Source organism: Natroniella sulfidigena (genome assembly GCF_023223645.1).
Classification (GTDB): Bacteria; Bacillota; Halanaerobiia; order Halobacteroidales; family Halobacteroidaceae; genus Natroniella; species Natroniella sulfidigena.
The window spans coordinates 1-115,343 of record NZ_JALKBY010000006.1 but is presented as its reverse complement, the minus strand read 5'-3'; the positions used below and the strand labels follow the sequence as shown (position 1 = coordinate 115,343).

General features: G+C 34.1%; 109 protein-coding genes, 1 tRNA gene, 1 pseudogene, 2 CRISPR repeat arrays and 1 riboswitch (1 of these 114 running past the window's edge). Of the genes and pseudogenes, 97 read left to right on the top strand and 14 right to left on the bottom strand.

Annotated elements, in window-relative coordinates:
- The 3 genes from MWH28_RS05590 to MWH28_RS05580 form a co-directional block, all read left to right on the top strand.
- Positions 1-886 carry the 3' portion of a secretin N-terminal domain-containing protein gene (locus MWH28_RS05590; protein WP_248618322.1) on the top strand. Its footprint begins 653 nt before the window's first position, so the window shows 886 of its 1,539 coding nt (coding positions 654-1,539); its start codon lies beyond the left edge, outside the window; it ends in the stop codon at positions 884-886.
- Positions 887-1,149: 263 nt separating this feature from the next.
- Complete coding sequence (locus MWH28_RS05585) at positions 1,150-2,394, top strand: secretin N-terminal domain-containing protein (RefSeq protein WP_248618321.1); 1,245 nt, start codon at positions 1,150-1,152, stop codon at positions 2,392-2,394.
- 234 nt (positions 2,395-2,628) lie between these two features.
- A complete protein-coding gene (locus MWH28_RS05580) occupies positions 2,629-3,897 on the top strand; it encodes an HD-GYP domain-containing protein (RefSeq protein WP_248618320.1) in 1,269 nt (422 codons plus the stop codon).
- Here the strand turns inward: MWH28_RS05580 and MWH28_RS05575 are convergent.
- Positions 3,890-5,698 carry a putative bifunctional diguanylate cyclase/phosphodiesterase gene (locus MWH28_RS05575; protein WP_248618319.1) on the bottom strand — a complete coding sequence of 603 codons (1,809 nt, stop codon included), beginning with the start codon at positions 5,696-5,698 and terminating at the stop codon, positions 3,890-3,892. The two genes, MWH28_RS05580 and MWH28_RS05575, sit on opposite strands and share 8 nt — an antisense overlap.
- Positions 5,699-6,031: 333 nt before the next feature.
- Here MWH28_RS05575 and MWH28_RS05570 point away from each other — a divergent pair, with 333 nt between their 5' ends.
- From MWH28_RS05570 to MWH28_RS05560, 3 genes are all read left to right on the top strand, one after another.
- On the top strand, positions 6,032-6,409 hold the full coding sequence (locus tag MWH28_RS05570; RefSeq protein WP_248618318.1) for a desulfoferrodoxin: 378 nt from the start codon (positions 6,032-6,034) through the stop codon (positions 6,407-6,409).
- A 34-nt stretch (positions 6,410-6,443) separates the two neighbouring features.
- The gene (rbr, locus tag MWH28_RS05565; RefSeq protein ID WP_248618317.1) at positions 6,444-7,019 is read left to right on the top strand and encodes a rubrerythrin; all 576 of its coding nucleotides are present in this window, start codon (positions 6,444-6,446) and stop codon (positions 7,017-7,019) included.
- A 102-nt stretch (positions 7,020-7,121) separates the two neighbouring features.
- On the top strand, positions 7,122-8,570 hold the full coding sequence (locus MWH28_RS05560; RefSeq protein ID WP_248618316.1) for an alpha-amylase: 1,449 nt from the start codon (positions 7,122-7,124) through the stop codon (positions 8,568-8,570).
- 44 nt (positions 8,571-8,614) lie between these two features.
- Here the strand turns inward: MWH28_RS05560 and MWH28_RS05555 are convergent, their stop codons facing one another.
- Both MWH28_RS05555 and MWH28_RS05550 read right to left on the bottom strand, forming a co-directional pair.
- Positions 8,615-9,124, bottom strand: a complete 510-nt coding sequence (locus MWH28_RS05555; RefSeq protein WP_248618315.1) for a ferritin-like domain-containing protein — start codon at positions 9,122-9,124, stop codon at positions 8,615-8,617.
- A gap of 59 nt (positions 9,125-9,183) precedes the next feature.
- Positions 9,184-9,522, bottom strand: a complete 339-nt coding sequence (locus tag MWH28_RS05550) for a four-helix bundle copper-binding protein (RefSeq protein ID WP_248618314.1) — start codon at positions 9,520-9,522, stop codon at positions 9,184-9,186.
- 352 nt (positions 9,523-9,874) lie between these two features.
- Between MWH28_RS05550 and MWH28_RS05545 the strand changes: the two genes are divergently transcribed.
- The 26 genes from MWH28_RS05545 (at position 9,875) to MWH28_RS05425 (ending at position 36,295) form a co-directional block, all read left to right on the top strand.
- Complete coding sequence (locus MWH28_RS05545; RefSeq protein WP_248618313.1) at positions 9,875-12,352, top strand: heavy metal translocating P-type ATPase; 2,478 nt, start codon at positions 9,875-9,877, stop codon at positions 12,350-12,352.
- 187 nt (positions 12,353-12,539) lie between these two features.
- Positions 12,540-13,043: a Spy/CpxP family protein refolding chaperone gene (locus MWH28_RS05540; RefSeq protein WP_248618312.1), complete on the top strand. Its 504-nt coding sequence runs from the start codon at positions 12,540-12,542 to the stop codon at positions 13,041-13,043.
- 175 nt (positions 13,044-13,218) lie between these two features.
- A complete protein-coding gene (locus MWH28_RS05535; RefSeq protein ID WP_248618311.1) occupies positions 13,219-13,473 on the top strand; it encodes an SHOCT domain-containing protein in 255 nt (84 codons plus the stop codon).
- A 179-nt stretch (positions 13,474-13,652) separates the two neighbouring features.
- Positions 13,653-14,198 (top strand): hypothetical protein, encoded by a 546-nt coding sequence (locus MWH28_RS05530; RefSeq protein ID WP_248618310.1) that lies wholly within the window; start codon positions 13,653-13,655, stop codon positions 14,196-14,198.
- Positions 14,199-14,625: 427 nt separating this feature from the next.
- Positions 14,626-15,453 (top strand): prolipoprotein diacylglyceryl transferase, encoded by an 828-nt coding sequence (gene lgt / locus MWH28_RS05525; protein ID WP_248618309.1) that lies wholly within the window; start codon positions 14,626-14,628, stop codon positions 15,451-15,453.
- Between the two features lie 20 nt (positions 15,454-15,473).
- A complete protein-coding gene (locus MWH28_RS05520; RefSeq protein WP_248618308.1) occupies positions 15,474-16,658 on the top strand; it encodes a YibE/F family protein in 1,185 nt (394 codons plus the stop codon).
- Between the two features lie 29 nt (positions 16,659-16,687).
- The gene (locus MWH28_RS05515; protein WP_248618307.1) at positions 16,688-16,933 is read left to right on the top strand and encodes a DUF2933 domain-containing protein; all 246 of its coding nucleotides are present in this window, start codon (positions 16,688-16,690) and stop codon (positions 16,931-16,933) included.
- A gap of 203 nt (positions 16,934-17,136) precedes the next feature.
- Positions 17,137-17,748, top strand: coding sequence for a methyltransferase family protein (locus MWH28_RS05510; RefSeq protein ID WP_248618306.1), 612 nt, complete (start codon positions 17,137-17,139; stop codon positions 17,746-17,748).
- A 231-nt stretch (positions 17,749-17,979) separates the two neighbouring features.
- Entirely contained in the window at positions 17,980-18,102 is a 123-nt protein-coding gene (locus MWH28_RS12840; protein WP_282580137.1) for a hypothetical protein, read from the top strand.
- A 138-nt stretch (positions 18,103-18,240) separates the two neighbouring features.
- Positions 18,241-19,257, top strand: a complete 1,017-nt coding sequence (locus tag MWH28_RS05505; protein ID WP_248618305.1) for a YncE family protein — start codon at positions 18,241-18,243, stop codon at positions 19,255-19,257.
- A gap of 262 nt (positions 19,258-19,519) precedes the next feature.
- Positions 19,520-19,816, top strand: a complete 297-nt coding sequence (locus tag MWH28_RS05500; RefSeq protein ID WP_248618304.1) for an STAS domain-containing protein — start codon at positions 19,520-19,522, stop codon at positions 19,814-19,816.
- On the top strand, positions 19,813-20,193 hold the full coding sequence (locus tag MWH28_RS05495; protein WP_248618303.1) for a response regulator: 381 nt from the start codon (positions 19,813-19,815) through the stop codon (positions 20,191-20,193). The genes MWH28_RS05500 and MWH28_RS05495 overlap by 4 nt, the downstream gene beginning before the upstream one ends.
- Before the next feature lie 12 nt (positions 20,194-20,205).
- Positions 20,206-22,305 (top strand): chemotaxis protein CheA, encoded by a 2,100-nt coding sequence (locus MWH28_RS05490; protein WP_248618302.1) that lies wholly within the window; start codon positions 20,206-20,208, stop codon positions 22,303-22,305.
- 1 nt (position 22,306) lies between these two features.
- Entirely contained in the window at positions 22,307-23,158 is an 852-nt protein-coding gene (locus MWH28_RS05485) for a CheR family methyltransferase (protein WP_248618301.1), read from the top strand.
- 16 nt (positions 23,159-23,174) lie between these two features.
- Complete coding sequence (locus MWH28_RS05480; protein ID WP_248618300.1) at positions 23,175-23,765, top strand: chemotaxis protein CheD; 591 nt, start codon at positions 23,175-23,177, stop codon at positions 23,763-23,765.
- A 14-nt stretch (positions 23,766-23,779) separates the two neighbouring features.
- A complete protein-coding gene (locus tag MWH28_RS05475) occupies positions 23,780-24,850 on the top strand; it encodes a protein-glutamate methylesterase/protein-glutamine glutaminase (RefSeq protein WP_248618299.1) in 1,071 nt (356 codons plus the stop codon).
- 152 nt (positions 24,851-25,002) lie between these two features.
- A complete protein-coding gene (locus tag MWH28_RS05470; protein WP_248618298.1) occupies positions 25,003-27,081 on the top strand; it encodes a methyl-accepting chemotaxis protein in 2,079 nt (692 codons plus the stop codon).
- Between the two features lie 161 nt (positions 27,082-27,242).
- Positions 27,243-27,782: a chemotaxis protein CheW gene (locus MWH28_RS05465; protein ID WP_248618297.1), complete on the top strand. Its 540-nt coding sequence runs from the start codon at positions 27,243-27,245 to the stop codon at positions 27,780-27,782.
- A gap of 40 nt (positions 27,783-27,822) precedes the next feature.
- Entirely contained in the window at positions 27,823-28,143 is a 321-nt protein-coding gene (locus tag MWH28_RS05460) for an STAS domain-containing protein (protein ID WP_248618296.1), read from the top strand.
- Between the two features lie 135 nt (positions 28,144-28,278).
- Positions 28,279-30,147: a hypothetical protein gene (locus MWH28_RS05455; protein ID WP_248618295.1), complete on the top strand. Its 1,869-nt coding sequence runs from the start codon at positions 28,279-28,281 to the stop codon at positions 30,145-30,147.
- Positions 30,148-30,189: 42 nt separating this feature from the next.
- Complete coding sequence (locus tag MWH28_RS05450; protein WP_248618294.1) at positions 30,190-31,377, top strand: M24 family metallopeptidase; 1,188 nt, start codon at positions 30,190-30,192, stop codon at positions 31,375-31,377.
- Between the two features lie 153 nt (positions 31,378-31,530).
- On the top strand, positions 31,531-32,211 hold the full coding sequence (locus MWH28_RS05445; RefSeq protein ID WP_248618293.1) for a cytochrome c biogenesis CcdA family protein: 681 nt from the start codon (positions 31,531-31,533) through the stop codon (positions 32,209-32,211).
- 15 nt (positions 32,212-32,226) lie between these two features.
- Positions 32,227-32,784, top strand: a complete 558-nt coding sequence (locus MWH28_RS05440) for a TlpA family protein disulfide reductase (RefSeq protein WP_248618292.1) — start codon at positions 32,227-32,229, stop codon at positions 32,782-32,784.
- Between the two features lie 41 nt (positions 32,785-32,825).
- Positions 32,826-33,188: an ArsR/SmtB family transcription factor gene (locus MWH28_RS05435; RefSeq protein WP_248618291.1), complete on the top strand. Its 363-nt coding sequence runs from the start codon at positions 32,826-32,828 to the stop codon at positions 33,186-33,188.
- A gap of 113 nt (positions 33,189-33,301) precedes the next feature.
- Complete coding sequence (locus tag MWH28_RS05430) at positions 33,302-35,527, top strand: heavy metal translocating P-type ATPase (protein ID WP_282580135.1); 2,226 nt, start codon at positions 33,302-33,304, stop codon at positions 35,525-35,527.
- A gap of 225 nt (positions 35,528-35,752) precedes the next feature.
- On the top strand, positions 35,753-36,295 hold the full coding sequence (locus MWH28_RS05425; RefSeq protein WP_248618290.1) for an MEDS domain-containing protein: 543 nt from the start codon (positions 35,753-35,755) through the stop codon (positions 36,293-36,295).
- 48 nt (positions 36,296-36,343) lie between these two features.
- Here the strand turns inward: MWH28_RS05425 and MWH28_RS05420 are convergent, their stop codons facing one another.
- On the bottom strand, positions 36,344-36,547 hold the full coding sequence (locus MWH28_RS05420; protein ID WP_248618289.1) for a DUF378 domain-containing protein: 204 nt from the start codon (positions 36,545-36,547) through the stop codon (positions 36,344-36,346).
- Between the two features lie 258 nt (positions 36,548-36,805).
- Between MWH28_RS05420 and MWH28_RS05415 the strand changes: the two genes are divergently transcribed.
- Entirely contained in the window at positions 36,806-37,468 is a 663-nt protein-coding gene (locus MWH28_RS05415) for a transglycosylase SLT domain-containing protein (protein WP_248618288.1), read from the top strand.
- A 60-nt stretch (positions 37,469-37,528) separates the two neighbouring features.
- Here MWH28_RS05415 and gloA read toward each other — a convergent pair whose 3' ends face one another.
- The gene (gene gloA, locus MWH28_RS05410) at positions 37,529-37,918 is read right to left on the bottom strand and encodes a lactoylglutathione lyase (RefSeq protein ID WP_248618287.1); all 390 of its coding nucleotides are present in this window, start codon (positions 37,916-37,918) and stop codon (positions 37,529-37,531) included.
- A gap of 362 nt (positions 37,919-38,280) precedes the next feature.
- On the opposite strand from gloA, the gene MWH28_RS05405 reads away from it, so the two are divergent.
- The 13 genes from MWH28_RS05405 to MWH28_RS05345 all read left to right on the top strand — a co-directional run bounded on the left by MWH28_RS05405 (position 38,281) and on the right by MWH28_RS05345 (position 54,771).
- A complete protein-coding gene (locus MWH28_RS05405; protein WP_248618286.1) occupies positions 38,281-38,913 on the top strand; it encodes an MBL fold metallo-hydrolase in 633 nt (210 codons plus the stop codon).
- Between the two features lie 33 nt (positions 38,914-38,946).
- Complete coding sequence (locus MWH28_RS05400; protein ID WP_248618285.1) at positions 38,947-40,242, top strand: glutamate--cysteine ligase; 1,296 nt, start codon at positions 38,947-38,949, stop codon at positions 40,240-40,242.
- A gap of 3 nt (positions 40,243-40,245) precedes the next feature.
- The gene (locus MWH28_RS05395; protein WP_248618284.1) at positions 40,246-41,580 is read left to right on the top strand and encodes a glutathionylspermidine synthase family protein; all 1,335 of its coding nucleotides are present in this window, start codon (positions 40,246-40,248) and stop codon (positions 41,578-41,580) included.
- 125 nt (positions 41,581-41,705) lie between these two features.
- On the top strand, positions 41,706-42,485 hold the full coding sequence (locus MWH28_RS05390) for an enoyl-ACP reductase FabI (protein ID WP_248618283.1): 780 nt from the start codon (positions 41,706-41,708) through the stop codon (positions 42,483-42,485).
- 170 nt (positions 42,486-42,655) lie between these two features.
- Positions 42,656-43,045 (top strand): alpha-helical endospore appendage domain-containing protein, encoded by a 390-nt coding sequence (locus tag MWH28_RS05385; RefSeq protein ID WP_248618282.1) that lies wholly within the window; start codon positions 42,656-42,658, stop codon positions 43,043-43,045.
- Between the two features lie 191 nt (positions 43,046-43,236).
- Complete coding sequence (locus tag MWH28_RS05380; protein ID WP_248618281.1) at positions 43,237-44,982, top strand: MotA/TolQ/ExbB proton channel family protein; 1,746 nt, start codon at positions 43,237-43,239, stop codon at positions 44,980-44,982.
- A gap of 11 nt (positions 44,983-44,993) precedes the next feature.
- Complete coding sequence (locus MWH28_RS05375) at positions 44,994-45,719, top strand: OmpA family protein (RefSeq protein WP_248618280.1); 726 nt, start codon at positions 44,994-44,996, stop codon at positions 45,717-45,719.
- 278 nt (positions 45,720-45,997) lie between these two features.
- Positions 45,998-47,950, top strand: coding sequence for a sigma-54-dependent Fis family transcriptional regulator (locus MWH28_RS05370; RefSeq protein ID WP_248618279.1), 1,953 nt, complete (start codon positions 45,998-46,000; stop codon positions 47,948-47,950).
- Positions 47,951-48,344: 394 nt separating this feature from the next.
- The gene (locus MWH28_RS05365; protein WP_248618343.1) at positions 48,345-50,129 is read left to right on the top strand and encodes an aldehyde ferredoxin oxidoreductase family protein; all 1,785 of its coding nucleotides are present in this window, start codon (positions 48,345-48,347) and stop codon (positions 50,127-50,129) included.
- 8 nt (positions 50,130-50,137) lie between these two features.
- The gene (locus MWH28_RS05360; RefSeq protein WP_248618278.1) at positions 50,138-50,419 is read left to right on the top strand and encodes a MoaD family protein; all 282 of its coding nucleotides are present in this window, start codon (positions 50,138-50,140) and stop codon (positions 50,417-50,419) included.
- Positions 50,420-50,650: 231 nt separating this feature from the next.
- A complete protein-coding gene (locus tag MWH28_RS05355; RefSeq protein ID WP_248618277.1) occupies positions 50,651-51,433 on the top strand; it encodes a YdcF family protein in 783 nt (260 codons plus the stop codon).
- A gap of 460 nt (positions 51,434-51,893) precedes the next feature.
- The gene (locus MWH28_RS05350; RefSeq protein ID WP_248618276.1) at positions 51,894-53,954 is read left to right on the top strand and encodes a thioredoxin domain-containing protein; all 2,061 of its coding nucleotides are present in this window, start codon (positions 51,894-51,896) and stop codon (positions 53,952-53,954) included.
- A gap of 154 nt (positions 53,955-54,108) precedes the next feature.
- Positions 54,109-54,771, top strand: coding sequence for a protein-L-isoaspartate(D-aspartate) O-methyltransferase (locus MWH28_RS05345; protein ID WP_248618275.1), 663 nt, complete (start codon positions 54,109-54,111; stop codon positions 54,769-54,771).
- A gap of 215 nt (positions 54,772-54,986) precedes the next feature.
- Here the strand turns inward: MWH28_RS05345 and MWH28_RS05340 are convergent.
- A protein-coding gene (locus MWH28_RS05340; RefSeq protein WP_248618274.1) for an IS3 family transposase occupies positions 54,987-56,134 on the bottom strand; the annotation gives its coding sequence in 2 pieces (ribosomal slippage) (positions 54,987-55,888 and positions 55,888-56,134; 1,149 coding nt in all).
- Between the two features lie 388 nt (positions 56,135-56,522).
- Between MWH28_RS05340 and MWH28_RS05335 the strand changes: the two genes are divergently transcribed.
- The 3 genes from MWH28_RS05335 (at position 56,523) to MWH28_RS05325 (ending at position 58,863) form a co-directional block, all read left to right on the top strand.
- A complete protein-coding gene (locus MWH28_RS05335; RefSeq protein WP_248618273.1) occupies positions 56,523-57,107 on the top strand; it encodes a DNA-3-methyladenine glycosylase in 585 nt (194 codons plus the stop codon).
- Between the two features lie 110 nt (positions 57,108-57,217).
- Positions 57,218-57,703 carry an Lrp/AsnC family transcriptional regulator gene (locus MWH28_RS05330; protein WP_248618272.1) on the top strand — a complete coding sequence of 162 codons (486 nt, stop codon included), beginning with the start codon at positions 57,218-57,220 and terminating at the stop codon, positions 57,701-57,703.
- Entirely contained in the window at positions 57,700-58,863 is a 1,164-nt protein-coding gene (locus MWH28_RS05325) for an aminotransferase class I/II-fold pyridoxal phosphate-dependent enzyme (RefSeq protein ID WP_248618271.1), read from the top strand. Before MWH28_RS05330 ends, MWH28_RS05325 begins: the two co-directional genes overlap by 4 nt.
- A gap of 126 nt (positions 58,864-58,989) precedes the next feature.
- Here the strand turns inward: MWH28_RS05325 and MWH28_RS05320 are convergent, their stop codons facing one another.
- The gene (locus MWH28_RS05320; protein WP_248618270.1) at positions 58,990-59,838 is read right to left on the bottom strand and encodes a DegV family protein; all 849 of its coding nucleotides are present in this window, start codon (positions 59,836-59,838) and stop codon (positions 58,990-58,992) included.
- A 139-nt stretch (positions 59,839-59,977) separates the two neighbouring features.
- Here MWH28_RS05320 and MWH28_RS05315 point away from each other — a divergent pair, with 139 nt between their 5' ends.
- The 7 genes from MWH28_RS05315 (at position 59,978) to MWH28_RS05285 (ending at position 68,257) form a co-directional block, all read left to right on the top strand.
- Positions 59,978-60,526 (top strand): manganese efflux pump MntP, encoded by a 549-nt coding sequence (locus tag MWH28_RS05315; RefSeq protein WP_248618268.1) that lies wholly within the window; start codon positions 59,978-59,980, stop codon positions 60,524-60,526.
- 113 nt (positions 60,527-60,639) lie between these two features.
- Positions 60,640-60,726, top strand: a riboswitch (cyclic di-GMP riboswitch).
- Between the two features lie 53 nt (positions 60,727-60,779).
- Positions 60,780-62,597 carry a flagellar assembly protein A gene (locus MWH28_RS05310; protein WP_248618266.1) on the top strand — a complete coding sequence of 606 codons (1,818 nt, stop codon included), beginning with the start codon at positions 60,780-60,782 and terminating at the stop codon, positions 62,595-62,597.
- A 407-nt stretch (positions 62,598-63,004) separates the two neighbouring features.
- On the top strand, positions 63,005-63,388 hold the full coding sequence (locus MWH28_RS05305; protein ID WP_248618265.1) for a RidA family protein: 384 nt from the start codon (positions 63,005-63,007) through the stop codon (positions 63,386-63,388).
- A 322-nt stretch (positions 63,389-63,710) separates the two neighbouring features.
- Positions 63,711-64,016 carry an STAS domain-containing protein gene (locus MWH28_RS05300; RefSeq protein ID WP_248618264.1) on the top strand — a complete coding sequence of 102 codons (306 nt, stop codon included), beginning with the start codon at positions 63,711-63,713 and terminating at the stop codon, positions 64,014-64,016.
- 46 nt (positions 64,017-64,062) lie between these two features.
- Positions 64,063-65,340, top strand: a complete 1,278-nt coding sequence (locus MWH28_RS05295; protein WP_248618263.1) for an HD-GYP domain-containing protein — start codon at positions 64,063-64,065, stop codon at positions 65,338-65,340.
- A gap of 72 nt (positions 65,341-65,412) precedes the next feature.
- Complete coding sequence (locus MWH28_RS05290; protein WP_248618262.1) at positions 65,413-66,966, top strand: ATP-binding SpoIIE family protein phosphatase; 1,554 nt, start codon at positions 65,413-65,415, stop codon at positions 66,964-66,966.
- Between the two features lie 124 nt (positions 66,967-67,090).
- A complete protein-coding gene (locus MWH28_RS05285; RefSeq protein ID WP_248618260.1) occupies positions 67,091-68,257 on the top strand; it encodes an FprA family A-type flavoprotein in 1,167 nt (388 codons plus the stop codon).
- 169 nt (positions 68,258-68,426) lie between these two features.
- Here the strand turns inward: MWH28_RS05285 and MWH28_RS05280 are convergent, their stop codons facing one another.
- The 3 genes from MWH28_RS05280 to MWH28_RS05270 all read right to left on the bottom strand — a co-directional run bounded on the left by MWH28_RS05280 (position 68,427) and on the right by MWH28_RS05270 (position 71,700).
- The gene (locus tag MWH28_RS05280; RefSeq protein WP_248618258.1) at positions 68,427-68,999 is read right to left on the bottom strand and encodes a 2'-5' RNA ligase family protein; all 573 of its coding nucleotides are present in this window, start codon (positions 68,997-68,999) and stop codon (positions 68,427-68,429) included.
- Positions 69,000-69,062: 63 nt separating this feature from the next.
- Positions 69,063-69,965: a radical SAM protein gene (locus MWH28_RS05275; RefSeq protein ID WP_248618256.1), complete on the bottom strand. Its 903-nt coding sequence runs from the start codon at positions 69,963-69,965 to the stop codon at positions 69,063-69,065.
- Between the two features lies 1 nt (position 69,966).
- Entirely contained in the window at positions 69,967-71,700 is a 1,734-nt protein-coding gene (locus MWH28_RS05270; protein WP_248618255.1) for an ABC-ATPase domain-containing protein, read from the bottom strand.
- 166 nt (positions 71,701-71,866) lie between these two features.
- Between MWH28_RS05270 and MWH28_RS05265 the strand changes: the two genes are divergently transcribed.
- A tRNA-Pro gene (locus MWH28_RS05265) sits at positions 71,867-71,943 on the top strand.
- Between the two features lie 94 nt (positions 71,944-72,037).
- On the opposite strand, the gene MWH28_RS05260 is transcribed toward MWH28_RS05265, so the two are convergent.
- Entirely contained in the window at positions 72,038-72,361 is a 324-nt protein-coding gene (locus tag MWH28_RS05260) for a tyrosine-type recombinase/integrase (protein ID WP_248618254.1), read from the bottom strand.
- A 165-nt stretch (positions 72,362-72,526) separates the two neighbouring features.
- Between MWH28_RS05260 and MWH28_RS05255 the strand changes: the two genes are divergently transcribed.
- From MWH28_RS05255 to tnpB, 3 genes are read left to right on the top strand one after another with little or no spacing between them, the layout of a single operon-like run.
- A complete protein-coding gene (locus MWH28_RS05255; protein WP_248618253.1) occupies positions 72,527-72,688 on the top strand; it encodes a hypothetical protein in 162 nt (53 codons plus the stop codon).
- Complete coding sequence (gene tnpA, locus MWH28_RS05250; protein ID WP_428323571.1) at positions 72,678-73,088, top strand: IS200/IS605 family transposase; 411 nt, start codon at positions 72,678-72,680, stop codon at positions 73,086-73,088. Before MWH28_RS05255 ends, tnpA begins: the two co-directional genes overlap by 11 nt.
- An 11-nt stretch (positions 73,089-73,099) precedes the next feature.
- A complete protein-coding gene (gene tnpB, locus MWH28_RS05245) occupies positions 73,100-74,218 on the top strand; it encodes an IS200/IS605 family element RNA-guided endonuclease TnpB (protein ID WP_248618251.1) in 1,119 nt (372 codons plus the stop codon).
- Positions 74,219-74,368: 150 nt separating this feature from the next.
- Here tnpB and MWH28_RS05240 read toward each other — a convergent pair whose 3' ends face one another.
- Together MWH28_RS05240 and MWH28_RS05235 are read right to left on the bottom strand one after the other, a co-directional pair.
- Entirely contained in the window at positions 74,369-74,737 is a 369-nt protein-coding gene (locus MWH28_RS05240) for a site-specific integrase (RefSeq protein WP_248618250.1), read from the bottom strand.
- A gap of 137 nt (positions 74,738-74,874) precedes the next feature.
- Positions 74,875-75,066, bottom strand: a pseudogene (locus MWH28_RS05235) (hypothetical protein); the annotation flags it as partial.
- 149 nt (positions 75,067-75,215) lie between these two features.
- Between MWH28_RS05235 and MWH28_RS05230 the strand changes: the two are divergent.
- The 7 genes from MWH28_RS05230 (at position 75,216) to MWH28_RS05200 (ending at position 82,191) form a co-directional block, all read left to right on the top strand.
- Complete coding sequence (locus MWH28_RS05230) at positions 75,216-75,569, top strand: DnaD domain-containing protein (protein ID WP_248618248.1); 354 nt, start codon at positions 75,216-75,218, stop codon at positions 75,567-75,569.
- Positions 75,562-76,074: a replicative helicase loader/inhibitor gene (locus MWH28_RS05225; RefSeq protein ID WP_248618247.1), complete on the top strand. Its 513-nt coding sequence runs from the start codon at positions 75,562-75,564 to the stop codon at positions 76,072-76,074. The genes MWH28_RS05230 and MWH28_RS05225 overlap by 8 nt, the downstream gene beginning before the upstream one ends.
- Positions 76,075-76,131: 57 nt before the next feature.
- Positions 76,132-76,488 (top strand): hypothetical protein, encoded by a 357-nt coding sequence (locus tag MWH28_RS05220; protein ID WP_248618246.1) that lies wholly within the window; start codon positions 76,132-76,134, stop codon positions 76,486-76,488.
- Positions 76,485-76,727 (top strand): Spo0E family sporulation regulatory protein-aspartic acid phosphatase, encoded by a 243-nt coding sequence (locus MWH28_RS05215; RefSeq protein WP_248618245.1) that lies wholly within the window; start codon positions 76,485-76,487, stop codon positions 76,725-76,727. Before MWH28_RS05220 ends, MWH28_RS05215 begins: the two co-directional genes overlap by 4 nt.
- A 234-nt stretch (positions 76,728-76,961) precedes the next feature.
- Positions 76,962-77,816, top strand: a complete 855-nt coding sequence (locus tag MWH28_RS05210; protein WP_248618244.1) for an Rpn family recombination-promoting nuclease/putative transposase — start codon at positions 76,962-76,964, stop codon at positions 77,814-77,816.
- Between the two features lie 1,199 nt (positions 77,817-79,015).
- Entirely contained in the window at positions 79,016-79,624 is a 609-nt protein-coding gene (locus MWH28_RS05205) for a hypothetical protein (RefSeq protein ID WP_248618243.1), read from the top strand.
- Positions 79,625-80,322: 698 nt separating this feature from the next.
- Positions 80,323-82,191 carry a methyl-accepting chemotaxis protein gene (locus MWH28_RS05200; RefSeq protein ID WP_248618241.1) on the top strand — a complete coding sequence of 623 codons (1,869 nt, stop codon included), beginning with the start codon at positions 80,323-80,325 and terminating at the stop codon, positions 82,189-82,191.
- Here MWH28_RS05200 and MWH28_RS05195 read toward each other — a convergent pair.
- Positions 82,181-82,531, bottom strand: a complete 351-nt coding sequence (locus MWH28_RS05195) for a hypothetical protein (protein WP_248618239.1) — start codon at positions 82,529-82,531, stop codon at positions 82,181-82,183. The genes MWH28_RS05200 and MWH28_RS05195 overlap by 11 nt on opposite strands.
- 512 nt (positions 82,532-83,043) lie before the next feature.
- Between MWH28_RS05195 and MWH28_RS05190 the strand changes: the two genes are divergently transcribed.
- The 30 genes from MWH28_RS05190 (at position 83,044) to MWH28_RS05050 (ending at position 115,317) form a co-directional block, all read left to right on the top strand.
- On the top strand, positions 83,044-83,559 hold the full coding sequence (locus MWH28_RS05190) for a Spy/CpxP family protein refolding chaperone (protein ID WP_248618237.1): 516 nt from the start codon (positions 83,044-83,046) through the stop codon (positions 83,557-83,559).
- Positions 83,560-83,767: 208 nt separating this feature from the next.
- Positions 83,768-84,190, top strand: a complete 423-nt coding sequence (locus MWH28_RS05185) for a phage holin family protein (protein ID WP_248618236.1) — start codon at positions 83,768-83,770, stop codon at positions 84,188-84,190.
- A gap of 10 nt (positions 84,191-84,200) precedes the next feature.
- Positions 84,201-84,575 carry a hypothetical protein gene (locus MWH28_RS05180; protein ID WP_248618235.1) on the top strand — a complete coding sequence of 125 codons (375 nt, stop codon included), beginning with the start codon at positions 84,201-84,203 and terminating at the stop codon, positions 84,573-84,575.
- 16 nt (positions 84,576-84,591) lie between these two features.
- Positions 84,592-84,798 (top strand): DUF3006 domain-containing protein, encoded by a 207-nt coding sequence (locus MWH28_RS05175; protein WP_248618234.1) that lies wholly within the window; start codon positions 84,592-84,594, stop codon positions 84,796-84,798.
- A 275-nt stretch (positions 84,799-85,073) separates the two neighbouring features.
- Positions 85,074-85,924: a CRISPR direct-repeat array (repeat unit 37 nt; unit sequence GTTACAATCAACACTCCGTTAAGTAGGAGACTGAAAG).
- A 183-nt stretch (positions 85,925-86,107) separates the two neighbouring features.
- Positions 86,108-87,124: a CRISPR-associated endonuclease Cas1 gene (gene cas1 / locus MWH28_RS05170; RefSeq protein ID WP_248618233.1), complete on the top strand. Its 1,017-nt coding sequence runs from the start codon at positions 86,108-86,110 to the stop codon at positions 87,122-87,124.
- A 1-nt stretch (position 87,125) separates the two neighbouring features.
- A complete protein-coding gene (cas2, locus tag MWH28_RS05165; protein WP_248618232.1) occupies positions 87,126-87,368 on the top strand; it encodes a CRISPR-associated endonuclease Cas2 in 243 nt (80 codons plus the stop codon).
- Between the two features lie 112 nt (positions 87,369-87,480).
- Entirely contained in the window at positions 87,481-88,047 is a 567-nt protein-coding gene (gene cas4, locus MWH28_RS05160) for a CRISPR-associated protein Cas4 (protein WP_248618231.1), read from the top strand.
- The gene (cas4a, locus tag MWH28_RS05155; protein ID WP_248618230.1) at positions 88,047-88,964 is read left to right on the top strand and encodes a type I-A CRISPR-associated protein Cas4/Csa1; all 918 of its coding nucleotides are present in this window, start codon (positions 88,047-88,049) and stop codon (positions 88,962-88,964) included. The genes cas4 and cas4a overlap by 1 nt, the downstream gene beginning before the upstream one ends.
- Complete coding sequence (locus tag MWH28_RS05150; protein ID WP_248618229.1) at positions 88,964-89,134, top strand: hypothetical protein; 171 nt, start codon at positions 88,964-88,966, stop codon at positions 89,132-89,134. The genes cas4a and MWH28_RS05150 overlap by 1 nt, the downstream gene beginning before the upstream one ends.
- Before the next feature lie 60 nt (positions 89,135-89,194).
- Positions 89,195-90,166 carry a helix-turn-helix transcriptional regulator gene (locus tag MWH28_RS05145; RefSeq protein ID WP_248618228.1) on the top strand — a complete coding sequence of 324 codons (972 nt, stop codon included), beginning with the start codon at positions 89,195-89,197 and terminating at the stop codon, positions 90,164-90,166.
- 267 nt (positions 90,167-90,433) lie between these two features.
- Positions 90,434-92,794, top strand: a complete 2,361-nt coding sequence (cas3, locus tag MWH28_RS05140) for a CRISPR-associated helicase Cas3' (RefSeq protein ID WP_248618227.1) — start codon at positions 90,434-90,436, stop codon at positions 92,792-92,794.
- A 17-nt stretch (positions 92,795-92,811) separates the two neighbouring features.
- Complete coding sequence (locus MWH28_RS05135; RefSeq protein WP_248618226.1) at positions 92,812-94,677, top strand: hypothetical protein; 1,866 nt, start codon at positions 92,812-92,814, stop codon at positions 94,675-94,677.
- A complete protein-coding gene (locus MWH28_RS05130; RefSeq protein WP_248618224.1) occupies positions 94,670-95,626 on the top strand; it encodes a DevR family CRISPR-associated autoregulator in 957 nt (318 codons plus the stop codon). Before MWH28_RS05135 ends, MWH28_RS05130 begins: the two co-directional genes overlap by 8 nt.
- 21 nt (positions 95,627-95,647) lie before the next feature.
- Positions 95,648-96,328, top strand: coding sequence for a hypothetical protein (locus MWH28_RS05125; protein ID WP_248618223.1), 681 nt, complete (start codon positions 95,648-95,650; stop codon positions 96,326-96,328).
- Positions 96,329-96,342: 14 nt separating this feature from the next.
- A complete protein-coding gene (gene cas6, locus MWH28_RS05120; protein ID WP_248618222.1) occupies positions 96,343-97,305 on the top strand; it encodes a CRISPR system precrRNA processing endoribonuclease RAMP protein Cas6 in 963 nt (320 codons plus the stop codon).
- Positions 97,306-97,596: 291 nt separating this feature from the next.
- Positions 97,597-98,961: direct repeats of the CRISPR family, unit length 37 nt; unit sequence GTTACAATCAATACTCCGTTAACTAGGAGACTGAAAG.
- 155 nt (positions 98,962-99,116) lie between these two features.
- A complete protein-coding gene (locus tag MWH28_RS05115; protein ID WP_248618221.1) occupies positions 99,117-102,023 on the top strand; it encodes a DEAD/DEAH box helicase family protein in 2,907 nt (968 codons plus the stop codon).
- Between the two features lie 1,217 nt (positions 102,024-103,240).
- On the top strand, positions 103,241-103,501 hold the full coding sequence (locus tag MWH28_RS05110; RefSeq protein WP_248618219.1) for a stage V sporulation protein S: 261 nt from the start codon (positions 103,241-103,243) through the stop codon (positions 103,499-103,501).
- Between the two features lie 485 nt (positions 103,502-103,986).
- Positions 103,987-104,376: an 8-oxo-dGTP diphosphatase MutT gene (gene mutT, locus MWH28_RS05105; protein WP_248618218.1), complete on the top strand. Its 390-nt coding sequence runs from the start codon at positions 103,987-103,989 to the stop codon at positions 104,374-104,376.
- Positions 104,373-105,185 (top strand): HNH endonuclease, encoded by an 813-nt coding sequence (locus tag MWH28_RS05100; protein ID WP_248618217.1) that lies wholly within the window; start codon positions 104,373-104,375, stop codon positions 105,183-105,185. Before mutT ends, MWH28_RS05100 begins: the two co-directional genes overlap by 4 nt.
- 348 nt (positions 105,186-105,533) lie before the next feature.
- Positions 105,534-106,838: a restriction endonuclease gene (locus MWH28_RS05095; protein ID WP_248618216.1), complete on the top strand. Its 1,305-nt coding sequence runs from the start codon at positions 105,534-105,536 to the stop codon at positions 106,836-106,838.
- Positions 106,839-107,025: 187 nt separating this feature from the next.
- Positions 107,026-108,423 carry a hypothetical protein gene (locus MWH28_RS05090; protein WP_248618215.1) on the top strand — a complete coding sequence of 466 codons (1,398 nt, stop codon included), beginning with the start codon at positions 107,026-107,028 and terminating at the stop codon, positions 108,421-108,423.
- Positions 108,424-108,506: 83 nt separating this feature from the next.
- The gene (locus MWH28_RS05085) at positions 108,507-108,980 is read left to right on the top strand and encodes a metal-dependent hydrolase (RefSeq protein WP_248618214.1); all 474 of its coding nucleotides are present in this window, start codon (positions 108,507-108,509) and stop codon (positions 108,978-108,980) included.
- 284 nt (positions 108,981-109,264) lie between these two features.
- Entirely contained in the window at positions 109,265-109,633 is a 369-nt protein-coding gene (locus MWH28_RS05080; RefSeq protein WP_248618213.1) for a helix-turn-helix domain-containing protein, read from the top strand.
- Between the two features lie 41 nt (positions 109,634-109,674).
- Positions 109,675-110,475: an ImmA/IrrE family metallo-endopeptidase gene (locus MWH28_RS05075; protein ID WP_248618212.1), complete on the top strand. Its 801-nt coding sequence runs from the start codon at positions 109,675-109,677 to the stop codon at positions 110,473-110,475.
- Positions 110,468-110,599, top strand: a complete 132-nt coding sequence (locus MWH28_RS12835) for a hypothetical protein (RefSeq protein WP_282580133.1) — start codon at positions 110,468-110,470, stop codon at positions 110,597-110,599. Before MWH28_RS05075 ends, MWH28_RS12835 begins: the two co-directional genes overlap by 8 nt.
- Before the next feature lie 38 nt (positions 110,600-110,637).
- Positions 110,638-110,829 (top strand): hypothetical protein, encoded by a 192-nt coding sequence (locus tag MWH28_RS05070; RefSeq protein WP_248618211.1) that lies wholly within the window; start codon positions 110,638-110,640, stop codon positions 110,827-110,829.
- 993 nt (positions 110,830-111,822) lie between these two features.
- The gene (locus tag MWH28_RS05065) at positions 111,823-113,025 is read left to right on the top strand and encodes an MFS transporter (RefSeq protein ID WP_345894749.1); all 1,203 of its coding nucleotides are present in this window, start codon (positions 111,823-111,825) and stop codon (positions 113,023-113,025) included.
- A gap of 218 nt (positions 113,026-113,243) precedes the next feature.
- On the top strand, positions 113,244-113,468 hold the full coding sequence (locus tag MWH28_RS05060; protein WP_248618210.1) for an AbrB/MazE/SpoVT family DNA-binding domain-containing protein: 225 nt from the start codon (positions 113,244-113,246) through the stop codon (positions 113,466-113,468).
- Entirely contained in the window at positions 113,465-113,857 is a 393-nt protein-coding gene (locus tag MWH28_RS05055) for a type II toxin-antitoxin system death-on-curing family toxin (protein WP_248618209.1), read from the top strand. Before MWH28_RS05060 ends, MWH28_RS05055 begins: the two co-directional genes overlap by 4 nt.
- A 1,025-nt stretch (positions 113,858-114,882) precedes the next feature.
- Positions 114,883-115,317 carry a hypothetical protein gene (locus MWH28_RS05050; protein ID WP_248618208.1) on the top strand — a complete coding sequence of 145 codons (435 nt, stop codon included), beginning with the start codon at positions 114,883-114,885 and terminating at the stop codon, positions 115,315-115,317.
- The last annotated feature ends 26 nt before the right edge of the window (positions 115,318-115,343 follow it).

Sequence of the window (115,343 nt, the reverse complement as noted above, 5' to 3'; positions counted from 1 at the left end):
TGAAAGTAGTATTTTGGCCCGTCCTCAAATTTCTACTATCGATGGTGAAAAAGCTACCATTATGATTGGGGATGAAGAACCTATTTTTACTTATAGTATGGATGAAGATGGAAGCGAGGAAGTATCGGTTGATTATAGAGAGGTAGGAATTGATTTAGAGATTACTCCACGGATTACAGAAAGTGAGCAGATATTTGTGGAGGTAGTACCAGAGATAACAGCTATTATAGAATATCGAGAGGATCGGATGACGGGAAATCAATATCCAGTCTTCAGTAATCGTAGGGTGGAGACAAATATTCGAGTAGCTGATGAAGAAACGATTGTGATCGGTGGTCTGATCAAAGATGAAGAATTTGAAAGAAAGCGGAAGTTACCGCTACTAGGTGACCTTCCACTACTAGGAAGGATCTTTAGTTGGACTACAACTGAGACTGATAAGACAGAGTTGGTGATCTTTATGACCCCTACTATTATAGATGAGGAGATTGAGGATCAAGAAGAATTATTAGAAAGGAAAGAGGAGTTAGAAGAGGAGAAAAAGGAAGAGGAGTTGGTTCAGATAAAAACCGACGAGGATTCTAGTCAAGAGCAAAAAGATAAAAAGGATCTTAAGCAGCAGATAACTACCTCGTTGTATGCAGTTCAAGTTGGTGCTTTTGAAGAGGAAGAAAATACCTACAAGATGATTGATAAGTTAGAAGAGATGGATTATTCAACTTATATTATTCCTTATAAGGGGCTTGATTTAGTTCATGTAGGTTTCTCTACGGAGTGGAGCCAGGCACAGAGTTTGGCTAGACGTTTAGAAAAAGGTGATTTTCCTTCTGTTTTAGAGCTGTTTCCAGAAGAAGAGTATCTAGAACTGAAAGAAGCTAATAACTAAAAGCTAAAAAAGAGGTTCAGATCATTTCTAAATGGTCTGGGCCTTTTTTTATCATTAAGGAAAGTATGTTTTTTAGAGGTTATGAATAACTTTTACTAGCTTGTATTTGTTGATTTTACTTAAACTTAATCTTAGGTTTAAACTGAGTTGCCGGAGGCAACTTTTTTATTCACTCCAATAATTAATTCAATATGGAAAATAAACATATTCTTTCCAATAAAATCATAATTTAAAACTAAAAGGAGTAGCGGATGAAAGGAGGAATGATGATTAAAGTTAATAAAAGGTTGCTCTGGATAGTAATATTGTTGATTTGTCTGGGAAGTATAAATTTTTCTTCTGTGGTTAAAGCAGCTGAAATTAACCTAGAGGAGATAGATGGAATTGACTTGAATTTTAAGGAAGCAGAATTACAGGATGTGTTTAGAACCTTAACCGAGTTAGCTGGGGTTAATTTAATAGTTGATAGCTCAGTTCAAGGAAAAGCAACTTTAACTTTACGAGATCTGTCTTTACTAGAAATTATAGAGTTAATAACTACTACTCATAATTTGGAGTATAAGATTGTTGATGGGACAGTACTTATCTTTCCAGGTGGACAGCTTGAGCAACAAGTTACTGAAATATTCAAATTAAAGAATTCAGAACCTGAGGAATTAAAAGAGAGTTTAAGTTCTGTAATTAATGATAGTAAGATTGTAATTGATCAACGAACCAATAGTCTAATCGTTACTACTTATGAAAGTCAATTAGAAAAAGTAGAGCGGTTGATCAAAAATTTTGATTTAGCTAAAGAACAAGTAGCTTTAGAGGTTAAATTAGTAGAAATTTCTTATAAGAAGAAGGATAGTTTAGGAATTGATTGGCAGTCCAGTGAGATTGATTTTAATAGCTCTAATGATAAAGGAAGTGGATTTAAAATTGGAAATAGCCTTTTTAATTATAATGCGATTTTGAATTTATTAGAATCCCAAGAAGAAGCATCTATTTTAGCAAGTCCTCAGCTTGCTACTCTTGATGGGGAAGAAGCAACAATTAAGATTGGTGACCGAGAGCCAATTACAAGGGAAGTAGGAGAGGGGGAGGTTGATGTAGAGTTTATAGATGTAGGAATCAGTCTTCAAATGACTCCTCGCATAACTGATCAAAAGCAAGTCTTGATTGAGTTGAATCCTGAAGTAAGTGCAGTAACAGGAACGGGCCAAAATAATGATTATCCAGTAATCAGTACTAGAGAAGTTGAAACTCAGATTCGGGTTGCAAGTAATGAGACGATTGCAATCGGTGGTTTGATCAAGGATGAAGAGATTAAAAATATATCTAAGGTTCCAGTCTTGGGGGATATTCCTGTAGTGGGTCAGTTGTTTAGTCGAGAGCAGATGGATCTACAGAAGACGGAGTTAGTAATCTTTATTACCCCTCAAATTATGACTGATGAGCAAGAACAAATTAGCTCGGAGGTTGTAGAGGAGTTTATAACTAAAAAATCTGCAGAGGATAAAGATTAAAAAAGGTATTTTATGCTAAAATGATTAAATATTAAATAGAGATATCTTAAGTTTAAGGCTAAGACTAAGTCAACCATTAAAAGCATAAAGGTTGAGGCTATACTCATCAACTTAAGTAATTCTAACAGAATGATTTATTATTCAATCTTAGACTTAAACTGAGTTGCCGGAGGCAACTTTTTTATTAAATTTAATTGTGCATCGTAAATTGTTAATTGAAACGGAGGGGATTTAATGAGTCAGTTTGAAAAGGTTTCATTATTTGATATGATTTTATGTTTATCTGATGCAATAGATTTGGTCAGTCCTGTCGTAAATGGTCATCATAAACGGGTAGCGTATATTGCCTCTAGTTTGGCATTGGAGCTAGGAATGTCCCAAGAAAAAGAAAAAGATTTAATTTTAGCTGGTAGTTTACATGATGTAGGAGCTTTTTCTTTGGAAGAACGGTTGACTGCTCTAAATTTTGAAGTAGGAGCTGCTGCATTTAAGCATGCAGAACGAGGATTTATGATCTTAAGAAAGTTTGCTCCTTTTACGGAAGTAGCTGACTTTGTTCGTTATCATCACCTGAACTGGGAAGAGGGTGCAGGTCAAATTTACAATGGAAATTCTGTGCCTAAGGAGAGTCATTTGATTCATTTAGCAGACCGGATTGATGTTTTAATTAATAATGAAGAAGAGATATTGGGCCAACGGGATAGAATTAAAGCCACGATTAATCAAGAAGCAGGTGCCAAGTTTATTCCTGAATTTGTAGAGGCTTTTAATAATCTAGCTAGCAAGGAAAGTTTTTGGTTTGATCTTGATTCATCAATTTTGAGTCGGATTTTGACTAATAGATTGCAGGGGGTTAAATTAAAGTTAGGGCTGTCTAATTTATATGCTTTAGCTGAAATGTTCAGTGAAATTATAGATTTTAGAAGCCAGTTTACTGCTACTCATTCTAGAGGAGTAGCTGCTAGTGGAAGGATGCTAGCGGAATTGATGGGGTTGAATAAAAAGAAATGTCAAAAATTAGAGATTGCTGGTTATTTACATGATCTAGGTAAATTAGCTACGCCGGTCAAAATTTTAAATAAGCCAGGGAAATTATCAGCAGAGGAGTATAATAAAATTAAGGTGCATCCATTTTATACCTATCGAATTTTGGAGCGGATTGAAGAGCTAAAGGAGATAGCTAGCTGGGCTGCTTACCATCATGAAAAATTGGATGGTAGTGGTTATCCTTTTCGGCTGTCAGCTAAAGAAATTCCTTTAGAAGCTAGAATAATAGCTGTAGCAGATGTATTTACAGCTATTACAGAAGATAGACCTTATCGGCAAGGGATGGAGCAAGAAGAGGCTTTAGCTGTATTAAATGATCTGGTAGATGAATCAATCTTAGATAAGACAATAGTAGCAACTTTAACTGATAATTACGAAGAAATTAATATAACCCGCAAGAAAATTCAATTGCGGGAAGAAGAAGAATATCAAGCAGTTAATGAAGAACTTAGTTAGTTTTAATATTTAGTTGATTGAAATTCTGTTCTTTTTGTAATAACTTTTCAAATTCAGCAGCAGGGATAGGTTTACTGAAAAGATATCCTTGTGCTTCATCACAATTATATTCTTTAGCTAAATTAAATTGCTTGATTGTCTCAATTCCTTCGGCTACTGTTTTAATCTGCAACTTATTAGCCATAGCTATTATTGCAGAAACTATAGCACTCTTCTCATCTTCGATAGAGATACCCTTGATAAAAGAACGATCTATTTTGAGGATATCAATTGGGAATTTATTCAAATAACTTAAAGAAGAATACCCTGTACCAAAATCATCAAGTAAGACTGAAATTCCCATTTCTTTAAATCTTTCTAAAATAGAGCTGGTTAAGGGAATATTCTGCATAGCGATACTTTCTGTAATTTCAATTCCTAGAAGATCAGGTCTTAGATTAGTATTAGCTAAGATCTTGCTTATGTTTTCTTCTAAGCCAGGTTTATGTAGTTGCTGGGCTGAGAGGTTGACTGAAACTTTAATTGGATTATATCCAGCTTCAGCCCAGTGCTTAATCTGCTGACAAGCACTTTTTAAAACATAGTTGCCTAAAGGGACAATCAGTCCTGTTTCTTCGGCTAAAGGGATAAACTTACCTGGTGAAATTAGACCACGTTGTGGATGATTCCAGCGGACTAATGCTTCGGCTTTGGTAATCTTTCCAGTTTTAAAATCTACAATCGGTTGATAATAGACTTCTAATTGATGATTGTCGATTGCTTTTCTTAAGTCCCGTTCAATAAATAATTTTTCATTGACCTTATGATTCATATCAATATCATATAATTCAAAGTTATTACCTCTAATTTCTTTGGCCCGATAAACGGCTATATCAGCATGTTTTAATAATTCTTCTGCACTTTTACCATCAGAAGGATAAAAGGCAATACCTATACTAACAGTTAAATTAAATTCTTTATCATTAATTTCAAAAGGTCTTTCAAATAATTCTAAGATTTGATTGACAATTATTTCAATTTCCTTTTTGGGCTTTCTAATTTGGGTTAATAGACCCATGAATTCATCGCCACTCATTCTGGCAATTTGATCTCTAGGTTTTAAAATATCTTTCAATTGTTTACCAATTTTTTTTAGAAGTTGATCGCCTGTCTGATGTCCATGAATACTATTAATCAGTTTAAAGCGATCAATATCTAATAACATTACTGCAAATTTATAATTATTATCGGTTGCATATTCAACCTCTTTTTTAAACTGATCATTAAAATACTTACGATTAGGTAGTCCTGTTAAATGATCATGATAATTTTGATATTTCAAATTTTCCTTAACTTTATGCAATTCAGTTATATTTTTGCCGATAGCTAAGAAGGAGTCACCTTCTTGATTAAGAGATTCAATTTCAGAAAAGGTCCAAGAAATTAAACATTTATCATTATTACACTCTGTACCTTCTTTACAGTTGATTTGAGTTGTAATTGATGGTTGTTGAGATTTATTATCAGCTAACAACTGGGGTAAATTATTTTGTAATTCTTTTTTAGTATTATTATCTTGTAATAGATTTAAGAAGTTTTCCCCAATAACCTCTGCTTCTTTATAACCTGTTAATTCCGTTGAATAACTATTGAAGGAAGTAATCTTATAATCTTGATTAAAGACAATGATTAATGAGTTAGTAGCATTGATAATTTTATTATTGAATTTTTCTTTTGCGATTAATTTCTGTTTCTTTTTCTTACATTTTAGCTGTAGGATAATTAGAGTTATAGTAATTATTGTTAAGGTGCCGATTATCAATTGAATTTCCTCCTCAGTAAAAATAATGAATGTTTTAAAGCATATGTAAAAACAAGCCAAACTCATAGTTGAAGATCATATAGTTTATTTCTATAATAATATTAATTTACCTTTAATAAATTAATAATCATTTATAAGAAATAATTTCTAAAATCATTGTTAAAGTTTAACATGTGAATTAATTCAAGAAAAAATTGAAAATAAGCAGGAAAAATAAATTCAGTCTAGAAAATAATAGTTACGAGTAATAATTATTATTAGGAATAAGTTAGAATTATTCCACAGCATTTTTTAAAATCAAATTAATCAACAAATAAAAAAGGAGGGATAATAGTGACTCAACTAAGAGAGTTATATAAGTGTGATAAGTGTGGGAATGTAGTTCAAATCCTTCATCAAGGTGCACCAGCTTTAGTCTGTTGTGGTGAAAATATGGAACAGCTAGAAGCTCAAACTGCTGATCCTGCTGAACAAAAGCATGTTCCTGTAGTTGAAGAGACTACTGATGGGATTGAAGTAGTTGTTGGTAGTACTCATCATCCAATGGAAGAAGAGCATTATATTAAATTTATTGAAGTTTTAACTACTGAGCAGGTATTGCGTGCTGAACTTGATAGAGATCAAGACCCAATAGCTCAGTTTAATGTAGCTAAGGATGAAGTGATTGAAGTGCGTGAGTATTGTAATTTACATGGTTTATGGAAAGCATAGTTAGATATTTAAATAATAAAGGAGAGATTTATTTATGGCAACGATAAAAGGAACTGCAACTGAAAAGAATTTATTGAAGGCTTTTGCTGGAGAATCTCAAGCACGAAATATGTATAGCTTCTTTGCTTCAGTAGCTAAAAAAGAGGGTTATAATCAGATCGCTAATATCTTTTTAGAGACTGCTCGTAATGAAAGAGCCCATGCTAAGACCTTCTTTCAATTTTTAGAAGGTGGTGCTGTAGAGATAACTGCTACATATGCAGCAGGAGTGATCGGTACGACTGAAGAGAATTTGAAAGCTGCTGCCGAGGGAGAAAATGAAGAACATACTGAATTATATCCTGAATTTGCTGATGTTGCTGAGGAAGAAGGATTTACTGAGGTAGCTCAAGTCTTTAGGGAGATAGCTAAAGTTGAAGCAGAGCATGAGAAAAGATATGTGACTTTACTAGAGAATATCGAAGAAGGTGAAGTCTTTAAGAGGGATGAAGCAGTAAGATGGAAGTGTGATAATTGTGGTTATGTTCATGAAGGTGAGGAAGCTTTAGAAACTTGTCCTTCCTGTGCTCACCCACAGAGTTACTTTGAATTGAAAGAAGAGAATTATTAATTGATCTTTAAGTTGGCCCTACGCTAAAGGAGCAATTCTTTAACGTAGGGTTTATTATTTAGTAGTTGGTAACTGCTGACTAATTAGAATGAGGTGAAGTAAATGAAGAATCAAACATTAATGCAGGGGTTTTACTGGGAGATGAACACAGGAGATTATGCTGAGTATTATCCAGAGGAGGCTGATTTATGGAATCTACTTGCCGAGCGAGCAGAGGAGTTGGCCCGGGCAGGAATTACAATTATGTGGATTCCTCCTGCTAATAAAGGAAATGCAGGAATTGATGATGTGGGATATGGAAGTTATGATTTATGGGATTTAGGAGAATTTAAGCAAAAAGGTACAACAAGAACTAAATATGGCACAAAAGATGAGCTAGAACACGCAATAAAAAAATTACATCAACAAGGGATCAAGGTTTTTTATGATGCAGTTTTAAATCATATGATGGGTGCAGATGAGACTGAAGTTGTAAGATTAGATGAAAATAGTCCTAATTTACCAGGAGAAGAGGTAGAAGTTTGGACTAAATTTTATTTTTCTGGTCGAGATAAGTATAGTAACTTTGAGTGGAATTGGCAGCATTTTAATGGGACAGATTGTATAGAAGGAATTGGCTGTGGAAGTTTATATTTATTTGAAGGAAAGAACTGGGACAATACTTATCACTGGGAGGATGATTATCTGATGGGGGTTGATTTTGACTATTTGAACCCTCAAGTAAGAGAGCAGATGAAAGAATGGGGCTGTTGGCTTGTTAATCAAATAGGAATTAATGGGTTTAGATTAGATGCAGTACGCCATATTGATGTTGATTTTATGCGGGAATGGATCAATAGCTTACAGTATAGTTGTGAATGTAATCAGGAACTTTGTTTTATTGGAGAAGCTTGGTTTGAAAGTGAAGGTGAGATAATTGGCTATTTAAATGCAGTTGATAATCAGTTATTGAAAACTTTTGATTTTTCTTTACGTCAAGCATTTGAAGAATTAAGAGATGGAAATTTAGATCTAAGGTGGCTAGGAGGGCGTGGTCTGGTAAATAAAGATGGATATCAGAATCGAGCAGTGACCTTTATTGATAATCATGATACCGATCGTGATCAAGGAGGATATGGAATAAGGCCAATTTCTAAACGTAAATATCAAGCTTATACTTATATTTTAATGCGTGAACATGGATTACCGACTGTTTTTTGGAAGGATTATTATATTTATGGTATGAAAGAAGGATTAGATAAGTTGCTAGCAGCAAGAAGAAGATTTGCCTACGGGCCAAGCTATGAAACAGAAACCAATGATCACAATACTTATTCTTATGTGAGGGCAGGTTCTAAAGAGGTAGCTGGTAGTGGATTAGTGATGATGATTACTCAACAGACTGATGGAGGAATTATCAATAAAAGAATCAATTCTAGACAGCCCGATACTCTCTTTTATGATTATACGGGAAATGTAAAAGAAAGAGTTAAGACAGATACTTTTGGTTATGGAGATTTTAAAGTTAAAGCAACTGAAGAGCAAGGTTGGTCTGTTTGGGTGGCCGAATAATAAAGAGACTGTTACTTAAATATTCAGTAACAGTCTCTTTAAACTTAAAGATTCATCCAATTCCAGACCTTGCTCTCTTCTTGGGCCAACCATTCTTTAGGCTTCGTTAAGTAAAAGTAGACATTTTCGATTGCTTCTAAATGCTTACTTTCTTCTTTCATTAGTGATTGGAAGAATTTTTTCTGATCTTCGTCTTCAGCTTCTTCTGCTAATTGTTGATAGGTTTCATAGATATCTTTTTCTAATTTCATAGCATGTTCATAAACCTTTTTATTTTCTGCTTTCCAACCTTGTCGTTCCTGTTTTGAGAAATTATTAAATACTTCTTTGACTTCAGCTTCGAGATCATCTATTGCTTGGTCAGAATCAGGATCGAAAAGTTTTTTTCCTTCAGCTATCTCTTTAATATCGTCGATATGATCCAGTTCTTGGGAAGCTAAGCTGGATAGTACTTTTTTAGCTAAAGGGTTTTCAGCAGTAGCAGCATGTTTTTGATAATACTCGTGTCCTTTTTTCTCCAGTTCAATCGCTAAGTCAAGTGGTGAATTTTTCAAAGTAACCCTCCTCGTATAATTATTAATATTTTGAAGTATAGAATAGAGATCTATTCAGATTAAGACTGAGCCATATTACGGCATTCAGTAGCACACTGACGACATATCTTAGCACAAGGCTGGCAGTGTGGATCATCGAACTTTTCACATTCAGTGGCACAGGCATTACAGATATCAGCACATAAATTAGCGATCTCTGTAGCAAAGTTACTATTTCTAGTCATGAATTTGGTAGTTAAGGCACAGATATCAGCACAATCTCTGAGTAGTTCAATACATGTAATACGTTGATCGACATCAGTAGCATTCAAACAAGCATCTAAACAAAATTCACATTCATTTAGGCACTTAGTAGTCAGTTCAATACAGGTCTGGTATTTATCCATATGGGTTGTCATAGTGATATGTATTTCCTCCTTCTAGTTTATTATTGGATTATAGCGGATAAAATATGCTAAGAATAATTAGAATTAAGTTTAAGTTTGAGTAAATGGTTTTTATTACGAAGGGTTTTTATAAACCCGGAGGTAAGTCTAAGTAAGAGCTAAGCCCTTATGTTTCTAGTGGTTGACTTAAACTTAACCTCAGCCTTAAACTTAAGCTATATATCAACGAACTCGAAAAAGACTTGACATAATGCTCAAGGTATGGTAATCTTATAAACACGACATACCCCCTAGGGGTAAAAAGGTATTAATTTTACTAGCGGGGAAATAATATAGTAAGGAATAATTAGAGGAGGGATGACAGATGAGTTCTACAGCACAGATAAAGAGTGATCAAGCAAAGAAGATCACTTTAAAGGTTTCAGGAATGACTTGTACCAGTTGTTCGCAGCGTGTAGAGAAAGCTTTACAACAAGAAGAAGCAATAGAATCAGCACAGGTTAATTTTGCGGTCGAGAAAGCTTACATTGAATATAATCCGGCAGAAATTGAGCTTGATCAGGTTCTTGAATTGATCGATCAAGCAGGCTATAAAGCTGAGTTGATGGATGATCAGCAGAAAAAGTTAAGTTTACAATTAGCAGGAATGACCTGTACAGCTTGTGCACAGCGAATAGAAAAGAGCTTAAAAGATTTACCTGGAGTTAAAGAAGTAAATGTTAATTTTAACATTGAAAAAGCTACAATTAAATATAATCCTAGCCAACTGACGACAGAAAAAATTAAGGATACGATTGAAGCAACAGGTTATGAAGTGGTTGATCAAGAGAAGGAACAAGAAGAGGATCGAGAGCAGAAGAAAATAGATCAAGCATTTAAAAAAATGATGCTTGGGATTTCGTTTGCTGCTCCAATCATGATTTTAATGATGATTCATATGTTTATTGTAGAGATTCCTTATTATTTTACTATCATTACGATTTTAGGTTTTCCACCGATAGTGATTGCTGGTTGGGAGACTCATAAGGCAACTTTTAAAGCTGTTAAAAACTTAAGTCCTAATATGGATACATTGGTGACTATGGGTTCTTTGATTGCTTATCTTTTGAACTTTTTAGCTTTTTGGTTACCAATAATATCTTTTGTGGAGATGGCAGCTTCGATTATAACCTTACATCTAGTAGGGAGATATTTAGAAGCTAAAGCCAAAGGAAAGGCTTCGCAAGCAATTAAGAAGCTATTGGAGATGGAAGCTAAGGAAGCAAGAATAATTGTGGATGGTGTAGAAAAAGAGATACCTATTGAAGAGCTTCAAGAGGGCGATATAATGTTGATTAAGCCTGGTGAGAAGATTCCGACTGATGGTGTAGTAGTCGATGGGCAGAGTGCTGTTGATGAGTCAATGGCCACTGGAGAACCAGTGCCTGTTAAAAAGGCTGAAGGTGCTGAAGTTATCGGTTCTACCATTAATAAGCAAGGTATGCTAAAGGTTAAAGCAACTAAAGTAGGTAAGGATACCTTCTTCTCTCAAGTAATTAAGATGGTTGAAGAGTGTCAAGGTTCTAAGGTTCCGATTCAAGAATTTGCAGATAGAGTCACCGGTTATTTTGTGCCTGGGGTATTAGTAATTGCTGCTTTATCTTTCACTTCGTGGATGTTATTTCCTGAATTTCATCTAGGAGTTGTGGAATTTCTTAATATACCATGGATAACTCCTGAATTGTCAGTCTTTGCTTTAGCAATCTTAGCTACAATTTCAGTCTTAGTTATCTCTTGTCCCTGTGCATTGGGATTAGCTACGCCGACAGCAATCATGGTTGGTAGTGGCTTAGGGGCAGAGAATGGTGTTTTAATTAGAAAAGGTGAAGCAATTCAGACGATTAAGGATACAAAGATTATTGCTTTCGATAAGACCGGAACGATTACGAAAGGGGCTCCAGAAGTTACTGATATATTGAGTTTTAATGACTATAGTCAACAGGATGTATTATTCTATGCCGGAAGTATAGAACTTGCTTCTGAGCACCCATTAGGGGAAGCGATTGTGGAGGGAGCTAAAGCAGAAGATATTGAGCTCCAGGAAGCAAAAGATTTTTCTTCAATTACTGGAAAAGGTGTTAGAGGATTAGTAGATGGTCAAGAAGTACTAATCGGTAATCGAAAGCTGATGGATGAAAATAATATAGAGCATGCTGAACAGCAATCAGAATTAGAGAGATTAGAAAACGAAGCTAAAACAGCTATGTTATTGGCTGTTGATGGCAAGCTTACTGGAATTATAGCTGTAGCTGATGCAATTAAAGAGGACTCTATCCAGGCGATTGCTGAGATTGAAGAGATGGGAATTAAGACAGCAATGATTACAGGAGATAATCAACGGACTGCTAAAGCAATTGCTGAAAAAGTAGGTATTAGTAGAGTATTAGCTGAAGTATTACCAGATGGCAAAGTAGAGGAAGTAGAAAGGTTACAAGAAGAGTATGATACAGTAGCTATGGTCGGAGATGGAATTAATGATGCTCCAGCCCTAAAACAAGCAAATGTTGGTATAGCTATTGGAACCGGAACGGATATTGCGATTGAAGCAGCAGATATTACTTTAGTTCGTGGAGATTTAAGTGCTGTGATTTCAGGTATTAAGTTATCCAATGCTACCTTTAAGAAGATTAAACAGAATTACTTCTGGGCGTGGTTCTATAATGCGTTAGCTATCCCAGCAGCTTTTATGGGGTTAATTCACCCAATTATTGGTGCTGCAGCAATGGCTACCAGTTCAATCAATGTAGTTTTGAACTCTACACGATTGAAAAAAGTTAATATTAAGCCTTCTTATAAAAATTAATTGATTGATAAGTAATCCATCTGAATTCAGATGGATTACTTATTTAAAAATGTGGTATATTAGTAAGTAGCTTAATAGAATCTTAAATTTTAAATGAAACTTATTATTTTCTTAATATTTTCTTAATATTTCTGCCATATAATAAGATTGACAAAGGTAAATAGAATTTAATAAGGAGGAGATAGAGATGAATAAGCGGATTGTTAGCTTAGTAGTAGTGCTTACTTTATTGGTTGGTTTTTCCGCTTTAGGGTATGGAATGATGAGCGGAAGAAACCATAGAGGTTATGAAGAAAGAGGTTGGGATGGATTAGATTTGTCTCAAGAACAGTCTGAAGAAATAGATAGGTTGACTGAAGATCATTATCGTCAAGCTAGAGAGCTTAGCTATGAATTGAGAGATAAGAGGTATGAATTGCGAGAATTATATTTTGATGCTGAGGTAAGCAACAGTAGAATTGAAAAACAGCAAGCAGAAGTTGAGCAGTTAGAGCGAGAGTTAGATGCACTACGAGCAGATTATCAATTGGCGTTAAGAGATATATTGAATACCGAGCAGTTGGATAGAATGAGTGATTCTAAATATATGATGGGTGGTATGAGCGAATTTGATTGCCCTGGATATTCTGAAAGAGGGTCCTACTCTTCTCATATGGGAAGAGGTCATCATGGTGGAATGATGGGTTGGTAATATAAAACAAGGGCTCAGTGGAGTCCTTGTTTCTTCTTGTGGAGAAATTACAATATTGTGTCAGTTATGTGTGCGAGTGTGAGTGAGGTCAAAAGCATAAGGACTAAGGTTTTGCTTTTACTCACACACACTACTCACACTGACACTAAATATCAATTAAAAGGAGGAGATCTTAATGATGCATAATTGGGGATATGGATATGGAACAGGATGGTTGCATATGATTGGAATGGCAATTTTTTGGATAATAATTATTGCATTAGCGATTTATTTGATCAAAGGTTTAACTACTAATAATAATTACAGTAATAAACAATTGAATAAAACTAAATCAGAAGATGCAATAGAAATAGCTAAGAAGAGATATGCTCGCGGAGAGATCAGTAAAGAAGAGTATCAAAAACTACTGAATGATTTAAAGAACGATTAATTTTTTTAGCATTAAGGAAATTATGCTTTTTAGAGGTTGGGGATAACTTTTACTAGCTTGTATTTGTTGGTTTTACTTAAACTCAATCTTAGACTTAAACTGAGTTGGCAAAGCCAGCTTTTTCATCTTGCATATACCTTACCTGGGTACTATATATAATGTAAAAGGAGGTTATAAAAATGTGCTTTAAACCAAGTAAAAAGAATCTAAGCGTTTTATTAATAGGAGTGTTAGTTTTTCTGGGGGGGGCTTACTACTTAGGAACCAGTGAAACTGGAAATGATGAGTTAAATACTAATAATGTATCTGCGGCTGAAGAGGTTGAAGATGAATATTTACCAGAAGATGTTACTGAAGCTGAGGTAGTTGAAGAGGATTGGAGTCGTAGTTCTAATCAAGCTGGAGTAACGATTGGAGCTTTTTTATCAAATCCTGAGCAAGCTGAAGAGGGGTTAGAGTTTGAAGTTTATATGGATACTCATAGCGGTAATTTATTAGACTTGGAGATTGAAGAGGTTACTGAAGTTACAACTGATAATGGAGTGGCAGAAGGAGTAAGCTGGGAGTGGGTACAAGAAGATAGTCATCATCCTAGTGGCAAATTAGAAGTTAGCAACGAGACTGAAAAAGGTCAATTACTAATTGATGATAATACAACTTTTATTGAGTTGAGGTTTAAAGAGATTAATGGTGCTGAGCATCAATTTGAGTGGGGATTGGAGTAAGGAAAGTTTAAAGGAAGAAGATAAAAGAGAAGGGAATAAAAAGGGATTACGATTATTATAGTGGTAATTTCCATTGTGATTTTATTAGCTATTTCATATAATAGTAATGATACTGATTATCAAATGTGTATAACTAACACTAGTAGTTGAAGATTAAATGTTTAAATGCTGTTGGAGTGAAATTACAATATTGTGTCACTTTTGTTTTGGCGGGCAGAAATGATATTTGTAGGGGCAGACCCATGTGTCTGCCCCAAGGATGAAATCAAAACCAGGGCGAACACATAGGTTCGCCCCTACACAAACACATTATTGCACGAATGAAAAGTGACACAATATATCAATTAAGTTTTAAGTTTCAATATTTATTTCAACTAGCTACAAGTTACTAATTACTAATCGCTAAATATTAGAGAGGGTTGAAAAAATGAGAGAAGCAATTATTCACCTAGGACCTTTTTCCGTTCATTTATTTGGAGTATTTATTGCTTTAGGAATGTTAGCAGGGATATATGTAGTTCAAAAGGAAGCAGAGCGAAAAGGGTTAGATGTAGATCAAGTATTTAACTTGGCCTTACTGGGTATGGTAGCAGGAATTGTTGGGGCCAGAATTTATTATGTATTAGTCTTTAATCCAACTTATTATCTTAATAATCCAGGACAGATCTTGATGGTTCATACTGGAGGATTATCTATTCAAGGAGGTTTGCTAGGAGCGATCTTATTTGGAGTGGCTTATACTAAATATTACAAAATCTCCTTCTGGAAGGTTGCCGATGCATTTGGCCCGGCAATAATCTTAGGGCAAGCAATTGCTAGAGTAGGTTGTGATGTCTTTGGAATTCCAATGGCTAATTCGCGATTTTGGGGTGTGATGTTAGATAATCAGCTTGTACACCCAGTCCAGATTTACGAGTCACTGCTTAATTATGGATTGTTCTTGATATTATGGAACTATAGAGATAAAATTAAATATGATGGTCAGTTATTTGTATTTTATCTAATTGGTTTCTCAATTAATCGAGCAATTATTGAATTTTTCAGAACCAATCCAATTGTTGTCGGGCAGTTTACTGTAGCTCATGTAACCAGCTTACTGTTAATTATAGTAACAGCAGGGTTAGGTTTATATCTTAAAAAGAATAAATTGCCAGCTAAGGAGGAACTAATAGATAAATCAGAAAAGATAAGGGATAATTTCGTAGTTATAGGTTTGATGATCTTATCTGTAGTGATCTATTATTCTCTATATTAATGAGTAAAGGGCTGAGAAATATGAATCAGAAACTAAAGGTAATTATGTTAATTTTAATTATGGTGATTGTTGGTACGACTACTATTATGGCTGAAGAAGTTGTTTTCAATGGTTCAGAGCAGCAAATAACACCACCAGAAGAAGTAGATCAGCAGCCACAAGAACAAGTAGAGCAAGGAGCAGAACAGGGAGAAGTTTATTATCGAGGTCGAGTTGTTTTAGTGCAGGATGTTGAAACAGATGATGAATTTAGTACTGAAGAACAGATAAATCAACGGGCCAGAGTTGTGATTACAACAGGCCCACATCAAGATGAAGTGATTGATGTTGATAATACCTATCAAGAAGGTCACTACTATTACAATCTCTATCTTGAAGAAGATATGGAAGTTATTTTAGTAGCAATGGAAGAAGATAGCTTGGAAGGCATCTATTTATATGATCTTGCTCGAGATAAGAGCTTATTGTATTTAGCAGTCATCTTTATAGTCTGTTTATTAGTGATAGGGAAGTTCAAAGGGTTAAAGACATTAATAACGTTATTCTTAGCAGGAGTTACAATTGTTTACTTTATGTTGCCGTTAATGTTGGCAGGTCATAACCCAATTACTGTAGGAGTAGCAAGTGCAATTATTATTTTAATTCCTACCTTCTTATTGGTCAGTGGGTTTAATTTTAAATCATTAGCAGCAATGGCAGGTACCAGTGTTGGAGTTGTAGTAGCAGGATTTTTAGCTTTATGGATTGGAAGATTGGCGAACTTAACTGGATTTAGTAGTCAGGAAGCTCAAATGTTAATGGTGATGGATCAGTCAATCAATATTCAAGGATTATTATTTGCAGGGATAATTATTGGTTCTTTAGGAGCAGTTACAGATGTCAGCATGTCAGTAGCCTCATCGATGGCTGAAATCAAGCGAAATAATCCCCAGATCGAACAGGTTGAGCTAATCAAATCGGGTATGAATGTAGGTCGTGATATTATGGGTACGATGGCCAACACTTTATTATTAGCTTATGTAGGAGGAGTAATTCCATTATTGTTATTATTGATGGGGACAGAGATGCCTTGGATTAGGATTATTAATTTAGACTTGATTGCTACTGAGGTCGTCAGGGGATTGACAGGGAGTATAGGATTAGTTATTTCGATTCCCGTAACTGCATTAATAACAGGAGTTTTGCTTAAGAAGTATCGAGATTAATTTTAAATTAAATTTGAGGAGGTAATCTTATGTCTAAGAAAGGGCATCAGCATGGTGGTAACCATATGTGGATGATGTTACTTTGTTGTCTAGCTATGTTTGCTGGAATATGGTGGTTTGCAGGAGGAACAGGCCTAGAAGTAGGAAGAGATACTTTGGCAGGTGGTAATTTTAGATGGTTGATCTTTTTGTTATGTCCATTGATGCATTTATTTATGATGAAAGGAATGTGTCATAAGGATAAAGGTGATGAGGAAGAGGAAGATTGTCATTAATACAATATTGTGGCATAAAAGTGCCACAATATTAAGTTGACAGTTTACGGTTTACAGTTTACAGTTATGAATCAAAATCTTAAAAAAGCTTAAGAACTATGAAAAGTCTTATATCTATAGCCTTAGAGCTTCTTTGAACTTAGGTTTTTAATTGTCAACCGTCAACTGTTAACTGTACACTGCTGTATAGTGGAGGAATTAGAATGAACTATGATTATGGATTATGGGAACTAGTGATAGTCAATGTATTATTTATATTAATCTTTTTGTTAGGGTTTCTTCGACCAAGAAAGAAACGGGAATGGAAGTCAATGGGAGTAGTCAGTGCTTTCTTTGTTTCACTCTTTACGGAGATGTATGGGATTCCCTTGACAATCTATTTTTTGAGCTCGGTAGTAGGTTATAATATTCCAACCTTAAACCCTTATGCTCATGAGAGTGGACATTTATTAGCGGTCTTTGGGCTTGGGGTTGAGCAGGCAACACTAATCTGTGATTTAGGAAGTATTATATTTTTGTTAGGGTTGATTATAATCGGTGTAGGATGGTGGCATGTCTATCGTGGGCGAGGAGAGTTAGTTGAAAGCGGGATCTATAATTATATTCGCCACCCACAGTATTTAGGAATGTTTTTATTGACTACTGGAATGATGATTCAGTGGCCTACGATATTGACATTGATCATGTGGCCGATTTTATTATATTCGTACTATCGGTTAGCTAAAAAAGAAGAAGAGGATTTATTAGAAGAGTTTGGTGCGGATTATCAAGAATATATGAAGACTACAGCTAAATTTATTCCCTTTGTATTTTAAGTATGTAATATTTTAAAGAAAGAGCGATATTTATGTCGCTCTTTCTTTCTTCTGGTTACAGTTTGACGAAAGAAAAGATAGTTGTTAAAGAAATTTTAATTGTTTATTAATAGTTTCTTAATATTTATCTTCTATAATTTAAATTATAGAAGGATTAATAATTGTTTTTTTGATACTCTTATACCCTGCAGGTGTATGGTAATAGGTAGAAATAAGAAAAGGGGTGGTAAAATGGAAGCTTTAGCTGCGTTGCTTTTATTTGTAGTTGTAATAGGATTGTTTGGTTTGATTGGTAAGAAGATGGGAGCTCTTGAGCAGAAGGATGATAATGATGATGATTTTTCCTGTCATTAATCATCTTTTGACTCCTAAAGATTGACTCTTGCACTGCTTTAATTTTGATATTGTGAACTTAATTGTGAATCGTGCATTGTAAGTTGTTAATTGAAGTGGGTTGAGAGTATTAAGTATAAGAAAGGGGATGGACTTTTAATGAAGAAACTAGGAATTTTGTTACTAGTATTAGCAGTAGGATCAATAGCTTGGTTTGGTAACTGGGGTGGTGATGTAGATTATTATGCCTTTGTTCCTAATGCTGCAGATGGGGTTATAAGTGTTTATGATAGTACTGAAGGGGAGATAAGCCGTGAGATTGAAGTTAGCGAGCAAAATATTGCCCATGGAATAGAGGTAACACCTGATGGGAAGCAGCTTTATACCGGTCTTATGGGAGGGCAAGATATGCTTGTTCTTGATCCATTTAGCGGTGAAGAAATAACCTCTATAGATATTGGAAATGATCTGCATGGGATTGATCTTGACCAAGAAGGTCGTTACTTAGTTATCGGTCAGATACCTCATGTTATTGATACCGAGAAGAATGAGGTTGTAGGTACTTTTGATTTGCCAGAGCCGTTAGAGCAATTATCTCATTTGCGTTTTTCTAATGATGGAGAGCAGGTTTATATGGGAGCACGACCTGATGATAATGAAGGATTTAGTAGTTCTGAGACTTCTGTAGTCGTAGGGAATATGGAAGATTTCAGTGTTGAATCTAGATGGCCGCTACGTGGAGCTTATACCGGCATAACTTCTTATGATGATCAATATCTTTATGTTGTAAATTATCTTGATAGTGATAAAAATCTTTCTGTTTTAGATACTGTTAGTGGAGAGCTTTTAAAACAGCTCCCAGCTGGAAAGAATGCTCATGATGTAGCAGTATCTTCTGATGATCGTTATGTTTGGGTTGTGTCTCGTGGCGAAGTAGGAAGAGCTGATGAAGGTAGTGGAGTCTATATCTTTGATGCAGAACAAGACTGGGAATTAGTTAAAGAAATAGATCTGCCTCAGCCTAATCATATAGCTTTTTCTCCAACTGGAGAAGAGGTTTTCGTGACTGATCAGATGGAAGATGGGTTGATTATTTTTGATGCTAATAACTTTGAGAAGATTAAGGAGCTTGAGACTGGTAATGATCCACACGAGATAGCTTTTCTTGAACAATAAAATTTATTTTTATAGGCTAATACCCTATATTCAGTAAAGAGTACCCGTAAGGGTGCTTTTTTCTTATAGGGGGAAATCAAAAACCGCTAAATTTCGACAAAGAAACTTTATAATGGATGTGAAAATATAAGAAATATCATAAAAAAGCAGGGAAAATAGTGGTAGTAGTAGAAGGAAAAAAGTAAGTGAATTGATTATCATCTAACTTAATTTTAATGTTTTAGCTTAAAGTTGGATGATAAGATAAGTAAGGGGGAGAGGTATGTTTGAATTACCTACAAATTTAACGATCTATAATGTAGAACAGATACAGGAGGAGCTAATAACATATTTTGAAACTAAAGTAGAAGCTGAGCAGGGCCAACTGATTTTGGAGGCGGCTGAGGTAGAGGATATTGATGCAGCTGGTTTACAATTATTGGTGTCAGCTTATAAAACAGCTAATAAAAATGATTTAGTGTTGCAAATAAATAATTTATCTAATGAATTAAAAAAATTACTTACTCTAGCAGGAGCAGAATTTATTATTACTGAAGAAAAAGGAGTGAATGTACAATGAGTAAATTGATAGTTGCTGTTGATGATTCTAAAACTATTAGAGCGTCTTTGGAATATACATTAACTAAAGAAGGTTATGAAGTGGTTTTGGCTAAGGATGGTCAGGAGGGGGTAGAGAAGTTAAAGGAGTTAAAAGAAGAGCTTAAAAAGCCGGCGATGATTATTACTGATATCAATATGCCTCGGATGGATGGGATTGAATTTATCAAAGAGGCTAAAAAGATGTCATTTTTTAAATTTACTCCAATCTTGGTCTTGACTACTGAATCACAAGATAAGAAGAAGATGGAAGGGAAAAAGGCCGGAGCAGCTGGTTGGTTAGTTAAGCCTTTTAAACAAGAACAATTACTTGGTGTCATTCAGAAATTTGTGAAGTAAGGGGGGAAATGAATGAATCAAGATTTGATACAGACTTTTATTGAAGAAACTGAAGAAAATTTGCAAGTAGTAGAGGAATCTCTGCTTGATTTAGAGCAGGCACCTGCTGACCAAGAGTTAATCGATCTTGTATTTAGAGCGATGCATAGTATTAAGGGGGGAGCAGGTTTAGTTGGTTTTGAGGAGATTGGTGAGCTTGCTCATTATCTAGAGAATATATTAGAAGAGATAAGGCAAGCTGCTAATCCTAAATTACCGGATGATATTTTCAATCTGCTTTTTGCTGGGATAGATCTCATCAGACAGATGATAGAAGATAATGACTTAACAGCTAAAAGTGTAGGACGGGAGTTGACTGAACTTAAGAAAGCAATCAAGCATTATCAATTAGTAACTCAAGAAGGGTCATCGGATGAACAAACTATTCAACAACAGACTGGCCAAAAATATTATAAGATTAACTTGAAATTTCGAGAGACCATTTTTGAAACAGGAACCGATCCGTTAATGTTAGTATTGGAGTTAGAAGAAGTAGGAACTATCTTAGCTTCATATCTCAATAGAGAACAAGTAGATGATCTATTTCACTTGAATCCTCATCTACTTTTGATGAACTGGACTATTTTTTTGGAATCAGAGCAATCTTTAGATAAGATTGAAGATATATTTATCTTTGTTAAGGAAGATAATCAAATAGTTATTGAAGAGATAAGTGAAGAGTTGGAGCAGTGGTTCAGTGGAGGAGAAGAGACTGAAAAGTTATTACGAAAAGAAGAATTTATTTCTAATGTTGACCTAGATCAAGTATTAGCAAAGCAAGAGCAGATAGGTGAGTCACTATTTTTGCAAAGTAAGACTACTAAAGAAGAGACTGGACAAGCTGATAAGCAAGTTAGAAACTTACATAAGCAAAAGAGGACAGAGACTATCAGGGTTGCTACTGATAAATTAGAGGGGATTTTAAATGATATAGCGGAGCTGTTGATTGCACAATCGAGGGTTAAGGAGTTGGCCACTGGAATTGTTGGCCTCGATCGCTCCTTACAATCTGAAATTGTCAACTCCTTTCAAGAAGTCGATAAGCTTATTCGGCGGGTCCAAGAAGAGGTTATGAGTGCTAGTATGATACCGATCGGTGATACTTTTACTAGGTTAAAGAGGATGGTAAGGGATATTGCTGCCGAAAAAGAGAAGGATGTAAAGTTGGTTATTAGTGGTGAGGATACTGAATTGGATAGAAAGATTATTGAGCAGTTGGCTGATCCACTAAAGCATTTGGTCCGTAATGCTGTCGATCATGGAGTGGAGCGACCTGAGCAGAGAGAAAAATTAGGGAAACCTCCGACAGGAACTATCGAATTAGATGCTTATCATCAGGAAGGAAGTATTATTATCGAAATTGTTGATGATGGGCGAGGAATTGATAAAGAGGCTGTTTTAGCTAAAGCAAAAGAGAAAGGAATGATTGAGCAAGAGAGCCAATTGGATGATTCTGAAATTTATAATCTGTTATTTAAGCCTGGTTTTTCTACTGCTCAAGAAGTAACGGATATTTCTGGTAGAGGAGTAGGTTTGGATGTAGTGATGAGTAATATTAAGGATATTCGGGGTAATGTTGAAGTCTTTTCGGAAAAAAATCAAGGGACTAAAATTAAGATTAAATTGCCATTAACCTTAGCAATTATAGATGGAATGATTGTTCGAGTGGGAGGAGAGAGGGTTGTAATTCCTCTCAATTCGATTGTTGAATTTATTGATGCTAGTAAGCAACAGATTAAGCAGGTAGAAGGTAAAGGTTTAATTGTTAGTATTAGAGAGCAATATATTCCCTGTATGGCCTTAAATGAGCTTTTGCAGCTGGAAGGTAGCTTTAATAATCTCAAAGAAGAACCAACAGGAGTCTTGATTATTCTAAAAGATGATCAAAAGCAGATTGCAGTTCAAATAGATGAGGTAATTGGTCAAGAACAGGTAGTCATCAAGAATGTTAAAGAGAATATGGGCCAAGCTGAAGGGATTGCTGGAGCTACTATCTTAGGTGATGGGAATGTAGCTTTGATCTTAGATGTTCCAACTTTATTTAAGTTGGCTAAGAGATTAAAGGTTGGTTAACTTGGAAGAGAAGAGAGCAGAGAGGTTATCTGAAGTTGAATTCAATACAATTCGACAATTGGTTGCTGATTCTATTGGTGTCAATTTGACAACTAAGAAAAAACAGCTGGTTATCTCAAGACTATCTAAAAGGTTAAGAAAGTTGGGGTTGAGTGATTTTAGTCAGTATTTAGAGTTGGTTGAAGAAGATAAAAAAGAAAAAGAGATGATGTTTAATCTAATTACGACTAATGTAACCCATTTTTTTAGAGAAGAGCATCACTTTGATTACTTGACAGAGGAGTTATTTCCTCAGCTTGAAGAGCAAGCTGAAGCTAAAAAAAAGTCTAAGAGAGTTAGGATCTGGTCGGCTGCTTGTTCGACAGGAGAAGAAGCATATTCTGTGGCTATTGTAGCAGCTGATTATTTTAGGGATAAAGGATGGAAGATAGAGATTTTAGCTTCTGATATTAATACAGAAGTATTGAGTGTAGCTAAAAGAGGGGTTTATAGTAAAGAACAGGTAAAAAAGATTCCGTACCATTTATTGACTGACTATTTTAAGTTAGGGGTTGGCCCTAACCAGGGTCTATTGAAGGTTAAAGAGAAGCTGAGTAAAATGATTACTTTTTATCGGATCAATTTAGCTGCTGATCGTTCATACCCGATTGCTGAACCATTAGATATTATTCTGTGTAGAAATGTTTTTATCTACTTTAATCAAGAGACACAGAATGAAATTATAAATCGATTTTATCAACATCTGACTGAAGGAGGTCTATTATTGATGGGCCATTCCGAAAAAATTAATTTACTAAACCAAGGGAGTAAATGGGAGTTAATTAGACCGACTATCTATCAAAAACTTCCTTGAAGGATGTGATTTGGTTATGAGGAAGAGATTTGATGATAAATTCAACTGTGATGTTTATGAGATATTTGCTGGAGAATATTATGCTACTACTGAACAGAATGTTATCTTACAGACATTGCTTGGTTCTTGTATTGCTGTTTGCTTGAAGGATGAAGTAGCACAAATAGTTGGTTTGAATCATTTTATGTTGCCTAGTACTCATAGGGTCAGGGATGTAATTGCTAATCAAGATGCTCGTTATGGTATCAATGCGATGGAGAAGTTGATCAATCGGATGATGAAGCTAGGGGCCAACAGAGGAAGGCTCAATGCCAAAGTCTTTGGTGGTGGACAAGTTATGGGTAGTGGCTTAAATAATGTTGCTCAAGCTAATATTGATTTCATCTTTTCTTATTTGCAGATGGAGGAGATTCCGATTGTGGCTCATGATGTGGGAGGAAAGCAAGGGAGAAAGATATATCTGCTGTCAGAAACATTTGATATTTATTTAAAGCGATTAGGAGAAACACGAAAGATCAAAGATACTATCCAGCATGAAAAAGGCTTATTTAGGAGAATTAAAAAAGAGCAGGATCAGGGGAGTGATGTAACATTATTTAGAGATTGAGGAGGTTAACAGAAGTGAAGAGGATTAAGGTATTAGTGATTGATGATTCTGCTTTAGTAAGGAAAGTGTTGAGTGAGATCTTAGCTGCTGATGAGATGATAGATGTAGTCGGGACAGCTAATGATCCTGTCGCTGCAATTAAATTAATTAAGGAGAAGAAGCCTGATGTTTTGACTTTGGATTTGCAGATGCCGAAGATGGATGGTTTAACATTTTTAAAGAGGTTGATGGTGATTCATCCTTTGCCAGTGATTGTAATTAGCTCTTTAACTAGACAGGGCAGTTCAGAAACTATTAAGGCATTGGAACTGGGAGCGTTAGATTTTGTGGCTAAGCCTAGGGTAGGGATCAATCGAGGACTTGAAGAGTTAGCTGCTGAGATTAGGAAGAAGGTTAAAAATGGTGCTAGTATCGATCGCCAAAAACTGACCAGACAGTTCAAGAAGGATAAATTAAGAGATCAGGCTGAGGTAGTATCAAGCTCAGTTGATAATAATGATCGAATTAATAGTACGATTGAATTGATTGCGATTGGTGCTTCTACTGGAGGGACGGTAGCAGTTAGAAATATATTACAAAAGCTACCCAGTAATCTACCAGGAATTATTGTGGTCTTACATATGCCCAAAAGCTTTACTGCATCTTATGCTAAAAATTTAGATAAGAGTTGTTCGTTAAGGGTTAAAGAGGTAGTTGATGGTGAGCAGTTAAAGTCAGGTACTGTCTATATAGCTCCAGGAGATCAACATTTGGTTTTAGAAGGAGGAATCAATGATTATTACCTCAAGCTTAATGATGACCCGCCAGTCAATTATCATCGCCCTGCTGTAGATAAGACATTTGCTTCAGTAGCCGATCTTGTAGCTCCTAACTGTATAGGTATTATTTTGACTGGAATGGGCAGTGATGGGGCGAAGGGGCTAAAACGAATGTATGATAGAGGCAGTTTTACCATTGCTCAGGATGAAGCAAGTTCTATAGTTTTTGGGATGCCTAAACAAGCAATTGCTTTGGGGGGAGTTGAGCAAGTTCTTCCGTTAGATCAGATAGCGAGTAGGATTGTAGAGTTAAGTGTTAGTGACTAGGAATCAGGAATTAGGAACCAGGAACCAGTAAATCAGATATCAGAGCCATAGTTCTTAACTTATGGCGGTGTTGTATAGTTTGAGATTTTGAATTTAACTGTACATTGTCAACTGTAAACTGTACACTGATCTTCATTAAGGGGGGGAGTAAAATGTTAAAAAAATTGAGCTTAAAGGTTAAGCTAATTGGAATGTTTTTATTGATTGGGTTGATTCCGCTGGGGGTTGTAGGTGTTTTGAGTTATCAGAATGCTGCTGAAAGTATTGAGCAAGAGGTGTTGGCCCAAATGGATCTCTTTATGGAGTTAACTACTGATCAGATCGAAGAGTATTTTGAACAGGTTGAAGCTGATGCTCTTCTTTTCTCTAATACTAGGGATATTTATCATAGTCTTGATATTTTAGAAGATCATGACTGGGATCTGGATCATCCAGAGTGGTTAGAAAGGGTTGAGATGATTGAAGAGACAGTTGAGGAGTTAGTTGCTGAAAAAGGTTATGGATTTATCTTTATTACTGACCAAGAGGGGAGAGGAATTTATTCAAATCATGATCAAGTTATGGGAGCTGATCTTTCTGAGCGTAATTATGTGCAAAGTTCTTTGGATGGAACAAGAACTTGGTCGGAATATTTTTATTCGGATGTAGTTGATGATAATGTAATGGTGTTGTCAGTGCCGATCAGAACTGAAGGACAGACAGGTGACATTCTAGGAACCTTTAATTTAGCAGCTGCCCAGGAGGAGATAGATTATTTGGCCCATACTGGACTTGAGCAATTTGGGACAACAACGGATGCTTACTTTGTAGATCAGTCTGGTCTACTATATAGTAATACTAGGCAAGGGGAGTTGGCCCAGGATGCAGCTTTAAATAGAACTGTGGATACTGAAGCAGTCGAACTTCTTTCTAATCCGATAACTAGAGGTGATTTTAATTTTCATGAGAATGCTGAATATCTAAATCATCAAGGAGAAGAAGTACTTGGTTCAATGGATGTATTTAGCTTTGGAGGAGAGCCACGGGGATTAGTTGTAGAAATTGAGCAAGCAGAAGCCTTTGCTAATGTGGAACAGTTGAGAAATATGATCATTATTATTGCTCTAATAACCTTTGTAGTTGTAGCATTATTAGCTTTCTTCAGTGCTTCTACAATTATTAAACCTATTCAGAAGATAAAGAAAAAGCTTGCCAAGTTATCCGCAGGAGATTTGACGGTTAGAGCTGAGGTTAATGGAGAGGATGAAATTGGTCAGATGGCTGATGATTTAGATTATACTATTGAGCAATTAAATCGCTCATTAGTCCAGGTGAAAGAAGCATCTGATACAGTATCACAGGGGACGACAGAGATTTCTCAAGGAAATCAAGATCTATCACAGCGGACTGAAGAACAGGCTTCATCTATAGAAGAATTTTCTGCTACTATTGAGGAGATGACATCTTCAATGCAGGCTTCTACTGCTAATGCTACTGAAGCAGATGAGCTGTCTAGCCAAACATTAAAGAGTGTAGAACAGGGTGAGGAAGTAGTTACAGAGATGAAAGGTGCTATGGAGGATATTACGAAAAGTAGTCAAGACATCTCTGAAATTATTGCTAAGGTCAATGATATTGCTTTTCAGACCAATCTGTTGGCATTAAATGCAGCAGTAGAAGCAGCTAGAGCAGGCGAAGCAGGGCAAGGTTTTGCAGTTGTTGCTGCAGAAGTAAGAAATTTAGCAGGGCGAGCTGCAGAGTCAGCAGAAGAGATTGAGAAGTTAATCAATCAGAGTATTGAGCGGATAGATAATGGAAATCAATTAATGGATGAGACTGGTTCAGTATTAGAAGAGATTATCACTAATACTAATAAAACCACAGATTTGGTAGGTGAGATAGCTGCTTCATTGCAAGAACAGAATGCTGCAGCAGATGAGATTAGGGATACAGTTGAGGAATTAAATAATGTAACCCAACAGAATTCATCTCTGGTCGAGGAGATTGCTAGTTCCAGTGAGAATATGAATGGAGAAGCTTTAAAATTAGCAGAATTAGTAGGGCAGTTTAAATTGGATGAAGATGAACAACAATTGGATTCTACAGGCAACTCTAGAAGAAGGATGCAAAGTAGCAATTCTTCTTCAGCTAAGCAGAGAAAGAATAAGCCACAAGCTAAAGCAGCAGCTACTGAAGAGGAGTCTGGTGAAGATGAATTTGACTGGGATGAAGATGATTTTGAAAAGTTTTAACTCCAGGACACATGATATTATAAAATATCTTCACAATGGACAATTGACGAAATGTACAATTTATAATTAAAAATTATTAAAAGCTTTTGAAATTAAAGGTTTGATCTTTAATTGACAATTGTTAATTGTGCATTGTAAATTGATATAAAGGGGGGTAAAGAATGAGTGAAAGGAGCATCAGGGAAGGCAATACCTTAAACATCCTAAATCAACAGTTGACCAATATGTCTGCTGAAAATCAGTATGTAACCTTTAAAATCGGAGAAGAACACTATGGGATAAATATTATGTTGGTGCAAGAGATTATTCGTTATAGTAAGTCAACTAAAGTTTTTAATGCTAATCCAGTAATCGAAGGATTGATCAACTTTAGAGGGAATGTAATACCGATTATTGATATGCATCGTAAGTTTAATCTACCTGAGATAGAGTATGATAAATTTACTGTGATTATTGTCTTTGAGGTAGCAGATAAGATGATGGGCATGATAGTAGATCGAGTCTCTGATATTATGAGTTTCAGTCAAGATGATATTCAAATTGTTGACCAGGAGTTTGCTGATGATATTAAGACGGAACATCTGAAAGGAATAGCCAAAGTAGATCAGGAGATTGTCTTATTATTGGATCCTAAACGAATTCTTTCTTTTGAGGAATTAGAAGAACTTGGTGATTTTGAAGAAGAAGCAGGTTTTAATTGATTGATCTAGAATAATATTGATATTAGTAGGGGGATTAGGTATGGGATTGAAAGTTGAGCAACAAGAGAGTTCACAGGTAGTTGTTGTTCCTAAAGGTAAGATTGATGTCTGTAATTCGCAAGAATTTAAGGAAGAATTACTGGCGGTCTCTGACCAGGGTTATAGTGAAATTGTGATCGATTTTAAGAATGTTGAGCGAATTGATAGTTCTGGTTTAGGTAAGTTATTAGCAATTTATAAGAAGTTAAGAGGTAGTAATGGTGAATTACGAATTATCAATGTTAAGAATGATTATATTAAAAAGATGTTTAAGATGATCAATCTTGATCAGTTGATCAAGATTGAAGGATTAGAAAAATAGATAATATAATCCTGGATTCGACTTGAGGAGAAGTAGATAATTGTCGAATTCAGGTTTTTAATTAATCCAGCACTTAAATTTTGTAATCAAATCTAATAGTAATCTTGCTAAGTTGTAAGGAGAGGAGTTGACTGAATGACTAGTTTTAAATTAAATCAAAATATAGCAGAACAATTTAAATTACTGATAGATGATCTAGAAGAGGTTATTGTTGATACTGAAGATTATTACCAATTAATTTATGAGACACTGCCTGAAATTGAGCAAAATATAGAACTGAATAGGCAAGAGATAGCTATTTTAATTGATTATTTTATTAATATTGAAGAAGTTGATGCTATTAAAGATCTTGATTTGGAAGGAAGAGATCTAGAAAGTAATCTTGTTTCTAAGACTTTAGCAGAAATTAAGAAGAATCTAAAGGAGATTGATCGCTTATTGCTTGATCAAGAGCAAATGGATCAGATTTTAAGTCTATTTTTGACAACTGAAGATGGACGAGGTTCTTTTTCAGATCTATTAGAACTTATGGGCGATATAAAGATGATTCTAGAAGATGTAGAATTGATATCATTAAATGCTATTATTTTTGCTTCTAAATTAGAGGAAGATGGTACAGGATTTCGGGTGGTTTCTAATAATATTCATCAAATTTCTTCAGTTTTAAGGAACGAATTTGAAAAGATTACGGCTATTTTAAGTCAGTTATCTAATTGGCATCAGAACTTTCAAGCAAGTGTAACTGAAATAATTAATCGTCAAGAAGAGGTAGTCAAAGAGCAAGTCGGTCAAGTTGACAATGTTTTTCTGAAGGTGAGGGAGTCACTTCAGACAGTTAATCAAATTTTGCGTGATCTGATGGATAATGTAACTGAAGTTGTTGCTCCAGTTCAGGATTTGATGGTTCAGATTCAGAGCCAAGATTTAATCAGGCAAAATTTTGAAAACTTGATCAAGTCATTACAATTGATTGCTAATAAATATCAAGTTTATCTTGAATTGGGCCAACAAAATCCTTCTTTAGAAAGGTTAGATTATATTGTTTTTGTGAGAAAGGGTTTGGAATTGCTAGAGCAGCTAAGTATTAATACATTTGACGAATTATTTATGTCGGTCGATCAGATTGTAGAAGGGATGGATAGTTTATTAGATTCATTGGCTGAGGTAGAAGATGATGCTCAAAATTTAGCTGAATATTTCTCTGTAGGAGATTTAGTAGATCAACAAGAGCATGGAATGATTGATGTTACATTTGAAACTGTTCATAACTTTACAGTAGGGATTGTAAAATCATTAGTAGAGATTGATCAATTTGTAGACAAACTCAGTGGTGATAAAAAGCTTTTTAATGATAACTTTTTTAAATTAGGAAATAGTATAAAGAAAGTAGCCGGGCAAGTAAATAGGTTGAATAGGGTTGAATTGTTGGCCCGGATTGAATTAGCAAGAATTGAGCAAAGAGATAGTGGGGTAGGAGAACAGATTGAGGATGTAGTAACAGAAGTAGTTGAGACTGTAGAGCAAAATAATAAGCTCTTCTATGAGTTGAAAGATGAGTTATTGACTGATATAGATGAGTTTGATAGGATTATAGTTGATAATCAAACTCAAATTAATCAAGCGGCGACAGAAGTTGAAGATTCTCTTGAACAATTAGAGATGACCAATGAAATTATTAATCAGGCTGTCTTAGCATTATCTGATGAAATTAAGAATTTAAAGGAAGAGTTATTTGAGATCTCTAAAAAAATAAAGAGTACAGAGAGCTTAAAGAATAAAGGGGCAGAGGTAATCAACTTTTTACAAAGGATAATTAATCTAGCAATTGAGGAAGAAGATAAGAATTTAGCTATGTTAGGCAAAGATAGCTGGGAGATCAATGATGAACAGTTACAAGAATTGGTTGCTCAATTTACTACTTATTTAGAGCGAGATGTTGCTCAAGAATTCTTTGCTACTGAAGATGAAGGAAATTCTGCTGCTGGTGAGTTGACATTATTTTAATTTTTGCAGATAAAGCAATATTTAAGGAAAGGATGATCACTAATGGAACAAACACCAAATCAAGAATTAATTACAAGAATTGAAGAGTTTCAAAAGAAACTAAGGCATAAAGAGATTGATTTAGCTATAATTATTGATAATATAAACCTCTATTATTTTAGTGGTACAGTTCAGGCTGAGTACTTATGTATTCCACAACAAGGAGAGCCGGTATTATTGACTAGAAGTGGAGTAGAACGGGCCAAAGCAGAGAGTAACCTAGCTAATGTAATTCAGTTTGGAAGTTCTAAGGAGATTCCTGAGCAACTCAGTCGATTGGGGATTGAAAGCCCATCCAATCTAGGTTTGGAGATAGATGTTGTAGCTTATCAAGATGTACTTAAAGTAGAAAGAATTTTTGGGGTTGAGGAAGTAATTGGAGTTACAGGACTAACTAGAGAGTTAAGGATGATTAAATCTGATTATGAACTACAATATGTACAGAAGTCTGCTACTCAACTGGCTGTGATTCCTGAGTTGATTAAGGAACATTTAAGGGAAGGAATTAGTGAATTAGAATTATCAGCAATTATTGAAGCTGAATTACGAAAGAGTGGCCATACAGGTTTAATTAGGATGCGAGGGTTAAATAATGAGATTACGATAGGAATCTGTGCAGCAGGAGAGAATGCTTTACAACCTGTTAAGACTGATGCTTTGGCAGGAGGGAGTGGGACTTATCCTGGAGTAGGGATTGGCCCGACTGAGCGGAAGATTGCTGCTGGAGAGTTGATTGTCTTTGACTATGTCAATAATTATCATGGTTATCATGTTGATCAGACTAGATTGGCAATGATTGGTCAACCATCTACTCAGATTAAAGAGTTATATCAAAAGATGGTTCGGTTTCAATTGGAGTTGAGTAATTATTTAACTGTTGATCATAGTTGGGCAGATATTTATCAGCAGAGTTTGCAGTTAGCAAAAGAGTTAGGGGTTAGTGAATATTATCTAGGATTTGGAGATAATCAGGTCAGGTTTGTAGGGCATGGAGTTGGATTGGAGTTGAATGAATTTCCATTTTTGGCCCCAGGTTTTGATACCAAGCTACAAGCAGGGATGCTAGTTGCTTTAGAGCCTAAGTTGTTAGTTCCTGAGATAGGTTTAGTTGGGATTGAGAATACATATTTAATAACTGAGGGGAAAGCAGAGTGTTTGACTACGGCTTCTTCAGAGTTGATTATTGTTTGATAGGCGTTTAACCTTAAAGTGAAGCTTAATTACAATTAAGCTTAAGTTTGAGTCTAAGTCTAAGTAAGAGCTAAAACCTTATGTTTTTAATGGTTGACTTAAACTTAACCTCAGCCTTAAACTTACACTTAATATCAATAAAGGAGGAGATTGATGGAAGAAGTTTCAATAACAATTGCTTTTCTAGCAGGCCTGTTATCCTTTTTGTCTCCTTGTATTTTGCCTTTAGTACCTGCTTATTTGAGCTATATAACGGGAAGTAGTGCTTCTGAGCAGGATAGGACTTTTGTCTTTGTTAGAGCGGTTGGGTTTGTAATTGGATTTTCGATTATCTTTATTCTGTTAGGAGCTTCGGCCAGTTATTTGGGCCAACTCTTTGCTAGATATAGGAGATTATTGACCAGGATAAGTGGGATTATAATTATTTTATTTGGCTTACATATTCTAGGTGTATTTGAGATTAAGTTGTTGTATCGGGAGTTTAGGGCCAACAAACCTCAAGAAGTTACTAGTTGGTTTGGCTCTATGTTGGTGGGAATCTCTTTTGCTACTGGCTGGACTCCCTGTGTTGGCCCGGTTTTAGCTTCTATTTTATTGTATGCCGGGACTTCTCAAACGATAGGAATGGGGGTTTTATTGCTGGGTAGTTATTCATTAGGCTTAGGAATTCCTTTCTTATTAGCTGCAGTAATGGTTGATAAATTTGCTACTTCAAGCACTAGATTTAATAAGTACTTACCGCTGATTGAGAGGATAAGCGGGATTATTTTGATTATCTTTGGGTTTATTATTTATCTTGATCTGCTTGGTCGCTGGGCTGGATTATTTTATTAAGGGAGAGTTGATAAGATGAAGAAGAAGTATTATTTTAAGTATATGGTGCTTGGGATAGCAATCTTAGGGTTGTTCAGTTTGGCTGTGATCTATCTTGGCCCTGCTAGTTCTGATCAATTAGTCGAAGAATTTGCTGAAAAGGAGCTAGAGCAAGATATTGGGATTGAAGTTGGACAGATTGCTCCTGATTTTAATTTAACTAATTTAGCAGGAGATGAGGTATCATTGTCTCAGTTTAGAGGGCAGAATGTAATACTTAATTTTTGGGCCAGCTGGTGCTCATACTGTCGAGAAGAAATGCCTGATTTAGATCAATTTGATGCCAAATACGATGATACTATAGTTTTAGGGGTTAATGTTGGAGAAGAAAAAGATGTAGTTAAGGAATTTATTACTGATGAAGGGTATCAATTTTTAAACTTATTAGATCAAGCCAGTTTGGTTACAGGAGAATATGCGGTTTCAGCTTTGCCTACGACTTATTTTATAGATCAAGAAGGAAGAATTAAATATGTTAAACGGGGTATAGTTACTAAAGAAGAATTGACTGAACTGAGAAGAGATCTATTTTAAATCTCTTGAACTTAATCGTGAATCGAACTGGGGGGTTGTAAATGGAAGAAGATAAGTTGGTATGTCAGGAATACTGTATCCAATCAGAAATTATCGAAAAACTCAAGAAGGATACGCTATCTGAAGAGATTATTGCTCAATTAGCAGATGTCTTTAAGGTCTTAGGAGATCCAACACGAATTAAAATCATCCATGCGTTAGCTAGTCAGGAGTTATGTGTCTGTGATATTTCTGAAGTACTAAAGATGAGCCAATCTGCTATTTCTCATCAATTAAGGAAATTACGAGAGTTTAAATTGGTTAAATATAGGAAAGAAGGTAGAGTTGTTTATTATTCATTGGATGATGACCATATTTTACAACTATTTAGCCAAGGCTTGGAGCATGTTAGAGAAGAAAAATAAAAAATTTGGTTGACAAAACCTCCTAAAAGGTAATATAATATATATGAACGAACACTCATATATTTTTTAAATAATATATGAGCAGTCAATCATATATTATTAGGAGGGGTTAGATGGAGGCTAAAAAACTGGTTACAGAAATAAAAAAAGAGTCTAAAGCTAAAGATAAAATAATAGAGGAGGTAGAGAAAATAGACTCAAACTCAAAACCAGATATAAAAGGAGAAAGTATGGAATTAAGGCTGGAAGGATTGGGCTGTGCTGATTGTGCTGCTAAAATTGAAAGAGAAGTCAAACAGTTGTCTGATGTACAAGAGGCGAGATTGGATTTTATCTCAGAAAAGTTGACAATTATTACTGAGAAAGATGTAGTAAATAGTGAACTAATTGAGTCAGTTAATAAGATTGTCAATCGTATAGAACCTGAAGTTAGAGTATCTACTGAACGACAAAGTGAAACATCAGACACAAAAAAAGAAGAAAAAAAGAATAGTTTACGTAGTAAGATGATTAAATTAATTGTGGGGAGTAGCCTATTTGTAGCAGCTTTATTCTTTGAACTTTCTTTTTTACAAAGCTTAGTTTTGTATGGGAGTAGTTACTTAATAATCGGTGGAAGTGTAGTTTTGAAGGCAATTAAAAATATTGGCAAGGGCCAACTATTTGATGAAAATTTCTTAATGACTATTGCTACTGTTGGTGCTTTTGCAATTGGAGAGTTTCCTGAAGCAGTGGCAGTGATGTTATTTTATAAAACAGGTGAAATCTTTCAAGCAAGAGCTGTCGATCATTCGCGCCGTTCAATCAAATCTTTGCTAGAAATCAAAGCTGATTATGCTAGTTTAAAAGTTGGTGATCAAATCAAGCAAGTAGCACCGGAAGAACTTGAGGCTGGAGATATAATTGTGCTCAAGCCAGGAGATAAAGTTCCTGTTGATGGTGAGGTGATTGATGGAGCAGCTAGGGTTGATACTTCTGCTCTAACAGGAGAATCAGTACCACAAAAGATAACAGTAGATGATGAGATCTTAAGTGGCTTTATCAATCAAGATGGAGCTTTAACAGTTAGAGTTACAAAGGAATTTAATGATTCTGCAGTAGCTAAAGTGCTAGATCTAGTTGAAAATGCTGCTGCTAAGAAAGCACCAACTGAAAATTTCATTACTAAATTTGCTAGATACTATACCCCATTGGTTGTAGCAGGAGCTTTTTTAGTGGCTACCATACCACCATTATTTATGGGAGAAGCATTCAGTCTCTGGTTTTATCGGGCTTTAGTATTTTTAGTTATTTCATGTCCTTGTGCTTTGGTAATCTCGATTCCACTCGGTTTTTTTGGGGGCATTGGAGCTGCTTCCAAAAATGGAATTTTAGTCAAGGGTGGTAATTATTTAGAAGCTTTAAATGATGTCAAGCAGGTTGTCTTTGATAAGACTGGTACTTTAACAGAAGGGGTCTTTGAAGTAGTTAAGATCAATACTCAAACTGGTTGGACAGAGGAAGAGGTATTGGAATTAGCTGCAATGGTAGAATTAAATTCTAACCATCCCATTGCTAAATCGATTGTAAAAGCGTGTCCTAAGGAAGTCAGTACTAAAGAGGTTGAAAATTATCGAGAAGTTTCTGGTCAAGGGCTGACAGCAACTGTAAGGGGTAAGGAACTTCTAGTAGGTAATCAAAAGTTATTGGCTAGGGCAGGGGTAGAATTTGAGGTTAGTAACTTTAAAGGAACAGAGGTCTATGTTAGTTATGGGCAAGAACTGATAGGGACTATCTTAATTTCTGATCAAATCAAATCTGATGCTAAGGGAGCAGTTAAAGCTTTACGAGAATTAAAGGTTGATAATTTAGCAATGTTGACTGGTGATCTTAAGCAAGTAGCTTTACAGGTAAAGGATGAGTTAAACTTGGATGAATACTATGCAGAGTTGTTACCTGAAAATAAAGTAGAATTAATGGAGCAATTTATTGAAGGAAAAGAAGAAGGGTCTAAGGTTATCTTTGTAGGAGATGGCATTAATGATGCTCCTGTGTTAGCTAGAAGTGATATAGGGGTAGCTATGGGAGGTTTAGGTTCAGATGCAGCTATTGAAGCAGCAGATGTTGTATTGATGACTGATGAACCGACTAAATTAGTAGAAGCAATTAAGATTGCTCGTTTTACTCGGGGAGTAGTCTGGCAAAATATTATTTTAGCATTGGGAGTCAAAGGGATTGTACTGCTGATGGGGGTATTTGGAATTACGACGATGTGGGCAGCAATCTTTGCAGATGTAGGAGTAGCTTTATTAGCTATCTTTAATGCTCTTAGAATTATTATGAGACAAGAATTTAATTAAATTCTTGTCTCATTTTTAATTGTTTAAGAAATTATTTTAGGTTAACCCCAATATCAATACAATTAATGTAAAATAATTGAAGATAAAGAAAAAATATACTTGAAATACGTACTAATATCTGTTATAATACTTTTAGCAAGTTAGGCATTTAGTTATTTAATTCACTAAAATTATCTACTAAGTTTAATCTATAAAGTTTCAATTAGAAGTCAAGGAGGAAACCAGATGAGTTTAGATGAGGGTAACAGACATGTATGTAGCCTTTATTATGGGAAAGAACATTTTTTAGTAAAGGCAGTTCATTTCTTAAACCAAGGTTTACAAGAAGGAGAAAAAGTCTTTTTTTATGTAGAAGATGATCTGAAAGAGCAGGTTTTAGAAGCAATTGATCAACAATATCAACATTCTGACCAAATAGAATTTATATCTGATCTAGATTTAATAGAGATTTATTCACAATTTGGCAAAGAAGCTTTGCAAGAAGAATTAAAAACCTTATCTTCAGGAAAGTTTACTAAGATTAGGAGTTTATATCAAGTTAGCAAAGCAGTAAAAGAAGTTGGTCAAAAAGCTGTTTTGGACTTAGAACAGGTGATGAATGAGGCATTAGAAGGTAGTAACCTGTTAGTGTTATGTATGTATGATGTTACAGATGTGATTGAAAATGACAGTTTAAAGCCTTGGTTAGAGCAAGCTTTATCTCAGCACCAGTGCTTATTAAATGGTGGTGAATATCTTAATCTAACTGCAAGTGGATTAGCAGTATAATAAGTGTTAATAAGGCCTTGTTAACTTAACAAGGCCTTATTATTTTGGTTATTCAACTTCGTTTTGGGTTCGCTCTCTAAAGAGTAAACTGATAGAATATAGTCCAGCAAGACCAACGATAGAGTAGATTATTCTACTAAGCATTGCTTCTTGCCCTCCAAAAAGACCTGCTATTAGATCAAATCTAAAAAGACCGATCAATCCCCAATTTAGTGCTCCTATAATCATTATTATGAGTGCTGTTCTATCCATTATTAATCAACTCCTTACCTTTTTTTATAGTATCTCTAAAAGCTTTACTTGATATTCAGTAAATATTTTTAAGGTGAAGTATTGAGTAATTTAACTAACAGGTACTTGATAAATAATTTTAAATTTAAGAAGGTATTTTCAGATAAAAAAGAGAATAAATAATAATTATTATTTTAGTAAAAATAATTGTTCTGTATGGCATATCCAATGAATAATATACATAATATGTTAATGATTTCTAAAAAGGGGGATATTAATATGAAGTTGAAAATGATGGGTACTATACTTTTGATCTTGTTCATTGTTTCTACGAATAGTATGGCATATACAGCACAAAGGGGGGAGCAAGAAGTAAGAAGTTTTTTAAATTATCGAATTAAATATGTCCATAGTAATGCCTTTAATACAAGTTTAACTTTGCCCAAATCGAGAGTCAGGGATTATACAGATGAGATAATTAAGTGGTCTAATCATTATTCTGAAAAATTTAATGTAGATGTTGATCCGTTATTGGTGGCTGCTATTTTGGAAACAGAGACTAATTTTGTTTCAAGAGCTGATTATGATCAAGGAAAAAGTATTGGAATATCTAGTATGAAGATAGATACTGCTAAATGGATTGCAGAGAAGTTAGAGGTTGATTATAATAAATGGCGAAAGTTAGATCCAACTGATTTAGGGATTAAATTTGCTGTTTATTATCTAGCTTTAGCTCAACAACTTTATGATAGTGATCTTAATCGAACTATTATCTCTTATAACCAGGGCTTTACAAATGCTAATTCTAAACATTCAGATGAACTTTATCATAATTACTTATTTCAAGTGTTAGGTCGCTATAAGTTCTATAAGGAACGGATTAATTATTATGGAGGATATGCTAGTCAACATTTTGAGCAGTTATTTTTGGAATTAGAATAATTTATAAGATGCAAATATAAAAATAACCTCCTTTGCCAGCAAAGGAGGTTATTTTTGCATTTATTTTTGAATGATTTCAGTACGATACCCATCAGGGTCTGTTAGGAAGTAATAGCCTCCACTTGCTTCTTCACTGAGGCTATTAATATCGCTAACTTCATATCCTAACTTTTGGTGACGTTGATAAGAGCTTTCTAAATCATCAACGGTAACAGCAATATGGCTGTAGCCATCTCCAATTGTATAAGGCTCTTTTCGGTCATAGTTATATGTAAGTTCAATTTCGAAATCTCCTGTTTTACTCTTAAGATAGACTAAAGTGAATTCATATTCAGGAAAATCTCTTTTTCTGGCTATTTCTAATCCTAATGCTTGTTGGTAAAATTCGATTGATTTTTCTAAATCAAGAACTCTAATACAAGAATGAACAAACTTATAATCTTGAGACATGTGGCACCTCCTAAGAATAGAATTATTTAACTTACATTCTAATAAATAATTAATTAGATGTCAAACCTTTATTCTTATTTGGAATGCTGTTATAATAGGGGGTAGTAAATAATAGTTGACAGTTAACAGTGAACAGTTTACAGTTAAAATTCAAAAATAAAAAAAGATCTCTAAAAAGACTTATACTTACAAGCTCATGTGGTTTTTGATTTTAAGGATTTAATGCTTTTAACTGTTAACTGTACCTACGGGTCTTTATCAAGACCCTTCGTGAAATCCATAAAAACCATATCTACCGTAAACTGTACACTGATATTTAGTGGCAAAGTGCCACTAAATATCAATAAAGGGAGGAATAGAAAATGAAATTAAAAAATTTCAAAGTAGGAATCGGAAATGTTAACTGTTATCTCGTCACTGATGAAGAAGGAGCAGGAATAATTGTAGATCCAGGTGGTGGTAAGGATACTATTCTTAATTATATTGAACAAGAAGAGTTGAACATTAAAGCTATAGTCTTAACTCATTATCATTACGATCATATTTTAGCTGTTGAAGATTTACAACAGGAGTTGCAAGTGCCTGTTTGGATTCATGAAGCAGATGCGGAAGGATTACTTAAACCTGAGTTGAATTTATCGAGTAGTCCTTCAGTGCCAAGTGTCAGTATTGAGGCTGATAAATTATTGCAAGATGGGGAAAAGATAAAAGTAGGTCAGTTAAAATTAGAGATAATTCATACTCCAGGGCATACTCCAGGAGGGATTTGTATTAAGATAGATGATATTTTATTAACTGGAGATACTTTATTTAAAGGTTCAGTAGGCAGAACAGATTTAACTGGAGGAAGTTATCAGCAGTTAGCTGATTCAATTTCCCAAAAAGTAATGAAGTTAGATGATCAGTTGGAAGTTTATCCAGGACATCTTGGTCAGAGTACTTTAGGGAGAGAAAGAAAGAGAAATCGGATTGTAAAGGATATGTTAAAGAAGTAATTGATTTATATTTTTGTAAATGGGGTGAAGAAGGTGGAGTATCAAGAACAATTAGATAAATTAGAAAGTTTTTTTAAAGCAGGAGAGACTAATCAGCAGAAGCTAGGAGTAGAGTTTGAGCATTTTATAGTGGAGCAATCTAGCTGGCGAGCAATTGATTATCGAGAAGATGATGGAATAGAAGATATTTTAGAAGAGTTGGCCCAGAAAGGGTGGGAGAAAAATGAAGAGAATGGCCATTTAGTAGGTTTAACTTCTCAGCAGGCAGAGGTCACTTTAGAACCAGGAGGGCAAATAGAGGCCAGTAGCCACCCGCAGAAGGAGATTAAGAAGCTAGAAGAAGTCTATTCTACTTTCTTAACAGATCTAATTCCAATCTTAGATAAGAAAGGTTACTACTTGATCACAACTGGTTATCAGCCTAAAAGTAAGATTGATCAGATAGAGTGGAATCCTAAACAGAGATATCAAATTATGTCAAATTATTTAGAAAGCAAAGGAAGCTGTGCCCATAATATGATGAAAGGAACAGCAGCTTTACAGGTAGCTTTGGATTATGAAGATGAATCGGACTTTATACATAAATTTAGAATTGCTAATGCTTTATCTCCTCTCTTTGCAATCTTAACAGATAATGCTCCTGTTTTTGAAGGGGAGGTTTATCCTCAGCAGACTGTACGAACACATATCTGGGATAATACTGATCCTGCTCGAACAGGAATTATTGAGGAAGCTTTTGCTGAAGATTTTGGTTATAGAAAGTACGCTGAGTATATCTTAACTAGAGAACCAATACTACTTAAGAGCAATGATCAATATCTAGCTACTGGTGATCAGACTTGTCGAGAGATTTTTGAGGAAGATGAGCTTGGGAGTGAAGAACTAGAACATATCTTGACAATGGTTTTTCCTGATGTCAGGTTAAAACACTTTATTGAGATTAGAATGACAGATTCTATTCCTCCTGATTTGAGTTGGGCTATGGTAGCCTTATATAAAGGGTTATTTTATGATCAACAGAATTTAGAAAGGTTATATCAGTTAGTAGAAGGGTTCAGTTTAGAAGAGGTTTTAGCTGCTCGGAAAAACAGTATGGTTGATGGTTTAGATGCAATGTTAGGGGATTATAAATTGATAGATTTAGCTGCTCAATTATTGGAGTGGGCCAAAGTAGGTCTTAGTGATTCAGAAGTCGATTATTTAGAGCCATTAGCTGATATTATTGATTCTAAAGAGACTTTAGCTGATCAGATTAAGTCTAAGTTACAAGCAGGTAGGACAGAAGCTTTTAAAAGGGATATTTTAAACCTTTATCTGGAGGGAGAATAGAGGATGGATCGACTATTTCGGGTATATCAAGAGTTGTTAACAGCAGATGAGGCAAGATATGCTGAGGATTACCAGTTATTATATCATAAGCTTGAGGATTCAGCTGCCTACTACCAAGGGGCAGTGATTCCTTTCTTATATCAACCTTTTTTCTTTACTGCTAAAGAGATTAAGCAGTTTAAAGAATTAACTGCTCAACTGACTGAGATATTAGTGAAGGTTGTTGATAGATATTTAACTGACCAAGAGTTTCGATCATACTTTGGATTTTCTAAGGAGTTAGAAGAGTTAAATTTAGTTGATCCTGGCTATGATTCTTACTTTCCAATGGCTCGTTTTGATATCTTTTATCACGGGCCAACAGACTTTAAATTTTGTGAGTTAAATGCAGATGGTTCTTCAGGGATGGTTAAGACTAATACCTTAGAAGAACATTTTTTAGATACTGTAGCAGTCAAAACTTTAGCTGAAGATTATCAAATTGAGTATTGTGAATTAGTAGAGAGTTGGCTAGATACCCTACTAGATAATTATTCTCAATTTGGTGGCCAACTAGAGCAACCTAATATTGGGATTATGGATTTTGAAGGTTATGGGATGGTCAGTGAATTTGAGTATTTTCAAGAGGTATTAGAGCAGAAAGGTTATTCGGTTCAGATTATTGATCCTAGAGAATTAAGTTATGATGGGGATAACTTATATAAGGATGATTTTAGGGTTGATTTGATTTATCGGCGGGCAGTGACCTTAGATCTAATGGAGCATTATCAACAGATAGAGGATTTTTTGGCTGCTTATCGCAATCAAGATGTCTGTGTTGTTGGCCCGCTCAGATCACAGATCATACATAATAAGGTTATCTTTTCTATTTTGCATGATGAACAAAAGGTTCATTTTTTAGAGCAAACTGAAAAAGAATTTATTAAGCAGCATATTCCGCTCACATTTCAATATCAACCTACTAATAATAAGCAAGTCAATCAAGTTAAAAAGAATCAAGAAGATTTTGTTTTAAAGCCATTAGATTTGTATGGTGCTCAAGGGGTAGTGATTGGTAAAGATGTAACTGAACAAGAGTGGCAGGCTAAATTAGATAAGATAGAGCCAGGGACTTATTTAGTCCAAGAATATTGCTCATTACCTAGTCAAGAGTTAGCAGTCTTTGTAGATGGCAAGCTTAAATTTGAGCCTTATAAGTATATTCTAGGACTGTTTTTGTATAATCAAGAATTTAAAGGGATTTATACTAGAGCAGCTCAACAAGATGTGATTGCTAGTGCAACCGGTTGTGTTACTTTACCTAATTTTATAAGTAAAGCAGATAATTGCAACTCTTAAAAAGTTAATAATAACCTTAAGATAAACTTAATTGTAAAAGAAGGTATTAGAAACCAAATCTAGAATTTATATTAAAGGTAACTAATTGTACGTGGTTAAATTAAATAATTGTAGGGGTGAAAATGATGACTCAAAACTTAATGCAAGGAAAGAAAGGTCTGGTTATGGGAGTTGCTAATAATAAATCAATTGCCTGGAAGATTGCCCAACAGATGCACAAGCAAGGGGCAGAGTTAGCTTTTACTTATCAAAATGAGCAGGTAGCTAAGAAGGTAATTCCCTTATTTGATGAATTAGGAGCAGAATTTTATGAAGAATTGGATGTATTAGATGATCAGCAATTTACTCAAGTTTTTAATAAATTGAATGATTACTTTAATGGTGAATTAGACTTTTTAGTTCATGCGATTGCTGGTGGCCCTAATAAGGATGAGTTACAAGGAAAGTATGTAGCTACTTCACGGGAAGGTTTTATTAAGGCGATGGAAGTCAGTGTTTATTCATTTACGAAAGCATTACAGTTGGCCCAGCCATTGATGAAGGGTAGAGATTCGTCAGCGATTACCCTTTCTTATTATGGGAGTGAAAAGGTAATGCCTAATTATAATGTAATGGGAGTGGCTAAAGCTGCATTGGAATCATCAGTTGCTTATTTAGCAGATGACTTTGGTGAAGAAGGGATTAGAGTTAATGCTTTATCGCCTGGGCCAGTTTTGACTCGAGCAGCGTGTGGAATCTCTGATTTTAGAGGTTTATTGAAAGCCTTTTCTGAGCGGGCTCCGATGAAGAGGTTGGTTAAAGGTGAAGAAATAGCTAAGAGTGCTCTTTATTTATTAAGTGATCTATCCCAAGGGGTAACAGGAGAGATTATTCATGTTGATGGTGGTTATAATATTATAGGGTAGGTAATTAAATTAAACAGTGTCAGTGTGAGTAATGAGTGTGTGTTAAAGTCAAGAGCCTTTAAAACCAATTAAATTTAAATATTTATCTAATCTAGTGATATTTAGTCCAACCCTCCAATAGAATATAATGTAAAATAATCAATTTATAAACATATAGGGAGGGTTGGATAATGTTTGAAGAGTTAGTACCGGCGAAAAAGGATAGAGAAGAAGCAATTACTGATGTATTAGAATCTACCGCTCTAGCTAGAACAGCACTTGCTCAGTTAGTTAATGCTGAGGCTGAAGAATTGAAAAAAGTAGTAGATTGGGAAGATATGAGTGCTAAGAAGTTGCTTAAATTTCAAAAGAGGGTAGATCAAATAATGAGAACAGGTATCGATTTACAACAGTTATTACGGGCTGATTTAGAAGATATCTTAAAACTGAGTCAAGCTGAAGTTAATCAGAGTGAACCAGAGGATGTAATGGAGGTAGAAGTAGAAGAGGAGATTATTGAGGAAGTAGCAGATGGAAAGAAGACGATTAAGAAAGTGATTACGAAAAAAAGGAAAGATTAACTGAATAATTAAGGCTTTAGGTAGGGGAGAAATCCTCTGCTTTTTTTATTTTACGAATTATGTTCAGAAATCATTTAGTCACTTATGACTAAATGATTAAATAAAATATTCCAATTTAAAAATATTTCTCCTAAAGATTGAATATAAAATAGATAGAGGTGATTAATCAATTAATTAGAAAGGGGCTAATTATGTTTTACTTTTTACAAGGGATTTTTACTAATATGACCAGCTTAACAGTCTTTTTAGGGCTTTCTGTATTATTAATTGTTGATTTATTGGTTTACATTAAAATCTTCAAGGAATTGAGTTTTTTAGATCAAGAACTTGATAGTGGAGGTTTAGAATATGGAGTAGTTAAAGAATTAGTAACAGATTATAAAAAAATATTAGGAAATTCAATGACAGAGGTAAATACTCGTTCATTTATTGAATCTTATTTTGCTGATTATGAGGTAGGGTTAGGGAGTGATGAAAATCAATTTTTAGCACTTCCTGTTGTAAGTTCACTCAGTTTTATTCAAAAATCAATCTCTATCTTTATTTTAGTGGGGGTGCTAGGGACTTTTATTGGTTTATATTACTCATTAAGCCAATTGCCTACGACAGATATTAATTTAGAACAATTTGGTTCGGTAATGTCAGGGATGCAGATAGCTTTTAATACCAGTATTATTGGAATGGTATATTCTTTGCTTATCAACTTTGTAACTAAACTTTTTAATGCTGAGGAGTTATTAACAAAGATTATGTTGAAATTAGAAAATCACCTTGATAATCAGGTTTCTACCGAGAATATGCAGCGTAATTTATTTACTGAATCAATCAATCAATTACAAGAGGCATTGACTAGTACTTATACTAATTCAATCAATGATTTGCGAGGAGTATTAGAAGATATTTATCAATTGATGGGTAGCTTTGAGAACTTTTCTGCTGAATTTGAAGAAGGAAGGGAGCATATGAATCAATTTAACTATCGATTAAATAAAAGCATTGAAAAATTTGATCTAGTTCAGGAGAAGTTAAAAGAGACTTATCAACAGAGTGAAGAATTTACTGAACAATTTAAAGTAGGACTAGATGATTTAAATGATAATTTTGACTCATTATTTAAGGTGTTTAACGGTCTACAAGAACAGCAAGAGAGTTATTTAGGCTTATTTAAAGAGCAGACTCAGATTCAAAATCAGAGCAATCAAACTCTTAAAGAGGAACTCAATTTATTAAAAGAGTTAACTAAAAAGACAGAAGATAGTTTCCAAATTTATACTGAGCAATTTAGTGAGACGATAGGAGAGTTAGAAACTGCTATTACAAAAGAAAATAGATCACAACGTGAATTATTGACTGATTTGACTACAGAATTAAAGGATTATTTAGAAGGTTACAGTCAAGAATTTAAAAGGCAGAGTCAAAGTTTAGAGCAGAGACAAGAGGAAGAGAGTAAGTTGGTAATGGCCTGTGAGAAGATTAATCAAACTAATGGCAAGTTGATCTATAAGGTGAATAATTTAGCTAAGACATTAGATCAGAATATGGTAACCAAGATTAATCAATTGGAAAAGATTATGAATAATTTCAATCAAGTTCATAATAGAGAGTTAAAGAGGGTTTTAGAGGAATTTAAAAATTATATTGAATTATCAGAGCAGTTGATTGATGAAAAATTTGAGAATATGGATAGCTTGTTAGGTAATTTTTTGAGCGATATTGATTTTAACCTGAATGATCTAGAAGAGGTAATCAAAGATTTAAATACAGCAGTCTATGAGTTAGTGGAAAATACCAATCAAAATATTCAAGTTGGCTCTGAGTTGAAGGAGTTATTTACGAATTCAGAAGGTGAAGGAGAACCAAAAGAGGTAAACAGTGATATCAATGTCTTAACTTCACAAGAATTAGAAGAATATTTAAATGGTAGTCAAAATGATTAAAGGGTGAGTATATGTTAAAGAAGAATAGACGAATTTTAAGTTCAACAGCAGCAGAAGAGAGCTTTTGGCCCAGTTTTACTGACTTGTTGACTACAATTATTCTGGTAATCCTCTTATTTTTGATTATTACTCTGTTTTTGAGGCAATCACAATTATATAGATTAGAACAACAGCAAGAAGAGTTGGATTATTATCAAAGTAGAATTGAACAATTGATGGGGGTTAGAGCAGAGATTGTAAGGGATATAAGTCAGACCTTTGCCCAATCTGATCTGGATATTGAGGTTGATCAGCGAACTGGGGCAATTCGTTTTAGTGGTAGTGTTTTATTTGGGTTTGGTAAAGATAAGATTCAACCACAGTTTAAAGAGGAGTTAGAAGAGTTCATTCCTGAGTATATCAATGTTATTTTGGCCCCGGAGTATCGGGATCATGTTTCAGAGATTGTGGTTGAGGGGCATACGGATGATGTTGGTAGTTATATGTATAATTTAGAGCTATCTCAGCAGAGAGCTCATAGCGTGGTACGCTATATTTTGGGAGATGATTTTCCAGAGTATGAGTATAGAGATATTTTAAAAGAGAGAATTACAGCTAACGGGAGATCGGAGAGTAATTTAATTATGAATCCAGATGGTTCGGTTAATCGGGATAAGTCACGGAGGGTGGAATTTAAGTTTCGTTTGAAAGATGATGAAGTAATGGAAGAGATGTTAGAAGTAATCAATGCTAGCTAGGAAGTCTGCTTCCTAGCTTTTTTCTTTGAGATGTATTATAATATTGTGTAACTTCAATTGATAATTGATAGTTTAAAATTGATAGTAGATATGGTTTCTATGGGTTTCACAAACAGTCTGTTTTTTAGACTGGATGGAAAATTCAAAATCTAACCCTCTTAAAACCTTTATAACTAAGGGGTAATGTGTTTTATTGTTTTAACTATCCACTATCAACTATAAACTATTGATATAAAGTGAACAAGCTATCGGAAGTAAGATAAAAAGGGGGGAGAGCTGTGAACGGAAATGATAAGCAGAAGTTGATTACAGCATGGCAAAATTTTGTTTTGAATGGTGAGATAAAGGAGGAGCTAGATCCTGAGATCAGCCGTTCTTGGCAAAGGTGTATTAATTATTCAATTGATCCTTTTGCTGATAAGAAGAATGAAGCTTATGTCTTACAACAAAATAAGCTGCAAGAGAAGTTAGATAAGTTTGAGAGTTTGATTCAAATAGCTACCCCTATTATGAAGGAGTTGTACCAATCGATTAAAGGGTCTAATTTTACTGTAATTTTAACTGATAAGAGCGGTTATATTTTAAAGGTAATTGGTGATAGCAATTTTAAAGAAGAAGCTCGGGATGTCTGTTTGATTGAAGGGGCCAACTGGGCTGAAAAGAGGCAAGGAACAAATGCCATTGGAACGGTGATAGAAGAGTTATCCCCATTAACTGTTTATGCTAGTGAACATTATTTTAAACAGAATCATTTTTTGACCTGTTCAGCAGCACCAATATTTGATGCAGAGGATGAGTTTATTGGAGTTCTTGATATTTCGGGCCATTATAAGTTGGCCCATGCTCATACATTAGGATTGGTAACTGCTGCAGCTAGATTGATTCAAAATAGACTTCTAGTTAAAGATATAGAAGAGGATTTGGTTCTTTCGGAAAGAAAGCAGAGCTTAATCTTAAAATCCGTTGATCAAGGTCTATTTAATCTAAATCAAGATGGAATAATTACTCAGATTAATCAAAAAGGAAGTCAGATCTTAGGATATCCTCCTCAAGAGTGTATTGGAAGAGGTATTGAGGATTTCTTTCCCAACTCTACTTTCGATTCCTTAGTGAAATCTGTCCAAGCACAGCCTAAAGAAGAGATGGTTTGGAATTTGAAAAGGGAAAAGTTACAATTTGCATCAAAGGCTAAAGTAGTTTCTAATGCTGAGGGGGATGTTACAGATGTGATTATTGAAGTTAAAGACTCCCTGGCTGATAAGAAATTAGCACAGCAAAAGCAGGTAAAGACTAAATACTCTTTTGCAGATATTATTGGCCAAAGTAAAGCAATGACCAAAGTAATCGATCTGGCTAGTAAAGTGGCAGTCAATGATTCTTCTGTATTATTATTAGGGCCAACTGGAACTGGTAAGGAGTTATTTGCCCAAGCTATCCATAACAAAAGTCCTCGGAGAGATAATAATTTTGTGACAGTAAATTGTGGAGCAATTCCAGATAACTTAATAGAAAGTGAGTTATTTGGTTATGAAGAAGGAGCATTTACGGGTGCTAAGAAAAAAGGAAGGCAAGGTAAATTTCAATTAGCAGATGGGGGAACTATATTTTTAGATGAGATTGGAGAGATGGCTTTAAATGCTCAAGTTAAATTACTAAGGGTTTTGCAGGAGAATGAGGTTTCTTCAGTAGGTAGTGATCAAGTAATTCCTGTTAATGCGAGAGTTATTGCAGCGACTAATCAAAATTTAAGAAAGAGAGTTGCTAATAAGGAGTTTCGAGAGGATCTTTACTATCGCTTGAATGTGATTGAGATTAAGTTGCCTGCTTTACAAGAGCGAGGGAAGGATATTATTATTTTAGCTGAGCATTTTATTGAGAAATATGGACAACTATTAGGAAAGAGTAGAGTCAAGATTACTGAAGAGGTAGAAGCAGCATTACTGAACTATGATTGGCCCGGCAATATTCGTGAATTAGAAAATATAATAGAACGAGCATTGAATTTAGTAGAGGGTAATCTGATTCAACTAGAGCATTTACCTGATTATTTAAGAGAATCTAAGACTTCAAATAAACCAACAGGTAAATTATTATCTTTAGCAGAAGCAGAGGCAATCCGAAATGCTCTACAACACTTTAATGGTAATATAAGCAAAACTGCTGATTGCCTTCAAATTGCTAGAAATACTCTTTATCGCAAGATAAATAAATATAATATCAGCTTGGAATGATTGTTATCTTTTCTAACGCTGTTCCAAAATTGAACAACTATCTGAACTGGATCTTCTTGCGGGTGTAATGAAATAAAACAATAACTAACCGATTGAGAGTACAAAGCGAATTTTAGTAATTTTAACAGATTAATTTGAGATGAATCAAGAATCAATTTTCCTTAAAATAGCCTCTTAAGATAAAATCAGAAAAATAATCATTAAATTTTGATAATTGGAACAAAAGTTGCATTTGATTTAAGTAGAACTCTTATACAAGATAAGCATGAAATATGAAAAAAAGGTTTTTGGATTTGTTTTACAGAAATAACAAAATAAGAGGTTTATAGCTTATGAAAGTAATAAATATATTTTAAGGAGGAGATTAAAAGTGGCTAAATTAAATGAAGGTTTAATGTTACGAGTTAATTTAACTAATCAAGAAGTAACAGAAGAAGAGATTTCTAAAGAATTAATTAAAGAATATTTAGGTGGGAGAGGTCTAGCATCGAAGATCTTATATGATGAAATTGATCCTAAGGTTGACCCTTTAAGTCCAGATAATAAATTGATCTTTGCTACTGGATTATTGACAGGTACTTCTGCATCTACAGGTGGAAGGTATATGGTAGTTACTAAAGGGCCATTAACTGGGACTATAGCTTCTAGTAATTCAGGAGGTTTCTTTGGTGCAGAGTTGAAGTTTACTGGTTATGATTTGATTATCTTAGAAGGAAAGGCTGACTCTCCAGTCTATTTATCGATTGTTGATGGTCAAGTTGAGTTGAAGGATGCTACAGATGTCTGGGGTAAGACTGTTCCTGAAACAACTGATTACTTACAACAGCAAGTTGGAGATGAAAAGGCTAAAGTTAGCTGTATTGGCCCAGCGGGTGAAAATCAAGTTCTCTTTGCAGCTATTATGAATGAAAAGAATCGAGCAGCTGGTAGAACTGGTGTTGGTGCAGTAATGGGTTCTAAGAACTTAAAGGCAGTAGTTGTACGGGCCAACGAAAAGAAGGTTGAGTATGATAAGCAAGCCTTAATTGAAGTAGTTAAAAAGCATACTAAGATCCTTAAAGAAGATGGGGTTACTGGAGAAGGTTTACCTGCATTAGGAACTAAGGTATTGGATAATATTATTAATGAGAATGGAATCTATCCAACTAGAAACTTCCAAGAAGGAACCTTTGCAGATGTGGCTGAAGTTTCTGGAGAGGCGTTGGTTGAAAAAGGTTACTTGAAGAGTAATAAAGCCTGCTATGCTTGTCCAATCAGTTGTGGTCGTGATACTAAGTTGCCTAATGGTAGAAGTGGAGAAGGCCCAGAGTATGAAAGTGGTTGGTCTTTTGGGGCTGATTGTGGGGTCAATGATCTAAATGCTATTACTGAGGCTAACTTTATGTGTAATGAGTTAGGTCTTGATACTATTTCAGCTGGAGCAACTATAGCAGCAGCAATGGAGTTATATGAGAAAGATTATATTGAGCAAGAAGAGTTGGAGGATGGCCCTGAGTTGAAGTTTGGTTCTTCAGAAGCAATTGTCTATTATACAAAAGCAATGGCTTATCGAGAAGGCTTTGGTGATCAATTAGCAGAAGGTTCATATCGCTTGGCTGAAAATAAAGGTTATCTTGAAGCTTCAATGAGTGTTAAAAAGCAGGAATTGCCAGCTTATGATCCGCGAGGAGTACAGGGTCAAGGATTAAATTATGCTACGTCTAATCGTGGAGGCTGCCATGTAAGAGGATATATGATCTCTCCTGAGGTTTTAGGAGTGCCAGAAAAGCTTGATCCTCAAGAGTTAAAAGGAAAACCAGAATGGGTTAAGATCTTCCAGGACTTAACTGCTGTAATTGATTCAATTGGAATGTGTCTATTTACTTCCTTTGCTCTACAAGCTGAAGATTATCGTGATTTGGTTAATGTTGCGGCAGGTTTTGATCTCAGTGTAGAAGAGTTGTTAGCAGCAGGAGATAGAATTTATAATCTAGAGCGACTCTTTAATCTAGATGCTGGAATTGATCCGCAGGAGGATACACTGCCTAAGAGATTATTAGAAGAGCCATTACCTGATGGTCCACATCAAGGTTCTGTTGCAAAATTGGATCAGTTATTACCTAACTACTATACTGAACGAGGTTGGGATGAAGAAGGAATTCCAACTGCAGAGAAGTTAACAGAACTCAATTTGAAGTGAGGTGAATTATGGGATTAGAGATTAAGTTCTTTTCCTTGTTGAAACTTGAGTTGAAGGAGTCAGGAGTCGAATATGACTTGGATGGCTTGACGACGATCGAAGATCTTATTGCTAGGTTGGATCAAGATTATGAAGGTATCTTTAGTGAGAAGCTACTTGAAGATGGTCAGATCAAGATGGGGACGATTATTTTAGTAAATGGTACTAATGTGCTCCATCTAGATAAATTGGAGACTGAAGTAAGTGAAGATGATGAGGTCTCCATCTTTCCACCATCTGGTGGGGGATGATAATTTAAATATTAAGCTCTATCTTTGTAATCACAAGGATAGAGCTTTTATTATTATCTATCATAAAATTTGACAATAAAATTAATTTAAAGTAAAATTTTATTACGATTCATTTTAAGTTTGAGTCTGAGTCTAAGTCTAAGTAAGAGCTAAGCCCTTATGTTTCTAGTGGTTGACTTAAACTTAACCTCAGCCTTAAACTTAAGCTATATCAATTAAAAGGAGGAAATGATGGATTTTTTTATCGTTAAATTTCTATCAAGCTTATTATTACCACCGGGCTTATTTATCTTATTATTATTAATATCACTCTTGTTTCTACATTTCAAAAGAAAAGAGTTTGGTTTAACCCTAAAGAGTAAAATAGTTCTCCCGCTAGTAGTTTTATTAGCTATGATCTATATTCTAAGTTCTTATTGGGGAGAGACTCTCTTAGTTAGACCATTAGAGGAGAGATTTTCCCCTATTACAGAAGAAGAGTTGTTTGAGCGGGAGGATACTGTTATAGTTGTCTTAGGAGGTGGTGTAGTTCGAGGAACACCACAGGGAGAAGAGATAGGAAAGACTACTTTAACTAGATTGTATGGAGGATGGCAGTTACATAATCAGACTGGCTTTGATCTGGCTGTTAGTGGTGGAGTACCACCAGGAGTTGCTGGTCTATCAGAAGCGGAGATAATGAGGGATGTCTTAGTCGATTGGGGTGTTGGTGATCAGCAGATAATTACTGAAGGAGAATCTTTAAATACTTGGCTGAATGCTGCTAATACTACTGCTTTACTTAGTGATGAATATGACAGGATTATTTTGGTTACTAGTGCGACTCATATGAGGCGTTCGATCTATTCATTTAGAGAGCATTGGGAAGGAGAGTTAGTAGCAGCTCCTGTAGATTATACTTTTGATACGGAGATTAGTCTGCTGAGGTTTATTCCAAATCGTTTTGCGTTAGATAAGTCATTGCGGGCTGTACATGAATGGTTGGGTTTGGTCTGGTATTATTTTAAAGCATGATGAATTTTAAACGGGTAATGTAGATATACTAAAAATGCAGTTGTTTATTTTAAAGTTAAACTTTATTACAATATTGTGTCACTTTCGATATGCTATTAACATGAGGAAAGTTTCTCGTTCGGAAAGATTTTTTCTGAGTTTCTAAGACTCACCTCCAATCAAACAAGAGCAAGTTAATTTTAAAATAGGAAAATTAACTAATTCATGCTCTGATTTGATTTCCGGTTCATCAAGAAACTAAACGAAAAAATCTAGATGTCACTGCGAAACATTCCTCATGATAGTTTGGATTTGTTTTAATGGTTTTAATGATTTTCCTTCGGGTTCTTTGAACCCTTTGTGATGAAAAAATCATTTCTTAGATTTTTTCTATCCACTGTCAACTGTACACTGTAAACTGTCAACTGATATAAAGTGGCACAGTGCCACTTTATATCAAAATTATTCCGGGAGGTAAATAATGCCAACATCAACCGAGCAGAAAGCAAACCATTTAATAGATGAGAAGAGTCCGTACCTATTACAGCATGCTTACAATCCAGTTGATTGGTATCCATGGGATGAGAAGGCTTTTGCTAAGGCTGAGCGGGAGGATAAGCCGATTTTTCTCTCAATTGGTTACTCTACTTGCCATTGGTGCCATGTGATGGAGGAGGAGTCATTTGAAGATGAAGAGGTAGCTGAATTTTTAAATGAACATTTCGTTTCGATCAAGGTAGATCGCGAGGAGCGACCGGATGTAGATAATATTTATATGAAGGTTTGCCAAGCATTGACTGGTAGAGGGGGTTGGCCCTTGACGGTAGTGATGACCCCTGATAAAGAACCATTCTTTGCTGGGACTTATTTTCCAAAGGAGTCGCGGATGGGGCGACCTGGATTATTAGAGATCTTACGGGGGATTCAATCCGCTTGGGAGGATGATCGCTCTGCTTTATTACAATCTAGCAGTCAGATAATGGAAGCAATCAAACAAAAAGAGAAAGTTGATTCACAGACCAATCTCTCAACAACAGAGATGGAGGATTTGATTGAACGTGCCTATCAAAATTTCAAAGGTACTTTTGATAGAGAGTATGGTGGATTTGGTTCAGCACCTAAATTTCCGTTGGCCCATAACTTACTATTTCTAATGAGATATTGGAAATTAAGTGCTGATCAGGAAGCACTAGATCTAGTAACTAAGACATTAGATAATATGTATGCTGGTGGAATCTATGATCATTTGGGTTATGGATTTGCTAGATACTCTACAGATAGAAAATGGTTAGTACCGCATTTTGAAAAGATGTTGTATGATAACGCTTTATTGGCGATTGCTTACTTAGAAGCCTATCAGATTACCGATGATGATGCTTATGCTCGAGTTGCTGAGGAGATTCTAACTTATGTTAGCCGAGATATGACCTCTACAAGCGGAGGATTTTATTCCGCAGAAGATGCTGACTCTGAAGGGGTAGAAGGTAAGTTTTATGTCTGGACTCCAGCAGAGATCAAAGAGGTCTTAGGTGATAAGGAAGGCGAAGAGTTTTGTCAATATTATGATATTACTGAAGAGGGGAATTTTGAAGGGAAGAGTATCCCCAACTTAATTGGCCAACAGTTCAATAAAGCTGAAGTAGATGAGAGGTTTAAGGATGCTAGAGAGAAGTTATTTGCAGCTCGTGAGAAAAGGGTACATCCGGATAAGGATGATAAGATCTTGACCGGTTGGAATGGGTTGATGATTGCTGCTATGTCCTTAGGAGCAAGAGTATTAGGTGAAGGTAAGTATCAACAGTTGGCCCAGCAAGCTAGTGATTTTTTGTGGGAAAATCTCTATCAAGATCGCTTATTAGCTAGGTACCGAGCTGGGGAAGCTGCTTATTTAGCTTATGCTGATGATTATGCTTTTTTGATTTGGGGATTGCTTGAATTATATCAGACGACCTTTAATCCTGAATATCTAAAGCGGGCTTTGCTATTGAATGATGAATTATTGGAATATTTCTGGGATGATGAAGCAGGAGGGCTCTATTTTTATGGTGAAGATGGTGAAGAGTTAATCACTCGTCCTAAAGAGGTTTATGATGGAGCAATGCCGTCAGGTAATTCTGTAGCGACATTAAATTTTCTTAAATTGGCCAAACTGACAGGAGATAATAAGCTAGAAGAGAAGGTAGAAGAGCAGATTAGCTTTTTTGGGGGCCAAATTAAGAATAATCCGACTGCTTATTCCTACTTTTTATTATCAATCCTCTCTACTCAAGCAGAGAACAGAGAAGTTGTAATCGTTGCTGAGCAACAGCAAGAAGAGACAGAAGAGATGCTAGAGGTTTTAAGGGCCAACTTTACTCCATTTACGACGCAAGTTGTCAAGACTAAGGAGAATGCAGAGCAATTGTTAGAAATAGTTCCTTTTCTAGCTGATTATCAAGCAGTTACAGGGCAGACAGCTGCCTATATCTGTCAAGATTTCACCTGTCAAGCACCGATTACTGATTTAGAAGAATTAAAAAAACAATTGATAGTTGATAATTGAGAATTAATAGTTCAAAGTCAAAGAGAAAAGGGCGAATGTGAACTTAGACCCTATAAAATCAAAATCCTTTATAGTTTTTTAATGTTTTGATTTGTATGTTTTTAACTATCAACTATCAATTATCAACTGTACACTGAATTACTGGGGGGATAAAATGTTTTTCTCTGCTGATGAAGATGAAAAGAGAAAGAGAATGATCAGAGAACAGCTTGAGCGGCGGGGAATTGAGCAACAAGCTGTTTTAGAGAGTATGAGCGAGGTTCCACGCCATCTTTTTGTACCGGATAAATTGAAGAGTAAAGCTTATCATGATCGACCACTGCCGATTAGGGAGGGCCAAACGATCAGTCAGCCTTATATTGTAGCTTTGATGATTGAAGCATTGGAGTTAGTGGAGGATGATCGAGTCTTGGAAATCGGTACTGGGTCAGGTTATGCTGCTGCAGTGTTGGCCCAGATTGCAGAGCAGGTTTATACTATTGAACGCCATCAAGCTTTGGCTGAGTTGGCCCGGAAGCGGTTTGAAAAGTTAGGCTATGATAACCTAGAAGTTAAGATCGGTGATGGAACGGAGGGTTGGGAGGAGTTTGGCCCTTATGATGGAATAATAGTAGCTGCAGGAGCACCGGTGATTCCTGAATCTTTAACTGAGCAATTGGAGATAGGTGGTAGATTAGTAATTCCTGTTGGAGATCGGGATTTGCAGGAGTTATTAGTACTGACCAAACAATCTAATGGAGAGTTGAAAAAAGAAAGTATAGCTGGAGTTAGATTTGTACCACTAGTTGGTGAAGAAGGCTGGGTGGATGAGGATTAAGCAGTGTGGCTTAAGGTGAAAGGTATCTTATATTAGTATTCAGTTTAAGTTTGAGTCTAAGTCTAAGTAAGAGCTAAGTTCTTATGTTTCTAGTGGTTGACTTAAACTTACCTTCGGGTTTATAAAAAACCTTCGTAATAAAAACCATTTCCTCAGCCTTAAACTTAAGCAGTATGGACTTAAGTCAATATCTTAGACACAAAAAGTTGAACAAATTAAGCAGTTAATCTTAATTGATTTTCATATTCAACAGGAGTCATGTAATCAATACTACTGTGAATTCTTTCTTTGTTATACCAACTTTCAATAAACTTAAATATGGCAAACTTTGCTTCAGTAAAATCTCTATATCTTTTATGATTAACTTCTTCTTTCTTCAAAATAGCATGAAAGGACTCTATACAGGCATTATCATAAGGGTTTCCTTTCCCACTGAATGACTGAAGAAGATTAAATTCATTTGCTTTTTTAGTATACTCAGCACTAGTATATTGACTTCCTCTATCTGAATGAAGAATAACATTATCTTTAGGATTAGCATTAAAGTAAGCATTTTCTAAAGCTTTAATAGTTAAATCGCTAGTCATAGATTTATCAAAGGCATAACCAATAATCTTTCTTGTATGAAGGTCCATGATAGATGCTAGATAACACCAACCATTTTGAACAGTATGAATATATGTTATATCTGAAACCCATTTTTGATTAGTATCAGTCGTTGAAAAATCTCTTTTTAATAAATTTTTACCCTCTACATCTTTATTTTTAGAGGAACAGGGTTTGAATTTTTTATGCACAATAGACCTAATCTTTAACTTTCGCATTAGTCTTTGTACTCGCTTAATACTAATATTCCAGCCAGCTTCTTTAAGCTTTTTATGGATTTTGGGAGCACCATAACGCTTTTTACTGGCTAGGTAAATTCTCATAATTTCTTTTTGTAATTTTTCATTTTCTATAGTTCTTTTTGACTTAGGTCTTGTCTTGCGATCATAGTAGCTGCTACGAGCAACTTTTAAGACTGTGCATAACAATTTAACATTATATTCATCTTTATGTTCATCAATGAAATTATCTAGTTCACTATCATTTATTCCTTGGCGAATATGGCTAAAGCCTTTTTTAAAATCTCTGCTTCCTGTTTTAGCTTTTGATTTTCTTTTTTAATTTCTAATAACTCTTTATAACTTATTGGCTCAGACTCATCAACCTTTATTTCTGTATAAAGTTTGATCCAATTATCAATAGAGGTTCTAGAAACGCCATATTCGCGAGAAAGTTCTGATTTAGATTTACCAGATTTGAACAGTTCAACTATTGTCTGTTTAAAGTCTTCACTATATCTGTTAGCTGTTGAGCTCATCATGGACACATCCTTTCTTAGTTCTATTTTACATTGTTCAACTAAATGTGTCCATGAATTTATACTAACACTAGTATTACAATTATGTATAACTTCAATTTACAATGTGCAATTTACAAAATTGACAATTAAAACCTTTAAATCTTATAAGCAAAAGCAAACAAAACTTATTATCACAGGGTTTCTCAGAGAACTTAAGTTTTTAAGAACTTTATCTTATCCTTCGGGTTCTTTGAACCCTTTGTGATGAAAAAATCATCTCTTAGATTTTTTCTATCCATTGTAAATTGTACATTCCGTCAATTGTCAATTGTGAAACTTTATATCAATAAAGCGTAAGAAAATTATGTATTAAGTTGGCTGACCATATTAAAAGGAGCGATCTATTGTGAAGCTAGGAGTTGACTTTTATAGTCAAGATGCAGTTACTTTAGCGCAAAAGCTATTAGGGAAGCTGTTGGTTAGAAAGATAGGAGATAAAGAAATAGTAGCTAAGATAGTTGGGACTGAGGCGTATGTTGGCCCGGAAGATAAAGCCTGCCATGCTTATGATAATAAACGAACTGCCAGAACAGAGATAATGTTTGCTCAAGGTGGATATAGTTATGTTTATCTAATCTATGGGATTCATCATTGTTTTAATGTAGTAGCTGGAGCGGAAGGCAAGCCAGAAGCAGTCTTAATTAGAGCTGTAGAACCAGTCAAAGGTCTTACAATAATTAAGAAGAACCGCCAGATAAAAAGTAAACGAGTAGAGGATTTAACGAATGGCCCAGGTAAGCTCTGTCAAGCCTTGGCAATAGATAAGAGTTTGAATGGATATAATTTGAGTACAGGAACCGAACTTTATATTCTAGATAATCAGCAAGAATATGCCTTGCTAGCAACTCCAAGAATAAATATAGATTATGCGGAAGAGTACAAAGATAAATTATGGCGTTTTTGTATTAAGGAAAACCCGTTTCTTTCATAAATGCAAAGAATTAATTGATTATTTGGGACTGATAATGTAAAATGTTTAATAATTAAGCTAATTATTGATTAATTTAAATTAGTAGTGCGAGTAAGTGAGGAGGAGAGAAGATGAAAAGTGATATTTTAAGATTACTAGAGGAGAATGGAAAATTATCACCTGACGAAATTGCTGTCAGGCTTGATCTTGATGTGGAGAAGGTAGAAGAGGTGATCGAGCAGTTAGAGGATGAGCAAGTGATAGTTAAATATTGTGCTTTAGTTGACTGGGATAAGACAGACCGGGAGATTGTTACTGCATTGATTGATGTTAAGGTTACTCCTGAAAGAGGGATTGGTTTTGATGCAGTAGCGAAAAGGATCTATAAGTTTCCAGAAGTTAGTTCTGTATTCTTAATGTCTGGTGGGTATGACCTATCAGTTAAAGTAGAAGAAAGAACAATGAAAGAAGTAGCTTTATTTGTAGCAGAAAAATTGGCTACAATTGATCAAATTCAAAGTACAGCTACTCATTTTATGTTAAAAACTTATAAAAAGGATGGAGTTGTCTTTAATAAAGGAAAACAAGAGGATGAACGGCTGGTGATCTCACCGTGAATTGGGAAGAGGTAATAGCTCCTCGTGTTCGAGAAGTTCCACCATCAGGAATTAGAAAGTTTTTTGATCTCGTTTCAGAGGTAGATGATGTTATTTCCTTGGGAGTGGGAGAACCTGATTTTGTGACTCCGTGGCATATTAGAGAGGCTTCTTTTTATTCTCTTGAACGAGGGGATACAATGTATACTTCTAATTATGGATTATTGGAGTTACGAAGAGAGATAACTAATTATCTTAAGAAAAATTATAATGTAAGTTATGATCCTCAAGGTGAAACTTTAGTGACTGTGGGAGTCAGTGAGGCTTTAGATCTGGCTTTGCGTGCTTTAGTTGAGCAGGGAGATGAGGTTATTTTACCTGAACCATCTTATGTTTCTTATAAGCCTTCGACTATTTTAGCTGGTGGAAAAGCAGTTAAAGTTCAAACTGATCGTAAAAATGAATTTAAATTGACTGCTGAAGCTTTAGAAGAGGTAATCACTGAGCAGAGTAAGATATTGATCTTATGTTATCCTAATAATCCAACTGGAGCAATAATGGAGCGAGATGAATTATTAGAAATTGCTCAAGTTGTTGAGGAGCATGATTTGATTGTTTTAGCAGATGAGATTTATGCTGAACTTACTTATGGTCAAGAACATACAAGCTTTGCTAGTCTACCTGGAATGAAAGAAAGGACTATTTTATTTAATGGTTTTTCTAAAGCATATGCCATGACTGGTTGGCGAATAGGTTATGCTGCAGCTCCTGAACCGATTATTCAAGCAATGATGAAGATTCATCAATATACTATGCTGTGTGCTCCAATCGTCAGTCAAAAGGCTGCTTTAGAAGCATTGAGAAATGGAAGAAGAGAAGTTGATAAGATGACTGATGCTTATAATCAAAGAAGAAGGGTGATTACTAAAGGGTTAAATGATATTGGCTTAGACTGCTTTGAGCCACAGGGAGCTTTTTATGCCTTTCCATCAATTGAAGCGACAGGGCTTAGTGCAGAAGAGTTTGCTGAAAGATTATTACAAGAAGAAGGTGTTGTTGTAATCCCTGGGGGAGTATTTGGCGAGAGTGGTCAAGGGTTTATTCGTTGCTCTTATGCTTCTTCATTAGAAGATATTAATGAAGCTTTGAATCGCATGGAAAGATTTATCAAGAAAATATAATAAAAAGATGGGCAATTAATTGCCCATCTTTTTATTGTTTAATTGTTTAGGAAATTATGCTTTTTATTTGTTGATTTTACTTAAACTCAGTCTTAGACTTAAACTGAGTTGCCGGAGGCAACTTTTTTAATCTAATCTAGTGATATTGACTCCGATCAAACCAGGGCCAGTATGAACAACCATAACAGGGCTGATCTGTCCTAAGAAGGTTTCTTTAACATTATCTAATTTTTTGAATTTAGTTACTAAGTCTTCTGCTTCATCAGCTGCGTTACCATGCATTACGTCTATCGTACATGGGCCAACTGCAATTTTTTTACTAACAATCTGATATAATTTTTTAAGGGATCTTTTACGACCTCTACTTTTTTTGTATGTATAATACTCACCTGTTTTATCAATAGAGATAATCGGCTTTATATTTAATAAACTACCAAGTGCTCCTTCGACTTTACCTATTCGACCACCTTCTTTTAAGTACTTTAATGTCTTGAGGACAAAAAAGATATCTATCTGATCAATTTTAGCTTTAACTTTGTTGACTAAAGTATTAAACTTTACTCCTGCTTCAAGTAATTCAGTAGCATAAAGAACGAGTCTGCCAAGACCCATAGATAAAGCTTTAGAATCAATGACTTCTACAGTTAAATCTGTAATCTGTTCACTGATCATCTTGACCATATTATAGGTGCCACTTAAACCACTGGAGATATGAATTGCAAGCACGTGAGTAATTCCCTTCTTTTTAAGGGCCAACAATTTTTCTTTTAACTCTTGAGGAGCGGGAGTAGAAGTCGTAGGAATTTCTTCTTCAAAGCGATCATAAATTTCTTCTGGTTTGATTTCAATCCGATCTCGATATTGTTGCTGAGAGTAATTAATCTTTAATGGTAAAAACTCTATTTCTTTATCCTGAATTAAATCAAAGGGGAGATCAGATGTACTATCAGTTAAGATTGCTATACTTTCACTCATTAAAATTCACCTCTAGTTTATTAATATTAAGTTACTAATTAATTATATCATAACTGATTAGTGTTTGACAAAGATAGACTTGTTAATTGGAATAAGTTAACTAAAAAACAGCATGATTTTATAGATGGGAGTGACTAACATGTTAGAAATATTAATAATAGCAATAGCATTATCATTGGATGCCTTTGGAGTAGCTTTAGCGTTAGGAAGTCGTATTAAGCTACTATTTAAAGAGAAAGTAATATTGATTTTTTCTTTTGGTTGCTTTCAATTTTTACTTTCCTTATTAGGAGCCATATTAGGCGGTTACATCAATAATCATTTATTTGATGTGACAGATTATTTAAGTGGAGCTATTCTTTTATTTTTAGGCTTATATCTTCTCAAAGAAGGTTATCAAAACCAAGCTGAAGAAGTTCAATATAAAGAATTTAATCTACTAACCTATATTTTATTGGGAGTTACAGTTAGTGTTGATGCTTTGGGGGTTGGTTTTTCAATCTTACATGATCTATCCTTAGTGACTATGCTCAATAACTCGTTATTAATTGGCTTTATCACTTCTATAATAACTATGGTTGCTCTAATTATTGTAAATCAGATTAGAGATTTTGTCTTAATAGAAAGGTATGCCGATTATTTTGCTGGATTGATCTTGATTATTTTAGGTTTAGCAATAATAATTTAATTAATCTTTATTTTAAACAGGAAAAGATAGATTTAATCTTGAATAAATAAAATAATTGACATGTTTATTTTATTAATTGAGTAAACTTTTAGTAAGTTAGGATTAATTTAATTAAATAAATAGGAGACAAAGAAGTATAACTTATATTTGGTCACCTAACGGGTTATATGGAGTCAGTGGTGAAACCGGCCTAAATTCTTTTGGTGTTTATTGAGGATTTAGGTTTTGTTATTTAAAAAAAGGGGGTCTCGGAGTGGATGAAGAGGTTATACAGCTATCAGTTAAGGGAGAAAATGAAGCTTTAGAAAAGGCTTATCATAAATTTGAAGCTCAAATAGATAAAGAGTTTAGCAAAGATGATATTAAGTTAGATTTGATTAAAGAAAAGAAAGGGTTTTTAGGTTTATTTGGAAAGAAAAAAATATATCAAGCTGCCTTAAAGTTAGAACAAGATGATATTGAAGGTGAACTGGAGGAAGATGATGGAGAGACTGGAGAATTTAAAGTAAAGATCAAGGAGGAAGGGATCTTCTTAGAGGTCAAACAACCTACTGTGAATGGAAAAATGGTTAAGATGGAGATGGTTGAGCAGGTATTACAGGAAAAAGAGATAGAAGATGTGAGTTATGAAAAAGTTAGTGAAGGTTTGACACTTGATGGTGAAGAGATAAAGATTGCCCCTAGAAAACCTGAACTTGATCGCGATGCTAAAGTTGAAATAGATACTAGTCCGGATCAAATGAAAGCATTTTTAAGTTATTATCCCCCATTAGGAGGAGATGCTCTCTCGATCACTGATATATTAAAGAAATTAGATGAAGAGGGGATAGTAACTGGGGTTAAAGAAGAAGAGTTGAAAGATAAATTTAATCCTGAACAAAAATTAGAGGACTTTGTGATAGCAGTTGGTAAAGAGCCAATCCCAGGTGAAGATGGAAGGATTGAATTGAAATTTAATCTTGACCAAAAAGAGAATAAAGTAGTTGAACTGGATGATGGAAGTGTAGATTTTTACAATTTAAATCGGATTGTAAATGTTAAAGAGGGAGAAGTTTTAGCTACTAAAATTCCAGCTGTAGAAGGAAAGCCTGGGCAGAAAGTGACAGGAGAGGAAATTCCACCTTCTCCAGTCGAAAGAGTGGAACTTCCTCAGGGAGAGAATGTAAAAACTACTCAAGATGGCCTAGCTTTAGTTGCTGAGATTGATGGTCAAGTTATGCAGATAAACGATAGAATCAATGTATTACAGGTTTATACAGTTGAAGGAGATGTTGATCTAACGACTGGAAATATTGATTTTAATGGAAATGTAATAGTCAAAGGGAATATAAGAGATAATATGGAGATTAAAGCTGAAGGAAGTATCCAAGTAAATGGTAGTGTTTATAGTGCTAAGTTAGAAGCAGAGGGCCAAATTATCATTCAACAGGGGTTTATCGCTCGTAATAAAGGGCTACTTAAGGCAGAAGGGGATATTATTGTTGAATTTATTGAAAATGGAATTGTTGAAGGAGCTGGAAATTTAGTTGTTAATAATGCGATTATGCATAGTCAAATAGATGTAGATCAGAAGATAACTGTTACTGAAAAGAAAGGTCTAATTGTAGGAGGAGAGGTTAGGGCTACTCAAGAGATAGAGGCCAATATTATTGGTTCAGATTTAGATGCTACAACTAAAGTTTCTGTAGGAGTTAGTCCTGAATTAAGGGATGAGTTTAAGAGTAAAGAGCAGTTATATGTTACTAAAAAAGAGCGGTTAGATGAAATTATTAAAGCAATTTCTGTGTTAAAGAAAAAAGATCAATTATCTGATGAAAAAAAGAGATTACTCAAACAACTAACAAGACAAAAATATACTGCTGCAGCTGATTTTGAAGAGCTATCAACTGCCAGAGAAGAACTTTTAGAGAAATTAGAACAGGAAAAAGAAGGAATGATAAAGGTTAAAAATACTATTTATCCAGGGGTAATAATTACAATTGGTACTACTTCTTCTCGAATAAATAAGCCGAAGAGTAATGTTAAGTATTATCTTGAAGATGAAGAGATTAAGACAGCTAGCTTAGTTTAATTAGTTACTAGTAATTGGTAACTAGTGACTAGTAAACCAAAAAAAATATTTTTTGGTTTTTTAAATTCAATTGTGCATCGGGAATTGTTAATTAAAATAAGGAGGTGAATTATTTGCAAGGGATTATATGGGGTTATTTATCTGGAGTTATATTTAATTTAATAATTTTCTTACTTTATCTAATTAAAGATTTTAAGAATTTACAAATTAATGTTTTGCCTGCAATCAGTTTTATTATACTAGGGTGGTTAATTTATCCTATTTTATTATGGAGGGGAAGGGGTGTCTACTGAACTTTAAGTTTGAGACAAGCATAGAACAGATAATTTGTTCGATAAATAGAAACTAACTATTTATAAATAGGCTGAAATAAATTGGAACAAGCTATAAATTAAGGGAGTGGTTTAATGTCTAAAAAGATTATTAATACTGAGCAAGCACCTGCTGCTTTAGGACCTTATGCTCAAGCAACTGAATTAAAAGGAACACTTTTTGTGTCAGGTCAAGTTCCGATTGATCCTAAGACAGGAGAGTTAGTTAAGGGGGATATTCAATTACAGACTGAGCAAGTATTAGAAAATTTGAAAGCGATTTTGACAGAAGCAGGATATTCTTTTGAAGATGTGATGAAAGCGGAACTATTTATTGCTGATATGGATGATTTTGCTGAAATGAATCAGATTTATGCCGAGTACTTCACAGAAGCTCCAGCTGCTAGAGCTTGTGTTGAGGTAGCTAGATTACCTAAAGATGTTAAGTTAGAGATTTCCTTGATTGCAATGAAAGAATAAGTTGCTTAATAAGGTAGTCGTAAAGACTGCCTTATAATTTTATTGATATCTATCATCGTGAAAACATAGAATAATTATATGAAGATTATGAAAATTATGAAATTATAAACGGGGAGCTTTTTAAGGTTCTTGAAAAAATACCTAAGAGCAATAAGTTAGAAAAGTAAAGGGTGTAGTTAAGCAATATATCAATGAATAAGAAGGAATTTTATTTTTAGATACAGAATAAAAAGAAATAGAAGAATAAATTAGGGATATTGCTAATTTAATGATGAATCATAAAATTATATGTGTTGAAATGAATTTTAAGGAGGGGATTAGAATGCAAGTAGAAAAAAGTGATAATAAGGTTGTGATTACTCCGGTCGGAAGGGTCGATATTAATAATTCACAAGAGCTAAAAAAGAAGTTACTTAATTTATATGATGATGGTTATAATGAAATTGTAGTTAATTTTAATAATGTAACTAGTATTGATAGCTCTGGTTTAGGAAAGTTGTTATTATTTCATAAAAGGCTTAAAGAACGTGGTGGTCAATTGAAGATTGTAAATGTCAATAGTGATTATGTGAAGAAGATGTTTGAGATGATTCACTTAAATAAAGTGATCGATATTGAAGGGTTATGATAAAAAATTTGAGATTAAGTGGACAAGTATAAAGAAGGAGGATTAGATGATAGATGATATAAAGATACCGCTATTTGATATGATTATGTGTTTATCTGAAACTATGGATATGATCAGTCAAAAAATGGTTGGCCATCATGAAAAAGTAATGTATATCAGTTTCTGTATTGCTAAAGAATTAAATTTGTCTGCTAAAAAATGTGAGGAAATATTAATAGCTGCTGCATTGCATGATGTAGGGATCTTATATTTAAAAGATAGAACAGAACTTTTGAATTTTGAAATTGAAGAGGATAATCAGCATGAAGAGATTGGTTATTTATTGGTCAAAAACTTTAAGCCTTTCAGTGAGATAGCTCCTTTGATTCGTTATCATCATGTTGATTGGCAAGGCGGTTTAGGAAAAGAAGTAGAAGAAGAAGCTGTTCCATCGGAGAGTCACTTATTACATTTAGCTGATCGAATAGCAGTATTAATTGATGAAGATAAGAATGTATTAAATCAAGTCGATAGAATTTGTAATATAATTAAGGATAACTCAGGAGTTAAATTTGACCCTGAATTAGTGGAGGCTTTTTTACAATTAGCTAGAAAAGAGGTTTTTTGGTTAACTGCTGTTGCTCCTCGGACTTTAAGAAGATTTATAAGGCATAATTCTAGTGTACAAAATATTCAATTAGATTTAGAAGGGTTAGTTGGATTATCTAACTTATTCAGTCAGATTATAGATTTTAGAAGCCCCTTTACTGCTAGTCATTCTGAAGGAGTAGCAGCTGTTGCGGAGTTATTAGCTGAATTAGTAGGGATGTCTGAACAAGAATGTTATAAAATAAATGTAGCTGGTTATTTGCATGATTTAGGAAAGTTGGTTGTGCCTGCTGAGATTTTGAATAAATCAGCTAGATTGACCGAGCAAGAATATAATATAATTAAAAGCCATTCATTTTATACTTATCAAGTACTTAAAGTAGTTGATGGTCTGGAGGAAATAAGAAAATGGGCTTCTTTACATCATGAAAGAATTAATGGAGAGGGTTACCCATTCTGTTATTCTGGCACCCAATTGCCCTTAGGCTCAAAAATAATGGCAGTAGCTGATGTATTTACGGCAATTTCAGAAGATAGGCCTTATAGAGCTGGAATGGGAAAAACTGATGCTATAAAAATATTGGAAAAAGAAGCTTTATCTTGTTCATTAGATTCGGAAATCATTTCAGTTGCAATTAATAATTATGATGAATTGAGCCACATACGTAAGTACTCTCAATTAGGTGAAGTTAGAAACTATGATAGATTTAGAAAAGAATTGAAACGTCGGATCTAGATAGTAGTTAGAGATAGAATTATAAAATATTTATGATGAATTAGGAAAAACTAAGAAAGAAGGAGCTTAATCATGGTATTAAGTACTGAAAGTAAAAAGGTTGAGATTGCAATTATTGGAGTAGGAGTAATAGGAAGTAAATTATTAAAGATGTTTTTAGAGATGGATCTGATTGAAGTGAAGTATGTCATGGATATAGATCCTAATGCTCCAGGAATCAAAATAGCAAAAGAAAATGATGTTAAAATAGCTACTGATTTAATGGAAGTTTTGAATGATGAAACTGTCAGATTGATTTTGGAAGTTACTGGTTCTTCAGAGGTGCTTGCTACTATTAATCAAAACTTAAATCCAGGTGTAGAGGTAATTAGTGGAGAAACCTCTTATTTGATCTTTGATATTATTAAGGAATATAAACAGTCACGAGAAGAGTTATTAAAATCGATCGAAAATAATATAAGAACATCAATAGAGATTGAGAAAGCTAGTAAAATTTATGAGAATTTTTTACCTAAAGATTTTCCAAAAATAGAAGAGTTATCATTTGCAGCTTATTATCAGCCAGCTGAGAATTTGGGTGGGGATTTTTATAATGTACTTAAAATAGGAAATAAATTGATTATTTATATTGTTGATATCAGTGGGCATGGTTTAGATGGAGCTATGCTTAATGTATTTGTAAGAGAGACGATCAATAGTTTCTTGCTAGCAAGTTCTGAATTATCTCCAAGTGAAATAATAGAATTTATTTTTGAAAAGTACTGCCAAGAGAATTTTCCTGATGATTATTTTATCTGTTTATTGTTAGGAGTTTTAGATTTAAATACAATGGAGCTTACTTATAGTAATGCCGGTTTTCAAATACCGCCGTTATTGATTGACCAACAAGGGCAAATTAGTGAGGATTCAACTGCTTGGTTGCCTATATCTGTAGCAATTGAAAAAGAATTATTTTTTAGGGAAAATATTGAAGAGGTAACCCTAAATATCACAGAGGGTGATACTTTATTATTAACAACTGATGGTCTGGTAGAAGAGGATGTAAATGGAGAGATGTATGGGAAAGATAGATTAAAGGATGTCTATAAAGAAAGTTATTATCTTCCTGCTCAAAAAATGGTAGATAATATAATTGGAGATTTTGAGCAATTTGCTGGTAAGACACAAGGTAAGGATGATATTACTTTTGTAGTGATTCAAAATGAATTTGAAGTTATAGATCAGCTAGAGGAAAGAATCAAGAGTGATTTTGATATGATGTATCAAGTTAAAGATAAACTATTGAACTTCATTGAATCTTATTATAAAAATGATCTTCATGTATTAGAAATGGGAATAATAGAGATGATTATGAATGCGATTGAGCATGGGAATAATTTAGAAAGAGAGAAAGAAGTTGTGATAGAGGTAGTAGTTACGAAAAATCATATTAAAGTAATGATTACAGATGAAGGTGATGGATTTAAATGGAATGATAAGTTTACTCAGCAATTGGATATCAGTGATGATTTTAAAGCTGATATTATCAGTGATCGCGGGAGAGGAATTATGTTAGCTAATTTATGTTGTGATACAGTTTATTATAATGAAAAGGGGAATAAGGTTACTTTAGTTAAGTTGCGTTGAATTACAAAACAGCTTAAGTCTAAGGCTGAGTTTGAGGTTAAGTCAAGCATTAAAACCATAAGGTCTTACTTAAACTTAAACTTAATCTTAAACTTAATCTCAATATTTATAGGAGGAGATAAAGATGAAGGCAGTAGAATTGACAGAGAATATTTACTGGGTTGGAGGAATTGATTGGGATTTAAGAAATTTTCATGGTTATTCAACTCAGCGAGGTTCAACCTATAATGCATATTTAATCATTGATGAAAAAGTGACTTTAATTGATACGGTTAAAGATTATTTATATGATGAAATGATCGAGCGGATTTCAAGCGTGATTGATCCAACAGAGATTGATTATGTTGTTTCTAATCATGTAGAGATGGATCATTCGGGAGGATTACCAGAATTAATGGAGTTAATACCTGAGGCTACAGTATTTACTTCACCTAAAGGAAAAGCGGGATTGAAGGCTCATTATAAAAAAGATTGGAATTTTAGTGTTGTTAAGAGTAACCAGAGCTTGGATTTGGGCCAACGTAGCTTACAGTTTGTATTGACGCCGATGGTTCATTGGCCGGATAATATGGTAGCTTATCTGCCAGAGGATAAGATATTGTTCTCTAATGATGCATTTGGTCAGCATATTGCTTCTTCAGAACGGTTTGATGATCAGTTAGCCTATGATGTAATCATGGAAGAAGCAAGTAAGTATTATGCCAATATAGTATTACCTTATAGTGGACAAGTCGAACGGATTTTACCGACAGTTGAGGAGTTAGATTTAGAGATAGTGGCTCCTTCTCATGGGGTTGTCTGGCGGAATCATATTGCTGAAATTCTTGAACAGTATGAAAAATGGGCCAACAACCAAACCGAAGAGAAGGCTGTAATAGTCTATGATACGATGTGGGATTCAACTAAAAAGATTGCTGAAACTTTAGGAGGGACTTTTGCTGCGCAAGGAGTTAGTACGAGAATGATGAGTTTAGATGCCAACCATATTTCTGATATTATGACTGAGGTGTTGACTGCTAAGTATATCTGTGTTGGTTCACCGACTTTAAATAATAACTTATTACCGAGTGTAGCTTCATTTTTGACTTATTTGAAAGGGTTGGCCCCTAAGAATCGTTATGGTCTTGCTTTTGGTTCTTATGGTTGGGGTGGTCAAAGTGTTGATCAGATAGAAGAGGTTTTAGAAGAGATTGGTTTTGAATTGCTTGAACAGATTAAATATCAATATATTCCAGATGGTGAGAAGTTAAAAGAGGAAGTAGCTGAGAAACTGGATGAAAGCAATGAATAGTTAATAATGAATAGTGAATAGTTAAGATCAAAACCTTTAAAGATATTAAATGGATAATATTCAATAGTGAGAGTGTCAGTGTCGGTGTGAGTGAAAAAACACAAGTTCAAAGACTCTTAAAGGGCTTGATTTTAACCGACACGCACCACTCACACTGACACTTTTTATATCAACTTAAATTAAAGGAAGCAACTACCTTTTCATCTGGATCTAAAGTGGGTCGCCAGATTTCTATCTTATCAGCTGTAGTTGTTATTTTTTTCGGTAAGCCATCTAAAGAGCGACAGAGATCGGTAAATTCATCTTCAGATAATTTCTTTCCAGAAAAATTGGTACTGGCAATCGTTATATGAAATTCCCAGTCACTATAATTTTCAATCGTTGAGAGATCTTCTTCTTTTAAGTTATGATGGATTTTAGTAGCTAATTTTGATAATGAAGTTGTGGTATTTAATTTAAGAGCTAAAAATTTATTGCTTAAATTATAGCATTTAAAACTATCAATTATGATCTTTATCGGTTCATTTCTAGAGCAGACAGTTGTTAAAATCTGTTCAGCTTGCTGACTAGCTTCTTTAGAAATCCGATTAAGTGTAATATGCAATTCAGGATAAAATTCACCTTTATAAAGATCAAAATGATTAGCGATAGCTTGCTGGATATTTAAAATTGGAGTTAAATTTTCCTTGTTTGGTACTAGCACAATAAATAACTCTTCACTTAAAGATGCAGGTTTAATCATCAAATTCCTCCAAAATATCAATGTAGTTATATCTTACCATATAATTAATCTGCTAGCAACCTCTTAGCTTTCAATTCGTTTTAATCCTGCTTTCTTAGCCATGTTAAGTGCTTGTTTATATTCTTGCTCTGTAATCCGCCGATTTAACTGTTCATCTTGACCAGCTCGATAAGCTGGGTAATATTGTTCCATGATATTGACGTAAGTATTAGCTGATAGCTCGTGATTGATAAATTCCATAATTTCTTGGCTTCCTGCTAAATTATTTGGAAGTACTAAGTGGCGAATTAATAGCCCCTGGTAGGCAATACCTGATTTAGTCTTTAAATCTCCTACTTGGCGGTGCATCTCTTTAACTGCTTTTTTAACTACTGATAGATACTTAGAGACTTTTGAATACTTTAAGCCTATCTCCTCATCAGCATACTTTACATCGGGCATATAGATATCAATCACTCCATCTAATAATTTAAGACCGGTTAAGTTATCATAACCTCCTGAATTATATATGAGCGGAATTTCTAACCCCAATTTAGTAGCCTCTAAAGTTGCAGCTAATAGAGCATGAATCATATGGCTGGGTGTAACAAAGTTGATATTATGGCAGCCTTGCCGTTGTAATGAGATCATAATTTCTGCTAACTCTTTGGCAGTGATTAGTTCACCTTGTTGTTGGTGGCTAGTGTCATAATTTTGACAGTAGATACACCTTAGATTACAGCTACTAAAGAAGATTGTGCCTGAACCGCGTCGACCGACTAAAGGAGTCTCTTCTCCAAAGTGCGGACCAAAGCTTGCCACCCTAATCTCTTTTCCTGTTTTGCAATAGCCGAGTTCATCTTGAGTACGGTCAACTAGGCAGTGATGAGGGCAGAGCTTGCAATCTTGTAGGATTTGATATGCTTTTTTTGCTCGATCGGCTAATTCTCCAGAGCGATAAAGTTCTAAATAACTAGGTTGTGGCATTTTAATCTACTCCTTCTATCTTAGATATTTTTAGACTCCGCAATCTATTTAAGGCAGCTCCAACTTCAATTAATCGAGGGCGAACATAGCTATCCTCGGGAGCTGAAAAGGGAGAAATAACCTCTAGACCTTGTCGATCGATCAGTTGATTAAGCTGAATTAAGCTGGTTAATAATGGAGTCTCTTGATTGAAGATTCCTTCTTGTTGAGCATAAGCAAGCATCTGACCAATAGTCTTTGTCTGTTCTTGATTAAGCAGTTGCTCTATCTGGCTTAGATCGATCTCTTCATTACCAAATTGTAATTTATCTTGATTATAAGCTTTAATCTTAGGTTTATTTCGAGAGAAAAAATCGATACTAGCTCGCTTAGGATAACGTCTGCTTAAGGCCCCAAATTGCTCTTGCTTTGTAAATGAGCGACCAGATGGATGGTTAGCTGCAACCTGCTTAGCTTTGTCGGTTACTTCATAAGGTTGATATTCTTCCATCATGATTACTTGATCGGCAATCTCGAAGTAATCACCGACGCCTCCAATTACTAAGATAGTAGAGGCATTATGTTGATCGAATAAAGGTTTCACCTTATCTATAAAGGGAGTGATCGGCTCTTGCTCATTAGCGACTAACTGTTGCATACGAGCATCCCTGATCATAAAGTTAGTAGCTGAAGTATCTTCATCAATCAATAATAACTTACTACCTAATTCGAGCACTTCCATAATATTGGCAGCTTGTGAGGTACTACCACTGGCATCTTCTGTACTGAAAGAGGTAGTAGCGAGATTTTGTGGTAGATTATTGATAAAGGGGCTAATATTGACCTGTTCGACCCTTCGACCATCCTCTGCTCGAATCTTGCTAGCATTTTCTCTAGTAACCACCAACTCCCGTCCATCTCCGGGAAGGTGATTATAGACTCCTTTCTCGATAGCTTGAAGGAGAGTTGATTTGCCATGATAGCCTCCGCCGACAATTAGGGTAATCCCTTCTTTAATGCCCATCCCTGAAACTTGGCCCAGGTAAGGTAGATTGAAGCTGACCTCTAATTCTGGAGGAGATTTGAAAGGAACCACTTGCTTGGTAAGAGGACGATCATCCTTACCACTCTTTCTAGGCAAGATTGAGCCATTAGCTATAAAGGTAACTAAGCCTTCTTCTTTTAGTCGATCACGTAAGATTTCCTGATCTTCTGTAGTCAAGATATGTCTTTCTAATCTTTTTGTATCCAAAGCAGTAAAGAAGAGTGTTTCTTTCACTAAAGTAGGAATCTCTTCTAATAGCATCTGCTTAGCCTCTTCAGCCAAGATTCTTCTTCCTTTAGCCGGCAATCCTGCTCTTAATCTAACTTCAATCATCTCGGAGTTGAATTTTATTGCTGTTCTTTCTAAGATCTCTTGACCGGTTCTGACAATATCAATTCGACCACTCTTACCTGAACCTCGTCTGCCTTTGACAGTCTCTTTGATAGTAGTAGCTATCTTGCGAGTTAGATAATCTGCAGTAGCTATCCGTCTGATCTTATTTTTGAATGTCCAGTCTGGAAAACTAGCAATATCTTGTTTGATTCTGATAAAGAGTTGAGAGGGAGTAGCAAAGGGATCGCCTTGTACATAGGGCAATCCTAGTTGATACTTTCCGTAATTATACCACTTCTGTTGTAGTCTTTTGTATGCTTTATAGCCTTTATGATCAATCTGGTTTAAAGATTTACTTAGATCACTTTTAGTAAACATATTTAGTAACCCCTTCTTAAACTTAAATTATTAATTATTAATTATTATGTTACATAATTAATAATTATATTAAGGATGGTTAGAGGAGGAGAGTGGTATAAGCTAGATTTGACAAATTAAGTAAGTTATGATATATTTAATGGCAGTTGATTTTTAAAAGTTTTGACGGGCTGTAGCGCAGTTTGGTAGCGCACTGTGCTGGGGGCGCAGGGGTCGCTGGTTCAAATCCAGTCAGCCCGACCAGCTATAAACGCTGATGTGGTAAGTGTTGATGCCTATTTTAAAAAATAGGTATTTTTTATTTTAAGCAGTTTTAGTTGCCATTCACTTGCCCAAATTAGCTACTGAAAATATTTTTGAGTTTTTGAACAGCTTCCTTCTGCATCGATGGAATGACATGAGAATAAGTGTCAAGGGTTTGAGTGATAGAGGAGTGTCCTAATCTCTCCTGGACTATCTTAGGGTGGACTCCAGCTTTAAGCATTAAGGTGGCATGAGTATGTCTTAAATCATGTAGTCGAAAGTTAGATAAATCAACCTTTTCAGCTACCTTATTAAATGATCTAGTAGCAAAACGTGGATTGAAAGGTCTACCATCTTCCCTACAAAAGACTAAGTTATAGATTTTATCGGCAGAAAACCAGATGGGCTTGCACCCCAAGAGTACTTCCTGCGGGGCGCCCTCTGGATGAATGCCGATATTTTTTATGCAATTAAATATTGCTTAAAAAATAAAATGTCCTCCCAACTTTCTATAAAACTCCCCTTTTCCTCCTTACATATATAATCTACTATGATATAATGTATATGTAAGGAGTGAGAACTAATGAAAAATGTTCAAATTAATATTTCTATTCCTGAAAACTGGAAAGATGAACTTGAGAATTTAGCAAGAATATATTCTGTTGAAGAAGAATCTACATTGACTTATTTAGACCTAATGCGTAGGGCTATGCAAGAAAAATATGAGTTAGATAGTGATGAGTAACGATTACAAAAGTTTAAGTCATTGTAGATATTTGGTGCAATATCATATTGTTTGGTGTCCTAAATTTAGATTTGAAGTCATACAGGGAGATATAGAACAATCATTAGAAAATATTCTTGCTAATGTATGCAATAAATATGAATATGAAATTTTAGAATTAGAAGTAATGCCAGACCATATACATATTTTTCTATCAGCCAAACCAACAGTAGCACCTACTGATATAGTTAGGACTTTAAAAAGTATTTCTGCAATAAAACTATTAAAAGAATATCCTAAACTAAAGAAATTCTATGCTCGCTGTGGTTCTCTTTGGAGTAAAGGGTATTTTGTTAGCACAATTGGGAATGTAAGCTCTCATACCATTAAGAGATACATTCAAAATCAAAAATCTAATTAGGAGGTGGAATTATGCAAACCAAAATTGTAGATAAAGCATATAGTTTTAGAATTATACCTAATAAAGAGCAAGAGGAATTAATCAATAAAAACATAGGTTGTGTTCGGTTTGTGTTTAACCACTTCCTAGCTCAATCTAAAGACAATAAATACTTGTCATATTCTAAATTTGCTAAACAATTACCCAAATTAAAGAAAGAATATACTTGGTTAAGAGAAGTTGATAGCATTTCTTTACAACAATCTCTAAAAGATTTAGATAAAGCATTTAAGTGTTTCTTTAAGGGTTTAGGTGGTTTTCCTAAATTCAAGTCTAAAAAGAATAATAAGCAATCTTATAGAACTCAATATTTCAAGCGTTCTAGTGGAACTGAAAGCATTGAGATAAAAGATAATAAAATCAAACTACCCAAACTTGGTTGGGTGAAATTTAGAAAATCTAGAGAAGTTACAGGTAAAATTCAAAATGTAACTATTAGAAAATCAAAAGCTCACAAATACTATATTTCTGTATGTGTTCAAGAAGAAGTAGAAGAACTACCTCAAATTGATAAAGCAATTGGTATAGACTTAGGTTTGAAAGATTTTTTAATTACCTCTAATGGTGAAGTGGTTTCTAATCCTAGAACTCTATCCAAATATGAAAAAAAGATTGCTAGACTAAATAAAAGACTTGCTAAGAAAGAAGAAGGTTCAAATAATTGGTGCAAAGTAAAGAATAAATTAGCTAGAGTACACGAGAAAGTAGCTAATATTAGAAAAGACTTCTTACATAAACTTTCAACTAAATTAATTCGTGAAAACCAAACGATAGTAGTTGAAAGCCTAAAAGTTAAGAATATGCTTAAAAATTCTAGGCTAGCAAAAAGTATCTCTGATGTATCTTGGTCTAAATTCGTTGACTATTTAAGCTATAAAGCTGAATGGTATGGTAGAGAATTAATTAAAATTGATACATTCTTCCCTTCAAGTCAACTTTGTAGCGAATGTGGATATCAAAATAAAAAGGTCAAAGCTTTAAGTGTTCGTGAATGGGAATGTCCGAAGTGTCATTCAATTCACGATAGAGATATAAATGCTAGTAAGAATATATTACAACAAGGTTTACAACTACAATTAGCTAATAGATAGACTATATCTACGAGTCTTAAAAAACAAGACTCTTCGTGAAAACCATAAAAACCATATCTACTGTCGGGCGGACAGAAATTTAAGCCTTTGGAGAACTTGTAAGACCAGTTTACACTTAATCCTTGAGATTAACTGTAAAAAGGCTAGGTTCTATGAATGAGGAATCCACGCGGGCTTGCCCCGTGGAGCGTCAAATTCGTTATTATACTCATCACCTAAGCGAAGCTTATTTTCTTTTTGCTCCCTATTTCTTCTTTTAAGAATCTTAATTATATCCTCATCAACATCGATTGGGCGAATACTAGATTTAGTTTTTGGTTTTCTAAATATTAAACCTTTGCGGGTTGGTTTAGTAACAGCTTGTTTTACATGAATTTTCCCGTTAAAATCTACATCTTGCCAACGTAATGCTAAAAGCTCACCACGTCTCATTCCAGTAAAAACTGCAACATATAAAAAATCGTATACCCAACCCTCAGCTGCATCTAATAACCTTTTTGTTCTGACCTCTTTTTTCAATGTGTGCCAATTTGAATACCTCCTTAACAGTGAGATTATGCTTTTTCAGAAAATTTCTAGCCTGTGATTCGATCAGTTCAAAGTTCATTAAACTCTCCTCCTTGCCATACTCATCTGTACTCAGCTATATTTTGCACTTACTCCTTAACATCTCCGTTTTCTTGCTTCTTATTTTCTTCTTCTAAATGGCCGGCCAGTTTTAATAGTCTAGTTTTAGGTATATCTAGACCTTTAGAAATATTGTTAATCGTTTTAATAGAAGGTTTCTTTCCCTTAGCCAATCTGCTTACTTCAGCATGGCTAATCCCACATAATTGACCCATCTTCCTATAGGAAAGGTAATGCCTTAAATAAAGCTATAAACCCTATTTACTCAGAAAATCTGGATTCTAAAGATACTATAGAAAATTTGTCTAACAGAAATACTATCCTTACAGAGATTACTACAGAGACTACTTACAAAGAAGAAGGAAGAGGGGTGCTCGCAAATTTTTATGAAAAAGCTTTGGGAAGAACGATTAATTCTTATCAGTTGGATTTATTAACAAGTTATTTAGACGATGGATTAAGTTTAGAAGTAGTAGTTTTAGCAATAAAAAAAGCGAGTGTCAATAATATTTATAGATTCTCTTATGTGAAGGAGTTACTTGATGATTGGTTGGCCCAAGGATTACTGACGATTAAGCAGGTTAAAGGTTATCTTAACCAGCGTAAAAATAAAGCAAAAAAGAAGAAGAACGAAACAGAGTTACCACAAAATATTCAAAACGCTCTAAGCCTAGTTGAAGAATGTGAGCTAGCAGAGGAGCTAGGTGGTGAGGTAGATGACTAAGACTGAGACTGCTAAGATACTATCTATTTTATCACTTGCTTATCACAAGTTTGAAGTTGATCGAGAAGGGGTTAAGTTAAAATTTTGGCATCAGATGTTGAAGGACTTTGATTATCAGGAAGTACAAGTAGCAGTCCAGAAGTTGGTTGCTGAACAGCCATTTATACCGACTATAGCAGATATTAGAAAAGCAGTGTTAGAAGTAACAACTGAAGATAGGTTAACCCCTGCAGGTGCTTGGGGAGAAGTAATAGAAGCAATTGAGCACTATGGTTATTGGAATAAGAAAGAAGCATTAAAGAGTTTAGATCCTTTGGTAGCTAAGACAGTTGATTATATGGGTTGGCGTGAGATATGTACTGAGACTAATACTGGAGTAATCAGAGGTCAATTTATCAAGATGTATAAGCAGCTAAAGAAGCGGGAGAAGAAAGAGAATATAATTCCTGATAGGTTACAAGGAGAGATAGATAGCATAGCTAGTAGTCAGTTACTTCTTGATTAACTGAAAATGTACCCTACTGCAGCTGCAGTAGGGTACTAATTTAAAAGGATTGATAAGATGAAGGGTTTTAGTAAGGTGGTTGAGGTTTTGTCTAATTATAAGAGGTATCAGGTTAGATTAAAGTCGATTAAGATTAAACTTAAGTTTGAAGTCTTAGATGAAGAGTTAAAGAGCAATTTGTTAGAGGAGAAAGAAGAGAAGGAGAAGGTTTTAAAGTTGATTGATAATGCTTTGGATGTTTTAGATCAAGATTTGGAGTTGCCATTGATCAGGGCTAAGTATCTTAATGAAGGGGTCAAGCAGGATAATCTAGTCTATAGAAGTAGGGAGTTTCCCTATTCAAGTAGTCATTACTATCGGATTAAGAAGAGGGCATTGAGAAAGCTGGATGATAATATCGGAGATTTATTGTGAATGAAATAATATTTGATTTATTTAGAAAGATATGCTATATTAATAATCGTGATTATTATATCGAGGTGATAAGTATGACTGATAAACTTAAAGAAGAGATTGAACTCTTGCGGAGAAGAATGACCAAAGAGGCTCAAGATAAAAATTTATTAGATGAAGGTGTACAGGCTGTTAGTCGAAAATTAGATAAGAAGATTGTTGAAATGATGAAGCGAGATAATTTGTTGGCCAGTTCTTAATAGAGCTGGTCTTTTATTTTTGTAAATTTTGGTTTAAGTTTCAGGAAAAATGTAGTAAAATAGTATTAATAATGTCTTTTGGTGGTCAAATTGTTCGTGAAGATCAAGTTATCCGCCATGCTAAATATTAGTTAAATAAAGGGAACCATGTATTTAGTTACTTTTAATATTAGTCTAAATATTGTATAATGATAATATAAGATAATGAGTTATAAAGTTAGTGAGGGATATAATATGAGAAAAGATATTTTAGATCCAAAAGTAGATTTTGTTTTTAAACAAATATTTGGCTCTGAGAAACACCCAGAAATATTAATTTCATTTTTAAATAGTGTATTTGCAACTAAAGGGACTAAAAAAGAAATAGTACAAGTTGAAATAGACAATTCAGATTTAGAAAAAGATTGGGAAGATGATAAATATTCAAGATTAGATATTAAAGCGACAGCAAATGATGAGACTAGAATCAATATAGAAATTCAGCTAAAAAACCAATATAATATGAAGAGAAGAACGCTATATTATTGGAGTAAATTATTTGAATCTCAAATAAAAGAAGGAGAAGCGTATGAAGAATTGCAGAAAACAGTAACAATAAACATATTGAATTTTAATTATTTGAAGATGAATGAGAGGTATCATAACACTTATATTTTAAAAGAAAAAGAAACTAATGAAATATTAACAAATTTGCAGGAGATACATTTCATAGAGTTGCCAAAATTGAATGAAGAGCAATTTGAAGATATAGGAAAAATAGAAAGTAAAAGAAAAGAGGATAACTTGATCCCTTGGGTATTATTTTTGAAAAATCCTGATAGTGAGGTGATAAAAATGCTTGAGGAAAGAATAGAAGAGTTACAGGAGGCAGCTGAAGTTTTAGAGGTTTTGAGTCATGACGAGGAAACTAGAGAGATTTATGAAAGAAGGCAAAAAGCAATTCATGATGAAATTAGTAATATAACTGGAGCTATAAAAGAAGTAGCCATGAATTTATTGGAACTCGATGTAGATATTGAGACTATAGTTAAAGCAACTGGACTTTCTGAAGAAAAGGTGAAGAAATTGAAATCACAAATAGATGAATAAATTTTTGAATATTAGTTATTTCCCTGAGTTTTATATAATTTAGGGAATATTTTTTATTATCATAATTGGGAATAAAATCTTATAAAGATTAATTATTCTATAATTTTGCAGATAAAATAAGATGATAACAGAGCACGGCGGATAACATGAGCTTAAACGACATCCAGTTTTGATTGCCTAAATGATAATTGGACTGACTGATGAAATTAACTAGCATTAAATAAAGTTGTATTGCAATACTGGGACGTCGCGAACCTGCGGAACGTCCCCGCTAACGGGTGAAAGTCCCGTCAAGGTAAAAACCAAAACCTTGTAGCACGAATGGCAACGTGGAGAGAAATCGAAATGTTGAAGTCTATTGACAAAGGTATCTAAAGGATACCGAGCAAATATACAGACTGCAACACCAGTGAACACATATTAGCTTCGAAAGGGGTAAATCTAGTGGTTGAACCTTTAACGTCTGGGTGAAAACAGCATATATAAATGAAAATGGCTGAAACATTTATATACACTAGCGGAGTATTAGTGGTGGTATGTATATAAGGATATGTTTGGAACTGGAGAAGCCCTCCTTCTTCCTGTGAGAAATCACTTGAAAAAAGAAGATTCTATAATCGAGACCCGAGAAATGAATTAGAAAAGAAGAGGGTGGCGGATGGGTTTGTAGTAGCTAAGATTATGAAGACAACAGAACTTCATATAGCGAAGAGACCCTACTATTTAATAACTTCTCTGACAAAATAGGAGGCAAGGGTGAAATGATAAAAGCATCCATTAGTTTGCAAGACTTGAGGAGGAGAATATATCTTAAACTGAAAGTGTAAAAACTGCTAGAAATGGACTAGCTAATGATTGTTATAAAACATAGTGAAAGTTGAGAGTAGTTTAATCTAATAAGGTTTAAGATGAAGTTGATAGAAAAGCTGTATGCGAGAGAATCGCACGTACAGTTTGAGGTGGCGGGGACTGGGAATCTAATATGGATGAGATATTGTGGCACTCACAGACGAAAGGGTGAGCAAACTGAGAACACAAACATCAACCTAAGTTAGAGCACCAGACTTCGACCCTACATGTGATATTGGACTAGTTGGTTTTAGATTTATTATGTGAAAGTAAAAAGAGAAAAAATAAAATTAGTAAAATCAGAGGGGAAATTTAATTTATTGGGTAATATCTAAGGAGGTATTATTTATATGGGATATAACAAAAACAAGTGGGTTGATAGGATTAGAAATAGAACTGATATTAGTGCGTATTTAACCCATTTAACAAAAGGGAAAAATGGGAATAGTGCAGTTGAAATATTGGTAAAAATTTTAGAGGGTGAGAAAATCATAGGATCTTTAGATGAAGGATATATAGCAGGCCCCAACAGAGCATGCTGTTTTCAAGAAGCTCCGATTTATGGTGTATGTCAGAATACTTTACATGAGAAAAAAACCAGAGAAGAAGTGGGAGGTGAAGTAAGATATAAACTAGTTGGACTTTCTTTTGGTAAACCATATGTTTATGCAAAGGGAGGAAGACCAGTTATATATGAAAAATTAGAAGAAGCGAAAGAATTTATAGATGAAGAAGAGTTATGGAGAGTAGTATCATTTGATTTAAGTGATAAAGATAATATAATAGATTGGACTCATGAAAGGGAATGGAGAGTAAAAGGAGATTTTGAATTTAGTTTAAAAAATGCTTATGTGCTTTTAAATAACCGTGAGTTGTATCAGAATTTTATTAATTTAGCTACTAATAATATCATTGAAAATCTTGGTGGAATAATAGTATTAAATCCTATATTGAGCTAAGTTTAAGATAGATAATCCAAGGTCACATAAACTAGCTAATAGCAACTAAGAAAAATATAAAATAACATTAGCTGATCGGCTTGTTAGATATTTTCTTAAAATTAAAGTTTACCCCGGTTGAAGGAGTGGAAAGCAGCATAGATGCTGAGAGCGGAGGTCTTCACGAAAGGGCTGATAAGCCCTGAAGGGACTTGTTCTTTAGTCAGCTTGTAGCTATGCTGTCTTGGAGCGACTGAAACGGGGCTATCGGCAGTTAGGGATAGTGGTACTGAGTGATTGTGTCAGTACTACTATCCCTTTGTTTTTGGTGTTGGCCCGTGCGAATAGATGTTCTTAAAATTAAAGGTAAACAAAAAAATTAACTGATATTACTCACCCATTGCCTGTATTTAACCCCTATTCTTCTTTCAGGCTGATCTAATAATTTATGTCCTGTGCTATATCATTTATAAGTCCGATAAGCAAGATTTACAGGAGTGTAATATATTTCACATTGACAAAGCCTATCCATATTCACAAAAGTGGTTAATTTTAGATTTAGAGAATATCAATCTATTAAAAAAAGTTATTTTTCGACTTGATTTGCAGGATAAATAATAGGTGAGGTAGAAAATGATAATATAAGGCTAGTGAAAAAAATAACGTTCACTTGAGATTAATTTAAAAGATTACTTTAATAATATAAAGGGGGGAGTTAATTGTCTTTGAAGAAGAAGTTAGCTATTATTATAGCAGTCTGTGTATTGTTATTATCTGTATTTATTAGTTTTTATATGATGAGGCAGTCTAATAATATGATTGAGAGAAATGAAGAGGAGCAGTATGACTTTTTGATCAATATAGTTCAAGATAGGCTCGCACAACAGATTGGAGAGGCAGAGTTATCTGTCCTGAATATTGCCAATAACCAGGAAATACAGAGATTATTTGCTGAAAGGGATAGAGAAGCATTACGGGAAATGTTACTTCCATCTTATGAAGCAATAGAGGATGATTTTGCTCAATGGCAGTTCCATCTTCCAGACTCCACCAGTTTTTTGAGATTACATAATCCTGATAGATATGGAGATAGCTTAAGAGATTTTCGACATACTGTTAATCAAGCTAATGAGGCTCAAGAAATTGTTGTTGGTTTAGAAGAAGGAAGAGGAGGATATGGTTTTAGGGCAGTTGCACCTATGTTTTACGAAGGGGAACATACTGGAACAGTAGAATTTGGTTCTGAGTTTGGAATTGAATTTTTGGAATCTTTACAGGAGAGCTTTAGTGGAGAGTATTTTATTTATACCTTAGGTGATAGTGTTGCTTGGGATGATAATGATAGTGAAGATAATAATCAATTAGCCGCTACTACTGATCAGGATCCTTGGGAGCTGGATAATGAGGTTATCAATAGAGTAAGAGAGGGAGAAAATGTGATAGAACTGATTGATGACGGAGCTTATTCAGTTTTATTAATCCCAATTCGTGATTATTCAGATCAAGTTCAAGGTTATATAAAGATTGTTAGAGATAGAGGAGATATATTAAGTAGAGCTAGTAATAATAGAAGAAATATAGCTATATCAGTTGTATTAGGAGTAATTATTATCTTAATTATTATCCTGAAATTTTTAGATCGATCTTTCAAGCCTTTAGAAAGAATGGTCAATAATATGGAGGAGGTTAAAGAAGGGGATTTAACCACTCGTTTAGAAGTTGATTCTAATGGTGAAATTGGCAAATTAGCAGATGTTTTCAATCAAATGGTTGAACAGTTACACAAAATGATACTTAACTTATTAAATACTGTGGAAGATTTATCAGCTTATAGTGAAGAATTATCTGCTTCGGCAGAGGAAGGTAATGCCACTATAGAGAATACTAATGATTTAATAGATAATATGTCTGCTGGAATTCAACAGATTTCGGCTAGTGCCCAACAAGTGGCCAGTTTTTCAGAAGAAGCTAATACTCAAACTAATATAGGGAGTCAAAATATTGAAGCTACAGTAAATAGTATAAAAGAAATTAATAGGGTAGTTGATGAAACAGTAGGGGTAATTAATAATTTAGATAATAGATCAGAAGAAATAGAACAAATTGTTGAAATGATTACAAATATAGCAGAGCAGACTAGTCTATTAGCTTTAAATGCAGCGATAGAAGCAGCTAGGGCTGGTGAATACGGACAAGGTTTTGCTGTAGTAGCAGAAGAAATAAGACAGTTAGCAGGTGAAACTGGAGAGGCAACTGAAAAGATTGCTAATTTAGTTGCTAAAACTCAAGAAGAATCTAAAAAGGGAATTGAGAAGATTAAACAGGTAGAGGAGAAAGCTGAAGAAGGTCAAGAAATTGTAGAAGAGACAGGAAAAGCATTCAATAAGATTTATAATTCAGTAGAGGAAACATCAACTCAGATCGAACAGACTGCTAATGCAACCAATGAGTTGGCCCGAAGTAGTGATCAGATAACAAATGCAACAGATGATATAAGTAATATGTCTGATGAAATTTCTAATTCATCACAGGAGTTAGCAGGAATGGCACAGGAGTTACAAAAGTTAGTAGAACAGTTTAAAGTATAAGTTCTTTTGATATATGAAAGTAAGAGGTGAAAGAGCCATTAAAGGAGATGACTCTTTCACCTTGTTTTTTTATTAGAAGCACTACTTTTCGTATGATAAGGTTACTGAGAAAAATGTTCGTGAAAGATTGATTCATAGCTCCATATTCTGGATCTATTGGAGAAGGAATTGCTGCTCTTAATATGTCAACCCCTAATTCATACCCAATCATTTGTTCAATTATATATAAAGCTACAAAAATAATTAAAGGTCTAACATAGCAATTTTTCCTGATGAGGGTAATGCCAATCCCCAAAGTAACACCAACACTCAAAATAGCACTAAATAAAATACGATTCATAACTTGCTCCTTTCTTGTTCGATAACCAATTATATATCACCTTATACATCTATACTCCTAACTAATAAACCACATATTGGCTAAGTAATGCTGCTAGTGAAAGTAAAAAGCCTATACTACTGAATACACCAAGCATTAGAAATTTCTTGTTTTCAGGCATTTTAATATAACAGCGGTTAGAGTCATATGAAGATAAATTATCTGATGTATTACTTAATAGTGGAGAAGATAACTGAAATATTTTATGAGGGTAGTTTTTAGATTTTTATTAAGCATAATGGATAGGTAAATTAGGGCTTGTGGTACTGAGTGGTTGTGTCAGTACTACAAGCCTTTAATGTTTTTATGGTGTTGGGGTGTTGGGCAGTCTGAAGAATAGAGATGGGATTTTGGTGGTAATTACTTTTGTGGGGGTAATAAACTTAAAGGAATCTTATCAGTTTCTTAATAGCTACTTAATATTTCCACCTTATAATATAAGTATAGAATAAAATTAAAGGAGGAGATAAATTATGAAGCGAATTATTAGTTTGGTAGTGGTTGGATTATTGGTTTTAGGAATGGCAACTGTAGCCTTTGGGTATGGTAGAGCAGGAACAAGGGGAGGTATGATGTCTCAAGATGAGGGGCATATGATGTCTCAGGGTGATTATAATAATGATTACTTAGACTTATCAGATGAGCAATTAGCAGAGATGAGAGCTTTAGAGGATGAGTATTACCAGCAAACAAGAGAATTAAATGATCAATTACGAAGAAAAAGGGATGATTTAAGATATTTGTATTCTCAGTCAGATACAAGTCAAAATGAATTAGCTCAATTACAAACTGAGATTAATCAGATAAGAGGAGCACTAAGTAGCTTACGGAATGAGTATGATTTAGCTGTAAGGGATATTTTACCTACTGAGCAGTTAGAAAGAACGAGTAGAACTGGTATGAGTAATGGTTTTGATCACCATAGGACTAATAATAGATCAGCGAATCAGGGAAGAAGTAGAGGTCATGGAATGATGAGTGTTAGATAAGCTATTAACTGAAGGTATAAAATTAAGACTATTAGATTAATAAGGCCAGTGGTACTGAGTGAGCGTGTCAGTACTACTGCCTTATTGTTTTGGGTTTAGTTGTTGGCCAACAAAACAACTCCAAACTCCCAGTCAGATCTTAAACAGATCTGGCTTTTTTATTTCGGGCCAACATTGTGCCAATCTTGGGAGTTGGCTGCTCTAAATATTGTGTATAATAATTGCAAATGTTGGAGGGAGGAATGGGCTTATTGATTACCTGCATTACTTAATGGGACTGACGGGAGGGGGGATTCACTACTGGCTAGGTGGTTATGATCAGTCCTTAAAATTTTTAATCAGTATAGTAATAGTCGATTATATTACTGGATTGTTATCTGCTTTTGTTTTAAAAGAGTTGAACAGTAAACTAGGTCACAGAGGAATACTTCGCAAGATTGGTCTTTTTTTAAGCATAGTAATTGCTCATTTGGCTGATGAAGTGTTAGGAAGTCAAGGGATGATTCGTTTAATGGCTATTTGGTTTTACATCTCTAAAGAGGGGATTAGTGCTGTAGAGAATTTGGCCCAGGCTGGGGTGCCAATTCCTAAAGCTTTGAAGAAAGCTTTACAACAGATTCAAGAGAAATAGGAGGGGTTTGATGAGTGAAGCTATTAGTATTTTGACAGCGACAGGACTGAATTTTGTTCCTGTCATTACTATAGTAGTCATGCTATTGAGAAATCTTTTTCCTGGTATAGATCCTTATTTTGAAAAAGGCTCTATAATCTTAGCTGAAGTTGATGATGTTTTAGATGGAATTTTGTTAGAGTATCCAGAGAACAATGCTTTAAATCGAGTTAATGATGTAGTAGAAAACTTAGTCCAGCAGCTAAAAAGAGCAGGTTATAAAGTTGATCAAGAAACGGAGGTAAAGATTGAGAATCATGTCAAAGGGAGATTAAAGAGAGAAGAAGGAGCTAATGTTTCTTGGGATGGTGATGATTTGAAGCTGGAGTATAATAAAAACTTTTAATCAAGGAGGAGATAAAATGAGAGGAGTAATTGATCGTTTTGTTGGTGATTTTGCAGTGGTGTTACTAGAGAAGCAAAGAGTGCAGTTGGATGTATTGAAGGATGAGATACCTGGAGATCCAGAAGAAGGGGATTGGCTACAGATTAAATTTATTCCCGACAAGAAGTATACTAAAGAGCGAAGAGAAGAAATGCAGAAGATGTTGGATAAGTTAACAGGTTAATATTATTTGATTTGGTCAGTGCCTTCGGGTGCTGACTTTTTTAGTAATGTTTGGAGTGTAGTCAAGATAAGGTGAGAGATAACTTTTCTACTTGAAAGAAATGTTAATTTATTGTATACTTTTAGTAGTTAACTTTATAATTATGATATAGGTATTTTCGCAAAGCTCCCTACTTTTTGTGCAAGATTGGGTTTGCGAAAATTTAGGGAATATTTGTGAAAGTAGAAGTAGCGTGAAGCCTGCTATCATAGGATCGAAGATATTGAAAATTCGCGGTTACAATCAACACTCCGTTAAGTAGGAGACTGAAAGAATTACCTATAGTTGTTTCATTCTGGTCATTACCATCAAGTTACAATCAACACTCCGTTAAGTAGGAGACTGAAAGTTTTCTTCAGCATCATCTTTTCTTTTACTCTTCAAAGTTACAATCAACACTCCGTTAAGTAGGAGACTGAAAGAACCCAAAACCCAACTGCCTTGCTTGTTGTTCTCGTTGGTTACAATCAACACTCCGTTAAGTAGGAGACTGAAAGGCAAGCTATTATCTTCTTTCGCTTCTGGCTCGATAGTTACAATCAACACTCCGTTAAGTAGGAGACTGAAAGATCCTAAAGACCACGTTGGGCCAACACCCTAAAAAAGTTACAATCAACACTCCGTTAAGTAGGAGACTGAAAGATCTAATGAGAAAAGCACCCCTCTCGGAGTGCTAACGTTACAATCAACACTCCGTTAAGTAGGAGACTGAAAGAAGTTGCTTAAGGTAATGTTACACAACCAGCCCGATATAGTTACAATCAACACTCCGTTAAGTAGGAGACTGAAAGTTCTATTACTCTTCTGCTCGTCTCAGCCACCCCCTGGTTACAATCAACACTCCGTTAAGTAGGAGACTGAAAGAAATAATCGAATACTTCTCTAGTCTTGCTGGCTGCTTTCAGTTACAATCAACACTCCGTTAAGTAGGAGACTGAAAGACTCCAAAAGAAGCAACAGAAGCAACTCCACTAGCGTTACAATCAACACTCCGTTAAGTAGGAGACTGAAAGAATAACCCACCCCCGCTATTACCCGAGTGGAATATTTGTTACAATCAACACTCCGTTAAGTAGGAGACTGAAGAGCAATGAATAGAGAACAATATTAAGTATTAAATGCTTTTAGAGAGTATTATGAGCTGATTTCTCTGTAATAGGAGAATTAGCTCTTTTTTTATTGGTGATTTAAATTTTTTTATTTTCATTCCCAGGGTGTTGGGAATGGGATATGTTACACTAGATTTAACGCTTGATTAGGAGGTGAAGTGATGGGGAGTGAATCATTGGTTGTCTCTGATTATGGTATTTTTATTGGTAAGAAAAGTGAGAGAGTAGTCTTAAAGAAGAAAAAGAAGATAATTAAAGAGGTACCATTCTTTAAATTAAAAGAGATCTTAATTACGACCTCAGCTGTATCTTTATCAGCTGCTTTAGTTCATGAATGTGCCAAGGCAGGAATTCAGATTGATTTTATTTCTTATAATGGAGATCACTTGGCCAAGCTTTCTTCATCAGCTATGTTGGGCACAATTAAGACGAGAAGAGAACAGTTATTTGCCTATGAAGATCAGCGAGGAGTGAAATTAGCGATTGCTTTTGCTAAAGGTAAGATAGAGAATCAAATAGTTTTATTGAAGTATTTAGCTAAATATCGTAAGAAGAAAGATCAAGATTTATATAGTTTGATTTATGATCAGATTGATAGGATTAAACAAATCAGTGCAGAGTTAAAAGGGATTGAGGGCCAACGAGTAGATGAAGTAAGGGAGTATATTTTATCAATAGAAGGTAGAGCTGCTAAGGAGTACTGGCAAGTGGTAAAGGAAGTGTTACCTGATAAGTTGGATTTTCCAGGTCGTAAGACCCAAGGGGCCAACGATTTAGTAAATTCACTGCTCAATTATGGCTATGGAATCTTATATTCTAGAGTAAGCAGTGCAATTTTACGAGCAGGTTTAGATCAATATGCTGGATTTTTACATGCTGACCGTCCAGGTAAGCCTTCTTTAACTTTAGATTTAATTGAGGAGTTTAGACAGACAGTTGTAGATAAGACTACAATAGGTTTGCTTAATCAAGGTATGAAGTTTAAATTAGAAAAGGGAAGATTAGAAGAGGAGTCAAGAAAGAAGTTTGCTAGGAAAATTTTGGATAGGTTAAAGAGTAAAGAACGGTATGAGGGGAAGAAGTATAGATTAGAGGTTATCTTACAGCGGCAAGCTAGAAAAGCTGCTAGCTTTATTCGTAAGGATCGAGCTTATTCTCCTTTTATAAGTGGGTGGTAAGATGTATAGCTTATTAATTTATGATATTTCTGACGATAAGATTAGAAGGAAGGTTTCTGAAAGCTGTAAGGATTATGGATTGAAGAGGGTACAGTGGAGTGCTTTTTTGGGTAAGCTCAATCATAATCGAAGAGAGGAATTGATGTTAAAGATAAGTAGAGTTTTGGGTGATGCAGAGGGGAATATTAGGCTGTATCCAATCTGTAGTAAGGATTTGAAGTTGATGCAAGAAATCGATCGTTAAAAGCAGAGAATAGTTAATAGTGTATAATGGATAGTTAAATACAATTTCAAGATTTAAAAGAATAAAATTAACTGTCAACTGTAAACTGATTTTTAAAAAGGGGTTGCTTAGATTGTTTAGAGTAACTGATGTGAAGCAGTATGCTTATTGTCCCAGGATTATTTATTTTATTTACTGTATGCCTCTAACGATTAAGAAGACTTATAAGATGGATTATGGGCAGTATCAACATGACAGAGCAGAAGAGTTAGAAAAGAGGAGGACATTACAGAGATATAATTTAGAAGAGGGTGAAAAATTGTATGGGGTTGATCTTTCATCTCAAAGGTTGGGATTAAAGGGGAAGATGGATCTATTAGTTGTTAAGGAAAGTGAGTACATACCAATTGAATTGAAGTATTCAACTAGAGAGCCGAGATTGAATCATAAATACCAATTAGGAGCTTATCTATTATTGATTGAGGATCAGTATGATGTTTCAGTTAGAAGAGGATTGATTCATTTAATTCCTAACCAGGAGACTTTTGAAGTGGAATTGACCCCAAGTTTGCGAGTAAAGGTGAAGGAGATAATTTCTAAGATTAAGGAGTTGGTAGCTAATGAGACTTTACCCGAAGCTAGCTATGAAAGATGGAAGTGTAAGGATTGTGAATATCAAAATTTCTGTGGTGATGTCTAATGTATTTTTTAACTGAAGAAGAGAAGCAAAAGCTGGTACGGGGTCTATTGCCTAAGTTCCGTAAAAATCAAGTTGTAGAAGAGCTTAGAGGGTGGAATTGGAATCAACCACCTTTAGAGCCAATTTATCAAAAAAGTTTAGCACTTTATGAAATTGCGGGTAAGTATTGTCCTACTGGTCGAGACCTATATCTGAGAAAGGTAGAGGGGGTTAAGACTAAGTGGAATCAAGCTATGATCCGGGGGATTATCTTTCATAATACTTTGACTAACCTCTTAGTAACTGCTAAGAAGCTAATCTATTTACATGGGGTGGAGGGGTTGGCCCGGATTATGGCAGATTTGAAGGAGCCTGACTTTGGAGCATTGGAAAGTTGGCAGAAAAGAATTGATGATGACTTTTATCTCCAGTTAAAGGAGAAGGTAGAGTTGATTTGGGAATTTGAATATAATCGCTTGGTCTTTAGGTTACAAGATCTATTGGCCAAGCAGCCTTATATTGGAGTTGATTCTCTAGCCAGTTTGACGATTCCGATTACGGTGGAGCAGAAGCTTGATGGCTCTTTTTTAGGATTAAGCCAATACTTAAGTGCCGATGCTTTTAACTTTTCAGAGCCGATGATCTTGGATTTGAAGTTTGGTCAGCCGAGGGACTTTCATAAACTAACGATTACCGGTTATGCTTTGGTGATGGAAGCAATTTATTCCTTTCCTGTCTCGATTGGGGCAATCATCTATCCAGAATTTAAACAAGGGCGATTAGCAATTAAGAAGGAATTTCAAGTTATTGATGATGAACTACGGCAGTGGTTTATTGAAGAGCGGGATGAAAAGATGAGGATGGTTAATGAAGAGATTGATCCTGGTGTAGCAGATAGTTGTTATCAAAGTTGCCCTTATTATCAGGAGTGTCATTGATGAAGCAGGTCTATTGTAATAAGTGTGATTTGTGGTATTGGACTCCAAAGGGTGATAAGGGGTTGGAAGATTGTCCATTTTGTAGCTTAGAAGTAGTTGCTGATAATCTATCAGTTAAGGATAAGAAGTTGATTAAGGAAAGTCAAGCAAGAATAATGAAGGAAAAATAAGTCAATAAACAGAATTATATTAATGGTTGTATTTTTTTGTAATATGAAGGAGTTGGTGGCATGGGGACTTCAGGAAAGGTTTGGCGATTGATTAAGTTGATCAGTTTAGTTGAAGGAAAGTATGCTAGATATGACAGGCAAGATATCATGGATATTTTAGATATTAAGAAGAGTAGCTTTTATCGGTATTTAAAAGAACTTGAAAAGGCAGATATACCAATAGATTATGATCAAAAAGCAGGAGGATATAAGATTAGAGAAGATTATCATATGACTCCGCCCAACTTGACTATTTCTGAGGCGTTGGCCCTGGTGGTTGGTGGAAATAGCATTTTAAGTAATAGTGATCTGCCTTATTTTAAGGAGATGAATATGGCAATTGCTAAGCTGATGGCTTCTTTACCGGATAAGACACGGGAGATGTTAAGTCAATTAGAAGATCGAATTCATTTTAGCTTAAATACATTAGTTGATTATGAGAAGCATGGAGAAGTTTTTAATTTGTTAAATGATGCTATTAGAGAAGAAAGCAATCTTTGGATAAAGTACTATAGCCATACTGGAAATAAGGTTAGTGAACGGACTGTATCGCCTTATATTTTAAATCTTAAGAAGGGATTTATCTATTTAATTGCTTATTGCCATAAACGAGAGGAGGTTAGGGTTTTTAGAATAGATAGGATCAGGGAGATTGAGGTTACTGCTAATAAATTTAAGTATCCAGAAGAATTTTCATTAAAGCAGTATTTAGGAAATTCATGGGGGATAATGCGTGGAGAAGAGGATATTAAGGTCAAGGTTAAATTCAGTGGTGATTTAGCAAGGTGGATGAAGGAGAGTAATCATCATCGAACTCAAGAGATTGAGGAGTTGGAGGATGGAAGTATCATAATGAGTTTTGTAAGCTGTGGTTTTAATGAGATTAAGGGTTGGATTTTGAAATATGGTGCTGATGCTGAGGTGATTGAGCCTAAGAGTTTAAGAGAGGAGATCAAAGCTGAGGTTAAGAAGATGGGGGAGGTTTATAAATAGAAAAGTTCTAGAGAAATTAACTTCTCTAGAACTTTCAGTCTCCTACTTAACGGAGTAAATTAGTTATTCTAATAATATACACAACTCAATTTCAGTTCCCTATATATTGGGGATTTTAAATTTTCTAGTTTAAATATAACATTCAAAATAGTATTTTGTCAATAAACTTTTTAGGAAAATTATTAATCTTCCTTGAAATTTTAAATTCATTATAGTATTATAATAATATACACACTCAAGGAAAAGATTAATAGAAAGGGGTGATGTATGACACAACATAGAATTAGTAACTATTATTTAAAAACTAAAAGTGGAGAGGAAATCCAAGGTTTTAAACCTTTTCTTTATCAACAAGAAGTAGCAGAAGCGATTTTGAATGGAGAAAATGTTATCTTGCAAGCACCAACTGGAGCGGGAAAGACGTTAGCTTCAATTATGCCTTTTATCATTGCTAATGAGGAGAACATGTATTTCCCAAAGAAATTGATCTATTCTACTCCTCGAAGAACTCTAGTTAATAGTTTATATAATGATATTTATGAGGAAATTAATCAGGGTGATTTTAATAATGATTACCAAGTAACAATTCAAACTGGAGAAAGAAAAGAAGATAGATACTTTAATGGGGATATTATCTTTACAACCTTTGATCAAAGCTTATCATCAGCTTTGAGTATGCCGATATCTTTATCGAATAGATTAGGAAATATTAATGTAGGAGCAGTATTATCTTCTTATTTAATCTTTGATGAGTTTCATTTATTTGATTTAGAAGCTTCTTATACTACTACTGTCTTAATGTTGGAAAAATTAAAGGATAAAGTTCCATTTTGTATTATGACTGCTACTATCTCAGAAGAGAAGATAGGATTACTTAAAGAAAAGTTAGATGCTAGAGTAATTAGGGCAGATAGTGGAGATTACCTAGAGGATATAGTAACTCAAAAAGGTAAAGAAAGAAGAATTTTTGCTAGTGATGAGAAATTAGATGCAGAAAAAATAGTTGAATTACATAATCAAATAGATAATATTTCTAAAAAGAGTATAGTGATGTGTAATCGAGTAGATAATGCTCAACAGATCTATCAAGACTTAAAGACTAAAATTGAAGCAGAGGAAGAAGATATAGATCTCTTCTTGATTCACTCTAGGTTTTTAGATAAGGATAGAAAAGAAAAAGAGGCTAAGATAAAGGATAAGTTTTCTAAAGATAATGATGAGAGCAATGTAATATTGGTGTCTACACAGGTAATAGAGGTTGGAATTGACATTACTTCTGATATTATGCACACTGAGATCTCTACAATAGATTCTTTTCTTCAAAGAATTGGTCGTTGTGCTAGATATCAAAATCAAAAAGGGAAAGTTTATGTCTATGATGTCTTGAATGAAGGAGATATGAAGTATTTACCTTATAATGAAGAGGCAACTTTGAAGACCTTTGAAGCTTTAAGAGAGATTGATGGGGAAGTTTTGACTGCTGAGCTTTCTCAAAAGATAATAGATAGAGTCTATAGCGAAGAGACAGATATTGATGCTAAAGCCAACCAAAGAGTAGAAGGAACAAGGAATAAATTTATTAAAGAGAGTTGGAAACTACCAGATAAGAAGAAGTTTAAGGATTTGATAAGAGATGTAGTCGGTTGTAATATAATAATTCATTCCTGGGTATTGGATAAATGTTCTCCTTATAATTTTGAAAGTCTGAGCCTCTCGCCTTGGACATTACGTAAAAAAGTTAAAGAGATAAGAGATGAAACAGATGATTGGTTGATTAAAGAAGTAATAGAGAGAGCAGATGATAGTGAGGTTAAATATACTTATCGAGCTATAGAGGCAGATAATATTTATCCTAATAATCTATATATTCTCAATCCAGAGTATTTTGCCTATGATCAAGAGAGAGGATTATTATTTAATCAGTCAGGAAAGGAGTTTGATTCTTTACCTAGTGAGAATAGGGAACCATATAATCAAGAGTACAAAGAAGAGAGTTATTTAGAACATATAGAGAGAATGAAAGAGGAATTGCCTGAATTAGAAGAGGAGATAAGCCGTTTAATTAATTTAATCAAGGAAGAGTTTGATTTGAGTGATCAAGATTTTAGGGATATAGTTGAATTTACTATCTGGGCTCATGATTTGGGTAAGTTGCAGGAGGATTGGCAGTTGGCCCATGTGAGAAAGAAACATGAATTTGTAGCTCATGCTGAAAGGATTAAGAAACCGCCCAGTCATGCTGCAGAAAGCTTTTGGGTTGTATTAAATTTATTAGAGAATTTTGTAATTGAATATCTTGATAAAGAAGATATTATTGTAGAAATCATTGCTAAAACACTGGTGTCTCATCACTCTTTAAATGTTTCTGAAACTAATAAATTTAAACTTTCTACTGAGGTAAAAAGATATTTGGAAGAGGTGAGTGGAGATATATTTACTAATAAAGGTTTAGCAGAATTTATAAATGCTAATTTAGATGAGCTATATCTAGAACAGAAAATAGCAGAAAATATTTCTGATGATTTAAGAATCAGATCAGTTAATGATTACTTATTTTATTACCTATTGGTAAGGTTGTTAAGGTTGTCTGATCAAAGGGCAACTAAAAAGTTGAATGAGGGTGATTAAAGGAGAGGGGTGAATAAATGCAAAAGTTTTTTGTTCCCAAAGTTGAAGGAGATTATAGTGATATTTTAGTTGCTAGGGGTGTAGCAGAGATAATTAATCTTATTTTAAAAAAACAAGGGATTGAAACACCACAGATTACTATTACGAATCAAGAAGTATTCTATGTTATAGAGTCTAGTGAAGATCTAAAAAAGGATTATTTTACAGATTTGAAGTTTAAGTCATTATATCCACTTATTTTTTATGATAAGATGGATCAAAAACCTGAATATACTGGCGATGTGATTGATTTTACAGAAGAAGAGGAGTATGAAGATTGGTCTTCAGCCAAAAGAAAGTCGACTCTAATCAGGCAGACTACAGGAGTTCCCTTGTCTAATAAGATAATGGATGATATTTATGCTATTAATAATTATTTTGGCGACATATTGTTAACTATCTTGGAGTTTTATAGTGAGTTACAGAGAGATTATAATCTATTAGCTGAAAAGTTAGACAGATTATTTGAAGAGATTCAGATAAATAATTTTAAAAGGATAATCAAGGATGAGTTAGCCAAGCAAGAGTTAACTAAAGTAGAAGAAGCTCTGGATGAGTTGTTTGCTGGTTTTGATAATTATCATTGGAGTAAAAGGAATAAAGTTAAGAAGTTTATTCAGAATAATTTAGCTGAATCTGAAACTACTGAGCAGATAATTGATAATATCAAGGATCTGTATAATCAAGCTAAAATAGATTTCACCAATAGTCATAATGCTTTAAGCTGTTTGTTGCCTATTAGAGTTAAGGGTTTGAATATTGATGATTTATCTGCTAGTACTATTATTTCTCCCAAAAATACTACTGAAAATTGGGTTAAATTGTTTTTGATTTTAATCGGTTTTTATGAATCTTTTATTTTAAAATCATTAAACTCAGGTAATAGGTTATACTCAGTAATTGATCCACAGCAAGTAATATTGGATGATTTTGATGATCTTTACTCGGAGATAGAGCCCAATTATTATCCGGCGGAGATTTTAGAAAAGCAGAATATTTTATATTTAAGTGATTTCATTTCAAAACTGCTAGATAAGTTAGAAGAATTCAAAGCAGGAAGAAGACGTAGAAAGAGGAAGAGGTTAAATAATTATATTAGAGGATTAAAGAATGTTTATTTGGTTGATATGGGCCAAAACCATGTCATAAAAAATATTTACGATTTGAATATACCTAACTGGGTTATTTTAGATGAAGAAAAAGATAAAACAGAGTTTAAAGAGGTTTTTCAAGAGTTTATTGATTTAATCAAACCGATCGATGATAAGAATGAGGATATTAAAATCTTTCAGGAATTATATAACTTTCTGACTACTGAGAGAGTAGACTATTTGTTGAATTATTATTATCAACACGCAATTTTGGCTATGCAGAGACTTGGTAATGATGAACCAGCAAAGATTTATACCAAAAGGAGTGTGAAATTTATCATGTGTAAATTGGAGAATATTAATGATGCAAGCTACTCAAGTATATTGGAGAATGAAGGGTTTAAAAGCTTTGCTAAAGCAATTAGAAATAGTACCTTAGTGCCAGTTTATCTTAATCAAAAGAAGAAGATTAAGTTTGGATTATTACAGGATTTAAGAAGGGCAGCTCTTAACAAAGATACTTTACTTACTAAGTTATCAGAATTCATGGCAGATTATAATAATGAGAATGGTTTAGAAAGTTTCCATCATAATAAACAGAGTAGATCTAATCTTACTACGACTGATTTTGAGCAGGTTGTAGAATTGATTGATAAGCACGATTCTAAGATTATCGGAAATATGCTTTTAGCTTATGGGTTTGGCAAGGATGATAAAGTAGAAGAAATCAAGGAGGATGATACTAATGAGTAAGAGAGTATATTCTATTTCAATTAATGGTAAGGTGGGATTGAATCTACATGATTTAAATAATGAAAAGTCAGAAGGAAATCAATTAACAACTAGAAATGTTACTATTACAGATAAGGCAGGAAATTTAGCAACTGTTAATGCAGTATCGGGGGATATGTTGAAGCATATTCAGTCTAGTCATTTGTTTAAGATAGCTAAAGAGGATGAGGAATTACCTTTATGCCAAGGGTGTGAAAAGTTTGATGCTAATCGGATCACTATTGATGATGAGTTTGATGAATTTACAGGTAATAGTGATAATACTAAGAGTGATATAGTAGATAAAATGTTAGAAATGTGTACGTTGGATGATACAGAAGGGATTTTAGTAACGAATAATAAAAAGAATGTGGGGCGTGATTCTACTGTAGAATTTGGGTGGTTAGTTGCTATTCCAGAGGAGTTTAATTCAGAAAATTTATTCCATGTTAAGTATTCCGATTTAGAAAAGAGTGAAGGTACTGGTAAGAATGAAGGACAAAATATCTTTTATCGACCTGTTAATTCTGGACAGTATGCTATCGTTAATAATTTAGAGGTTGCTAGAATTGGTTATAATGATATATCTAAAGAATTTGTTTTGAGTGAAGAAGAAATAGAAGCTAGATACAAAGCTTTATTGAAGTCTATTATGTTGACTTATTATTCACCAGAAGGAGCAATGAGAAATACTCAGGCACCCCATATGACAAGCTTTGAGGGAGTAGTAAGTATCAGCTATAGTTCGGTACCTGCTCCAACAATTAGCGCATTAAATAAAAACTATAAAGAAGAGATTGGATCTATTGCAGAGACATTAAATACAATTGGTGAAGAGGTAGAACTAAAAGAGTTTAATTCAATGGCCGAATTTTGTGCTATAATTAAAGATATTATTCAAGAGACAAGTCCTTATGGTGTCCAAGAATAATGAAGTCAAGGAGGGGATTTAATGTGGTTAGGGGTTGAGTATCTACCGACTTCTTTATTCTCTTTTAAGAATATCAATGCTACCAATACAGCTGCTACTTCGCTTTTGCTGCCTACTCCTTTTGGAGTCAAGATGGGATTGGTTTCTCGGGCAATTCAGGAATATGATCTTGAAAAAGGAAGAGAAGTATTTGAAGTTATCAAGGAAAGAGAGATTAGATTTAAATTACCACAGGAAGCAGTAGTCAATAAGACTTTCGGGAGAATTAATGACTTAAGAAATAAAACTGGTAGGTCTAAACCTGCTTATAGAGAATATGTGCATTTAGAAGGAAGCTTAAAGGTAGCTATAGATATTGATAATTTAGAAGATGAAAAGGTAGAACTTTTAAAGAAGCTATTTATTAGAATTAATTATTTCGGTAAAAAAGGTTCTTTTATGCAGTTTAGATCTTTTAAAGAAATGGAAGTTCTAGATGATGGTTACTTAAAGTTAATGGGAGAAGAAAATATTCAGCTAGGAAGTAACTCAATTGTACAATTTACTGAGGATATTCCTCCTGAAGCTACTTTTGAAGCAATCAATATTTATAATAGTGATGAAAAATTAACAAGAAAAGATAATGAAAGAATCTTTTTAGTTAATCTAGAAAAAGTTTTATCAGGAGAAGGTTATCAGTATTATCAAATATGTAATAATTAATGGAGGCTTTTATTATGGAATTAGAGATTATAAGTTTAAGGTTTACTTTAATAGCAAAGCAAAAAATAAAGCTTCCAGAGCATCCCGGATCTACTTTGCGGGGTGCTTTTGGTCAAGCTTTGTACCAAATAGCTTGTAATATGAAAGAGGAAAAGTGCGAAAGGTGTAATTTGAGTTATAATTGTGCTTACTCATTATTGTTTAATCCTTTTTTGACTGAGAGAGAAAAGAGAAAAACTTCTAATCGCTTCAATAATAAGCCACGCCCATTTGTTTTTGAACCTAAGACGAATGGTCAAGAACTCTTTAAGCCGGGCCAACAGATCAACTTCAACTTGAACCTATTTGGTTATACTAGTCGGTTCTTACCTTATATTATTGAGAGTTGGCGGTTGTTGGAGCAAAAAGGAATTGGACTGGGAAGAGGAAAGTTTGTCTTATCTGAGATCTGGAGCGTTAATGATCTAACAGGAAAAGCTGAAAGGCTCTATTCTGAGTACGCTAATTTAGTTCATAATTCCGAGATTAAGATTGATAATCAGGATGTTGATAAATTAAAGAGTAATTTAGGAAAGCAACAACTACATTTAAAATTGCTGACTCCAACACTTTTGAAATACAAAGGGGATTATGTTGAGCAGATAGAGTTTCATATTTTAATGAGGAACTTATTTCGCCGCTTATCCAGTTTGAGTGCCTTTTATGGAGCTGAAAGGTTGGATATTAAATTTGGAGCTCATTTGGATCAAGCAGAAGAAGTGGATTTGATTGAGAATAACGGAAGCTGGCAGAGTTGGAAGCGATACTCGAATAAACAGAAGAAGAGAGTTAAGATGAAGGGAGTAGTAGGTGAGCTTAAATATGAAGGAGATTTAGAGAAGTTTCTGCCTTATTTAATCTTAGGACAGTATATTCATGTGGGTAAGAATACTGTTTTTGGCTTAGGGGAGTATAAGATTTTACCTAATGAGAGATAATAAATTTTGGATAAGAAGAGGTATTTAAGGATAAATATAGAAAATATTACATAGAGTTAAAAAGGTAATTTCGCAAACTGGGGTAAAAGGAGCAATTGAGGCGTTTTAGTATTAGAACTGATTAGTTCTGAAAAGTCTATTAAAGCCTAACAATTCAAGGGTTGATTAAGGTTTCGCAAACCCCCTGGGTTTTTATACAAGATTTGGTTTGCGAAAATTTAGAGGAAATTTACAAGAAGGGAAGTGGTATAAAGCCTGCTATCATAGGATCGAGGATATTGAAATTTCGCGGTTACAATCAATACTCCGTTAACTAGGAGACTGAAAGCTTTCTTAATTGCTCCCAGGAGCCTATCTTGTATAGTTACAATCAATACTCCGTTAACTAGGAGACTGAAAGAAAATAGCCATAGCTGTGTTATTTCTCTCGTTTTGAGTTACAATCAATACTCCGTTAACTAGGAGACTGAAAGAAGAGCAAGTTCAGCAGCAGTTCGAGGAAGGCGACATATCAGTTACAATCAATACTCCGTTAACTAGGAGACTGAAAGTATCTAGTATTACCTTACCAGGCAAAGTATCCAGGGTTACAATCAATACTCCGTTAACTAGGAGACTGAAAGTCATCATAACTTCTTGTTTCTTCGTCTATTTTAATAGTTACAATCAATACTCCGTTAACTAGGAGACTGAAAGTTGCAAGCAGCAGGAAGAGTAGTTGACACCGATGTAGAGTTACAATCAATACTCCGTTAACTAGGAGACTGAAAGTCTTCCATTTCCATAGGCTTGCCAATAGGTGTGTTAGTTACAATCAATACTCCGTTAACTAGGAGACTGAAAGCGTTACCTCATGTATCATGTCACACCTGCAACCTATAGTTACAATCAATACTCCGTTAACTAGGAGACTGAAAGGATGTGTCTGCTAATGAGATTGATAGATGGCACAAGTCGTTACAATCAATACTCCGTTAACTAGGAGACTGAAAGGTTCCTTATATTCCTCATATTCAGATTTGATTTGCTCTAGTTACAATCAATACTCCGTTAACTAGGAGACTGAAAGATTATCCTCGTTGGCTTTCCTGCTCCCATATCTTCGTTACAATCAATACTCCGTTAACTAGGAGACTGAAAGAAAAAAAGCTATTATCACAAACACCAATAATAACTTAGTTACAATCAATACTCCGTTAACTAGGAGACTGAAAGCATTCTACGCATAAACTCATCCAATTTGGATTCTATGTTACAATCAATACTCCGTTAACTAGGAGACTGAAAGCTTCTGTTACCTCTGTATATTCGTATCCTAACGCTCTTGTTACAATCAATACTCCGTTAACTAGGAGACTGAAAGCCAAGAAAGGATCTACACTCTTTAATCAGCTCCTGCAAGTTACAATCAATACTCCGTTAACTAGGAGACTGAAAGAATGAGTCATTGATATTCCTCCTCAAAAATGATATGTTACAATCAATACTCCGCAATCTAGGAGACTGAAAGACTTCACAATGTAAGCTATCTATTCCAACTTCAAAGTTACAATCAATACTCCGCAATCTAGGAGACTGAAAGATGTCTGCGGGCCAACGATCCCATCAATAGATATCTCGTTACAACCACTACTCCGTTAAGTAGGAGACAAAAGGGCAATGAATAGAGAATAGTTATAATGAAATTAGTTGTTCATTTGAAAGAGGAAGTCAAAATTAATGAATTTCTAATAGGCTTCTTGAGAGAATGATAATTGAATAAGTTTATATGACTAACAAGTAAAGTTTACAAATAATAAGGAGTGTTGTAGATGTCAGTTACAAGTGAACTTTTAGAAGATATATTAGAAAAGCAAGTAGAAAAAATTGTTTTAGAAATAAAGAGTAAGTTAAACGATATAGTGAATGAATATAATTCTGGAATTACTACTTTAAAGTTAGAGAAGATATGGTCTCGTTTTAATAATCAGGTTGATAGAGAGAAGGTTTTTAAATTATTAATTAAGCTGCTAGATAAGCATAAATTACAACTTATCGATTATGGTTCTACTTTAAAAGAAAAAGATTATTTAAATTATTTAAATAACCTACCAGAACACCAACGTTTAACATTTCAATTTAAAGAAGCAGGGGATAATAGAGGAAATTGGCTTAAAAAGAGAATAAATCTAATTCAGCAAGATGTAAGAGCTGGTAATTTTAATGAGGGAGTGGAAAAGGTAGTTTCAAATTTACAAAAAAATCTTAAGGCTAAAGAGGTAAAGTGGGGAAAAATTAAATTTAGAAGTTTTATAAAGAAATTTGGATATAAAAGAAGTAGTACAAAGTTATTGAATGCAATTAATCATTATCTTAATAAGTATAATATTATTGTAGAAGATACTGCGGAAAATAGGGCTGATTTAAATAATTTCTCTTATGATGAATTAGTAACTTTTAAAATTAAGGTTAGTGAGACTGGAAGAGCTAAAATAGAAAAGAATGCTCAACAAATTAAAAGTGATTATGCTGGAAGAATTAAAGTCAATAAAGCTAACAGCCCATTTGAACTATATTTTCATCAAGAAGAAGCAATTAAAGCTATTAATAACAAGTTTAGAAAGAAAGGTTCATTTTCTGGCGTGCTAGCTATTCCTACAGGTGGTGGAAAAACTTTAACAGCTATACAGTGGCTATTGAAGAATGTAATCAACAAAAAAAAGAAGGTACTGTGGATTGCCCATAGACATGAATTACTAAATCAAGCCTATAATGCATTAAAGAATAACGCTTATTCCGATCTATTGACTAAACGTAAAGAGTTTCGTTATCGTATTATTTCTGGTCAGCATGATCGACCAGTTAATATTCAAAATAATGATGATTTTATCATTGCTAGTAAGGATAGTTTATATCGTAGTATGAATTATGTAATTGACAATTGGGCTAAAGACTTAGATGAGGTATTTTTAGTAATAGATGAAGCTCATCATGCAACTGCTAAGACTTATCGTAGAATAATAGACGGACTTGAAGATAATGTAGATAAGTTTAGTTTATTAGGATTAACAGCTACCCCTTTTAGAACTTTTGAAGATGAAAAAGGATTATTAAAAAAGGTATTTAAAGATGATGTATTATATAAAGTTGATTTAAAGCAATTAATTAATCGAGGTATTTTATCTGCTCCAATCTTTAAAGAACAGAGTACTAAATTAGATGTATATAATGAGTTAACACCTAAAGATATGGAAAGTATAAAATCATCTCAGCTAAAGACTGATATTGCTAAAAAGATTGCAGGTAGTAAAAAGCGTAATAAAATAATTGTAGATCATTATGTAAAAAATAAAGAAAAATATGGTAAACTACTAGTTTTTAGTGTTGATATTAATCATGCTATAACTTTAAATAAACTCTTTAATAATAGAGGTATTGCTTCAGAATATATTGTTTCAAGTATTAGAGATGCTACACATAATGTTCAAATTTCTTCTGAAGAGAATAAAAAGAAGGTTGAACGATTTAGAAAAGGAGAAGTTGATGTATTAGTTAATGTAGAAATTTTAACTGAAGGTGTGGATTTGCCTAATGTTCAGACTGTGTTTTTAGCCCGACCTACAATATCAACTATTTTGATGACTCAAATGATTGGACGAGCTTTAAGAGGAACCAAAGCTGGTGGAACTAAAGAAGCATATATTGTTAGCTTTATTGATGAGTGGAAAGATAAGATTAATTGGGTAAACCCAGAGAAGTTATATCTTGAAGAAAATATTGATTTTAGTGAACAGACTAATAAGACAAGAGAGAAAATAGTGAGATTAGTATCAATAGAAAAGATTGAAGAGTTTGCTAGTATTATGGATCAGACTGTTGATACTAGTAGATTAGAAAGAATAAATTTCTTAGAAAGAATTCCAGTAGGCTTATATACTTTCTCTATATTAATTAAGGATTCTTCTGGAGAAGAGATGGAGAAAAATTGTGAAGTTTTGATTTATGATGATATGAAAGAAGCTTACGGTAATTTTATTGATGACTTAGAAGAGTTGTTTCAAATCTACAACTTAGTTGATCATGAGGAATTATCATCTGAAGAATTAAATAATTTATGCCAGATAGTTGAGAAAGAATATTTTATAGGTCAAGATTTTACTTTAGAATATAAAATTGATGATATTAAAGATGTTTTGAGATATTATGCTTCTAAAGGATTAAAGCCATCATTTTTAGAGTTAAAGGATAGAGATAAATTTGACTTATCTAAGGAAGCTCGTTATATATATGAGAATAGTATAGGAGGAAAAGAGAAAACAGACTATGAAGATCAATTATGGGAGGAAAAAAATAACTTCTGGCAGGTGTTGTTTAATTATAATAAAGAGTATTTTATTAGGCAGCTAAATATAGAAATAGAAAATATTGCTCGACCACCTAAGGAACCTTCTCAGGAAGTAGAAGTGATACCAGATTTAATTAAGTTTGAAGATTTATCCTTGTCTGAAATAAGAAAGAAGGATGAAAGAGTTTGGAGAAAATTAAGAGGGGAAGTTTATGAAAAGTCACAAGATAAAGATGGGTATTATATTTGTGCTCAAACAGGATATAAAAGTAAGTCTACGCTACCTTTTGAAGTAGATCATATCATTCCAATGTGTGAAGGCGGGAAGAGTAGAATTGATAATTTACAGTTATTAAGAGGAGATGTAAATCGTAAGTTAGGAGATAAGAGTTGATTAGAGTTTCGCAAAGCCCCCTGTTTTTCGTGCAAGATTAGGTTTGCGAAAATTTAAAGGGGATTTAAGAGAAAGGAAGTGGTGGAAGCCCGCTATCATAGGATCGAGGATATAGAAATTTCGCGGTTACAACACTTACTCCATTAAGTAGGAGACTGAAAGTTGTAACGCTTAGACATCCTTCGGGCGACTTCGACCCAATGTTACAACACTTACTCCATTAAGTAGGAGACTGAAAGACGCATTATCGTAGCTCCTTTCTAGAGTGCCTTTTTGATGTTACAACACTTACTCCATTAAGTAGGAGACTGAAAGTTGTGCTTCTAAACTCCGATAATCTAAATATTTTGCTGTTACAACCACTACTCCGTTAACTAGGAGACTGAAAGATTTGAATTGGTCTTTGAATTGTCTCGATAAATACATGTTACAACCAATACTCCGTTAAGTAGGAGACTGAAGAGCAATGAATAGAGAATATTGAACATTGAATAGTAAAGATCTAAAAATACTTTAAATAAAGTAAATTAAAGCATGAAAAGAAGATGTATTGTTTTGGTTTTCAACTATTAATTATTAAATATTCAATATTAACTGCTTTTCAAGCTCCGCAATCTAGAAGAGCCTCTTTTAACGGGCCAACACCTGCATAAAATGGGACATCGTGAACTACGAGGGTTCACGACATCTAGATCATAGTGCTTAAATGGAAAACTATGGCGTTTAAAAGGAAGATGTAGTTCAGGAGGAGGGCACTCCTGAATCACACCTTCAAAAAGTTGCGCTAAGGCCAATAATTTAAAACCAAAGATTAATTAGTAGACTCTTATCTATTAAGATAAGAGTCTTGATTTTTTACTGAGAATTAGGACTGCATAATTCTCGGTATTTGCAATAATCACAAGGAGTGGAAAGCAATATAGATATCGGGAGCGGATATGGTTTCTATGATTTTCATGGAGAGTCTGACAAGACTCGTAAGGATATGGTCTTTATGGTTTTTCTAATAAGCTCTGTTCTTGGAGCGACTGAAATGGGGCTATTAGAGATAGTGAGTGATTGTGTCAGTACTACTATCCCTTTGTTTTTGGTGTTGGCTTATGTTAAAAATTTTGTTGTTATCTTGATATCAACTAAAAAAAATAATTTAATAAAGGTGTTTGTAAAATATTGGTTAACTTATTAAATAGGTAGGTAAATAATTAAGGAGGTCTAATATGGAATTATTAAAAGTAGCAACTAAATCAAACCCTAATAAAGTTGCAGGTGCACTTGCTGGTGTTTTAAGGGAGCAAGGTTATGCTGAGATGCAGGCTGTTGGGGCTGGAGCTGTGAATCAAAGTGTAAAAGCTATTGCAATTGCTAGGGGGTTTGTAGCACCTAGTGGACTTAATCTTATTTGTATACCAGCATTTATAGATGTTGAAATTGCTGGGGAGACAAGAACGGCTATTAAATTTATTGTAAAGCCTAAATAGTTGGATTGATATTAGCATGAAATATTTAAAAGGTAAGATAAGGAGTAGCAAAATATTTCATAAGAAACAATAAAATCAATTAAAAAGATTATCGGGCTAATGAAGTATATAGTTTATTGGTCAGTTCTTAAATAGAGCTGGCTTTTTTTCTTTTCGGGCCAACTTTGTGCCAATCTCGGGAGTTGGCTGCTATAATGATTGCAGATGTTGGCCCTTAAACAGGATCTAATTGAAGGGTGAAAATAATTATCTAAGCAGGATAATCTTATTTCTTGACTAAGTTTGTATAATGAAGATTAATAATTAGGGTTAAAGGAGAATAAGAAATGGAGTTTAAATGGTATCGAGATGAGCAACTTAGAAATTGTGGAGGTTATAGTCAATTATCTTTGGCTTTTGAATACCTAAACTTAAGCAATTAGATAACACTTATGACTTCTTAGTCAAGTCGGGAAGTAGAGAGATAAAATAACAAGGAGGATAATATGATTGATGTAGTAGCTGCAGTTATGGTTAATGAAGCTAGACAAGTCTTTATCGCCCAGCGAAATAAACCTCAAGAACTGGCCGGAATGTGGGAGTTTCCTGGAGGGAAGATTGAAGAGGGTGAAAGCCCCAAAGAGAGTCTAATCCGTGAAATTAAAGAAGAATTGGGAGTAGAAATTAAGATTACTAGATTTATTACAGAAAGTATTTATCAATATAATTTTAGTAAGGTTAGAATCTTTGCTTACTTAGCTGAATTAAGTTCAGGAGAGATAGAGGTTAAGGAGCATAATGCTGCTAGCTGGGTTGATTTAGCAGAGTTAAATAACTATCAATTTGTACCTGCTGATGTAGAGATTGTTGATCAAATAAAGGAGGAGTTAAATTGAAAATAGATGAGCTTGAAGTTGGAGAGCGGCTAACACATGAAGAATTACGTACAACCTTTCAATGTGGAGTTTCAGGGGGAATAAGATATTCTTCAAAGAGTAAAAGTATTGTTATAATCTCTGATCAATCAGATCCATTCTATCAAGATTACTGGGAAGGTAATATTTTGCATTACACTGGAACAGGAAGAGTAGGAGACCAGAAGCTTGAGGGAGCAAATAAAAGGTTAGCTAATATAAATAATAGTGGTATTAGTGGCTACTTGTTTGAAAAGATAAAGCCCAATGATTATGAATTTCTAGGACAAGTTAAATTAGCTAAGAGGTCTTATCAAGAAGTGCAGTTAGATGAAAATAATGAATTACGTAAGGTATGGATGTTTCCTTTGCAGTTGATTAGTAATGGACCTAAACCCTTATCTGAAGTAAGGTTTAATAAGACTGAGAAGAAAAGAAAGAAAAAGGCCAAGAAAACTGAAGATGAAGTTTTGAAAAGGCGGGCTATTAATACTAATAAGAAGCCTGGAACTAGAGAGGTTACTAGTAGTAGTTATGTAAGAGATCCTTACGTGTCGGAGTATGCTAAACGCCGAGCAAAGGGGTATTGTCAATTGTGTGAAAAGGAAGCTCCTTTTAAAAACAAGGCTGGTGAGCCATATTTAGAAACTCACCATATAGAGTGGTTGTCAAAAGGGGGAGAGGATTCTATTGAAAATACAGTAGCTCTTTGTCCAAATTGCCATAGAAAGATGCATGTGATTAATTCAAAAGAGGATAGAAATAAGCTAAAACTTAAGGCTCAAGGTTAGTACTAGGGCCAACACTTAAAAACCAAAGATTAATTAGTAGGCTCTTATCTTAGCGGATAAGAGTTTTTCTTTTTTACTGGAAATTAGGATTGCATAATTTTAGGTATTTACAATAATCACATTAAAGGAAGCAAATTCTTGTGGCAATTCGATAAGTTGGCCCGTAGTTAATAACTCTCGATAAGACTGTGCTGTTAGAATGTTATTAATCTTACAGATTATCATTCTAATGATTTAAACTATATCATTTATAGGCTTAAATTATGTAGGTTAAATTTAAACATTGGATTATTATTATTGATTTAGGAAAAACTATTAATTAGTTTATAAAATAGTAGGAGGATTCAGATGAAAAATATCAATTTAAATAATTATTCAGGAGAGGAATTTGAGAGTTTATGCCAACAAATATTAGATAATATATATGATAAAGTTGAATTGACTCCTCTGGTTAATGATAAAGGTAAAGATCTGATTATAACTCATAATTCTAAAAAAATATTTGTAGAATGTAAACGTTGGAGTAATTCAGTTGGGAGAGATGTTGTCCAGAAATTCCATTCAGCAATGATAACTGCTAAAGTAAAGAGAGGAATTATTATCACGACAAGTAGGTTATCCAAGCCTGCTAAAGATTATATTAAAGAAGATGTAACTGATTGTGAGATTGAAAGTATAGAATTTGAAGAGTTAAAAGAGCTAGGGGCCAAGCATGGCTATAATATCTTTTGGGAAGAGGAAGATATTATAGTAGATGAGATTAAACAAGCTAGTGAGCAGGAGATTAAGAATATTTTTGAAACAAAATTAAAGATAAAATTAAAAGCTCACCCTAAATCGATAGCCGATTACTTAGCTATTAAAGATAGAAAAACGACCTATGCTACTTGCTACAAGGTTGATTATTCTGTGGATACGCTCTATAAGAGTCAAGCAACTAAGTATAGAATCAATGAAGAAAGTTATATTTACTTTGATGAACAGGGTAAGCCTTTGGGTTCGAGATTAACGAGATTTTTAGAAAGTGCTGAGGGGAAAGAAGTTTCTGAGAATGCCTATGATTTCTCCTCTAAGGAAGAAGAGTTGAAGTCAAAAACGATTGAAAAAGCGATTAATAGACATAGTGAGAGGATAAGGTATAAGGGAAAGAATAATGTAACTTATAGGAAGAAGGTTGTCCCTAAAAAGAAGGATGTTACAATCTGTGGGGTTGAGAAGATTAAATATCCTAAGGATAAGATCAATTTGAAGGTTTCAAATCAAGTCATTGAGGCTGCTGGTTATTTCAATGGGCTTAATAGATTGGTTAGAAGTGAGAGTAATATCCGCTCTGAATATACTAATAAACGGTTGAATAATGGAGTGCTTTGCTCTGACTGTGGAAAGATAGCTGATAAGCCAGAGACAGGGGAGAGTTATAGCTGTAATAAGTGTGATAAGCTTATTTGTTATGATGATAGTTATTATTATACGTTCCTGAAATTGTTTAATAGATTTACTTGTGAAGAGTGTGCTCAAGAAATGAATCGTGATATAGGAAAGATTAGTGAGAGAGTAGATTATCAGAAGAAATTTAGTACTGTTACAGCTTATTTTTGGGTAATATTGATAGTCATTTCTATAGCAATGGGATATATTATGATAATTGTTTAATTTAGTGATATATTTTTAAGTTAATAGTAATTAATTTATATAATGGGTAAAATTAACTTGAATAAATTTAACTATAAATAGTAATGATTAATTAGGATATAAAATTAATCCAGTCAAGAGGGTAAGCTAAGAGTTTAAAATTAAATCTATAATGACTTATGTTAGGATTATTTTAGGGAGGGGTTTTTTGTCAGAAATTTCAAAGGATTATTTAGTTTTGTATAAAGTTAGCCACATGAAAAACAAAGAAAAATTTAAAGCTTTTAAAGTAAATGAAGAAGAAGAGACTAAAAGATATTATTCCTATGATGAAAGTTGTATTGAACCAGATGAGTTACTGAAATTACTTAGATTAGATGATGAATCTGATAAATATCGTGATAAAGAAATATTAGAAATATTTCATATAACAAAAGATAGTCATAAAGAAGCCTTATTAAATATAAAAGGGGTTAAACCATTAATAGATATATTTGAAAATATTGAAAAGGAAGTAAACAAAAAGGATATAATAAGACGTTGGAAGGAAATAAATTTTGAGGATTTAAAGTATGAGCTTAAATCTAGTAAAATTTTTGACTATACTAAGATAATTTTAAAATCAGATAAATCTGAAAAATTAGGTGAACTAGTTGTTAAAGACCTTGATGCAGATGAAAACGAAGAAATAGTTAGTTATCCATCTGCATATGATTCTTTTAAAGAGCATTTTGACCATGACTCAGTAATGAATCTAATTAATCAAGATAAATTGAGAGATTTAATAACAGAAGCCCTTGAAAAGTATAAGAATAAAATGGTAAATGCAGAAAACCAAAATAAGAAAAAGCAATTTAGATTAATTAAAGATATAGAAAGTAAAAGTGGTTGGTTAGTAAGATCTATCACTTCTAAGGGATGGTATCATAATTATGATAATAATATAGCTTTATATCTTACTTTAGTTGTATTGATGGAATTTGAGAAAAAAATCATTTTGGAAAAAGCAGAGATTAGTGATTCAGAATTTAGAATATCTTTTAAGTATACACCACTAGAGCAAAATAATAATATTAAAATCTATTTAAACTTAGAAGTTATAAATAGTGAATTTTTAGGTAACGCATTGAAGTTTAAAATAAAACATATAATAGAAAGTGAACGACTTACTTTTGCAATTACTAACCCAGATTCTAATGAAGGAATAACAATTTCAAATAATAGTAGTCTAGAAAAAATTAATATCAAAATAAAAAAATTAATAGAAAAACTAAAAGAACAAGAAGAATTTATTAATAATATAACTTTATGCTTTGAAAGTTTTAGTGATAAATATATTAAAGAAGGCTCAAGAAATAAAGAGCTATTTTTAGGGGAAGGGTTTTGTGCTTTATTAAAGTCAAAATTAAGCGAGAAATTTAAAAAGAAAAAATTTATTGATGAATTTGAACGAAATATTGATTTCTCTGATCCAGCTCAGGTAATAAAAATTTGTAGTGAAGTCAAAAATAGTTTAGATACAAGTAATATAGGAGAATTAGAGGAAGTTTATTATAAAACACTAATAGAGTATTATGAAAATAATAAGCATAGATTTGATAACTAAATTATTTATGAGTAATTTTTAAAGACTACTTTCTAAGTGGTCTTCTTTTTATATTGAATCTAATTATTTGTCAGGAGGAATCTATGACTTATAAAACCCATGGTTTAACAGGGATAGTCTTATCATTATTATATATGTTAATAGCAGGGTTAAATGATCCTCTACCTTTAATAGTAGCTTGGTTTGCTGCATTAATACCTGATTTAGATCATCCTAAGAGTTGGTTAAGTAGAAGAGTTCCAATACTTCCTAAGATAATAAGTTTTTTATGTAAACATAGAGGGTTTACTCATTCATTATTAGGCCTATCTTTATTTAGCCTGATTTTCTTTTTGCTAACAAGAAATTATTTATCTATAGATTATACTATCTATTTTGCGATAGGATACTTTAGTCACTTATTAGCTGATTCACTTACAGTTAGTGGTGTCAATTTTTTCTACCCTGATAAGACGAAGTATGGATTAAGATTAATTAAGACTAATAGTACTGCTGAGATATTATTCAGTATAGTCTTAATAATATCTATAATTATAATTGCTCCGATGATTTGGTAATATAAGATTTTAAGTAGTAGACTCTTATCTTAGCGGATAAGAGTTTTTATTTTGAGTGTTGGCCCTCACGTTTTTGTCAGAATTATTTTAATTTTTCTCGAACCTTTAAAGCTTAAAAATAATATTATCTATTAGTAAACGTATAATTTAATTTTATTAACTCATAATAATTAATAATAAACAAAATGTTGATTACCAGATGATAATCTTATATAATAAAGTTGAGGGGGAAGTTTATTTGGCTTTAGATAATAATGAAGAAACAAAGAAGAGGAGGATTTGAAATGAAAACAAATGAAATTGTAGCCAAAAGAATTGAAGAAAGGTTGAAGGAAGTTGGTTGGGAGAAAAAAGACCTTGCACAGGCACTTAATATTTCTCCTCAAATGGTAAGTAAAATTACTCTAGCAAAAAAGAATATTACTGTTGATGAAATTAAAGAAATTGCTGATGTTTTAAACACTACTTTTGAAGAGTTGACTAAGCCTTTTGATAAAGAAGTGGAGATTGAACCAGTTCTTGCTTTTATGGGTGAGGTAAATACTCCAGCAGCTAAAGATGGGTTAAAATTGGCCCAAAAGATTATGGATGCAATTATTGAAAATAGAGAAGCAAGAAGAGAGTTTGAGGAGAGTTTACAAGATCTTGTTTAAGCTTACTAGTTTTCATTAATGGATGAGGAGTGATCAAGATAATGAAACTTATCGAGCAGACAATAAAAAATGTTAGTGAAGAGATTTATGCTGATGTAAAAAAAGAAGTTTTATATGTTAGAGGAGAATTAGCAGGAGCAAATGATATGACGTTGGGAGAGAGAATTTTTAAAGTTGTAGAAGAAAAGGGGAATCTTATTAAATTTCCAATTGCAGATGAAGAGTTAAGTGGGTTTATTTGCGAATATAAAGGAGAGGTTTTTGTATATATAAATACTTATCTACCTTTAGATAAACAAATTTTTGCTGCTGGACATGAGCTTTACCATTTAATCAAGACAAGTAATGAGGAAAATGAGTTATTAAAAAGCAAAGAACTTGCTTGTGAAAAAGATGTTACCGTTAAGAATTTAAATGATAGTAAGGCGAATCTATTTTCTGCTTTATTGTTAGTTCCTGTTGAAGCTTTGCAAAAAGAATTGACGTTAATGAATGTTCAATCAGCTAAAGAGTTAACTTTATTGCATATAATAAAGTTAATGGATGCCTTTGCTGTTCCTTATAAGACTATCGTAATTAGGCTTTATGAGATTGATTTTATTAATAAAGAACAAGCAGAAGAATGGTTAGAAATTGAGGATAGAAATCCCGATGGTGGAGTTTTATTTGAAATTAAAAAACATCAGATAGGAGAAAGGTGGCAACAAAGCACTGGTGAGGTAAAATGTTCAGATTTAAGAGCACAAGTTATGGATAACCAAGCAGATGAACTATTTCCAGAAGAAAAAATAGAGGAATTTATGGATTTAATTAAAGAGGCCTCTGGTGGTAATAATGAATGAAGAAGTGGCTATTTTAGATGCTGATGTAATTATTAAGACTTGTGGAGAAAGCACAAATCTGATGATAATGGAGCTAGAAATAGTATTGTCAGAGGCTATGGAGAAACAATTAGAGGAGAGTTAAAGTTAAAAGGACTTTCTGTTATGGGATGTGTGTGTCGATTGAAGGATATTTTAAACAAAGGGAAAGTCAAAGAGCAATTGAATCTCAAGGGAGAAACAAAGGTGATTAGTTTAAAGGAGAAAAGAAAAAAATTATTCTTAAATAAAGAGCTTATAGATAAAATCTATAATGAGGAAATTAAAGTTAATAAATTTGGGGACTTAGTTCTTTTAGATAAGGATATTGATTAAGCTTATTACTATATTTTTCTGTCTTCTAATCTACAATGAGGGTATTTTTTTAGAGTCTTGATAAATAAGATCAGGAACTGCAAGGAGTTTAATTTTAATATTGTCGTTTCTAAGGGAAGCGAACTCTTGTGGTAACTCAATAAGTTGGCCCTTTTGTGATTTTATTAAAAACAGACACAGAATCAATTTAATTCTGTGTCTGTCACTTGCCATTTGGTTGCCCAAATTAAGTTTATTGAGCGTTTTTAATTATATTCAATAAAATCAGAACTGCCCTGAGCCCTATTATAGCAGGCTTTATAATTTTAATATTTCTCTAAAAAACCTATCTCCAACTCTGGGGGCGCAGGGGTCGCTGGTTCAAATCCAGTCAGCCCGACCAGCTATAAACGCTGATGTGGTAAGTGTTGATGCCTATTTTCCAAAATAGGTCTTTTTTATTTTAAACAGTTTTAGTTGCCATTCATTTGCTCAAATTATTGATTAAAAATATTTTGTAATTTTTCATTGCTTCTTTTTGCATTATAGAATCATTGACAGTTAGGGGTAGTGGTACTGAGTGATTGTGTCAGTACTACTATCCCGTTTGTTTTTGGTGTTGGCTCGGCAAGTTGGATTATTGTAGGTTTGAAAGAATCAAATTTTTGCAGGGATTTATTGGATAGAGCAAGAAAGTAAGTCTAAGAGTTTGGGTAGATTCTTGAAAGTTGAAGTGTTGTGAAATCTGCTATCATAGGATCGAGGTTGCTGAGAAGTTGCGGGTTTCTTACAAACCTTACTCCGTTAAGTAGGAGACTGAAAAGTATTTCTCCAGAGGTTGACGCAAATTTCATTAACCTAAAGTCTGTTTAAATTATAGGATTAGTGTCGCTGTTAAATGTTATTTCTTGGTTAGTGATCACTATTTTAGTTTTAGGAGTAGTGCTCGGTACTAAGTTGGTACCGGGGATTCGTGGTTTGATCTTCTAAGCTGGAAGGAGAGGGATAATTTTTATGGAAGTTAAAACTCGCGAGTTGCTTTCGTTTAGGTTTATAATTATCTTATTGATGGGTGCTTTCGGAGTAATGGGGGGAGCAATTTTGGCCCCCGGGCTGCCGACTCTAATTAAGCCCTTTGGAGCTACTGCGGAGACCATTGGTCTAGTCTTAAGTGTATATACCGTTGCAGCGGCTATTTCGCTACCGGTAACCGGTTTTTTGATCGATTTATGCGGACGAAAGCCGGTGGGAATCGGATGTTTGCTTCTGGATGGCACCTTTGCTTTGTTGGCTCTGGTGGCTCCTAACTTTATCGTCTTACTCGTCTTTAGATTCTTCCAAGGTATCGGGATTGCCGGACTAATTCCGGTGGCGATGACTGTTATCGGCGATTGGTATGATGACCAGCGGCGGTTGAAAGCTATCGGGCTTTTAAGTGGGGCTATTTCGGTCAGTGCAGTGGTGTTACCGTTGCTTGGTGGCTGGTTGGCTTCTATTAGCTGGCGATTACCCTTTGTTGTTTATGGTTTATCGCTTTTATTGGCTGTATTATTTATTATCTTTATTGAGGAGAGTAAACCGGAAGCCGAGGGAGGAGAAACTCAAAAGTTAGCTAAGGAGTATTTTGGTTCGCTAAAGGAAGTCTTACAGATTGCGGCTATCAGGGAACTTTTAGGACATGCTCTGGTAATTTATTTTTTGCTTTATAGTCTTGTCACTTTTCTACCGCTTTTTTTGAGTGGAGTTCACGGTTTTAGCGAGTTTGTAGCCGGGATAGCTCTTTCAGCTCAGGGGTTCTTTTCGGCTGTTGTAGCCTCACAAGCAGATCAGGTTGATTATTATCTGGATTGGGGTCAAAAGATAGCTTTAGGCTTTGGATTGATTGCCCTTGGTCTAGGATTAATGCCTCTCTGGTCGACAGGAAATTATGTGTTTTTAAGCTTATTTCTGTTCGGGGTGGGGATGGGCACCGCTCAACCGACTATCTATGATCGTACTGTTAAACTGCCTCCGGAGGAACTAAAGGGAGCAGTGGTGGCTATTTTTAATACGATGAAGTTTATCGGGATGAGTTTGGCCCCGCTGGTACTTAGATTTTTTGCAGCTCATTATAATTTAGCCACTGTTTTTTTGGTCAGCAGTCTGTTAGCTGTAGTTTGGTTGGTGGCAATCGGTCTGTTTCAGACCGAAGCGGAATGTGGGGTAGATAGATCTTGATTAAGAAAGAGCTGTTTAGAGGTAGAGACTGGGGAATAAAGCTGTACTTTTAGTGAAGAATTAAATCCATAGATTAGCCTATCGGTTAAGGTGAATGATATGAGTGGTCAGAAGTTGTCGGGCCAACATTTTTAATTATCTTTCAATATTTAATTATATTTTTATTTGTATTGCATATCATGTAATACAAATGTTATAATATAAGTGAGGTGATATTTATGAAAACTATAAAACTGCGTAAAGTTGGAAATAGTTATGGTTTTACTATTCCTAAAGAACTAATGGAAAAATACCAATTAAAAGAAGGAGAAGAACTTCATGTCATTGAAGAAAATGATGGATTTACCTTAACTCCTTATGATCCAAATTTTGAAGAATGGACTGAATCTTTTAAAAAGACTAATGAAAAATATAAAAACACATTAAAGGCATTAGCAGAATGAAAGATATAATTTTTATACCAAAGCAAATAATCTTACATTTTCATAAACAACTTATTCAACTTTATGGAGGTAGTACAGGTATAAGAGATGAAGAATTATTAGATTCAGCTCTTGAACAGCCAAAAGCAACTTTTGATGAATCTTATTTGCATAATTCAATATTTAAAATGGCATCAGCTTATGGGTTCCATCTATGTAAAAACCACCCTTTTATAGATGGAAATAAACGTATTGCACTTGTTGCCATGGATACATTCCTACAAAAAAATGGTTATGAAATAACTGCTTCTGAAAAAGAAACTTATAAAATAATAATCGCTCTTTCATCTGGCGAAATATCAAAAGAAGAGCTTACAAAATGGTTAAAACAAAATACTAATTCTATTTAGTCTCTTGGTATTTAAAGTAAATAATCTACTAAGTCATTCAATCAATAAAAACATCATATAATTTGGTAATATAAAATTCTAAGCAGTAGACTCTTATCTTAGCGGATAAGAGTTTTTCTTTTTTACTGGAAATTAGGATTGCATAATCTTTAGGATTTATCTCTTCTCTTGAATCTAAATTTTTTTGATCAAATCATGGATTTCATTTTCTAAAAGAGAATAAATGTTAATCAGTTTTTTGAGATATTAATCTTTTTTTAGTTGAGGTTGTTGGCCCTTTTTTAATTATATTCAATGAAATTAGAACTGCCCTGAAGCTTATTATACCAGGCTTTATAATTTTAATATTTCAAACCTATCTATAAGTCTGGGGAGCAGGGGTCGCTGGTTCAAATTCAGTCAGCCCGACCAGCTATAAACACTGATGTGGTAAGTGTTGTAACCTGTTGCTTAAAACAGGTCTTTTTTTATTTAGGTCTTAATGTTGCCATTTTGACGCCCAAATTATTGATTGAAACTATTTTGTAACTTTTGCACTGCTTTTTTTGTATCGATAGAATCACATGAGAATAGGTATCATAAGAAGGAATAGGCTAGAAGGAAGTTAATTTTAGGGAGTGATCATAATAATAGATCTAATCTTGTGTTCTGTGAGGATGATGGTCGATATTGCAATCCTAATATAGTTACAGAGGATTTAAGAGGGTGGCTAAGAGTATTGGGTTAGAAAATGTAAAATTACATGATTTAAGGCACACAATGGCTAGTCTTATGTTTAAGTCAGGTGCAAATCCTAAGATAGTATAAGAAAGATTAGGGCATAAGTCGATTAGGCAGACAATAGATATGTACAGTCATTTGTGAGGAGTTGTCTAGCTTGATTAATGGTGGTTAGAGTTGATATGCAACCTCTGAGTTAAAAGCTCAGAGGTTTTTAGAATAATTTGGTATAAAAAAGGGTTTTATCAATAATTTATATAATTATTCAATAGCAAGTTAAAATTATATAGGGAGGAAAATAAAAAGTGAAGATTCAATCTAAACTATTGACTGTTATATTATTAGCTGTATTTATAACTTTTTCCATAACAATAGGAATAATTATTTTTTCAGCTAGAAACATGGCTGTTGATGATGCAACTGAGCTAGCTATGGCACAGTCAAGAGAATATGCAGGAATTATTGAAAATGAATTAGAAGAAGGTTTTAGTATTCTTAGAGTATTAGCAAATAGTAATGAGGAGTTAAGAGATAATGAAGAACTAATAAATGTAATATTAGAGAATGAACATTTCAACAATATGTGGGTAAGTCTAAAAGATGAAGACTTTAATAAAAGGTATCACATAGAAGATGGTGAAATAATAGAAGGAATAATTACTAATGATTATATTGTTAATAATACTTTCTATAATGTTTCTAAGCCCATGAAGCATATTTCAAAACAGTTTTTAGAATAAATGTCGTTTTCTTCCTTCAAACTATA

Coding starts and splice junctions, on each gene's coding strand:
- MWH28_RS05470 (WP_248618298.1), top strand. CDS start 25,003: ATGTTAAAAAAATTGAGCTTAAAGGTTAAGCTAATTGGAATGTTTTTA.
- MWH28_RS05365 (WP_248618343.1), top strand. CDS start 48,345: ATGTTACGAGTTAATTTAACTAATCAAGAAGTAACAGAAGAAGAGATT.
- MWH28_RS05385 (WP_248618282.1), top strand. CDS start 42,656: ATGTTTGAAGAGTTAGTACCGGCGAAAAAGGATAGAGAAGAAGCAATT.
- MWH28_RS05550 (WP_248618314.1), bottom strand. CDS start 9,522: ATGACAACCCATATGGATAAATACCAGACCTGTATTGAACTGACTACT.
- MWH28_RS05095 (WP_248618216.1), top strand. CDS start 105,534: ATGAAAAATATCAATTTAAATAATTATTCAGGAGAGGAATTTGAGAGT.
- MWH28_RS05125 (WP_248618223.1), top strand. CDS start 95,648: ATGTGGTTAGGGGTTGAGTATCTACCGACTTCTTTATTCTCTTTTAAG.
- MWH28_RS05350 (WP_248618276.1), top strand. CDS start 51,894: ATGCCAACATCAACCGAGCAGAAAGCAAACCATTTAATAGATGAGAAG.
- MWH28_RS05255 (WP_248618253.1), top strand. CDS start 72,527: ATGAAAAATGTTCAAATTAATATTTCTATTCCTGAAAACTGGAAAGAT.
- MWH28_RS05545 (WP_248618313.1), top strand. CDS start 9,875: ATGAGTTCTACAGCACAGATAAAGAGTGATCAAGCAAAGAAGATCACT.
- MWH28_RS05145 (WP_248618228.1), top strand. CDS start 89,195: ATGGGGACTTCAGGAAAGGTTTGGCGATTGATTAAGTTGATCAGTTTA.
- cas6 (WP_248618222.1), top strand. CDS start 96,343: ATGGAATTAGAGATTATAAGTTTAAGGTTTACTTTAATAGCAAAGCAA.
- MWH28_RS05055 (WP_248618209.1), top strand. CDS start 113,465: ATGAAAGATATAATTTTTATACCAAAGCAAATAATCTTACATTTTCAT.
- lgt (WP_248618309.1), top strand. CDS start 14,626: ATGAGAGAAGCAATTATTCACCTAGGACCTTTTTCCGTTCATTTATTT.
- MWH28_RS05300 (WP_248618264.1), top strand. CDS start 63,711: ATGCAAGTAGAAAAAAGTGATAATAAGGTTGTGATTACTCCGGTCGGA.
- MWH28_RS05530 (WP_248618310.1), top strand. CDS start 13,653: ATGTGCTTTAAACCAAGTAAAAAGAATCTAAGCGTTTTATTAATAGGA.
- MWH28_RS05130 (WP_248618224.1), top strand. CDS start 94,670: ATGAGTAAGAGAGTATATTCTATTTCAATTAATGGTAAGGTGGGATTG.
- MWH28_RS05110 (WP_248618219.1), top strand. CDS start 103,241: ATGGAATTATTAAAAGTAGCAACTAAATCAAACCCTAATAAAGTTGCA.
- MWH28_RS05115 (WP_248618221.1), top strand. CDS start 99,117: ATGTCAGTTACAAGTGAACTTTTAGAAGATATATTAGAAAAGCAAGTA.
- MWH28_RS05075 (WP_248618212.1), top strand. CDS start 109,675: ATGAAACTTATCGAGCAGACAATAAAAAATGTTAGTGAAGAGATTTAT.
- MWH28_RS05060 (WP_248618210.1), top strand. CDS start 113,244: ATGAAAACTATAAAACTGCGTAAAGTTGGAAATAGTTATGGTTTTACT.
- MWH28_RS05390 (WP_248618283.1), top strand. CDS start 41,706: ATGACTCAAAACTTAATGCAAGGAAAGAAAGGTCTGGTTATGGGAGTT.
- cas2 (WP_248618232.1), top strand. CDS start 87,126: ATGTATAGCTTATTAATTTATGATATTTCTGACGATAAGATTAGAAGG.
- MWH28_RS05510 (WP_248618306.1), top strand. CDS start 17,137: ATGAACTATGATTATGGATTATGGGAACTAGTGATAGTCAATGTATTA.
- MWH28_RS05320 (WP_248618270.1), bottom strand. CDS start 59,838: ATGAGTGAAAGTATAGCAATCTTAACTGATAGTACATCTGATCTCCCC.
- MWH28_RS05435 (WP_248618291.1), top strand. CDS start 32,826: ATGGAAGAAGATAAGTTGGTATGTCAGGAATACTGTATCCAATCAGAA.
- MWH28_RS05585 (WP_248618321.1), top strand. CDS start 1,150: ATGATGATTAAAGTTAATAAAAGGTTGCTCTGGATAGTAATATTGTTG.
- MWH28_RS05445 (WP_248618293.1), top strand. CDS start 31,531: ATGGAAGAAGTTTCAATAACAATTGCTTTTCTAGCAGGCCTGTTATCC.
- MWH28_RS05175 (WP_248618234.1), top strand. CDS start 84,592: ATGAGAGGAGTAATTGATCGTTTTGTTGGTGATTTTGCAGTGGTGTTA.
- MWH28_RS05440 (WP_248618292.1), top strand. CDS start 32,227: ATGAAGAAGAAGTATTATTTTAAGTATATGGTGCTTGGGATAGCAATC.
- MWH28_RS05330 (WP_248618272.1), top strand. CDS start 57,218: ATGAAAAGTGATATTTTAAGATTACTAGAGGAGAATGGAAAATTATCA.
- MWH28_RS05505 (WP_248618305.1), top strand. CDS start 18,241: ATGAAGAAACTAGGAATTTTGTTACTAGTATTAGCAGTAGGATCAATA.
- MWH28_RS05180 (WP_248618235.1), top strand. CDS start 84,201: ATGAGTGAAGCTATTAGTATTTTGACAGCGACAGGACTGAATTTTGTT.
- MWH28_RS05430 (WP_282580135.1), top strand. CDS start 33,302: ATGGAGGCTAAAAAACTGGTTACAGAAATAAAAAAAGAGTCTAAAGCT.
- MWH28_RS05515 (WP_248618307.1), top strand. CDS start 16,688: ATGTCTAAGAAAGGGCATCAGCATGGTGGTAACCATATGTGGATGATG.
- rbr (WP_248618317.1), top strand. CDS start 6,444: ATGGCAACGATAAAAGGAACTGCAACTGAAAAGAATTTATTGAAGGCT.
- MWH28_RS05275 (WP_248618256.1), bottom strand. CDS start 69,965: ATGCCACAACCTAGTTATTTAGAACTTTATCGCTCTGGAGAATTAGCC.
- MWH28_RS05085 (WP_248618214.1), top strand. CDS start 108,507: ATGACTTATAAAACCCATGGTTTAACAGGGATAGTCTTATCATTATTA.
- MWH28_RS05480 (WP_248618300.1), top strand. CDS start 23,175: ATGAGGAAGAGATTTGATGATAAATTCAACTGTGATGTTTATGAGATA.
- gloA (WP_248618287.1), bottom strand. CDS start 37,918: ATGTCTCAAGATTATAAGTTTGTTCATTCTTGTATTAGAGTTCTTGAT.
- MWH28_RS05065 (WP_345894749.1), top strand. CDS start 111,823: ATGGAAGTTAAAACTCGCGAGTTGCTTTCGTTTAGGTTTATAATTATC.
- MWH28_RS05425 (WP_248618290.1), top strand. CDS start 35,753: ATGAGTTTAGATGAGGGTAACAGACATGTATGTAGCCTTTATTATGGG.
- MWH28_RS05280 (WP_248618258.1), bottom strand. CDS start 68,999: ATGATTAAACCTGCATCTTTAAGTGAAGAGTTATTTATTGTGCTAGTA.
- MWH28_RS05290 (WP_248618262.1), top strand. CDS start 65,413: ATGGTATTAAGTACTGAAAGTAAAAAGGTTGAGATTGCAATTATTGGA.
- MWH28_RS05295 (WP_248618263.1), top strand. CDS start 64,063: ATGATAGATGATATAAAGATACCGCTATTTGATATGATTATGTGTTTA.
- tnpB (WP_248618251.1), top strand. CDS start 73,100: ATGCAAACCAAAATTGTAGATAAAGCATATAGTTTTAGAATTATACCT.
- MWH28_RS05210 (WP_248618244.1), top strand. CDS start 76,962: ATGAGAAAAGATATTTTAGATCCAAAAGTAGATTTTGTTTTTAAACAA.
- MWH28_RS05315 (WP_248618268.1), top strand. CDS start 59,978: ATGTTAGAAATATTAATAATAGCAATAGCATTATCATTGGATGCCTTT.
- MWH28_RS05455 (WP_248618295.1), top strand. CDS start 28,279: ATGACTAGTTTTAAATTAAATCAAAATATAGCAGAACAATTTAAATTA.
- MWH28_RS05220 (WP_248618246.1), top strand. CDS start 76,132: ATGAAGGGTTTTAGTAAGGTGGTTGAGGTTTTGTCTAATTATAAGAGG.
- MWH28_RS05225 (WP_248618247.1), top strand. CDS start 75,562: ATGACTAAGACTGAGACTGCTAAGATACTATCTATTTTATCACTTGCT.
- MWH28_RS05420 (WP_248618289.1), bottom strand. CDS start 36,547: ATGGATAGAACAGCACTCATAATAATGATTATAGGAGCACTAAATTGG.
- MWH28_RS05195 (WP_248618239.1), bottom strand. CDS start 82,531: ATGAATCGTATTTTATTTAGTGCTATTTTGAGTGTTGGTGTTACTTTG.
- MWH28_RS05305 (WP_248618265.1), top strand. CDS start 63,005: ATGTCTAAAAAGATTATTAATACTGAGCAAGCACCTGCTGCTTTAGGA.
- MWH28_RS05355 (WP_248618277.1), top strand. CDS start 50,651: ATGGATTTTTTTATCGTTAAATTTCTATCAAGCTTATTATTACCACCG.
- MWH28_RS05150 (WP_248618229.1), top strand. CDS start 88,964: ATGAAGCAGGTCTATTGTAATAAGTGTGATTTGTGGTATTGGACTCCA.
- MWH28_RS05205 (WP_248618243.1), top strand. CDS start 79,016: ATGGGATATAACAAAAACAAGTGGGTTGATAGGATTAGAAATAGAACT.
- MWH28_RS05535 (WP_248618311.1), top strand. CDS start 13,219: ATGATGCATAATTGGGGATATGGATATGGAACAGGATGGTTGCATATG.
- MWH28_RS05380 (WP_248618281.1), top strand. CDS start 43,237: ATGTTTTACTTTTTACAAGGGATTTTTACTAATATGACCAGCTTAACA.
- MWH28_RS05190 (WP_248618237.1), top strand. CDS start 83,044: ATGAAGCGAATTATTAGTTTGGTAGTGGTTGGATTATTGGTTTTAGGA.
- MWH28_RS05580 (WP_248618320.1), top strand. CDS start 2,629: ATGAGTCAGTTTGAAAAGGTTTCATTATTTGATATGATTTTATGTTTA.
- MWH28_RS12835 (WP_282580133.1), top strand. CDS start 110,468: ATGAATGAAGAAGTGGCTATTTTAGATGCTGATGTAATTATTAAGACT.
- MWH28_RS05270 (WP_248618255.1), bottom strand. CDS start 71,700: ATGTTTACTAAAAGTGATCTAAGTAAATCTTTAAACCAGATTGATCAT.
- MWH28_RS05360 (WP_248618278.1), top strand. CDS start 50,138: ATGGGATTAGAGATTAAGTTCTTTTCCTTGTTGAAACTTGAGTTGAAG.
- MWH28_RS05285 (WP_248618260.1), top strand. CDS start 67,091: ATGAAGGCAGTAGAATTGACAGAGAATATTTACTGGGTTGGAGGAATT.
- mutT (WP_248618218.1), top strand. CDS start 103,987: ATGATTGATGTAGTAGCTGCAGTTATGGTTAATGAAGCTAGACAAGTC.
- MWH28_RS05405 (WP_248618286.1), top strand. CDS start 38,281: ATGAAATTAAAAAATTTCAAAGTAGGAATCGGAAATGTTAACTGTTAT.
- cas3 (WP_248618227.1), top strand. CDS start 90,434: ATGACACAACATAGAATTAGTAACTATTATTTAAAAACTAAAAGTGGA.
- MWH28_RS05345 (WP_248618275.1), top strand. CDS start 54,109: ATGTTTTTCTCTGCTGATGAAGATGAAAAGAGAAAGAGAATGATCAGA.
- MWH28_RS05450 (WP_248618294.1), top strand. CDS start 30,190: ATGGAACAAACACCAAATCAAGAATTAATTACAAGAATTGAAGAGTTT.
- MWH28_RS05495 (WP_248618303.1), top strand. CDS start 19,813: ATGAGTAAATTGATAGTTGCTGTTGATGATTCTAAAACTATTAGAGCG.
- MWH28_RS05135 (WP_248618226.1), top strand. CDS start 92,812: ATGCAAAAGTTTTTTGTTCCCAAAGTTGAAGGAGATTATAGTGATATT.
- MWH28_RS12840 (WP_282580137.1), top strand. CDS start 17,980: ATGGAAGCTTTAGCTGCGTTGCTTTTATTTGTAGTTGTAATAGGATTG.
- MWH28_RS05375 (WP_248618280.1), top strand. CDS start 44,994: ATGTTAAAGAAGAATAGACGAATTTTAAGTTCAACAGCAGCAGAAGAG.
- cas4a (WP_248618230.1), top strand. CDS start 88,047: ATGTATTTTTTAACTGAAGAAGAGAAGCAAAAGCTGGTACGGGGTCTA.
- MWH28_RS05395 (WP_248618284.1), top strand. CDS start 40,246: ATGGATCGACTATTTCGGGTATATCAAGAGTTGTTAACAGCAGATGAG.
- MWH28_RS05500 (WP_248618304.1), top strand. CDS start 19,520: ATGTTTGAATTACCTACAAATTTAACGATCTATAATGTAGAACAGATA.
- MWH28_RS05490 (WP_248618302.1), top strand. CDS start 20,206: ATGAATCAAGATTTGATACAGACTTTTATTGAAGAAACTGAAGAAAAT.
- MWH28_RS05520 (WP_248618308.1), top strand. CDS start 15,474: ATGAATCAGAAACTAAAGGTAATTATGTTAATTTTAATTATGGTGATT.
- MWH28_RS05080 (WP_248618213.1), top strand. CDS start 109,265: ATGAAAACAAATGAAATTGTAGCCAAAAGAATTGAAGAAAGGTTGAAG.
- cas1 (WP_248618233.1), top strand. CDS start 86,108: ATGGGGAGTGAATCATTGGTTGTCTCTGATTATGGTATTTTTATTGGT.
- MWH28_RS05460 (WP_248618296.1), top strand. CDS start 27,823: ATGGGATTGAAAGTTGAGCAACAAGAGAGTTCACAGGTAGTTGTTGTT.
- MWH28_RS05560 (WP_248618316.1), top strand. CDS start 7,122: ATGAAGAATCAAACATTAATGCAGGGGTTTTACTGGGAGATGAACACA.
- MWH28_RS05415 (WP_248618288.1), top strand. CDS start 36,806: ATGAAGTTGAAAATGATGGGTACTATACTTTTGATCTTGTTCATTGTT.
- MWH28_RS05540 (WP_248618312.1), top strand. CDS start 12,540: ATGAATAAGCGGATTGTTAGCTTAGTAGTAGTGCTTACTTTATTGGTT.
- MWH28_RS05465 (WP_248618297.1), top strand. CDS start 27,243: ATGAGTGAAAGGAGCATCAGGGAAGGCAATACCTTAAACATCCTAAAT.